This is a genomic window from Glaciibacter superstes DSM 21135 (genome assembly GCF_000421145.1).
GTDB classification, from domain to species: domain Bacteria; phylum Actinomycetota; class Actinomycetes; order Actinomycetales; family Microbacteriaceae; genus Cryobacterium; species Cryobacterium superstes.
This window is the reverse complement of the sequence record NZ_ATWH01000001.1, coordinates 115,067-230,409: the sequence shown is the minus strand read 5'-3', so window position 1 is coordinate 230,409 and position 115,343 is coordinate 115,067. Positions and strand designations below refer to the sequence as shown.

Below are 115,343 nucleotides of genomic sequence, written 5' to 3'. Positions count from 1 at the left end.
AACGATCAATACCAGGAAAGTTCTATGCCTTTGACTTCATCATCTCGCCGGCGCAGGTCGGTTTTCGCAACAATTACCGCAGCACTCATGCTCACGGGCGTTCTCGGCCTCGCCGGGCAGAGCGCGCAGGCCGCCACATCGACCCGGGTCTCTTCGGTCGTTGTCAAACCCAACGCTTCCGGCGTACTGCCTGTCACAGGAGTCACGCCGGGATCCGAGTCCGCACGGGTGCGCATCACCGCCTCCGGCGCGTGGCGCCAGACGGTCGTGACGGGGTCCATCGCGGGCGCCGAAGCCGTGAAATGGACCGTTCCCGCCCAGAAGACCGTCTCAAAGACGGTAACCCTCCCCGTGACGGAGTCCGCTCCGTCGATCACGATCTTCAATAGCCGAGCCAGCGTGAAGCTGCGTGCTGAGGTTGTGGGACAGGCGAGCACACCTGCTCCCGCACCTGCACCCGCACCTGCACCCGCACCCGCACCCGCACCCGCACCTGCACCTGCACCTGCACCTGCACCTGCACCCGCACCCGCCCCGGAGCAGGCACCTGCTCCTGCTCCTGCTCCTGCTCCTGCTCCCGCGCCTGCCCCTGCCGGTGGCAAGCCCGGCCCTGACAACACCGGTGTACCGGCTGGTACCGCCCTGACGGTGCACGAGGGCAACATCACGGTCACAGAGGCCGGCACCACCATCGACTCGCTCGACGTTCACGGCAGCATCATCGTCAAGGCCGCCGACGTCACGATCAAGAACTCGATCGTCCGCGGCCGGGCAGGCGCTGGGGGCGCACTGGTCAACAACCTCTCCCACTCGCCGAACCTCGTGATCAACGACTCGGAGATTCTTGCCGGCTGGGACAACCGGGTGAGCGGGATCATGGGCTCAGACTTCACCGCGACACGGGTGAACATCCACGACGTCACCGACCAGATTCACCTCACAGCCGGCAACGTCGCGGTCAGCGAATCCTGGCTCCACGGCAACCTGCACCTCGAGCAGGACCCGCTCCGAGACGGCACGCCGACGCACGACGACTCGATCCAGATCCAGGCGGGAACGAACATCTCGTTCACGGGGAACACCATCACTGATGCGCACAACGCCGTGATGATGATCACCCAGGACACCGGCAAGGTCGGCAACGTGTCGTTCTCCGGCAACACCGCGGATGGCGGTGCCTGCAGCATCAACGTCGCAGAGAAGGGCCGGGGCCCGATCGTCGGCCTCACGGTCACGGACAACGTCTTCGGACGCAACACCGGGATCGCGAACTGCGCCATCATCGCGCCGACCACCACACAGATCACCACGGATGCGAACACCTACACCGACGGCGCTGCCGTCGCGGTGCGGAAGGGCTGAGTCCCGACTTCCCCACAGAAGGAGCCGCGTCCATCCGAGAAGGATGGCGCGGCTTCTTCGTGTCTGCGGCCCGAGAATTCCATGCCAACATGCGCTACGCGGGGGTATGATCCGCTCGTGTAGTGTGATCGACTATCTCGCAGAGAGGAATGCCATGTCCTCCCCAGTTGAAACGCCAACCGGCCACGGCCCGCGGCGGATGGCTCTCGTCTGGATCACGATCGGCGCCGTCGCTGTGATCATCGCGGTCATCGTGGTGACGATCGGGGTGGCCATGGCCAATAACGGGTTGTCTCCTGCGTCTGTGTCCACCACGACGCCCGGAGCGGGCGAACCTGGCGGAGGCGCTACCGCGAGCCCCGGTTCCACCCCAGCGCCGCCGCAGGACTCGCCCGCCCCCGGAGATGAACCGTTCGTCACGGCAAGTCCGCTCCCGTTCGCGGAGGCCGCCGAACCCGCTCCAGGGGTGACCGTCTCCGTTGGCACATTCGAAGCGGTGCAGGGTGAAGCGCAGCTGGCCGGAGACGTGGCAGGCCCAGCCATCCGTTTCACTGTCTCAATCGTCAATGGCACCGGGAAAGCGATCTCGCTGGCCACTGCCCTGGTCAACGTGTACTACGGCGCGGACCAGTCGCCGGCATCTGAGCTGCAGAAGCCAGGTGGTAGCCCATTGCCCGCCGAGGTCGCGGCCGGAGCGACGGTGACCGGCACCATGGTCTTCACCGTTCCAGAAGAGGAGCGGGATCACGTGCTGATCACGATGGACTACCAGGTCGGTGACCCGGTCCTCGCGTTCGAAGGTGCCATCCCCAACTGAACTGCCTTGTTCGAGGAAACAGTTAACTGGGGAAGTAGCGGGGAAGCGCTTAAAGTGAGACTTACTCACTAAACTGGGAGCGAGCCGCACTGTGACTCACCACCCGAACCGAGGCCCACCGATGCCTTCTCCTGCTCGTTCACGCGTCGTCTCCATCGCCACCGTCGTGGCCATCACGGTCGGCTTGGTGCTCATTGCCCAGCCGGTGGCCGCGGATACCGTTCCACCGTCGCCCGCCACTCCGGCCACGGTCTCCACCGATGTTCTGCCGACGGTGCAGATCGACGGAGTGGTCTGGGACCAGGAGATTGCCGGCAACACCGTCTACGCCGGCGGCGACTTCCAGAACGCCAGGCCCGCCGGTGCCGCACCGGGCGTGAACTCAGTCGCCCGTCGCCACCTGCTCTCGTACAACCTTCAAACGGGAGCCATGAACGGCACCTGGAACCCGAACCCGAACGCCCGCATCCGGAATATGGCGATGTCGCCAGACGGCACCCGTTTGTACGTGGCGGGAAGCTTCACCTCGATCGGCGGGGCCGCTCGCTACCGCATTGCCTCGTTCAATACCGCAACGGGCGCGTTGACGTCGTTCGCCCCCGTGCTGAACGGCAAGGTGAACGCGGTCGCGGCGACCAACAGCACCGTGTACCTCGTCGGGCAATTCACCGTCGCAAATGGCTCGCCTGTGTCGGGCGCCGCCGCCTACGACGCCGTGACCGGTGCCCGCAAGACCGGTTGGGCTCCGAAGATCGCCAGCGGGCAGGCCATCGCCGTCACGGTGAAGTCCGACGGCAGCAAGGTGGTGATCGGCGGCTACTTCCAGACCGTGAACGGATCGTCCAACCCGGGATATGGACTCGCTTCGCTGAACGGAGCGACCGGGGCGATGCTGCCGTTCAACGTGAACAGCAAAGTGCGCAATGCCGGCAACAACGCGGCGATCTCCAGCCTGGCCTCTGATGCGAATGGCGTATACGGCACCGGCCAGCACTATGGCACCGGCACGCTGGAGGGAGCTTTCTATGCGTCGTGGGACAACGGCACCATCATCTGGGTCGAGGACTGCCACGGCGACACCTATTCCGTGTTCCCGACGGCGGATGTCGTCTATACGACGAGTCATGCCCACTACTGCGGCAACATTGCGGGCTTCCCGCAAACTGATCCCTGGGGTTTTCATCGTGGACTGGCATTTACCAAGACCGTCCAGGGCGCCATCACGAAGGACACCAAGGGATACACCAACTGGGCAGGTACACCGCGTCCTGCGCTGCTGGACTGGTATCCAGATATCAACACCGGAACATTCACCGGTGTCAGCCAGGGTGGCTGGTCGGTCGCCGGCAACAGCCAGTACATCCTCTACGGCGGTGAATTCACCCGCGTCAACAACGTGCCGCAACAGGGCATCGTGCGGTTCGCGGCCAAAGGGATTGCACCCAACAAGGATGGGCCGCGGCAGAGTGGCGCGAGCTATGTTCCAACGGTCACGTCGCCGGCGGACCGAACCGCCAGAGTGAGTTGGAAGGCCAACTGGGACCGCGACAATGCGAAGCTGACCTACGACGTCATCCGCAACGGCAACACGGCGTCTCCCGTCTATTCGACAACGGCCACGTCGAACTTCTGGACCCTGCCATCGATGACCTTTACCGACACGACCGTGACGGGCGGAGCGAGCTATACCTACCGGATCAGGGTGACCGACCCGCTGGGGAACGTCGTCAACGGCAACAATGTGAGCGTGGTCGTCAAGGGGACGGGTTCGAATCAGCCTGCGCCTCCTGCGCCCGCCCCTCCCGCCCCTCCGGTTCCCGCAGGCGACTATGCCGAGGCGATTGCCAGTGATGAGCCGGTGAGCTACTGGCGACTTGGTGAATCCGGCGGTCCGATCGTGGCCGACAGTGCTGGGACAGCGACCGCTGAAGCCGGCGCTGGAGTCACGTTCGGCGCGGCTGGAGCCATCGGATCCGATTCGAATACGGCCGCCACCTTCGACGGCAGCAGCGGCCTGGTGTCGACGCAGGCGCCGGTGCAGGGACCGAACGCGTTCGCCCTCGAGGCCTGGTTCAGGACCACCAGCACAATGGGTGGGAAGGTCGTCGGGTTCGGCAACTCTCGCACGGGGGAGTCCACCATGGCGGACAGGCACCTGTACCTCGACGCATCCGGACGGGTATTTTTCGGTGTGTATCCCGGGTCCAGGCGCACGGTGCAGAGTGCGGCGGGGCTGAACGACGGACAATGGCACCACATCGTCGGCACTCTCGGTCCGACCGGCATGGAGCTGTATGTCGACGGCGCATTGGTCGGGCAGCGCGCGGATACGACCTCGGCTCAGAACTATGCGGGCTACTGGCGGATCGGGGGTGACAGAACCTGGACGGGTCAGCCATACCTCAACGGCTCAATCGATGAAGTGGCCGTCTATGGTGCCCCGCTGACCGCCGAGCGCGTCGCCGCGCACTACGTCGCATCCGGTCATTGAGAACACCCTCGTTTGGGGGGAATGAATGTTGAGCAATTGTCACTAAACTCTGCATCAGGCTGACGATCACCCGAAAATCGTTCCATACCCGAATGAGGCCTGCTCATGCACGTTCATGCCCGGACGCGTGTTCTTTCCCTAGCCACCACGGTCGCCGTTGTGGCGGCCGGACTCCTGTTCTTCGCCCAGCCCGCGGTCGCCGATACCGCGCCACCGTTGCCGAACACGCCCGAGACAGTGTCGTCTGACGGCCTCCCCACGGTGCAGATCGACGGAGTGGTCTGGGATCAGGAGGTTGTGGGCAACACCGCATACGCCGGTGGCGAGTTCCAGACGGCACGGCCGGCCGGTGCCGCCCCAGGGGTAAACACCGTCACCCGCAAGGGTCTCCTGTCTTATAATCTGCAAACCGGTGTGCTGAACAATTCCTGGGCGCCGAACCCCAACGCCCGGATCCGGAACATGACGCTCTCTCCCGACGGTTCACGGCTCTACGTCGCGGGGAGTTTCACCTCCATCGCGGGCTCGACCCGCTATCGCATTGCCGCATTCGACACGGCGACCGGTGCGCTCACCTCGTTCCGCCCGGTCCTCAACGGCAAGGTCAACGCGGTCGCGGCAACCAATGACACGGTGTATCTCGTCGGTCAGTTCACCACCGCAAACGGCGCAGCCGTCTCCGGTGCTGCGGCCTATGACGCCGTGACCGGTGTGCGAAAGGCCGGCTGGGCCCCGACGGTCAGCAACGGGCAGGCAACATCCGCTGTCGTCAAGACCGACGGTACCAAGGTCGTGATCGGCGGCTACTTCCAGTCTGTCAACGGCTCATCAAACCCCGGCTACGGTCTGGCGATGCTCGACGGAACAACCGGCGCGAACCTGCCGTTCAACGTCAATGCGACGGTTCGAAACGCCGACGCCAACGCTGCCATCGCCAGCCTCTCCTCCGATGAGGGAGGCGTGTACGGCACCGGACAACACTACGGTTCCGGCACACTGGAGGGCACGTTCTACGCATCCTGGGACGACGGCAACATCACCTGGGTCGAGGACTGCCACGGTGACACCTACTCCGTGTTCCCGACCGAGGATGTCATCTACACCACCGGCCATGCCCACTACTGCGGCAATATCGGGGCATTCCCCCAGCCAGACCCGTGGGTCTTCCACCGCGCGCTCGCCTTCACCAAGTCGGTGGAGGGCACCATCACGAATGACCCGTACGGGTACACCAACTGGGCCGGCACGCCGCGCCCTGCGCTGCTGGACTGGTACCCGGACATCAACATCGGAAGCTTCACCGGGGTCAGCCAGGGCGGCTGGTCGGTCGCCGGCAACAGCCAGTACATCCTCTACGGCGGCGAGTTCACCCGCGTCAACAACGTGCCGCAACAGGGCATCGTGCGGTTCGCGTCCAAGGCCATCGCACCCAATAAGGACGCGCCGCGCCTCAGCGGAACGAACTATGTTCCGAGCGTCGTGTCGCTCGCGGCCGGCACTGCCAGGATCGCGTGGCCGGCCAACTGGGATCGCGACAACGCCAACCTGAAGTACGACGTCATCCGCAACGGCGTCACCGGGTCCCCGGTCTTCACCACAACGGCGAACTCCAACTTCTGGCAGCGGCCAACCATGCATTTCCTCGACAGCGGGTTGACGCCGGGGGCAACCTATACCTACCGCATCCGGGTCTCCGATCCGTTCGGCAACGTGATCAACGGCAACAACGTCAGTGTGGTCGTCTCCAGCACCGGCACCATCAGTTCCTATGCAGAGGATGTGCTGGACGATTCACCCGTCGACTACTGGCGCCTCGGCGAACCGAGTGGGCCATCCGTGTATGACTGGTCAGGGTTCCAGGACGGCGTGGCCAACGCCGGCGTCGGGTTCGGCGCGGCCGGTGCGATCGGTGCAGACTCCAACACGGCAGCCACCTTCAACGGCAGCAACGGCCTCGTCGCGACCCAGTCGCCGATCCAGGGCCCTGACGTCTTCGCCCTTGAGGCCTGGATCAAGACGACGAGCACATCCGGCGGCAAGATCATCGGGTTCGGCAACGCGAACACGGGCAACTCCACCAACTACGACCGTCACCTGTATATGGACGGTTCCGGTCGTGTGCTCTTCGGCGTCTACCCAGGGTCCATGCGCACGGTGCAGAGTGCGCCAGGGCTCAACAACGGGCAGTGGCACCACGTCGTGGGCAACCTCGGTCCTTCTGGCATGCAGCTCTACGTCGATGGGGTGAGGGTCGCGCAGCGCTCAGACACGACGTTCGGGCAGTCATACAGCGGATACTGGCGCATCGGCGGTGACTCGACCTGGGCAGGCAACAACTACTTCAACGGCGCGATCGACGACGTGGCGGTCTACGGCGCTCCGCTGTCGATCCAACAGGTCAATTCTCACTACGCGTCGTCGGGGCGGACTGCACCGCTCCCCCCTGTTCCCACTGACAGCTATGGGGCGCGGGTCTACAACGACTCACCAGACCTCTACTGGCGGCTGGGCGAGAGTGGCGGTTCAGTGGCCGCAGACTCCGGAGTCTCTGGGAACACCGGGAACTACAGCGGTGGTGTGACCAAGGGCGTTGCAGGCGCACTCGCGGGCGTGACCAACACGGCAGCGGCGTTCAACGGGTCGAACGGGCTGGTCGCCAGCAGCGCCCAGTTCTCCAATCCCACCGTCTACTCGCTCGAGCTGTGGTTCAACTCCACCACCGGTTCCGGCGGCAAATTGATCGGGTTCGGCAGCTCTGCGACCGGAACCTCCGGCAGTTACGACAGGCACGTGTACCTGCAGGACGACGGGAAGCTCGTCTTCGGGGTCTGGACCGGCCAGACGAACACCATCACAACGCCCGGCAGCTACACAGATGGACTCTGGCACCAGGTGGTTGCCACCCAGTCGGGTGATGGCATGAAGCTGTTCGTCGACGGCCAGCTCGCCGGCACAAATCCGCAGACGCAGTCCCAGGCCTACGACGGATACTGGCGGGTCGGCGGAGACACCACGTGGGGTTCGTCCAGTGCCTACGTCAACGCCCGCATCGATGAGGCGGCCGTGTACAGCACGGCGCTCTCCGCTGACACGGTCGCCGCCCACTACTCGCTCGGTTCCGGTGTGACCCCGAACGTCGCCCCGACAGCCTCATTCGAAGCCACCCCTGGGCTTCTGACGGTCGACGTCGATGGCGGCGGCTCCGCAGACTCTGATGGCACCATCGCCTCGTATGAGTGGAACTTCGGTGACAGCACAACCGGTTCCGGCGTGACCGCCACGCACACGTATGCGACAGCCGGCACCTACACGGTTTCGCTGACCGTCACAGACGACGGCGGCGCCACCGCCGTCACGTCGAAGGCGGTGACGATTCAAGCGCCCCCGCCCAACGTTCCTCCGACGGCCGCCTTCACGACAGCAATCACGAATCTTGACATCGAGACGGATGCCGCGACCTCAACTGATTCGGACGGCACGATCGCGTCCTACGCCTGGGACTTCGGTGACGACACCACCGCGACCGGAGTGAGTGCAACCCACTCATACGCTGCAGAGGGAACGTATACGGTGACGCTGACCGTGACCGACGACGACGGAGGCATAGGGATCAGCACCCAATCGGTCACCGTCTCAGCTGAGCCGCCGCCCAATCTGCCGCCCACGGCGGCGTTCACCGCCACAACAGACTTCCTTTCTGCCGACTTCGACGCGACCGGAACGACGGATCCAGACGGCACAATCGTCGGCTACGAATGGGACTTCGGCGACACCCAGACGTCGACAACCGGACCGACGGTGAACCATGGATACAGCAGTGCCGGTACATACACGGTGTCGCTGACGGTCACCGACGACGACGGCGCCGAGAACACGACGACCCAGACTGTGGTGGTGACGGCCCCGCCGGCGAACACCCCGCCGACGGCATCGTTCACGTCGACCGTGGCAGCTGCCCATGTTGACGTTGACGGCACCGGCTCCAGCGACCCAGACGGCACGCTCGCGTCCTACGCCTGGGACTTCGGCGACGGTGGCACCGCAAGTGAGTCAACCGCTGCCCATGACTACGCGGCTGCCGGCACGTATACGATCACCCTGACCGTGACCGACAATGTCGGAGCGACGGGCACCTCGTCATCCACCGTCACGATCGAAGCGCCGCCAGGGCCAACCGTCTACGCGACGGATGCTTTCGGACGCTCGGTCAGCAACGGATTCGGCACAGCCGATGTCGGCGGTGCGTGGACCGTCACCGGAGGTGCGTCGAACTTCTCGGTCGGCTCAGGCACGGCAACCATGAATGCCGGCGCAGGGGGCACAGCGACGGCCTACCTGACGGGGTTCGAGTCCACCAGCACGGATGTGCAGGTGCAGCTCGCATTGACCAAGACGCCGACCGCCACCGGAACCTACGTCACCGTCTCCGGCCGTGCTGTCGGTTCCAAGACCCTCGGTGGGAAGCTGCGCTTCTACCCGTCGGGTGCGGTAACGCTGCAGGCCAGCAATGGCACGGCGATCGTGCTCCCCGGCCTCAGTTACACGCTGGGTGAGCAGCTTCAGGTGCGCGTTCAGGTGACGGGAACCTCACCCACCACGATTCGCGCCAAGGCGTGGCGCGTCGGTGAGCAGGAGCCGGTTGCCTGGCAGGTCACCGGCACGGACTCCGCGGCGGTCACGCAGGCGGCAGGCGGCACGGCGCTGCAGTTCTATCTGCCGGGCAGTGTGACGAACGCGCCAGCAGGGGTCACGTTCGACAACTATTGGGCGGTTGCTCCCGAGTAGCCGAGGCCCACGTGAGAGGGAACGGGACTCGACTCGCGCAATCAGGAAATGGTTCGTCATGGTCACCACGGGTTCCGAGCGACTGCTGGTCACGGTCGGCGTGCTCAGTTTCCGGAGGCCGGACGACCTCCAGGAACTGCTGCCGCTGTTGGTCGGCCAGGCAGCACACTCGGAAGAACTGGTCGAGATCCTGGTCGTCGACAATGATCCTGATGGGGGAGCCGCCGGCATCGTGGGGGAATACTCCCCTGAATACGTGCGATATGTGCATGAGGCGACGCCGGGCATTGCGGCGGCGCGCAATCGGGCGCTGGACGAGGCGGCCGGATCTGACGTGTTGATCTTCATCGACGATGACGAGCGTCCCGTTGCCGAGTGGCTGAGGGCCATGCTCGGGGTGTTCCGTGCGGAACGGCCGGCGGGAGTGGTGGGTCCGGTGATCTCGCAGTTCGTCGAAGAGCCGGACCCGTGGATCATCGGTGGCGGGTTCTTTCGGCGCCGCCGTTTCCCCACTGGCACCACCGTCGACGTGGCGGCGACCAACAACCTTCTGCTCGACCTCGATTCAGTATGCCGACTCGGCATCCGTTTTGACGTCGATCTCGGATTGAGTGGCGGCTCTGACACCTTCTTCACCCGAGAGCTGACCACGCAGGGGGGTCAGCTCATCTGGTGCGATGAGGCTGCCGTGTACGACATCGTGCCCGCGTCACGGGCGACGAGGGACTGGGTGCTGCAGAGATACTTCCGCAGCGGAAATTCATGGAGTCGCACCTCGGTGCGACTGGTGCGCTCACGCCCGGCTCGCCTGCTGGAACGGATGAAGCTGACCGTCGTCGGCGCCGGTCGCGTCGTCGTCGGTGCGCTCGGGTGGGCGGGCGGCGGTATCACAGGGTCGATTCCCCGTCATGCCGGTGGCCTCCGAACGCTCAACCGGGGACTGGGCATGGTGACCGGGGCGTGGGAACACGTCTACTCCGAGTATGAACGTGCCCCGTCATGATGGCGCCGATATCGTCGATCCAGCCGCGCGGCGCGTTCATACGCGTCGGCGTGCTGCGCGCCGACCACGCTCCATTCGCGCCCGCTGAGGTCAGGGTCGCCGCTGGCCACCACGCGTGCTGCCGCGAGGGCGTCGACCACGGTATCCGCAGAGAGCGATCCGGGGAAGCGGCGCACCCAATCCGGGCCCACTTCGTTGGCAAGGTCGCGATTGGTGTCGGTGTTCGGAACCAGGATCGGGCGACCGAGCGAGAGCGCAAGAATCGCGGCGCCCGAATTGTGCATGTCGCGATAGGGAAGCACAACCAGTTCCGCGGCCCCGACCTCGGCGGCCAGCTGCTCGTCGTCGACGTAGTGAAGCACGCAGCTCACGCGTTCGTCTGCACTCGCCACAGCCTCGATGGCGCTGCGTACGGTGGTGGAGCTCGGCCTGCCGACAATGCGGAGTTCAAGCGAATCATCGGTGATATCGCTGAAGGCGGCAATGAGTTCTTCGACACCCTTGTATCGGCGGATCAGACCGAAGAAAAGCACTCGCCCGACCACGGGCGCCGGCTGGTCGAAGCGCGCGAACCAGCTGCGATAGTCGCCGTGCAGGATCGTCTCGACCGGGGCATCCGTCGGCGGCACCGTTCGCTCATTGAGCCTGATCCAGAGAGTCGTCCACCGCGCGCTCAGGCCCTCGATCCAGGTCGTGACCGCTCCGTGCGCCTCGTGTGGGGTGATGTTGTGAATAGTGCGCACCAGGGCAATACGACCGAAACGGATGCGCAGCAGCACAGCGAGGAAAAGTACCGCGCCGAGCGCCGAGCGCAGCCTGCCAGCGCGGAGGTAGAGAACATCGGCCAGGTGCAGGTGCAGAACGTCGTAACGACCGAACAGCGCCGTCTTCCACGAAAAGGGGCGCTGGACGACATGCGGAACCGAGACGAACAACTGCGACAGGTAGGGGTTCGTTTGCGGGCCAGGTGTGAAGAACGACTGCAGCACCCGCAGCGGTGCTGCGTCCCGGGTTGCATCCAGAGGGTGCCTGGCGCTCATCTGGCCTCCCTCGCATCAACGGTGTGCACCATCAAGGCTACGCGCGGGCCGCAGCAGGCGCGCGGGACAGGACCGATCGGGCGGACTGCGCTTCAGAAGGCGGGTGGCACATGGCGCTCCCGTTCCTGACACCGACCCTCATCGCGTACAACGGTTACGATTCCGGACTCGGAAACCGGATTCGTGTTGTGCTCGGCTGCCGGAGCCTGGCCGAGCTCGAGGGCCGCGATTTTCGGTATGTCTGGCCGACCGGCAAGCTCTTCGGGCCGACGTTGCCAGAACTCTGGCACGTCACGGGCCCGACGGTGTCGCGCGCCACCTCCCGGCTGCTGGCCCGCTTCTACCCGTATGTGGACGAAACGCTCGACTGGTTGGATGCCCACAAGCGCGAAGAGTTGGTCTGGCAGATCCGTACGGGAAGCCCGATCCAGCTTCCGCCAGAGGCAGGGCCCTGGCAGGAGGAGTTCTGCTCGATGCAACCGGTCGACGAGATCGCCCGGCCGATCCGGGCAGTCTTCGACAGCGAGCTCCGTGGTCGGCCATACGTCGGGGTGAACGTGCGGGCGCACGCCGTTTCGCATCAGGCGACGAGGGACACCTCCCCGGTCGACTGGTTCATCCGCAGGATGTCTGAGCTTCGAAGTGAAGACGCCGATGTGCGATTTTTCGTCTCCTGTGATGTGCCTGAGGCGCAGGATCGGATCCTGGCCGCGGTGCCCGGCTGCGTTGCGCAGACCGGCAAAGGGGAATACAACTCCACTGCCGCGGTGCGCGCCGCGATCGTGGATCTCTACCTGCTGGCGGCATCCGGATATCTCCTTGGCCCCCACTTCTCGAGTTTTGTGCATCTCGCGGAGCATCTTGCAGGCGACCGGCTCACCCTCGAGACTCCGGTGACCGGCGCGCCCGCACAGCCGGAATACGCGGCGCATGGCGTGGTTGATGACCCCGTGCGCCCGTCCCTTCGCATCGGCGGGCGGCAGGAGCGCCCATGACGCAGAGTCTCATCATCACCAGAACATCGCTCGCAGAAGCGTTCCAGCCGAAGGCGAACGCCCTGAACGCGATCCGCCTGATGCTGGCAACCGGAGTCATCCTCTGGCACTCCTTTCCCCTGACCGGCGGCGACATCGCGGACGGTCCGCTGCGGCAATTGCTCGCCAATGTCTGGGTGGACGGGTTCTTCGCCATTTCGGGCTACCTCATCGTGTCGAGTTGGATTCGCCACCCGAAATGGTGGGAGTTCCTGCGAGCCCGTTTCCTGCGGATACTTCCCGGCTTCTACGCCTGCCTGATCGTGACTGCCGCGGTTATCGCTCCCGCAGCGATTCTGCTCTCCGGTGGATTCCTCCCCGCCGATTTCTGGACGGATGGCGTTGGCTACGTCGTTCGGAACGCGGCACTGCGGATCACCCAGTACGGCATCGCAGGCACCCCTCTCGACGTGCCGTACCCCGGGGTGTGGAATGGCTCCCTGTGGACTCTGTGGTGGGAGTTCCTCTGCTACCTCGGCGTACTGGTCCTGGGGGTGTCCAGCCTCATCAGACGGGCATGGGTTTTGCCCTGTGCGTTCCTGGTGTGCCTGGTCGCCGTTATCGCGACCGGGTATGGGCCCGTTGACAACTTCTACCTCGCAGGCGGCGCCCGGTTTGGCGTCATGTTCGTCTCCGGTGCACTCATCTACCGGTTCCAGGATCGGATTCCGGCGTCCTGGCCGCTCGTCGGTGTCGCCTTCGCGGTCACGATCGCGTCCGCCTGGCTGCCCGACTACCGACTACTTGCGGCCCTCCCCCTGGGATATGCGCTTATCGTCACCGGGACGTTGCTTCGGCACCGGGTGTTCTGGTTCCGCAATGACATCTCGTACGGCATCTACATCTACGCGTTCCCGGTGCAGCAGTGCATCGCCATTTTCGGAGGTGCTGCGCTTGGCGCGCCACTCTTCGCACTGCTGTCTATTGCATTGACGGTGCCCTGCGCCATCGCGAGCTGGTTCTGGATTGAGCGGCCGTCACTGCAGTTTCGTAAACGGAGACATGCTGCCCGAGCGTGAACCCCGAGGCAGCGACGCGACGGTGGTGGGCCCGCCCCACGCGTCTTCGTGCCTGCCCATGTCCTTGGCCAAGGCCCCGAGCCCGATCGTGAGCACGAGCGTCGAGAGTGAGCCGTAGATCGGGCTGAACAGGGCGTTCCAGAGTGTTGAGATTCCGAGCACGAGCACCAGCCCGGTTGCTGCGCGCTCGCCGAGTTGACGACCGATCGAGTGCAGGGTCAGAACGACGCAGACAATCACGAACGCCAATCCTGGGAGGCCGAACGAAGCCCACAAGTCGCCCGCGACCGAGTGAAGCTCGAAGCCGCGGCCGAACAGGTAGTTCTCCACATAACCGTTGTTCGGCTGGTAGCCGATGCCCGCCATTCCGGTCTTGGCGACCAGGACATCGTGAAGGTTGGGAGATACCCCCACCCCGAAGCCCCATGGGTGGTCCTGGAAAAGGGCGACGGATGCTGCCAGTTCCGGTCTCCCGCCTGCGATCAGCGAGCCAGACAATTCGATCTGCGAAATCGTGCGAGTCTGCGCCTGCTCACCCAGATAGCCGTCGATGAGCAGCGTCGTGGCAAGGTTATAGGTCAGCACGACGATGATCGAAACCGCTCCCAGCATGGTCAGCGTCGAGACGCGACGGCTCCGGCTGCTCGGCACCAACTCCCAGATGATCAAGACGGCGGCGATCATCAGCGTTGCAAAGCGATAGCGGGAGTCCGTTGCCACGGCGGCGGCGGCGAAGGCCAGCAGGGCAACGGCTTCGAACCGGCGGAGCCCAGGCCGGCTGAGCAGGGAGAGCACGATCACCGTCAGCGGGAAGCCCAGGCCGAACTTCCACGCGTTCGCCTGGGTGAGTTCGCCAGCCAACACCGAGGTGGTCAGCATCCCACCGCCGTAGAGAGTACCGATGAGCCAAACGGGCAGCAGGTCCCGCGACCAGAGCAGCACCCCGACGGCGGCAATGGCGCCGAGGAGCATGACGATGTCGCTCAGTGCCCCGGCCGGACTGACGGAATGGTCGGCGGAGGAGAAATCGCTCAGCCAGAGTCCGGCCGCTGCAGCGACCAGGCCGGTGATGGCAAAGACGCGGCCCCCCCGATACCGTGACCAGACGGGGAGCCAGAGGGGGAGAAGGAGCAGGGCAACGGCGTTGCCGATCGTCGCCCCACCGCCAACGAAGATCCGCGACCCGACGAGCGCAACAGCGACCGCCGCGACGAGGCGAATGACCGTGCCGCCGCTAGTCGGCGCTGTGGGAAGCGCTGCTGCCCTCATCAGCATCCGTCATACCTGCCAATTCTGGCTGTGCCTTCGGTGTCGCGCGGTCTCCACGGGCCGATCCGGGTTGAGCTTTGACATTCGCTGCCGGCTCTCCAGGGTGTGGTCGATACGAGACCCGGTCGTCGCTGGTTTCGGGCTTGATTCCGTTGAACACGGTTCCCAGGATGTCCGCGTTCACCGCTCGCAGTGCCTCGATCGCATTGAGGAGCTGCGGGCGCCTGGTCGCTCGATAGCGCACCACAACAACGACGCCGTCCACGGCGTGAACAAGACCGAGCGCATCCGTTGCCCCCAGAAGCGGTGGAGTGTCGATCACAATGAAGTCGTACTGGTGCGCAAGCTCGCCCAGGAGCTCCGCCATGGCCTGGGAACCGAGGAGCTGGCCGGGATTGTGAGGGGGAACGCCAGACGTGAGCACGTCAAGGGACTCCCCGTAACGCTGTACGGCTTCGTCGGCCCTGATCTTGCCGACCAGGACAGTGGTCAGCCCGACCGAACGTTCAAGGGAGCATCGGTCTGCAATTTGTGGATTGCGAAGGTCTGCGTCGATGAGCAACACCCGGTCGGATCGTTCTGCGAGGGCGAGCGCGAGGTTGATCGTCGTGGTCGTCTTCCCTTCGCCGATGGTCGCGGAGGTCAGCAGGATATGTCGCACCTTGTGCTCGACGTTGGCGAATTCCAGGTTGGTTCTGATGCGCCGATACGATTCTGCCTGCTGGCTGTGCGCATCCTGCAGCATGGCAATGCCGGTATCGCCCCGGCGAAGGCGCGCCACTGCGCCGAGTAAGGGGGCGTTGCTCGTCTGGAGGACTTCGCTGACTGTTCGAAGACGGGGGTCGAGAAGCTCCCAGAGCAGGGTCAGGAGGAGACCGACGGCGAGGCCGGCCATGATTCCGCTGACGACGATGAGGCGGGTGTTCGGAGCGTATGGTGCGGAGGGGGTGACGGCCGGTGCGACAGGGGTCATCGTGACCGCCGACTTGCCGGCCTGGTCTTTGGGGGAGAGGTCTTCGACGACGGAGCTGAGTGATTTGCTGACGGCGTTGGCGATTTCGGCAGCACGCCCGGCGTCGCCATTCTCTGCGGTGATGTCGATGATCACGGTGTTGAGGGGCACATCGACCGAGATCGCCTTCGCGAGGCTGTATGCACTGCCCGCCAGATCGAGCTCGTCGACCACCGGCTGGAGAACGACGGGTGTGCGGGCCAGTTGGGCGTACGACAGGACGTTCGCCTGGGTGAACGTCGAACCCTGCACGAGTTCACTGGTCGTGTCGCCGCGCTGCGTTGAGACGAAGACGCTCGCAGTGGACTTGTAGAGGGTCGGCTGCGTCGAGTCGTACACCATGGCTGCTGCCGCGCCGACCAGGCCCAGGAGAAGGATGAGCACCCATCTCCGGCGTAATGCGGTGAGGTACATGCGTGGCTCCACGAGTCATCACCTCCTGCACGATCGGTGCGATAACCCTACTCGTATCAGCGAAGAAAACTCAGATTCGCACCGGTTCTCCCCTCCGGGTGCGTGCCGATGAGCTGAGGCCGACGATCGCTGCCACCAGGGCCTGGTAGCGGGCGGGAGAATGACGGATACGCGCGAGCTCACAGTCTCCCTGCGCGGCACGGCGGAGCCCTGGCCACTCGGCAATGGCGCGCTCGAGCGCTCGTGCCAGGTCGATCGGATCGCCTGGAGCGGAGCGTTGTGCGGACTCATAACCGTCGGCTGCCTCGCGAAGGCCTGATGTGTCGCTGACGATCACGGGCCGCGCGGCCAGCAGTGCTTCGACGGCGGTATTGCCGAATGGCTCATCGAACCGCGAGGGAACAACGGCGACGTCGCAGCCGGCGTAGGCATCCCAGACATCGGGGATGAAGCCGACGAATTGCACGACGTCCGCGATGCCCTCCGCTTCGGCCAGGGTATGGAGCGACACCTCGTATGCTTCGTTGCCCTCGAAGACGCTGCCGATGATATCGAGCTGTGCCGGGCTGCCATGAGCCCGAACGAGCGCAACAGCAGCGATGGCCACGTCGACTCCTTTGCGTGCCGACAACCGGCCGACGTATGCCACCCTGAGACCTCCGGTCAGCCCTGTTCGGGCGGTGCCGGGATGGTCAGGGCCGTCGATCCCGTTGTAGACGACCCTGATGCGCCGGGTGAGGCGCGGGAATGTGGTCCTCAGCACGTCAGCGCTGAACTCGCTGTTGGCGATCACCGTTTCGGCGAGCAGGGCGCCGGCTGCGAGCGCCCGCCGCATCCAGCGCGGGGCGGTGCTCTCTGCCTCGTGGACATGACATACCACCGGCGTTCGGGTGACCTTGCCGATCACCGCCCAGAGCGGGATGGTCAGCGTGCTGACGTAGAGGACGTCCGGCCGGAACCTGGAGACCAGTCTCGTCCCGGCGATCAGCCCCGACAAGGATTGTCCCGCCAGCCGCAGCAGCCCGACAGGGTGCAGCAGGCTCTTGCGCAGAACCGGGGTCTGGCACCGTTCGAATGTGGCGCCGAGCCGACGCACCAGGCCCGGGAGCGGCCCGTCCTGCGGGGTGGTGACGACAACATCGTTGCCGGCCTCGAGGAAACCGGCAATGCTTGCCAGTGCCATGCGATCGGAACCGAACAGCTCGGCGCCAGGGTGCGCGACGAGAATACGGATGGGCGTGTCATCGGCCGAACGGGGCCGGCGAGAGTGAACGGTCATCACGTGCACTCACGCGGGTCGTGCGCGAAGGGCCGCGATTGATCCGGTGACGGTTCCGCGAACAGCGGCGCCAATCAACTCAGGCTTCCTCAGCAGCGTTCGGCGGCCCGCACCGCGGGTGCATACCTGGACGGCATACCGCGGACTGTTCAAAATCCAGCGAAGGACAAATCGACGATTCAGGTGTTTTGACGCGAACAACATCCGATTGCGGCAGTTGTAATAGACGTACAATGGCGACTTTCCTGAACTGGACTGGGTGCCTCCGACGCTGTGAACGGCAATGAGGTCGTCGCGCACCAGGAGGCGTCCGCCGGCTTCTGTCAGTCGCCACGACAGATCGATGTCTTCCCAATAGAGGAAATAGTCGTTGTCAAAACCGCCGATTCGCTCCCAGAGCCGCTCGTGAATGGTTACGCAGGCACCGGTGATCCACCCATTGGCGGCCGAGCTGTCAGCGCCGCTTTCGGTACTCGTACTGCCGCGGTCGACCAGGACCGTCGCACCGGAGAACCAGAGGCGACCGTCTTCGCGCACGATGCGGGGAGCAACGGCGCAGAGCGGGTTCTCGCGGCATTCGGAGAAGAGCGCCTCGACAACGTCTGGTTCGACTCGTGCGTCCGGGTTCAGGAGCAGAAATGTCGTGCAGCCGAGTTTGCGCGCGCGCTCCACTCCCGCATTCATGCCGGCACCGAAGCCGAGATTGCGCCGGGATGCGACGAGTTCCCATCCCATCCAGTCGGCCAGTTCGCGGGTGTCTTCTGCGTCGGCATCCGTTGTGAAATTGTCGACGATCACGACGGCGGTAGCCAGCGGACGCGGATCGTAGAGGGCGAGGTTTGCGCGAAGGAGATCGGCGGACCCGTAGTTCACGACGATCACGGCGAGCCTGTCGCCTGGGGGTTGAGTGGTCATGACGCCTTCCTTTTCTGACTGTTGAGGTTACGGTCGTCGAGCACGCGCATATCGGTGAACCATTTGGCGAGCGCGAGAGTGAGGTGCCCGGTGTTGGCGACGGCCATCAGGGTGTAAATGACGAAGAACACCGGCGGAAAGCCAAGCAGCAGGAACACCGCGCAGAGGATGCCGTAGTCGGTTGGCAGGAGCAGCACCGATTTCAGTGCGCCGCGGTGTGCGCGGGTTGGCACAGGGCTATGGGCAGCGGATGCCGCCTGGCGCCGGTTCGCTTTCAACTGGTCGTTCAGGATCATCGCGAAGAACGACACGCTCGCGACCACGCCGTAGGCGATCGGCACCAGCAGCCACGCGGCGTTCGGGAGATCGAAGAACCGATAGGCGGCGACCAGGACCACACCATGGAGCGTCGCGATCTTGATGCAGTCCACGATGTGGTCGAGCCACTCGCCCGCTGCGGATCCGCCACCGCGCAGCCTGGCGACCTGGCCGTCTGCTGAGTCGAAGGCGTAACCGATGGCGAGTGCCAGCCAGACCACGACTCCGAGCCACCACTGGGGAGGCACGAGCGCAATGAGGGCGACGCCGATGAATGTAAATGCGGCGCTGATCGCCGTCACGCCGTTCGGGGAGAAGCCGCGCCGGTACGCCCAGGCGGCGAGGTAGCGTCCGACGCGTCGGTTGACGTAGATGGAGTACGGTGGGGCTCCCGGCGCGGCACTCTTCTGCGCACTCGCGAGGCGGCGCACCGTCAGGGCGTAGCCGTCGGCCGAACGGGTGCGCGGCCGGCGCAGCCGGGTCGATTCGGCGCGGCTCATGAGAGCCGTCCGATGACTGCTGTGCTCGCGGGAGAGTACAATTCGTCGGTTTCTGCCCAGGCCGATTCGCGACGGCGCCCACTGCTGAGACCGTGCGTGCTGTACCCCGCGGCCAGGCGGCGCGCGAGGCCTTCGTAGCCGTCGGTGACAGCGTCCCAGTTGTAGAGGGAGCGTGCTCGTCCTTGCAGGGCCACCGCCACCTCCGCCGTGCGGTGTGGGCTCAGCTCTGCGTCGTCGATCAGGGTCGCAACTCCCTGAGCGTCGGCGAAGAACGCGCCGCTTGCGCCGAGGACGTCGCGATTGAAGACGACGTCCCAGGCGATGACGGCGGTGCCCGCACCCATCGCGCGAAGCAGGGACGGATTGGTCCCACCCACGGAATGGCCGTGCAGGTAGGTGGCGGCGTGCGCGTAGAGCTGATCGAGCTGGTCCTGGTCCCAGATCCCGCCGAGCATATGGATGCGGTCGTCCGGCGCGGCCAGTCGCATGATGCGGTTGGTGTGGTTCTCCGCATACGGCGCGGACCCGACCACCACCAATGGGAGTCGGGCGCCGCTTCGCCGGTAGCCCTCGAGGATGACGTCCACGTGGTTCTCCGGTTCGAACCTGGCGACGACCAGATGATACGCGCCGGCGCCGAGCCCCAGTTCGACCAGACGATCGGTGGGTGTGTTGGTGAGGATCTTGGTGCCGTAGGTGAGCAGTTCGGTGGGGACCCTGAACTCGTGGCTGTAGTAGTCGACGATTCCCTGCGCGTCGGAGATCAGCGCATCCGCTTGCCTCACGGACACCTGTTCTGCCCATCGATAATAATGCCGTCCGCCGGCTCCCCATTTGCCTCGCATCCACTCAAGACCGTCGACGTGCACCGTCGTTGGGATGTGTCGCATCCGGAGCATGGCGACGAACGGGGCGTTCGCCGCGTTGAAGACGAACGCGGCGTCCGGCCTCCGATGCATGGCGGCGTGGGCGACCGAGAGCGCTGTGTGGCTCAGTGTCTCCACGGCCTTGAGGTGAAGGGCGGGGAGCTGCACCAGAGTCATTCCCAGGTAGTCCCGGCGGGTTGCCGCGTGATGTTGTGACCGGCAGTACACAGTGACACCGTGACCGCGAGAGGCGAGCCGGCGGCCGATCTCCTCGACCGCCGTCTCGAACCCGCCATAGGCGGCCGGCACGCCCCTGGTGCCGATCATGGCGATCCGCAGCCGGTCGCCCGTTCGAGCCGCCTGCGGATCTGTGTAGGGTCTTTTGGTCATGGCTAGTACGCCCCTGCCGGCTTGATCACGGTCTTGAAGGTTCGCCAGATGATCATCAGGTCTCCGGTCAGCGACCAGTTCTCCACGTAGTAGAGGTCGAGTCGCACGCTGTCTTCCCAGCTGAGGTTGGAACGTCCGTTGATCTGCCACATGCCGGTGAGCCCCGGCTTGATGTACAGGCGACGGCGCACGTGGCTCTCGTAGCGCTCGACTTCCTGGGGCAAAGGGGGACGCGGCCCGACCAGGCTCATTTCGCCGACCAGCACATTCCACAGCTGGGGCAGTTCGTCGAGGGAGTACTTACGGATGAATCGCCCCACGCGGGTGACTCGGGGATCATTGCGGATCTTGAACAGCAGGCCGGAGGCCTGGTTCTGGCCCTGGAGACCGGCCAGGTCGTCTTCTGCCGTCTGCACCATCGAGCGGAACTTCAGCATGCGGAACGAGTCACCGTTTCGTCCGCACCGTTGCTGGCTGAAGAGCATAGGCCCGGGGCTGTCGAGCTTGATGAAAAGACCGATGGCGATCAAAACCGGGGCGAGTACAACAAGCGAAAGAGCGGATGCGCCAACGTCCAGTGTGCGCTTCAGCACGTGCTTGGCCCCGTCGAAGTGGGGGATCTCAACGTGGATCAAAGGAAGGCCTTCGACCGGGCGGAAATGAATCCGGGGCCCCGCGACATCCGTCAGCCGGCTGGAGAGCACCAACTCGGCGGACGTCGACTCCAGGTTCCAGCCGAGATTGCGGATGAACTGGCTGCCGCCCGTGGGCTGACCGGCCACGATGACGGTGTCGACCGAGAGTGAGGTCGCTGCCTGTGCGACGTGGTCAAGGTCTGAGACGACCGGGACAACGTGCCCGGATGCGGCAACTGCGGCGGCGTCGCCGGGCTCAAGGGCCGCCCCGACCACGTCATATGCAGCCCCGGACTTCAGGTCGATCTGCCGCACCACGTATGCGACGTCGTCGCGGTCGCCGACGACGATCACTCTGGCCAGGTAGTGGCCGAACACACGCTGGTGGAGGAGCCATTTGCGCCACAACCAGCGCGAGAGAACGAGGCCGGCGATGCCGAGCGGAAGCGCGAGGACGAAGTGACCGCGAATGATGTCGACCTGGAGTGCGAGAAAGGTGATCGCCAGCAGCCCGAAGGCCACCATGCTGGCAGTGACAACCTGTTTGTACTCGGTTGCACCGACGCCGACCACGCGGGAGTCCCGGGTGTGGAACGCTGCGAGCGCGAGGACCCAGGTGATCACGATCAGAGCCGAGACCGCCCAGTACCTGGGTTGGAGTGCTCCGACGGATGCCGGGATATGCAGGGCGCCGAAGCGCACGAAGAGAGCCAAAAGCACGGCAGCGATGACGATGCAGATATCGGTCACTCGCAGCCTGGTGCGATACCGCCTCGCCCATCGCAGCCCTGAAGGATGGGTGTCGATGGGCAGGGGGGCAGAGGCATCGATCGGGCGGGAGTCCGGCTGGAGACCGAGCGGAACCCCGCCGATGAGGGGGAGCCGGGGCTTCGGATCGGTCATGGTGCGATCACGTCCGGCGCGGAGGAAGGACCCAGCGGCGGTTGGGGCGTCATCTGTGCGGCCTGGGTGGGGCCGGATATGAAGGGTCGACAATTAAGTCGACGCGGGGGTGTCGGGTACACGGGTCTTTCCCTGTGTTTCGGGTATACAGGTTCAGCGGTCGGCTTTGAATTCAGGAGCCTAGGGAGGAACGCAAAGGCAAAGCCGGTGTGGATTGTCTGACTAATGCTCAACTATCCACGTGCTGACGATACGCCCGATGCAGACGTTTCGCTGTCACCTATATAGGGGGCATTTTAGGCTGACCTTGAATCACAAAGCGGCCCCGCAGTCGGTGACTGCGGGGCCGCTTCCTGCTGAGCAAATCGTGCGTTACTGGTGACGCAGTCTGCGCAGGGCGGGCAGGGCTACTCCGGCGACCAGAAGCAGCGCCGCGAGTGGCAGCAGCCAGCCGGAGTCGAACCCGGTGGAGGCGAGCTTCTCCGAGGCGGCGGCCGGGGTCACCGGGGTGACCGGTGGAACGACGATCGGGCATTCGGTAGCCGTGGCATCACGGGTGACGGATGCCGTGGTGATGACCGGTTCGGCCTTGACCCAGGTGTTGGTCTCCTCGTCATAGACCCAATCGGTGGTGGTGGTCGTGGTGACGGTGGTCACCGTCTTGCTCGTGCAGTCGACGGTCTCCTTGTCGACCGACGTGACGATCGGATCCGGTTCGTTCGGGATGACGGGCGGAACGTAGCAGGGCGCTTCGTTCGGGTCCAGGACGCCGGCGAGATCACCCGTGAAGACCTGAGTGGCGTCGCCGGAGGCAAAGAGGTGACCCTTCTTCGCGGTGGCGGTCACCGCGTAAGCGGCCGGGCCGTCCGTTGCCGACGGGGTACCCCAGGTGGCGTGCTTCGTCGTGCCCAGCACGAGCTTCGCCGGGACCTCACACGTCGGGGGCGTGACCGTCAGTTCGGCGGTGGCATCCTTCGTGAGTGGGGGCGCTTCGCAGGGGACGCTGCTGTTCTCAAAGGTCCTGTCGTACCCCTTGGCGTCGATCTTCACGATGTAACTGTGCGCTTCATACTTGTCGTCGAAGTCGTAGGTTTTCTGGAACGACTGACCGAAATCGACGTTATCCACTTCCTCCCCGTCGATGGTGACAGTCACGTTGTTCGGCGTCGAGTTACCGGAGCCTTCGTAGGCGGTGAGCTTGACGCTCAGGGTCTCGCACGTGGAGCTGACCTCCGGCGTGTGGGCGCTCGCCGGTGCGGCGGCGGCCAGGGCAAGGCCCCCCGCCATCAAAATGGCCGCGGTGAAGCCGGCCGCCAATCTCGTTCGGGTATTCACTAATTTCTCCTCGGGTGCTCTGCCGGAACTTCCGGCATGAGCGTTCTCGACGCTGCGCTAGGTCGCGGCACCGAAAAATCAGCCAGGTGGGCTGAGCGAGGGGTCTCCAGGGCGGGCCGAGCGGCCGGCGGAGTCAGGAAAGACCCGTCGCTCGGTTGCCTACGCTGTAGGTGTGAGTCGGCGCGCTGCGCCACGTGGTGGCCGGAGGGGCCAGTAGAACGAGCCGGCGTTGGACGGGCCGGGTCGGGATGATCGGCAGATGCGCCGTCGGTTCTGTGACGTTTTCACGTGATGTTCCTGCATTTCGGGTTACAGGGCGGGTATTCGGTCTCCGCGAGGGCGACAGGGTAATCGCAGGTTTCGCGGGTAATCAGGGCGCGGGGTAAGCGCGCCAAATTTGACTCTAGCGAACTTCGTCCGTTCGTCGCCACAACCTTGCGACCCGTCCTCCTATCTGGCGCTCGCACTGGGGCCGACCAGGCGAATGGAAGCGTTGTCATGAAAATCGGTCACAGCTTTCATTTGCGCGCCTTCAGATGCATCCGATTCCCCGAAAATACAGGTGTCTGACCGCCGCATCCAAAAGACAACGTTGACATTTCTGTTCCACTCGGACAGGATTCACAAGAGCGAAGCGACCGAGCACTTGTGTGTTTCCGTTCGCACTCATTTCCCTGCCGTTTCACCGTCGAAAGGCTCGCATGTCGGCCCCTCACCTTCCTCGCCGTTCTGCATTCGTCTCCACCGCCACCTTCCGACGACCCGGCTCCTTGGTGCTGGCTGCCGCACTGGTTCTCGGATTCCTCACCCCGCTCGCAGGTGCGACCGCGGCGCACGCAGCGGAACCGACAGACTTCACCACCTCTTTCGAACCCACGGATGCGGCCAAACCGTACTCGAGCCGCGTCGAACTGATCGACGGCGTCCCGGTGCAGCAGAATGTGCGGGGAGAGGTGTCCGGCAGCGTTCTTCCGAACGTCGCCAATGTCACGGCAAGCGGCGAGAACGCCCCTGGGGAGGCCGCCATCTACGCGGCTGACGGCAACGCGCGCTCCAAATGGCTCGTCTTCACGTCGAAGGCCTGGTTGCAGTACCAACTCTCACAGAGCCAGACGGTGGTCAGCTACACCCTGACGTCCGGCGGCGATGCCCCAGAACGCGATCCGAAGAACTGGACGGTGCTCGGTTCGAACGACGGCAGCACCTGGACTCCCCTCGACTCCCAGACCGACCAGACCTGGGCTGACGCCGACCGTGGCGTGCAGAAGTCCTTCTCGATCACAACGCCGGGAACCTACTCGTACTACCGGCTCGACATCACAGCGAACCACTCGAAGAACATCATCCAGCTCGCCGATTGGGACATGCTCTGGAACGAAGGCGGTGGCGACAGCCAGCCACCGATCACCACCTCGATCGGTTCAGGACCGACATCCGGCTACAACATGAAGGCCAGAGTCGGTTTCACCGGCACCCACGCACTCCGCTACACCGGGGAACACACCGCAGATGGAGAAGGACTCGGCACCAATCGCCTGTTCGACGTGAACATTCCGGTCATCGATTCGACCTGGCTCTCGTACAACGTGTTCCCCGAGCTCACCGCAGACGACCTTCAGTACCCGTCGACATATTCGGCAGTGGACCTGCACTTCACCGACGGCACGATCCTCTCGGACCTCGAGCCCCTCGACTCCTACGGCATCTCCGCCACCGCGCGTGGCCAGGGCGCCGGCAAGATCCTCTACCCGAACCAGTGGAACAACGTGCAGGTCGACGTCGGCGCGGCCGCCACGGGTAAGACGATCGACGGCATCCTGTTCTCCTACGACAACGCCGAAGGGAGCGAAGCAACCGCCTTCCAGGGCTGGGTCGACGACGTGTCGATTGAAGCGCACCCCGCCATGATCGACGGGTCGAGTCTCACGAACTACGTCGACACGCGCCGCGGAACGAACTCCTCCTCTGCCTTCTCCCGAGGCTCGAACGAGCCGATCACGGCCATCCCGAACGCCTTCAACTTTCTGGTTCCGGTAACGAATGCAACCGCCAGGTCACGCGAATACTCCTACCAACAAGACAACAACGACCAGAACCAGACCCGATTCGAGGGGTTGGGCATCTCTCACGAACCGAGCCCGTGGATGGGTGACCGCAACCAGTTCTCTGTCATGCCAGTGGCCGGCGACGACGCGCCAAGCGGCAATTCCCACACGAGGGCGGCCACCTTCAGCCACGACAACGAGACAGCCCAGCCTGACTACTACGGCGTGACGCTCGACAACGGCGCCATGGCGGAGATGACACCGACCAACCGCGGCTTCATCATGCAGTTCACCTTTACGGGAGAGGCCGGAAGCGTGGTTCTCGACGCCCCGACCGGCGACGGCGACTTCACGATCGACCAGGAATCGGGAGCAGTCTCCGGCTGGATCGACAAGGGGAACGGATCTGGCCACAGCCGCATGTTCGTCTCCGGCACCTTCGACTCTTCGCCCACCGCTACTGGGCTGGCCGCCGGAGGGCGCGCCCTGACGAAGTTCGCCACGTTTGATACGACAACGAATGACGTGGTCACGCTGCGGATGGCGACCTCGCTGATCAGCCTCGACCAGGCAGCGAAGAACCTCGCCCTCGAGGTGGGCTCGAAGTCGTTCCAGCACGTTCGGGACCTCGCGAAGGCCGAGTGGAACGACCGGCTCAGTGTCATCGAGGTCGAGGGGGCATCCGAGACCGAGATGAAGACGCTCTACGGCAACCTCTACCGCCTGAACGTCTACCCGAACGCACAATTCGAGAACACCGGCACCGCCGCGGCTCCCGACTACAAGTACGCCAGCCCGGTGGCGACTCCCGTCGGCTCCAGCACAGCAACCGAAACAGGTGCGAAGGTCACGACCGGAAAGATGTACGTGAACAACGGCTTCTGGGACACGTACCGCACGGTCTGGCCGGCCTACGCGATGCTCTATCCCGAGGTTGCGGCCGAGCTCGTTGACGGCTTCACCGATCAGTATCGTGACGGTGGCTGGATCGCGCGCTGGTCGTCACCCGGGTACGCGAACATCATGACCGGCACGAGTTCAGACGTCTCATTCGCCGATACCTATTTGCGTGGTGTCGACCTTCCTGATCCGCTCACCACCTACGACGCGGCGATCAAGAACGCCACAACGCCGTCGGCGAACGACAGCGTCGGTCGTAAGAGCCTGGGCACCGCCAGTTACCTCGGCTATACCCCGGCGTCGCAGGGCGAGAGTGTCTCCTGGGCGGTCGAGGGTTACATCAACGACTTCGGAATCGGAAACATGGCAGCTGAGCTCGCCGTCGATCCGACCGTCCCTGAGGAACGCCGCGCTGAACTCCTCGAGGAGTCGGAGTACTACCTCGACCGGTCGAAAAACTATGTCAACATGTTCGACCCCGAGATCGGATTCCTTCAGGCGCGAAACGCCGATGGAACCTTTGCGGTCCCTGCCGACCAGTACAACCCACTCAACTGGTGGGGTCCGTACACCGAGACCAACGGCTGGAACTTCGCATTCAGCGCCCCGCAAGACCCGAACGGCCTCGCCAACCTCTATGGCGGCCAGCAGGGGCTGGAAGACAAGCTCGACACCTTCTTCGCCACCCCGGAGACCACACTCGGAACGATCCACGAAATGGTCGAGGCCCGAGACGGCCGCTATGGCCAGTGGGGCGTCAGCAACCAGGTCAGCCACCACATCCCGTTCATGTACAACGCGGCCGGGGCGCCGTCAAAAGCACAGGCGATCACACGCGAAGTGCTCCAGCGCTCCTACGGCGGGTCGGATATCGGCCAGGGCTACGCCGGTGACGAAGACAACGGAGAGATGTCGGCGTGGTACATCTTCAACGCACTCGGCTTCTACCCGATGCAGGCGGGCTCCACACAGCTCGTCCTGGGTTCGCCACTTTTCACCAAGGCGACCGTGAAGCTCGAAGGCGGCAAGTCGCTTGTCATCAACGCGCCCGAGAACAGCTCTGACAACGTCTACGTGCAGTCACTCGCGGTGAACGGGGAAGATCACGCGAGTGCATCCATCGACGCGAACATTCTGCTCGCCGGTGCGACGCTCGACTTCACGATGGGAGCTGAGCCCTCCGACTGGGGCACGGGGAGCGAGAGCGGCCTGCCGTCGCTGACCGACGGTGATGCACTTGCCAACCCGCGTGTCGACACGACAGATGCGTCCATCTCCTCTGTGACAAGTGCGGGGGGCGAGAACGTCAGCGCCATTGTGGACAACACCGTCGCCACCCAGGTGACGTTTGCGAACGCGACACCCTCTGTCACCTTCCTCTACACGGGAGCGAAGCAGAGGCCCACGTACTACACGCTCACGGCAAGCGCATCCCAGGCCGACCCGTCGGCATGGATCCTCGAGGGAAGCAATGACGGCACAACCTGGTCGACGGTGGATGAACGAACCGACCAGAGTTTTGCGAATCGAAACCAGCTCAAACCGTTCCAAATCCAAAACCCAACTGCCTTCCAGCAATTCCGACTTTCGGTGACGGCTGGTGACGCTTCTGTGGCACTCTCCGAGGTGGAGCTGCTGACGAACGGAGAAGGCTCCGAAGCCAATGAACTCGCCTTCGGCCCGGCATCCGGGCTCACGGCGACCGCCGGCGTCGAATCATCGTTCGCGCTCGGCATCCTCTCCGGAGGGCTGGCAGAAGACGAGACCGGCTACACGGCTTCGATCGACTGGGGTGACGGAAGCGCCGCAACGGATGCTGTCGTCAGCGCGCCAAAAGTCGGCAACTTCGCTGTCTCGGCCACTCACACCTTCGAGAAGACCGGTGTGTATCGCGCGACCGTCACCGTCACCGTCGGCGACGGCACGTCGATCGCTGCCGCTCCTGTGATCTTCACGGTCGACTATGTCGATCCGACTGGCATCCGTGCCGCGTACGACAGCGTCTGCATCGGTGACGACGGCGTCGGCGCGAACTGTGACGCGAAGGGCTACTCGTTCCCGCGCGCAGGTCTGGCGGCCGGCGGCCTCGAAGCAGGGGTAGAACACGACGTCCCAGGCACCGACCTGACGTTCACGCTTCCGGTGATTCCCGCAGGCGAACCCGACAATGCCACCGGCAACGGTCAGACCATCTCGGTCGGCTTCGGTGACACTGCGACGCAGCTCTCGTTCATCGGTGCAGCGACAGAACGGGGTCAGGACGAGGCGGCCACTGTGAACTTCACAGACGGCACCTCAGCGGTCACTCCGCTCCAGTTCTCCGACTGGACCAAGGGCGGCAACTCCGGTGCGACCGCTCCGTACGGGAACATCGAGGTTGTGCAGTCGAGTTATCGGCTGAGCGGTGGGGCCGCACAGAACACAGCGTCATACTTCTTCTCCACGGTCCCCTACCTGATCCCTGAGGGTCTGGAAGTCGAGAGCATCACCCTCCCCGTGCAGGAAGGCGACCCTGGCGCCACCGGGCGGGTTCACGTCTTTGCCATCGCGAGTGACGGCGTGAACCCCGACCTCACGTTCGAGGCGGCCGTGGGCGACGACATCGAGTCGATCGCGGGCGAATCCGTGTCGGCAACGCTTGCGAGTGTCGCGAGAACGGATGCCGCGGGTGCGGCCCCACAGGCCCGCGTGCAGTGGGGTGACGCGACTGTGACCGAAGATGCGGTTGTCGCCGAAGGGGAAACGGGGGAGCTTCTGATCAACGGCACCCACGTCTATTCAGAGGCGGGGACCTATCCGGTGTCCGTGACCATCGCGAACGCATCCGCGACGGTGCAGCTCGCGCTCACGGCAACCGTCTCGCCTGCACCGGTCTACACGACGACCCTCACGGTGTCGCCAGACGACGGGATTCTCGCGGGCGACGAGTTCGGTGTCGCCGGTTCCGGTTTCGCCGCGGGAGAAGAGGTCGTGGTCGACCTGCATACTCCGATTCTGGTGACCACTACCGTGACCGCCAACGACTCCGGTGAGATCGAGACCAACCTCATCATGCCGCCAGACGTCGATCCGGCTCTGTATTCCGTCGTAGCCACAGGGGCCAAATCGAAGATGCCGGCCACCGCGACAGTACTCGTCGTTCCTCCTGTTGTCGATCCCGTCTACGATCCAGAGGTCAGGGCGAACGCACAGTCCGGCCGCCCAGGCGATCTGGTGACGGTCACCGGCCATGGCCTGGCTCCTGGCGAGTCAGTTGAGGTCGTATTCCACTCGGATCCGGTGACTGTCGGAACCCTCGAGGCCGACCTACACGGCGCAGTCGAGTTCACCTTCGCCGTGCCGGCGGATGCCTCGGTCGGAGAGCATTCCATCATCGTCACCGGCGATGTGTCAGCCCAGCCGGTCGAACTTCCATTCGATGTTCTGCCTCCGGTCACACCGGGCGACGGAAGCGGCGGGACAACAGGCCCCACCGACCCGTCTGCGATCGCCAACCTGTCACACACCGGGGTCGATGGCCCAGTGCTCTGGCTCGTCGGCGGCCTCGCGGCAGTCATGGTGCTCGCCGGTTTGATGGTGATCGGTCGCCGGCGCCGCCGGGCCTGACAAGGGAGGGAAACGCCCCGGGATCCGATGGAATGGATCCCGGGGCGAGTGGCAATACGAGGCGATACTAAGTGGCCGGTGGCACTTCCCCTGAGCCCCGAACGATGAGCCGGGTTCTCAGCGAGGTCAGGTGAGAGGGACCTCGCGCACCGTCGATTCGACGGAACAACTGCTCTGCGGCGATGCGGCCGATCTCGCCAGGAAATTGTGCCACCACTGTGACCCCCGGTGACATCGCATCCGCTAATTCGAAGTCGTCGAAGCCGACCAGCGCCGGGCGCATCTCGTGCCTGACGAGCTCCCTGAGCAGAACGATCGTCGAACGGTTGTTTGCCGCGAAGACCGCGGTCGGCGGCTCGGCACCCGCCAACATTCGTGCGAGTGCGCGCGCGAAACCCTCGGACTCTGGAGTGGCCGAATGAATCAGCGTCGGATCGACGGTGATGCCGGCTACTTCGAGGGCATGTCGGTAGCCGCGCACGCGTTCGGAAGCCGAGTAGAGGGAATCACGGTCAGAAAAACAGGCGATTCGACGGTGCCCGTGCGCGATGAGGTGCTCAACGCCGGAACGCGCTCCGCCGAAATCGTCGGTGAGCACAGAATCGGCATCGATCCCGCCGGGCGGTGGTCGGTCAACGAACACCATGGGAACGCCGGCATCAAGCTCCTCGCGCAAATACTCGGCCTCGTCCGACTCAGACGGTGTGATGATCAACCCGTCGACGCGGCGCGCACAAAACTCCAGAACGATCCGCCTGGTTCGTTGGGCGTCACGCGTGGACGATGAGGTCAGGAGTAGCGAGTTCCGTGCGAAAGCGACTTCCTCGACGGCCTGGGCGAGGTGGGAGAAAAATGGGTCAACCACGTCTTCGATCACCAGTCCGATGCTCTCCGTGGCGCCCCTGCGCAATTGCCGGGCGGAGTCGTTGCGGCGGAATCCGAGTTCTCGGATGGCCTGTCTCACCAACGCAGACCTGGCTTCGCTGACGCGGGTGTCTCCGCTGACAACACGTGACACCGTTGAGAGGCCCACGCCGGCGCGCGCCGCGACATCGTTCATGGTCGGCCGTGACGGTGGTCGCCCAGCGTTCACGGGCGACGAGCGGTCCGCAGGCTCAGCTTTGTCGTGGCCCATTCGACCCTCCGATGCGTTGGTATGAAACGAGTCGTGAATACGTTACCAAATCGTTGCGCCCAAACTCGCGCAGCGACCCGTTGAAGTTCCGCGGAAAGGCAGGTGTTCCAGGGCGCAGAATCCGCTCGATGACCACTGAAGTATGAAAAATCTAGCGTGTGGGCTTGCGTTTGGCAACGTTTTCAGAGTTGAATGTTCTGAGACCGGTAATCGTCCGGCCACGCAGCAGAGTTCTAATGGAGGAATACTTATGCGCAAGAGAATGTCACTGCTGGTCGGCGCTGTCGCCGTCAGCGTCGCCCTCGCCGGTTGCGCGGGCGGAAACGCGGGTTCCGAATCGACGTCCGACTCTGGAGACGAGAATCAGGTCGAAGTATTCACCTGGTGGGCGTCGGGTTCTGAGAAGGTCGGTCTGGACGCTCTCGTCGAAGTCTTCGCCGAGCAGTACCCAGACATCGAGTTCGTCAACGCGGCCGTGGCCGGTGGCGCCGGCTCCAACGCAAAGGCCGCGCTCGCATCCCGCCTCGAGGCGGACAACCCGCCTGATACCTTCCAGGCGCACGCGGGTGCAGAGCTTTCGGACTACATCGCAGCCGACCAGCTGCAGGACCTGAGCGCCTTCTACGACGAGAACGGGTTGACGGATGTCTTCCCCGAGAGCTTGATCGAGCGCCTCACTGTTGACGGCAAGATCTACTCGGTGCCAAGCAACATCCACCGTGCCAACGTCACCTGGGTGAACAGCTCGGTGCTCGACAAAGCCGGCATCGACCCAACGAAGGCACCCGCCGACATGGATGCGTGGATCGCCGACCTGCAGAAGCTGAAGGACTCCGGGGTGGAGTCGCCACTGGCACTCGGCACGGAGTGGACCCAGATGCAACTGTTGGAGACGGTTCTCCTGTCCGACCTCGGTGCTGAGGGATATTCCGGACTCTGGGACGGAACCACCAAGTGGGACAGCGACGGCGTGAAGACCGCGGTCGACCACTACTCGCAGTTGCTGGGCTTTGTGAACAGTGACTACACCGGTCTGGACTGGGATGCGGCAACGCAGATCCTGATTGACGGCAATGCCGGCTACAACGTGATGGGTGACTGGGCAGAGGCTGCATTCGTGCAGGCCGGCCTGACCTATGACACCGATTACACCACCTGGCCGGTGCCGGGCACTGAGGGCGTCTTCGACTTCCTCGCCGACTCGTTCACCCTCCCCGTCGGGGCTCCGCACGAGGCTGCGGCCAAGGACTGGCTGACCACCATCAGCTCGGCCGAAGGCCAGAAGGCATTCAACCTGGCGAAAGGCTCGATCCCGGCGCGCACGGACACGGACGCAAGCGAGTACCCCGCGTACCAGCAGACCGCCATCTCATCGTTCGCCAACGACACCGTGGTGAGCTCGCTCGCACACGGCGCCGCTGCCCCGATCGCGTGGTCGGCAGACATCTCCTCTGCCGTCGGCAAGTTCGGCTCTGACAAGGATTCTGATTCGCTGATCAAGGCACTCGTCGCGGCGTCCGACAAGGCGCAGGGCTAACAGTCGGCTCATTTCACGTCCGCATATCACTCGTGGTGGGTGGAGCACACGCTTCGCCCACCACGGCTGACCGGCCACACACCCGAGTGAGAAGGTAGTGCAGTGCGCAAGGGAGTAAGGAACTGGGGCCCGCCGCTCCTTCTGATTTCTCCGACGATCATCATCCTGGGCATCTTCGTCTATGGGCTGATCGCGGTGAACATTCAGGTGTCGATGACGAACCGGCATTCTCTGGTCCCCGCGACGGAGTTCGTCGGGATTGACAACTACATCCAGCTGCTCACCGAGGACCGGTTCCTGCACTCGCTGATGAACCTGGCTGTCTTCACGGTCGTGTTCATCGCCGGAACGATGGTGTTCGGATTCATCTGGGCCTGGATGCTCGACAAGGGAGTCGGCGCAGAAGGCATCTTCCGGTCGGTGTACCTGTTCCCGATGGCGATCTCGTTCGTGGCATCCGGTGTCGTGTGGCGCTGGTTGCTGAACAGCGCAGAGGGCGACCGCGCGTCTGGACTGAACCGCATCTTCGAGTCGCTCGGCCTCGGTTTCCTGCAGAACTCCTGGTGGAACGAGCCGATCTGGGGCATGGCAGCGATCGCGATGCCGGCGATCTGGCAGCTCTCCGGTTACATCATGGCGTTGTTTCTGGCCGGGTTCCGCGGCATCCCGGAGGAACTCCGCGAAGCGGCCCGCATGGACGGCGCCAGTGAGTGGAAGCTCTACCGGCACGTGATCTTCCCGCAGCTGAGCCCGGTCGCCCTGTCGGCGCTGATCATCGTCAGCCACATGTCGCTGAAGGTCTTCGACCTGATCATGGCCATCACCAAATCGATCTACCAGACGGAGGTCCCTGCGACGTACATGTGGGTCACGCTCACGTCGAACGACTACGCGAAGTCCGCCGCGATCGCCACGGTGCTGTTGATCCTCGCGTCGGTGTTGATCGTCCCCTATCTCATCCACACGGCCAGGGCAGAGAAGAGCAACCGATGACCACCACCATCGAACCCGGCCTCGAACCCCGCCAGAATGCGGGACTGGACGGCGGCCTGTCGAAGCGTCCGAGCAGGCAGCCCAGGGTCGGCCAGACCCGCAGGGGGCGCATCGGTCGCACCGGGAAGTACGCGCTGCTGATCCTGTTCGTCATCGTCGTGATGATGCCGGTCTACGTGCTCTTCGTCACCAGTCTGAAGCCGCCGGCCGACGTCAACCCAGCGACATCCTGGGGCTGGCCCACTCGCTGGCCGTGGGAACCGGTGGCCGAAGGAGGTCCGACCGGATTCGACAACTGGACCACGGCCTGGACCGCTCTGTCACCTGCGCTGGGGCGTACGTTCCTCCTCGCGATCCCCGCGGCGCTGATCTCCAGCTTCCTCGGTTCGATGAACGGATTTGTGCTCTCCAGGTGGCGCTTCCCGCACGCGGACCTGGTGTTCACCTTCATCCTGTTCGGAATGTTCATTCCCTACCAGGCGATCATGACCCCCCTGGTGCAGATGAAGACCTCGTTCGGCCTGCCGAGCGACATCTCGACGCTGCTGATCGTGCACATCATCTACGGGCTTCCGATCTGTACCCTCATTTTCCGCAACTACTACGTGAGCATCCCGGCAGAGCTGATGGAGGCATCCCGCGTCGACGGCGCAGGCATGCTGCGCACTTTCGCCTCGATCGTGCTTCCGCTGTCGTTGCCCGGCTTCGTGGTGACGATCATCTGGCAGTTCACCTCGGCCTGGAACGACTACCTCTTCGCGCTGTTCCTCTCCGACACTGCGGGTGGGCCGGTTTCGCTGGCGCTGAACAACCTCGCGCAGGGCGCGCAACTGGCCAACTACGGCGCGGCCATGGCCGGCGCTCTCATCGCGTCGCTGCCGACGCTGCTCGTCTACATCATCCTGGGCAAGTACTTCATCGGCGGGCTCATGAGCGGTTCGGTCAAAAGCTGAGCGAGCCAGTGAAAGCCCGCGCGCGAACCACTGAGGTGCCAACAAAGGCTAGTGCGGCGAGCTCTGCACCCGCACTTGTTGGCACCTCACAGACGCGATCGGATGGGTTGGTGCCCGTTCTCGAGATCGGTGGCACACATGTGACCGCCGCGCTCGTCGACGGATCTGGACCGCGCATCCGCGAGGGCACCGTTTACCGTACGACGATCCGTTCCCATGGGTCGGCCGAGGAGATCCTCGACGACGTCGGCCGCGCCATCCGTTCTCTCCCGTCGCTTTCACCGTCGGAATGGGTGGTGGCGATTCCCAGCCCATTCGACTACGAGGCGGGAGTCGGGCAGTTCGAGAACGTCGGCAAGTTCGATGGCTTGCGAGGCGTCGATCTGCGGGCGGCGCTGACAAAACTCATCGAGCCTGCGCCGATATATGTGCATTTCGTCAACGACGGGGATGCGTACGGTATCGGCGAGTACGCGGTCGGTGCGGGTCGGGGCTTCGAGCGGCTCGTGTGCATCACGCTCGGCACGGGAGTCGGGTCTGCGTTCCTGATCGATGGTGAGGCCGTGACCGAGGGTGCGAGGATTCCGAAGGACGGCATGGTGCACGTGATCGAGTACGACGGCGCTCCACTGGAAGAGACCGTGTCGAGGCGGGCGATCAGGTCGGCTTATGCGGTGAGAGCGGGTGTGACGGATGCCGAGATTCCGGATGTCCGGGAGATCGCCTCCTTTGCTCGCAGCGGTGACCTGGTCGCAGGAGAGGTGCTCGCCGAGACTTTTCGACGGCTGGGAGATGCGCTCGCGGGCGTGGTACTCCGTTTTGAAGCCGACGCGCTGGTGATCGGCGGGTCGATGTCCCGGTCGTGGGATCTCATCGAACCTGCCCTGCGCCGGGGTCTGGTCATGCACGACGGTCGGCTCGCACAGTTGCCGGTGCTGCAGGCGAAGCTGATCGATGACGCACCCATCGTCGGCGCGGCCTATTGGGCAACGCGCCACCACGTAAACCGCTAGCGAGTGATGGGAAACGGTTCTTCGCTGGTCGAGCGTGTCGAGACCCGTTCCTCAACCGACGGCATTCTCCTCTTCACTGACCCAGGAGCGAGCGCCGGCTCTGTCTCGAAATCGCGCACTTCAGCTGAACCGCTGTTGCAGATGCACAGTCACTTCAGCACCGGCCTCCTTGCCGATCAGCTTTCGTACGGCGGCCTTGATGGGAAGCATGTGGGTGCCGTCGCCTGACGGAAGGAACGTGGCGCTGAACGGATGTGCGTCGATCGTTCCAGCCACCTTCACCGGCCGCCTCGTTCCGAAGTATTCACCAGAGCCCGGCATCACCACGACTGTCCACCCGCTTACCTCCGAATCCGTCGTCATCGTTGCAGTAAACGTGGCATCGATATCCTGTGCGATCTTCGCTTCCACAGCCATTGTCCAGTTCTCCCGTCGGTAGCTCACTGAAGTATGGCACAAATGTGTACGCCGTCAACAAGTAAGCCTTCGGACTTTCGGCCGATTGCGCCCAGAGCCTCGAAACCCTGTGAGCCGACCCACTAGCATTCCGAGCCATTTCGATGATGGAGATGGACAAGAATCGGATGGTCTGGGAGGCTGGTTGGCTGCCTCGCGTTCGTCGGTCAGCATTGAGGACTGGACAATGTCAGGTGACGATTTCACGGAGGCCAACCGCGCCAACTGGGATGAGCGGGTCGCCCCGCACCTGATCGCGTACGGCACCGACAACTTCACGGCCGATCCAGCAGCACTGTCGGATGTCGTCCGAACCGATTATGAGCTCATGGCCCCTTATTTGCCGCACGAATCAGTTGAAGGGCTGCGCCTTGTCCATCTCCAATGCCACATCGGTACCGACACCCTCAGTTGGGCGCGACTGGGAGCAGATGTCACCGGAATCGATTTCTCGAGCAAGGCGATCTCTGCCGCACGAAAGCTCGCCGACAATGCGGGACTCGATGCGACGTTCATCGAGGCCACAGTCGACGACGCCGCCGACTACGCGAACAGTCGCTTTGACGTGGTCTACACGGGAATCGGCGCCATCACCTGGTTGGCAGATCTCGAAAAATGGGCGACAACCGTGTTCCGACTGTTGAAACCAGGCGGCCTGTTCTTCATTCGCGACGGGCATCCGATGCTCTATTCCGTCGACGACGAACGAACCGATGGTCAGCTCGTCCTGACTTCGCCGTATTTCAGTGGGCATGGTCCGCTGCGCTTCGATGAGGGAACGACGTATGCGGACGACGCCGTGCAGCTGAACAATGTCACCACCTACGAGTGGCCGCACTCGCTCTCGGAGATCATCCAGCCGCTCCTTTCGGTTGGCCTCGAGCTGCTGTCATTTCAGGAGCACGCGGTGATCCCCTGGAAGGCGCTCCCTTCGATGGTTCCAACACATCACGGCTTCGAATTGCCCGGGGGCGCGGAGCGCTTGCCGCTCACGTTCTCACTTGCGGCTCGTCGCCCCTTGTGAACGTGACTGCGACAATCCATGGGGCGTGGCTTCGCTAGCGCCCGCGTCAGCGCTCTCACGCGGTAGCCTCGAGGAACAATCTCACTGAGGAGCGCGCCATGACCAACAAGACGCCCGAAGAAGAAGCTATTCAGAAGGAGCAGGAGCGGCGCGACCGAGAGAAGGAGCGCGAAGAGGCGCAAGAAGAGCGTCGACTCGAATAGCGCCACCCTGTCGCGCAGGGTTCGCGGCCTAGTCTCCGCTCAATAGCTCAGAAAGATATCGGCGTGGATTGCGGGACGTGAGAAACTCGGCGAATACCTCGCGCAGCGCAGCGCCCTCGGGGCTGATGGCGTTCAGCGCAGCTTGAGCACTGGTCTGTATGAGGGCACGATGGCCGGCGGGATGGCGAGTCGTTTCGTACCCGTCGAGCACTGAGGTGGCGGCCGATTTGCGGATCATAGCGATGAGGCGGTCCGCGAGATCGAGAGCGTCCAGCATGCCGGTATTCAGCGCGGCCCCGCCGGCGCTGAATATATGTGCGGCATCCCCGGCGAGGAACGCGCGTCCAACGCTGTAGCGCGCAGCCTGCCTGCTATTTGCGATCGTCTGCGCGCGCCAGCGGAGAGTGAGGATCGCGACCGGCCCTCCGGTCCTCGTCCCGTCCTACTATGAGGTCATGATCACCTGTGTTGTGGAATACACGATCGACCCTACAAAGGTCGCGGAATTTGAACAATTTGCCCACGCGTGGATCGCCCTCGTCGACCGACACGGCGGCACCCACCACGGCTACTTCCTTCCAGGCGAAGGCGCCAGTGACCGCGCACTCGCCCTGTTCTCGTTCGCATCGCTCGCCGAGTACGAGTCCTACCGTCAGCTATTTGGCGTCGACCCGGACTTCATCGCGGCAGACAAGATCCGCGACGACAGCGGCTGCGTCCTCCGCTACGACCGCAACTTTATGCGCCCGATGCTCGCCACTCAAGACTCGGAATGACGCGCTCTCGCGAGCGGCCGGTAAAGGGTCGTCCTTAGGACGCTGCTTCTCTAGTCGGGCTCCCGGCCATGTCGCCAGTGAGGTGCCCGTTTGGCGGGCCCGATAAATCCGTCACCAAGGGTGCTTCAACCGCAAGCCGGTCGCGTCTCGGACGCACGCTTCCACGGCGGCGCGAAGACGGTCTTCATTGTCCGGCTGCACCGGCAGAGTGGCAACGTCCTCGGCGAAGGCGTCGAGGCCGCCGGCACTCGGGGGAGTCGGCACCAGAGCGGACGACCCCGATCTGATAATCTAAGCGTCTGCCTGGCTCCTCAGCCAGGGCGGTCGACCGGCGCATGTGCTCCGCGGTCCGAGGCTCGAAACCTCCGGCAATCCCTAAAAAGACCTCCGGAGGTTTTTACTGTGTCTACTGACACTATTTCTACTGACGCCATGTCCACTGGCGCGCGCGTGCCCAACCGATGGATGGCACTTGTCGTCCTGTCGCTGACCCAACTCGTTGTCGTGCTCGACGGCACGATCGTCAACATTGCGTTGCCACAGGCGCAACTGGAGCTCGGTCTCTCTGACAGCCAACGGCAGTGGGTGGTCACGGCATACGCGCTGGCGTTCGGTGCCCTTCTCCTGCTTGGTGGCAGAGTCGCCGATTACTGGGGCCGCAAGCGCACCTACCTGTGGGGCATGGTCGGCTTTGGCGCAGCATCCGTGTTTGGAGGTCTGGCCCACAGCGGAACAGAGCTGATCGTTGCGCGTGGGCTGCAGGGTCTTTTTGCCGCACTCCTCGCTCCGGCCGCACTGGCTCTTCTCACCGTGACCTTCCCCAGCGGCAAAGATCGCAACACTGCGTTCGCGGTGTTCGGCGCCATTGCGGGTGCAGGCGCCGCAGTAAGACTCGTTCTCGGCGGTGTACTCACGGAGTTCGCCGACTGGCGCTGGTGCTTGCTGGTGAACGTCTTCTTCGTGATTGTCGGTTTCATCGGCGGTCTGCTCTTCCTGACGGAGAGCAAAGCAGACGGCGAGAACCGATATGACGTGGTCGGTGCAATCACCGTCACCCTCGGTCTCGGCTCGCTGGTCTACGGATTTAGCCTCGCGGAAGGCGGATGGGGCACTGTCGAAACGATCGGCTTCCTCGCACTCGGCGTTGTGTTGCTGGCGGTGTTTGTCTGGATCGAGACGAAAGTGGTGCAACCGCTGCTTCCGATGCGCATCATTCTGAACCGGGTGCGCGGTGGTGCGTTCCTCATCCAGATCGTCGGTGGAAGCGTCATGATTGGCTCGACCCTGTACCTGACGTTCTACCTTCAGATCGTTGTGGGCATGCCGCCCCTTGACGCCGGGCTCGCGAGTCTGCCGCTCCCACTCGCGATCATGCTGGTTGCTCCCGTTGCGACAAGGCTACTTTCCTCGATCGGCCCGCGGCCGCTCATGATCGGTGGCCCGCTGATCGTTGCCGTTGGACTGGTCTCCCTCAGCTTCATCACGGTCGATGGCAACTACGTCATCCAGGTGCTCATCCCGCTGGTGATCATGGGGATCGGCATGGCGTTCGTGTTCGTACCCTTGCAAAACCTCGCCCTCTCGGGTGTGGCCCCGCATGATGCCGGCGCGGCGTCCGCTGCGGCGAACTCCGCGATGCAGATCGGCGGATCGATCGGGCTTTCGGTGTTCACGGCCATCTACGCTGCGGCCATCGCCGGCCGAACTGTCACCGACGAGGCTTCGCAGCTCGAAGCATTCACGGCCGGTTATTCAGCGACGTTCGTCGCCGCATCCGTGGGTATGGTCATCGCGTCGGTGGTGGCGGCGTTCCTCATCCGAGCACCGAAGTCTGCCCTTCTGCCACAGGGGGATGCTCCCGTGATGGCGCACATGGGGTAAGGGGTCGCCCACGTCGGCCGTTCGATGCCGGCGTGGCCGGGTGCATTCGATCATTCAATTAGGTCGACCCTGTCTGTCGCGCGCTCAGGAGCGCTGGGCGACCCACGCCGTTCTGCCGGCTCGGAGCTGCAGATCGTCACGGTGGCGGAGACTCGATGCTCCGGTGTCCGCAACCAATGCGTCGAAGAGGGCCCGGTCGTCGGCTGACAGGTGCGGAGCCACGACCGGGTGGATTCTCCGGAGATATATCTGCGCATAGTCACTTCCGCGACTGCCGCCCTCGATCTTCATGTCGATCGAGAACGACCGTCTCTCGATCAGCGTGAATCCTGCCCGTTCGAGGTAGTGCGTCCAGTCGGGGTGATCATCGCTACCGGTGCGCGCCGTTCGCAGAGCGTCGTGGATGCGGGATTCGAGGCCGTCGCCGACGTCGTTCCCGAGAAAACGCGGCGGACCATCCATCTCGACGACGGCAAATAATGCGCCAGGGCTCATGACATCGAACACCCTCCCGAACGCGGCATCGGGGTCGGTGAGCTCGTGAAGCGAAGCCGACGCCCAGGCGATCTCGAATGACCCCAGCTCCGGCCACGGCTCCTCGAGGTCCAGCTGCACGGTCGTCACTCGATCCGAGTGCCCGTCGACCAGGGCTCGGGCCCGCACCCGCCCGAGCATCTCCTCCGACGCATCCACTGCGACGATCTCAGAGCTCGGAAAGCGTTTGGCAAGCGCCGCCGTGCCGGTGCCTGCCCCCAGGTCGATGACCCTCTGCACGGGCAGAGCGGAGGCGAGGTCCTGAAGCCACCCGGTGATCTCGGACAGATACTCATGCAAAACCGCGGCATCGAGGTCGAGGAGGTCGGCGATGGAACCGTCGTGGTGATGGGATGCGTGTGGGACGGCCGTGTGGTGAGCGGACGAGGAGTGTGGTGAAGACATATCCCAGATCGTAGGTATCGGCCGAGCCAGACGCGCACTTTTGTGCCGAAACAGCAAAGGCCAGCATGTGAGAGCGGATGCCGCCGGCAGCGATGGTGACAGCCTGCGATTGTGACTCCCTGTGACCGCATGATTCGGCAGTGACGGTCTCGAGTTGAAAACTGAGATCACGCCGTTTTCATCTGGAGGTTCATCATCGTGTTTGCGAAGGCATCCGTTTTTCGTGCACGACGGGCAACCGTGGCCGGTGTCACTCTGGCCGGGATCACGGTGCTGCTTCTTTCCGGTTGCGGCGCGCAGGTGGACGAGTCCGTCGCGGAATCGACCGCGTCGGACGGAGGAGCGAATCCCATCGAGGGCGGTGACCGCGACCTGACGCTGAAGATCGGCACGATCCTTCCCCAGAGCGGAGCCCTGGCCTTCCTCGGTCCGCCAGACGAAGCGGGCGTGAAACTGGCCGTCGACGACGTCAACGCGGCGGACCTCGGGATCACGATCGATGCCCACTATCGTGACTCCGGCGACACGACCACAGACATCGCGACGGTATCCGTGACCGACCTGCTCTCCCTCGATGTCTCGGCAATCGTCGGTGCCGCGTCATCCGGTGTGTCGTTGACCGTGATAGACCAGATCACCGACGCTGGCGTTGTGCATTTCTCGCCGGCGAACACGTCGCCCGCCTTCACCGATTACCCCGACGACGGCCTTTTCTGGCGCACGAACCCGTCTGATCTCCTCCAGGGCGAGGTTCTGGGAAACCAGATCGCCGACGACGGCAACGGCACGCTCGGGTTGATCGTTCTCAATGACGCTTACGGAACGGGCCTCGCCGAAGCCACAGCCGCGGCCTATGAAGCTGCCGGCGGTGACGTTGTGGCGCAGGCTCTGTTCAACGAGGGCGATTCGAACTTCGCCACCCAGATCGCCGATGTGACCGCTGCCGACCCCGACGCCATCGCATTGATCACTTTTGACCAGGCGCAGGTGATTGCCCCCGCCCTCGTCGGATCCGGCTACCCGGGCGACCAGCTCTACTTCGTCGGCAGCAATCTCGCGGACTACAGCCAGAACTTCGCCCCTGGGCTGATAGACGGGTCGAAAGGCACTCGCCCCGGCGCAAAGCAGGTGCAAGAGTTCACTGACCGGATGCTCGAGCTCGATCCCACCCTGGTTGATTTCAGTTACTCTGCCGAGTCATATGACGCGGTCATTCTGCTGGCACTGGCTGCATTCGCCGGCAATGATGTTGATGGTCGGTCGATCGCAGACCATCTCCGTCAGGTATCGGGTGGCACGGGGGACGGCGCCAAGGCCACTGATTTTGCGAACGCAGCTGCGGCATTGGCGAAGGGGGAGCAGGTCGACTACGACGGGCTGTCGGGCCTCATCACATTCGATGAGAATGGCGACCCGACTGAGGCGACGATCGGCGTGTATCAATATGGGCCAGACAATACCTACAGTCGGATCAAATAGTGGGAGCCGCCGCAGTCTGCGGCCAGCTGGGTTGAACGCACGATGAAGGAGAGCGGATGTCGGACCACGAGGAAACGCGGCTGAAGATCGCGGAGGCCGCGGCCACCAACGGCCGGTCGTTTCGTCTATATCGGCGGTTCGCAGACCAGGTCTGGGCAGCTGACGACATCGATGCGCGAACGACCGAGATCATCGCGGTGGCGGTGACCCACGTCACCCGATGCTCGACCTGCGTGGATTTTCATTCGACTAAGGCACTGGCATTGGGGGTCGAGGCGCACGAACTCGTCGAGGCCGGGGTGCTGGCTGCGGCGGTGCAGACGCTGGCTGTCGTGGAGGCCGGAACCGAGTCCACACCGGTGGATCCGTTCCTTGAGCTGCCATTCGACGACGTGGTGACTCACTTGGACGTGAAGACGAAGGCGTTGGTGGTATCGGCTGCGGCCTTCAGCCTGAAGGATTCCTCGCTCATCGCCCGGGCGCGTGCTGTGGCCGAGGAACGCGGCGCGAGTGTGGTGGAACTGAACTATGCCGTTCGAATTGCCGCCGCACTCACCGCGGGTGCTGCGATCCATTTCCTGAGCGACATCGCCCACGTCTATCGGGAGCAGACGGCGACGTGATGGGTGCTGGACAACTCCGGCGCGACGTGGCAGTATCGCGCAGGTGACCAGCAGCCCCACCGAAAAGCAGCGACTGGGGGATCTTGCCTTGTTGCGGCGTGTGCGTGACCGGATCGATCGGGAGTATGCGCAGCCGTTGGATGTTGAGGCGCTCGCGCGTGGTGTGAACGTGTCGGCCGGGCACCTGAGTCGCCAGTTTCGGCTCGCGTACGGCGAATCGCCCTATAGCTTCCTGATGACGCGCCGTATCGAGCGTGCGATGGCGCTGCTGCGGCGTGGTGACCTCAGCGTTACCGAGGTGTGCTTCGCGGTTGGCTGTTCGTCGCTTGGCACGTTCAGTACACGCTTCACGGAACTCGTCGGGATGCCGCCGAGCGTCTACCGAAACGGTGTCGCACACGGGGACGTCGGCATGCCGCCGTGCGTTGCGAAACAGGTGTCAAGACCGATCAGGAATCGAGAAGCGCCCGCTGTCGCACCACAAATAGTGTGACTGACATGACTACTACAACTTCCGAATCCGTCACCATCGCATCCGTCACCATCGAAGTGGCCGATCCTTCCGCCGCCCGCCGTTTTTACACCACTGCGTTCGGTTTGGACGACCTAGTGCACCTGTATGCTTCTGATGCGCCGACCACCGGCTTCCGCGGGTTCACGATGTCTCTCATCGTTGGGCAGCCATCCACCGTCAACAACCTGATCGACTCCGCCATCAATGCCGGCGCCACGATCCTGAAACCGGTCGAGAAGTCGATGTGGGGCGTCGGCGGCGTCGTCCAGGCACCGGACGGAACGATCTGGAAGGTCGCGACGTCGGCGAAGAAAGACACCGGCGCGGCCACCCGTCGTTTCGATCAGATCGTGCTCCTACTCGGAGCCGAAAACGTGAGCACGAGCAAGCGGTTCTATGTCGATCGCGGTCTCGCCGTCGGCAAGAGCTTCGGCAGTTACGTCGACTTTGCCATGCCGTCGAGCCCCGTCAAACTAGGGCTATACAAGCGCCGGGCGCTCGCCAAAGACGCAGGTGTCGCGCCAGAAGGCACCGGATCGAGCCGGCTCATCATTGGCAGCGACGCCGGACCCTTCACCGACCCGGACGGCTTTACCTGGGGGACCGCGAACTGACGCGGTGCCCACATGGATGAGGGGGTTCTCTCGTGTGCCATCCGTCTTGGACGCGCGCCTTGATTGAGCAGCAGCGACTGAACGATTGTGGAGGGAATCATGGTGACCAGGCCGATCAGGAATCAAGAAGCGCCTGCCTCGAAGCTGCAGATAGTGTGACTGCCATGGACATCACCATTCACACGACCGCTCTCCCCCACGACGACCCCGACGCATCCGTCGCCTTCTTTCGCGACGCGCTCGGCTTCGAGGTTCGTAGCGACGTCGGGAGCGGCACGATGCGCTGGATCACTGTGGGGCCGGTGGGCCAGCCAGGGGTGTCCATTCTTCTTGCGCCACCCGCCGCCGACCCAGGGATCACCGACGACGAACGCCGTACCATCGTCGAGATGATGGCCAAGGGCACGTACGGCTGGATCCTGCTGTCGACGGATGATCTCGACACTGCTTTCGCGAATGTGGAGGCCAGCGGAGCCGAAGTCGTGCAGGAACCGACCGACCAACCGTACGGGTCCCGCGACTGCGCCTTCCGCGACCCTGCCGGCAACCTGATCCGCATCCAACAAGCGAAGTGAGCAACGTGACCGCTGAGACCGAATCGCAGGCACCGGCGAAACACGTTGCAGACATCCACGATCTGATTCGTGTGCAGGGCGCGCGAGAGAACAATCTGAAGGACGTCTCTGTCGAGATCCCAAAGCGCAGGCTCACGGTGTTCACCGGAGTCTCGGGCTCTGGCAAGAGCTCACTGGTGTTCGCCACGATCGCCGCTGAGTCTCAGCGGATGATCAACGAGACCTACAGCGCCTTCGTGCAGGGCTTCATGCCGAACCTGGCGCGGCCAGACGTCGACTACCTCGAGGGTCTGACGACGGCGATCATCGTCGACCAGGAACGGATGGGCGCCAATCCCCGCTCGACCGTCGGCACCGCCACCGATGCCTACGCGATGCTGCGCATCCTGTTCAGCCGGATCGGTGACCCGCAGATCGGGCCGCCGACCGCGTTCTCGTTCAACGTTCCGACGCGCAAGGCAAGCGGGGTGATGAGCACTGAGAAGGCCGGCGGCAGGGTCGAGAAGGACGTCGTGCAGAACCAGGTTTACCTGGGGGGCATGTGCGCGCTGTGCGAGGGCATGGGCTCTGTCTCCGACTTCGACCTGACCGCGCTGTACGACGACACCAAGTCGCTCGGCGATGGCGCGCTCACGATCCCGGGTTACAGCATGGACGGCTGGTACGGCCGCATCTTCAGCGGCGCCGGCTTCGACATGGACAAGCCGATCAACACGTTCACCAAAAAGGAGATCAACGACCTCCTCTATAAGGAACCGACCAAGATCAAGGTGGAGGGCATCAATCTCACCTACGAGGGTCTCATTCCGAAGATCCAGAAGTCGATACTCTCCAAGGACGTCGACGCGATGCAGCCCCACATCCGCACCTTTGTGGAGCGCGCGATCACGTTCCAGACCTGCCCGGAGTGTGAAGGCACCCGACTGAGCGCCCAGGCCCGGTCGTCGAAGATCAACGGCAGGAACATCGCCGATCTGTGCACGATGCAGATCAGCGACCTGGCCGACTGGGTCAGGGATCTCACGGTGCCGTCGGTAGCGCCGCTGCTCATGGGCCTGCAACATGTTCTCGACTCGTTCACCGAGATCGGTCTCGGCTATCTCTCTCTCGACCGGCCGGCCGGAACCCTTTCCGGCGGTGAGGCGCAGCGCACCAAGATGATCCGCCACCTCGGGTCGTCGCTCACCGACGTCACCTATGTCTTCGACGAGCCGACGATCGGCCTGCACCCCCATGACATCGAACGGATGAATCGGTTGCTGCTGCAGCTGAGGGATAAGGGCAATACGGTGCTCGTCGTGGAGCACAAGCCGGAGACCATAACGATCGCCGACCATGTGATTGATCTCGGCCCCGGCGCTGGCTCATTGGGCGGCACCGTCTGCTTCGAGGGCTCCGTCGAGGAGTTGCGTGGAAGCGACACAACGACCGGTCGGCATTTCGGCTATCGGGCGACCCTGAAGGAATCTGTGCGGTCGTCTTCCGCCGCGTTGGAAATCCGCGGCGCGTCGACGCACAACCTCCTGAACGTGGACGTAGACGTCCCGCTTGGGGTGCTCTGCGTGGTGACGGGAGTCGCCGGTTCTGGCAAGAGCTCGCTCATTCACGGCACCATTTCCGACCGCGATGGTGTTGTTGTGATCGACCAAGGCGCGATTCGAGGTTCCAGACGAAGCAATCCGGCCACGTATACGGGACTCCTCGACCCGATTCGCAAGGCATTCGCGAAGGTCAACGGCGTGAAGCCGGCCCTGTTCAGCTCCAACTCAGAGGGAGCGTGCCCGAGCTGTAACGGCAACGGAGTCATCTACACCGAGTTGGGCGTCATGGCCACTGTCGAGTCCATCTGCGAGGAGTGTGGGGGCAAGCGGTTCCAGGCATCCGTTTTGGAGTACACGCTGGGCGGCCGGAACATCGCAGAAGTGTTGGCGATGTCGGTGGACGAAACAGAGGAGTTCTTCTCCGATGGTGAGGCGAAAACGCCTGCGGCCCACAAGATCCTCGACCGGCTTGCCGACGTCGGGCTCGGCTACCTGAGTCTCGGTCAGCCCCTCACGACGCTGTCGGGCGGTGAGCGGCAGCGCATCAAGCTGGCGACTCAGATGGCGGGCAAGGGCGACGTTTACGTGCTCGACGAGCCGACCACCGGTCTCCACCTTGCCGATGTGGAGAATCTGCTTGGTCTGCTCGATCGCCTCGTCGAATCCGGGAAGTCCGTGATCGTCATCGAGCATCACCAGGCAGTGATGGCGCACGCGGACTGGATCATCGATCTCGGCCCCGGTGCCGGCCACGACGGTGGCAGGGTCGTGTTCGAGGGCACACCGGCCGACCTCGTAGCCGATCGCTCGACGCTCACCGGCCAGCACCTCGCCGCCTACGTGAGCGCCTAGTTGAGGATGCCGCACGATCCGTGACGGGGCTGGGACATTGCATATGAGAATGCCGGTGCAAATTACCTGAGCTGGAAGGATCGAACCCCTCTGCTCCATGCCTGGGTAGCGATTTGCACTGCGTCCCATGGGGAGCCAAGCGGTGGCGTGTAAGAGAGGTCGAGGTCGCTCATCGCATCGACGGTCATGCTGTGGTGCAGTGCAGCGGCGTAGGTGTCGACGCGTTTGGCGATTTCTGCGCCGCGGGCGCCGACGAGCTGCGCGCCGAGGAGGACTCCGCTGTCGGTGTCGCCGGTGATGCGGATGCTCAGCGGCTTGGCTCCCGGGTAGTAGGCCTTGTGGTCGTCGGCGATCACCGTTCCGCTGTGCGGGGTGTAGCCGGCGGCGGTGGCTTCGTGGTCGCGGAGGCCGGTGCGGGCGGCGACTAGATCGAAGACCTTTACGACTTGGGTGCCGAGGCTCCCGGCGAATCGGGCGTTGCCGCCGACAGCGTTTTCGCCCGCGACTCGGCCTTGCTTGTGTGCGGTGGTGCCGAGTGGCAGGTAGGTGACGCCGAGCAGGCGGTGGTGGGTGACTACGCCGTCGCCTGCTGCCCAGACGTGCGGCAGTCCGGTGTGCATGTGTTCGTCAACGGCGACTGCACCGCCTGCGCCCGTGCTGGCACCGGCTTCGGTGAGCAGGCTGGTGTTCGGACGGACGCCGATGACGACGAGCACGACGTCCGCGGTCTGGGCGAATGGTTGGCCGTCGTGCATGCCTGCGACGGTGAGCTGTCCGTTCTCGCGGGAGACGCGTTCGACGCGGGTGCCGGTGATGACGTCGACGCCGTTGCGGGTGAGTTCGTCGTGGACGAGAGAGCCGAGTTCGGGGTCGAGGGTGGAGAGCACTTCGGCGCCGCGCTGCAGCTGCGTGACGTGAAGGCCACGGACGGTGAGGGCTTCGGCCATTTCGAGGCCGACATAGCCGGCGCCGACGATGATCGCAGTTTCGGCATGCTGTTCGTCGAGGTAGCGCTCGAGAGCGAACGTGTCGCCCATCGAGTGCAGCAGGTGCACCCCGTCGGCTGGGCCGAGCTGATCGAGTCCGGCGATCCCAGCGGTGGAGGGCAAGGCTCCGGTGCCGACCATGAGTTCGTCGTAGGCGATGGTTGACGCTGCACCGTATTGGTCGCGGACAGTGAGCTGCCGTGCCACGACGTCGATGCCGGTGGCGAGGGTGTCGAGACGCAGTTGCATGCCGGTGGCTTCGAGGTCCGCGTGCGTTCGGTGTGCGAGGGATTGCCACGGGTTCACCTCGCGGGAGAAGTAGTAGGGGATGCCGCAGATGGAGAAGTTCGGGAAGGAGTCCGCGACGACAACGGTCACGTCGACGGAGGGGTCGAGTTCGCGCGCGCGGAGGGCGGCGGAGATGCCGGCGTCGCTGCCGCCGATGGCTACAAGATGCATGGAGTGCCTTTCAGAGTTTGGCTTCGATTGACTGGGGAACCACGACGTCGCCCGCGCTGCGCGCAACGGTCGGGTAGAACACGAGCACCAGGCCGAGCCCCAGTGCTCCGCCGATGAGTTGCATGATCACGAACGGGGCGACGGAACCGGGGGCGATCCCGGCGAACGTGTCTGTGAAGGTACGGGCGATGGTCACGGCGGGGTTCGCGAAGGATGTCGAGCTGGTGAACCAGTACGCGGCACCGATATATGCGCCGACCGCGGCCGCGGTCACTGCCTCGCTGCTGGTCCGCGCGAGCGCAAAGATCAGGAGCACCAGGCCGGCCGTTGCAACGACCTCGCCCAGCAGATGCCCGCCTGTGGTTCGGTCCGTTTTCGAGAGTGCGGGTGCGACGTCGAACATGAGTCCAGCGACCAGCGTGCCACCGATCCCGCCCGTGATCTGTGCGAGCACGTATGGTCCGAGGTCGCCTAGCGGCAGGCCGGTGTGTTGGCGACGACCGATGATCCAGTCTGCGAGGGACACGACCGGGTTGAAATGGGCGCCGGAAACCGGACCGAGCATCAGGATCAGCACGGCAAGGCCGAGCATGGTTGTGAGGCTGTTCTGCAACAGCTGCAGGCCGACATCATCCGGTGAGAGCCGCTGCGCGGCGATCCCAGACCCGACGACAACGGTCACCAGCAGGCCAGTGCCGACGAATTCGGCGAGGGTGCGGCGCACTAAATGCGCCCGAGCGGGCCGGTAGGGGGGCGCAGGAGTATTCATATCGGTTTTATCTTGACTCACGAAACTATTACAGTCAAGATTGAACCAATGAACGTCGAGCGAAATGATGAGATGGCGGCGCGGGCGGCGAGGCACGCTGCGCTGGGTGAGCCGGCACGCCTGCAGATCATCGATCTGCTGACGCTGGGGGATCTGTCCCCGACGGAAATTCGGTTGGCGGTCGGGAGCCCGTCGAATCTGGTGACGCACCATCTGAACGTGCTGGAATCGGTGGGCATGGTCACCCGATCGCAATCCGAGGGTGACAAGCGCCGCAGTTACGTGCGCTTGGCCGACCACGCCCTCGACGGGCTCGTGCCAGGCGCCGTAGGGAATGCCAGCCGGGTCGTGTTCGTCTGCTCGGCGAACTCCGCCCGTTCTCAGCTCGCAGCGGCGCTCTGGCAGGAACACAGCAGCATTCCCGTCGCTTCCGGTGGAACTCATCCGACCGAGCAGATCGCGCCCGGCGCGATCGCCGCTGCCGCCCGCCACGACCTCGCGCTGCCTTCGGCTGCTCCGCATGCTCTCGCGGACGTCCTGACCGGAAACGATTTCGTGGTGACTGTCTGTGACAATGCCCACGAAGAGCTGGGCGCCACCGGGGACCTGCACTGGTCAATCTCCGACCCAGTGCGCATTGGCACCGATGCCGCGTTTGATAACGCCTTCGCCGAGCTGGAGCACCGCATCGCAGACCTCGCCCCGCGGCTCGCCGCATCCTGACCACGCCGCCGCGACGTCCGCCGTCTCATCCAGAAAGAGCTGATCGACACCATGACCGATAAATCCACCGTCCTATTCATCTGCCAGCACAATGCCGGTCGCTCGCAGCTCGGCGCTGCCCTGTTGGAACACCTCGCCGCTGACCGCTTCACCGCCACCTCAGCGGGTCTGGCACCGTCGGAGTCCGTGAACCCAGCCATTGCGGCCACGGTCGCGGAACTCGGGCTGGATATCTCTGATCGGGTGCCGCGTGCCGTCACTGAGACTGATCTGGAGCAGGCGGATGTCGTGGTGCTGATGAAGCCCGGCCTTCAACTGCCCGCCGTGCCGCGTGGTGAAGTGCTCGAGTGGTCATTCCCGAACCCCGAAGCGTGGGACGTTGAAGCGGTGCGCCCGCTGCGCACGGCCGTTTCCGACAAAATCGAATTGACCCTCCTGGCGCAGTGACCAGCAACTCGGCTTAGTTCGCCGTGGGCTGCGTGCCACCCCGACCGCACGCTGGGCGGGCAGGGAAATAAAAAGACCCCGCAATGTAGAAGCTATGCGCCACGGGACGTGACCGCCAGAGGCTTAGACAGCGGGGTCGTTCTCTCTTTCGGCTCGAATGGCTGTTTCGCCTAAATTGGTCCGAACCCAAGCGGTCGCGACGCGGACCACGCGTGGATCTCACCATTCGCTGAACCCTGAAACCAGGCCTGATCGGCTCGTTCGGCGGCACGCGTCTTGCGTTGTTTGCCTGGCGGCTTCGTCTCGTTCATCCGACTCGGACAGCATCTGCGTTGCCCCGAAGGAGTCAGATGTCCACACGTTCCGGTGCGCGCGGTCTGATCGCCGCCGCCGTTCTCGCTCTCGCTGCGGCCGCTTCGGCATTCTTCGCCCTGCCTGCTGCCGCGCACGGATTCTCGACGGTCGTCTACGTCGAGGCCAGCGCCGAGTCGGAGGCCGTTCGCACGGAGCTCGCCCTCGAGTACGACCTGCTCGTCGTCTCCGTGGCCGACTTCGCGAACGCCCCGCTGTTCTTCGAAGAGGGCATGGAGGTCTTCCAGACTGGCGACGAGGCAACTGCCCTCAACGACCATGCTGACGCGATCGTGAAGTACGTCACGGAACGATTTGTGGTGAGCGCGGGAGGGCACTTGTGCGAGCCGACCCGGGCCGGCGCAATGGGCATGACGGAGCGAGAGGGCGTCCCCTACGCAGTGCTCACGCTCGACCACACCTGTGAGCCGAGCTCGGTGCACGAGATCCGGAGCGAGTTGTTCTCCGATGCCGAGGAGTACGTGACGGGAACGGTCACGGTCGTTGAATACGATCTCGATGGGCAGAGCGGTAGCGCGGCACTCGACAGCGAGGCGCCGGAATTCTCCACCGATCAGCCGCTGCTCGAACGGTTCGGGCATTTCTTCCTGCTCGGCGCCGAGCACCTGCTGTTCGGCATCGATCATGTGCTTTTCCTGCTCGCGCTGATCGTCGGCTCTCGTCGACTTCGCGATGTCGTTCTCGCTGCTACCTCGTTCACTGTCGCGCACTCCGTGACATTTGTTCTGGCCGCATTGGGCGTGGTGTCGGCCCCGGCGCTGATCGTCGAGCCGATCATCGCGCTGTCGATCGCCGTTGTCGCCGGGTGGTACCTGTGGCGCCTGTGGTACGACCGAGGCGCGCTCGCACTGGATCATGCTTACAGGCGAGGTCTTGACCGGTCCGGTTGGCGAAGTCTTGACCGGGCCGATTGGACGCGGCTCGCTGTCGTCTTCGGGTTCGGACTTGTGCACGGTCTCGGGTTCGCCGGGGCGCTCGGGATCGACGAGCCGTTCTCCTGGCCGCTCTTGTGGTCGCTGCTCGTCTTCAACGTCGGCATCGAGGTGGTGCAAATCGCCGTCATCGCCGTTGTCTTTCCACTGCTCGTGATCCTCTGGCGGCGCACGCCAAAAGTCGGGCTCGCCGTTGGCGCCGTCGTCGCCGGAGGCGTGGCTATCACGGGCCTCGTCTGGTTCGTGCAGCGCCTGCTCGGCGTGGGGTGAGGGCTGGGAACCCGCTCAGCCGATCGAGATAACGATGCCGGTGAGGTCGTTCAGCACGCTCGCGACACCGGCTCGCACCGCGGCATCCGCCCGCTCTGGTGTGACGGCATCCGAATCGCTCGTCGCCGGTGAGTTGGCGACCTCGCTTCCCCGTGAGGAGGCACCGCGCCAGATCGAGGCCGTCACATTCGCGGTGGGCTCTGGCAGCTGCGCGCCGATGATGAGGAACTCATGGTCGAGGTGGCTGGCGGTGACCACCGCTAAAGGGTCCACGAGGTCGGCGCCTGCACTGACGATGAGGTCGGGCCCGAGCTCCATGGCCTCCACGATCCCGTCGATAGCGCCGTCGGGCTTCGTGACGGCGATCGTTCTGAGGCTGACTTCTTCGGCCGCGGCCCATTCCGTCACTGCAGTTGTGAGGGTCGTCGTCGCCGGATCATCACCCTGGGTGAGGAGCACGACGCGGTAACCGCGTGGCGGATTCACCGCGTCCCAGCTGCCTGCACGCGGCGCGATCGTCGCCCCTGGTGCAGGGATGGCAGCTGCATCCGTGAACCCCGGCGCCAATGTGCCGATCGGGCTCGGCTGGGTGCGGGGAGTCGACCAGTCGTCCGCGGGTACGCATCCGCTGAGCAGGAATACGACAGCGGATGCCGCCGACAGGGCGGCAATACGGCGGGTTCGAACGCGCAAGGATGGTCCTCCTGGGGCAGCAAAGCATCCTCTTTCTATCGCATCGACGAGTCGGCGAGGACAGGTCTGGCGTGCCATGCGCCGAGTGTTCAGTGGGGGACGGCGCATCGTTCCGCAGATGTTCATCTTCCAGTCACGAGTGACCGTCAACGTGGCCTCGGGCCAATAGAGGCCCTCATCCAATTCGAGAAGGAGTTCTCCGAGATGAAAACCAACCTACGTCTGCCGAGTGCGTCGTTCGGTCCGCTCCGGCGCCGCGCAGCCATCGGGGTCGCGGCAGCGGCTGTGTGCACGGCAATGGCACTCGGTGGCCTAGTTTCTGCCGCCCACGCCGAAGAACCGGCCGCGATCGATGACATCATTCTGCTCGTCGGGGCCGACGAATCCCAGCGGGTTGTGAGCTGGTACGCCTCCGCCGCCACGGAGCAGGTCGTTCAGATCGCCCCAACGGCCGGAGTCGTCGGCGATGAATTCCCGGCCGACGCGATCATCGTCCCGGCAGTGGTGAGCGCCAACACCGTCAACGGCGGATACAACGGTCGTGCGGTCATCGCAGACCTCGACGAAAACGTCGAGTACTCCTATCGCGTCGGAGGCGACGGCGGCTGGTCGGATGCGTCCGCGTTCAAGACGCGGAAATTCGACGGCAATTTCGATTTCCTGTTCTTCGGCGACCCACAGATCGGCTCCTCCGGCAATATTCCTCTAGACCAGGCTGGATGGGAGGACACCCTTGAGGTCTCTCTCGCGGCGAACCCAGAAGCCGAACTACTTGTCTCGGGCGGCGACCAGGTCAACAACGCGAACGTCGAGGCGGAGTGGAAGGCCTTCCTCGCACCCGAGGGACTGCGCGCAGTGCCTTGGGTCGCGACGATCGGAAACCACGACGTCGGCGGCAAGGCATATGAGCAGCACCTCTGGACGCCGAACACCGACCGGTCACCGCAGTACTACCGGTCGTCCAACCTCACCACCCAGTCCGGCGGCAACTACTGGTTCGAGTACAAGGACACCCTGTTCATCGACCTCAACAGCAACGCTTACTCCACGAGCGGTGTGGCCGGCGTTGATGCAGACGAGGCGCACGTCGGGTACGTCACCGACGTCATCGAAGAACACGGCGCCGAGGCGAAGCACGTTGTGCTCGTCTATCACCACGCGATCTACTCGCCCGCTGCCCACGCGAACGACGGTGACAACCAGAAGCGTCGTGTTGACTTCCCGACGGCATTCTCCGAGCTTGGCGTCGACCTCGTACTGCAGGGCCACGATCACTCGTACTCGCGCAGCTACCAGATCAAGAACGGTGAGAAGGCAAACCCAGATGAGCAGCCCGGCGCCACGAGCGTGTTCCAGGGCCCGGGCGGCGTAACCTACGTCACCTCGAACTCCGCATCCGGATCGAAGTACTACGACCTCACCGACCCGCGAGTCGGTTCGGACTTCGGCCCAGACCCGCTGAATCCCGACAACCACTGGGCGAACTCCGTTGAGAACCAGGAGCACGTACGCACATACATCAAGGTCTCAGTGCGCGACGAGCACCTCACGGTTGAGAACATCCGCAGCGGTACTTGTGAAGCACCCAACGCTGCGGTCGAGGTTGGCCGCGTCAGCTGGTGCGGGCCCGACAGTGGTGCAAGCGAGGCACTGCCGGTCGGCTCGGTTCAAGACCAGGTCGTGATCCACAAGTCCAAGGACAAGGACCGCGGGCCTCGAAAGAACCACGGCGCGCCCGTCACCACTCAGCAGGAGACCCCGACGGTCACGACGATCAACTGATCGTTTTGCACCAACGGATGGGTGGGCGCAGTGTGCGTCCACCCATCCGCGTAGCACCCATCCTTCACCGACACGCGAGATGACCACGATGCAGACCTTCACACCCCGCCCGGCGTCTCCGTGGGGTCTCCATGCGCGAGTTTCCGCCGTCGTGATCGCCGTGTTCCTGTCCGTGTTGGGAGGATCGTTCGTCGGTGGGCCATCGATGGCTGCTGAGGTCGAGGCTGCCTGGGATGTCGCCACTGTAGATGGCGCATTCGGCTCGGAACGGCCGAATTTCGATTACGCGGTCGAACCTGGCGATGAGCTCGAAGACCGCGTCACGGTTGTCAACAACGGCGTGACCCCGATCAAGCTCGTCCTCTACGCTGCGGATGCTTTCACCACCGATAGTGGACAGCTCGACCTCCGCACGCGAGACCGCCAGCCGACCAGCGTCGGGGCCTGGCTTCGTGTGGAACAGGACCAGATCAGCCTGCAGCCCGGCGAGTCCGCAGAGGTTCCGTTCACCGTATCGGTGCCGAGTGATGCCACGCAGGGAGACCACCTGGGCGGCATCGTTACCGCACCGGCATCGGCATCGGCATCGGTATCCAGCAGCACGGTTCCCGAAGTTCGGGTGGCCATCCGGGTCAACCTTCGGGTGGGGGAGAGCTTCCAGCCGAGCCTTGCGGTTGACGATCTGAAGGTGGACTTCACGGGCGACCCGCTTGGAGCGGGACGCGCCATCGTGACGTACACGATCCGAAACACGGGGGACACCATGCTCGCGGCAGAGCAATCGGTCGTTGTTGCAGGGCCGTTTGATTCGTTCCGCGTCTCGGCCGATCCCGTTGAGCAATCGCCCCGTCTGCTTCCGAACGAAACGTGGCGAGTCTCTGTGCCGGTCGACGGCGTGGCTTCGAGCGGACTGCTCACCGCGACGGTCACGATTGTGCCGCTCTATACCGATCCGGCCGGTTCAACAGGGCCGCTCGCCGCTTCTGATCATGCGGGGCAAGGCTGGGCGGTGCCGTGGCTTCCCTTGCTCGTCGTGCTCGTACTCGTCGCCCTTGTCGCCGTGGTGATCCTGAGGTACCGCAGAACAGCCAGTAAGGCAACACCTTGGCCGCGGGTCGGTCTCGCTGCCCGATGACGCAGTCTTTGACGAGGTCGTAGCGATCCACCACCCGAGCACCCGAGCACCCGAGCACCCGAGCCGTCATCACTGTAGACGTGACCCGGATCAGCGACTCATGCGGCTGGGGCGTGCCCATCATGGAGATGATCGGTGAGCGCGATCTGTTGCGTCTGCAAGCTGAGAAGAAGGGTGTTGAGGGCATGTCGGAGTACCGCACCGAGAAGAACGCGCGAAGCATCGACAATCTCTCCGGGCTCACCAGTGAACGGTTGCGAGGCGCGGGTCAGAAACAGGCCTCTGACCTGGCAAATAAAAAACCCCCGCAATGTAGAAGCTATGCGGGGGTTTCGTGGCTCCGACGGGCGTCGATCCCGTGACCTCTCGATTTTCAGTCGAACGTGGCGGTCACGGCAAGAGGGGCAGACAGAATCTGACCGCGATTTGACGCTCATGTGGGGCATCGGATGATCACCTCGCGCCGTTCGAATGCGCCGTGGTTGTGGTCAAAATGTGGTCAAAGCCGGTCCTCGCATGCGGCCGGCTACTCGCCTGTTCCTTTGCTCCCCACTCACGATGGTTGTCGGTGGCGCTGACGTAAAATCAACGATGCGCGGGCCGGCGTGCTCCAGACCCGAGGAGCTCTAGTGACTATTCCCAAACCAATCCGCTACGACGTCGATACTTGGCTTTGTATGCGCACCGATCCGGTACTGCCAAAGGCAGCCATTCAGCGTTTGCGTGACCGTTCAGGAGCCGAAAAGTACCTGCTCATCAAGTGGGACCTCGACCCTGCGAAGCGCGCGCTAATGGGTGTGCACGACTCACTGGAGCGTGCCAATGAGCTTGTGGTCTACGACAACCCAAAGGGCGGACCGGATGGCCCTCCTATTGGGAGGCGTGCATAAGCAAACGCGTGGACCGCGGTGGCATCGGCAACGTCCAAGGTTGTGTCGGTCCGGGAGCAACTCGCAGGGGGCGCCGACACGTTGTCCTTCGTTCCGCGCGTTCTCGGCTTCATCTCAGCAGTAGTGCGGAGCCCAGGTCTCTGTCGGACCTGCGGGCCACCCCTATCTGGACAGCTGGTCCGCTAAGGGCGTCTTCAGTGGCTGGGAACAAACTTGAGTGTCACTGCAGTCATTGTCCGTGACATCACCCGGTGCGTCGGCCAGTAGGTCAAGTAGACAGACTTCAGCATGCTTCTGGAGATACCGAAAACTCTGAGCTGGCTCGACTTGCATCTCACGCCGCATGACATCCAAAGAAACTGACTTGGAATAACGAGTCACATTAGTGGCTTGAATGGCGACTCCATGAGTGATGCCCTGGAAATAGGTTGTGTACTCGTTCGCTTCGATCCCTAGCTGGGGCCGAAGGTTGAGCCAGAGTTCGATGACACTTGCGTACAGAACATCTGCTGAGACGAAGGAACCCACGATGGCCTTTGTTGGTGAGCTCGCGTAGAGGTAGACCGTCGTCCCAGGTTGAATATTGGGGAAGCGGCGACGAAGCTCGTATGTCTTCGAACCATTGAGAATTGATTCCACAAAGCGAGGCCGAATGGACAGCAGGACGGACTGTTTCATGGAGTTCCGTTCGAAGTCTCGTATATTCTTCGGAGCAAAGTTGGCGGGATGAGGCTTGGTGATGGAGAGATATTGGTACTGAGTCCATTGGCCACTGCAATAACTCTAAAGTCTGCAAGTGACAGCGGTTGCCGAAGGAGCTCAGTATCTTCGAACTCGACCACGTGAACGAGATCCTTCGAAGCCGTTGCGGCTATGTCTGCGACCTTATAAACACCCATATGGCTGTATCTAGCGTGAGCGTCCTCTGGGGTCAGCATGTGTGAGCCCACAATCCTCGAGTAAGCAAACACTGAGTGCACTCCGAGCCGCTTATCGGCCGAGCAGTACCATACGACCCTTGCAGGCACCGTCTTGATCGGATTGTTACGGGGAGAGCGGAAGTAGACGTGCGAGCGTGCGAGTCCGAGCGACTGTCGTTGAGTAATAAGGTTCGACGGGTACCCGAATAGATTCATGGCGTTCTCGGGACGGATGGATATGAAGAAGCTTGCCGTTGCGTCCCACAATTTCAGGGGCCAGTATCTGCGCTCAAGCTCAGCAACGAGGCTCGGTGTCAGCTGCGATGCGAATCCCTCGGGGTCGACGCGCATGACCTGGGCGAGTTGAGTCACTTGATCAGGCTCTGAGACGTCAACCCATAGACCTAGAACGTCGGCAAGCAAAGTGCCATCGTCCGCATTCAGGCGGAATCCGTCCTCAAGAAGCGCGTCTGACACAACAGGGTGGAGGTGGTCGTCAATCACGTGAACCTGTTTCAACCCGAGATCGTGCGCGATTTCTCGGAGCTGCCTCGCGAGCTGTAACGCCAGCGTTTGGGCTCTAACCCCGCGCCGTACCCTAATTAGCGGGACCGAGAGCCGGCCGGCTTCTACACAAGTCGCAATGAGCCCCAAAGGGTGACCATCCTCGTCCTTCAGGATAAGAACACTGGTGTCTCTTTGCGCTAGCGCGTTTCTGAGGCGGGCGATGAAGGTATGCTTTCGCTCCTGTACGGGATAGTTCAAGAAGGCTGTTAGGAGGTCGGTCTCTGGCGTTGTGGATGCTCCAGCCAGAGTGAGGATTCCGGCCAGGTGGCGAGGCTGATAAACAGGCTGGGGATCAGCGCTCTCAATGTCAGCAATGAGTTCGAATGGCATGAGAACTCGCAAGTTGAATTCGTCCGTAACCCAACCATGGGTCACTCGAATCAAGTTCTCATCGTGAGTGACAAAGTATTGCGCTCCGGCGTTAATCGCGTCCGCCAGGTGGTAAACATCGCGAACCAAGCTGTCGTCTGATGCCCACTCGGCCTCTCCGATGTGGGTTCGGAGCTGTCTCTCGAGCGAATCATCCTTGGGACGGCTAGTGGCAAGGACAGTGATGTTCTGGGCGCCAGCGCGCTGATGGTTCCGTTCGGCGGCATTTGGCAGGTCGTTTAGCTCGTGGTCAACTTCGGGCGAGACGGAGATATTGACGCGGGAATCGAACCAGTCACCTGTCAAGCTTCGCGACGACTCTCGGTGCGGCCTAGGAGGTAGAGCACTTGCGACGAGGTCGATAACAATATTGGAATCAAGCACCGCAAGTGGCAAGGAGGTCTCGAAGATTAAATGATCGAAGAGGTCTGGGCCACCGAGCGGGCGCCACCAGATAGTAAGCGGCTCTCGAGTTAGACCACGACCAGGTCGTTCACCCTTGGGGCTCATTCCGAGTGAGCGCCAAAAATCATTCAAGTTGTAGCTACGTCTGCAGTGAGCTTCGAAGCCAATGCTGTTCGGATTTGTCTCCACCATTTTGTCCACCATGAGCGAAGCCACTCTGGACATGCGCGTGGATGTATCGACGCACACATGAACGAGTTTGAGATGCGACCGGGGCCTGTCATAGATGGTGTAGCCAACCACGCCTCCGTTCTCCATCGCTACGATCAGCGCTCCGGCATTAGCCCTGTCGTGGAAAGCGGCGTCAGGGAGGAAACCGAGGGATCTCTTGTTCGACTTGTAGAGAGAGAAGACACCTTCGAGAAGCGACGCGCTATCGGCAACCGATGGAGACCACACAGCAACAGTTACAGGCACAGGTTCCTCCGGGGTGTCATCGACATTGAAGCATGGACCGGTATTTGCATTCGGGCGACGCGCTCGGCGGACGGACGAGGAAGTGCTTGACGGCCTCCGCGGGATGTCACGGCGCAGGGGGATGAAGTCGATGGCGCACCGACTTGAGGCTAATAAGGAGTCGATCGGGGCGAGGCCAACCATGCACGCAAGGCCGCTGCCTTCGTCGATGATGCGGTAGCCCAGGGTCAGGAAGTTGGATCCTCGCTGTCGCTGTCGCTGTCGCTGTCCGCGGTCTCAAAATTGACGCCGCCTTCCTTCAGCAGCCACCTTAGATGCTCCGCCTCGCTCTCCAACATTTCCAGTCGCTCCCTGATGCCAGTTTCAAGCGTCAGGTCCTTCGCAGTCCGTGCTGTTTCGAGATCGCGCGGCAGTCTGCGCAAGTAGGCGTCGAGGCGACGCTGAATTTCCGCAAGGTACGGAATGAAACGCACGACAGTGCGAAATGGTGACCGGGTACCTGCCGGCCCCAGGCCATTTTCCGCATCCGTGCTTGAAGACGCGTCGAAAGCAGCCCTGATTCCAGGATCGCCCTGGAACCAAAGAATGAACTCTTCGTTGGTTAGGGCAGCGACGTCGCTTCCAACGCCCTCAGTGTCAACCAATCTATTCGGATGAAAGACGTCCGTCATCAGGGTGATAGGCGGGACTCCGAGCGCCATCGCAATATCAAGCACCTGCGGTAGGGATATTTCTGACTTACGACCACCCTCGATGTTCTGGATGACTGATTCGGTAATGGTCGGGTTCGGAATGCTGTCTGCCAGAGCTGCAGCCGTAGTTATGCCGAGGTTCTTCCGGAGTTTTAGGATTCGGCGGCCGATTACGGCGGTTCGAGTGCTCGTGCTCATAGATGTCAGAGTAGCGACGGATTCTCACAATGTCGCCCAAACAGCGCAATCGTTGACATTTCGATCACTGATTCCTATCGTTACTTGGAAGACGAAAAGCTATTTCGTCGTAAATCGGGAGACGAAAACTATGGAAAAACTATTGCTCACCCCAGAGGAAGTCAGCGACTGGACGGGCCTGAGCCGAGGCCAGTTGGCCCAACTCCGATACAAGGGCACGGGGCCGAAATTCACCAAGCTGGGCGCCAAGACGGTCCGGTACTTCCGAAGCCACGTGCAGGAGTGGCTTGAAGAGAACGTGCACGTGCAGACCACGGGACGGTACTGATTGTGAAGAGAACGCGAGAAGCCCCCGGCCCGTTGGAGCGGGTCGGGGGCAGAGAAGACGAATTTCAGAACTATGCGGCTCTGTCAGCTTCCATGGACAACGATACCGAGGAACGCTACTTCGGTCACGGGAGATTTACCCTTGACGGCGAAGGCTTGTGGCAGTTTCTCGTTCACAGCGACCACGGCTGGGACGCTTGGCTCGACGGTTACGGGGCCGGGTTCGCGCAGGGCCAGGCGGAGCTCATCGACCGCGTGTTTCGTGCGGAGGCCGACGCTGATCGGTACTACCGGCTTGTTTTCGATCCGCCGACATCCGCGAAATTGTGCTTGAGCTACGCGGAGCGATGCCGCATTCGGGGTGACGAGCGCGGCGCCAGGGCTGCAGAGGAGCGATTACGACGGATGTTCGTTCGTCATCCGTTTCCGGACGTTGGAGCTCAGGCATGAACGGCGCCGAGGTATTGGACGACATTCGCAAAGCCATCGCCGACTACTGCGTATTGCCGAAGTCCGAGGATGCAGACGCAATTGCGTTGTGGACCGCGGTTACCCACGCATCGGGCGCCTTCGATTTCGCGCCTCGCCTCGTCATTAAATCCGTCGAGAAGCGAAGTGGAAAAACTCGGGTGTTGGAGGTCGTCGACGGGATGAGCCACGAGCCGATTCGGCTCGTGAATGGATCCGTGTCGTACTTGTTCCGTCGAGTCGAGTTGGCGGGAGATGCGCCGCCGACGATCTTCCTCGACGAGGCAGACACCCTCTTCGGTTCGCCCCGACAAGCGGAGAAGAACGAAGACCTACGAGGCCTTTTGAATTCTGGCTTCCAGCGTGGTTCTTCATATGGTCGGGTGCAGGGGCCCACGCTTCAGCCGAAGGAGTTCCGCACGTTCGCCATGGTCGCTATCGCGGGCATTGGCGATATGCCGGACACGATCGAAGACCGTGCAATCGTCATCCGCGTGAAGCGTCGACGCCACGACGAATCCGTCAAACCATTCCGGAGTCGTGATGGTCAAGCCCGACTCGGCGCGCTCCGGGTTCGACTGGCAGAGTGGCTTGCGCCCGAACTCGAAGGCCTGGCCGAGGCACGGCCCGAACTGCCGGTCATCGATCGAGCCGCTGACGTCTGGGAGCCGCTCGCTGCTGTGGCCAACCTCGCTGGCGGCGAGTGGCCGAACCGAGCATGGGATGCCGCCTTAAAGCTCACCGAGTCCCAGCACGGAGCCGAGGCAGAGTCGTCCTTCGGCGGGCAACTGCTTGCCGATATTCGCGGGGTCTACACGGCACTGAACGAGTTGCGTGCACTCCCTACGGCGGTTCTCCTTCATCATTTGAACGCGCTGGAGGAATCACCTTGGGGAGGGCTCAATGGCGTCGGTCTCGACGCCCGGTCACTCTCTCGCAGGCTCCGGCCATATGGGGTCAGGCCCGGGAGCATCCGAGTTGAGACAGAGGTAGTTCGCGGCTACAAATTCGGGGACTTGCAGGATGCCTGGGGCCGCTATCTCGATTCACCCACCACAACCGCTACATCCACGACATCGCCGAAGTTCTGCGTTGCGGATCAGCTCGCGTAGCGGATCCAAACGCTACTCCCGCAGTACCAAGCAATAGATCGTTGAAGGAGAAAATGATGTACGAGAAAAGACTCAAAGCAGCCGCAGCATGCGGAGCAAGCTATAGCGTTAGGTGCCCTAACGCCGCTCGCAGCTGGCCCTTCGGGCCACTGGAGCAGTCGGAGACTGCTCGGGGTCCCCGCCAAGGCGGGTTCGCTGCGCTGGGCATTCGTGCGAAGCGAGATGCACGATGAGCGCGCTCACCGATGGGAAAGACGTCGGGCGCCGGCAAACAAACGTCGAGGGCGGTCGAACCAAGCGCTACGTGGTGAAGGTGTCGTCAGGCGAGAGTGATGCCCTTGAGATACTTGCCCGCGAGCAGCGGGTCACGGTGTCTCGGCTGCTCGTAGAAACCGCGCTTAAAGGCAACGACAAGAGCTCCGAGCATGCAGTCGGCATGACCAAGACTGAGAAGCACAATCTCATGACGGAACTCTTTGCCCTGAACCGATACGCGGCATCGTGCTCGCTGAATATCAACCAAATCGCCAAGCACTCCAATCAGCGAAGCACATTTCCTAGAGACGCTCAGGAGCTCTTGCTCGTAGCTCGGGAAGTTATGGTGCGGATCGAGGAGTTCCTCGTTGAGTTCGCACCCCACTCGAGGCTGGCGCAATCCCGCCGCGAGGTTGCCGCGAAGACAGTCTTTCTCGACAAGGGTTGGGCCGAGTTCCATTCCGGACAATCACGAGATGGAGAAGCCTGATGGGAATGTTCAGCAGCAAGCAGGACAACACGAGATCTGGGTTCCGGAGTCCGACTTTCATCCTTGCCGCCGTCTTCGTCGGGATGCTTGTCGTACTCGGAGCAGTCATGACAATATCCAGGCTGACGGTCGACTCCGAGTCGGGGCCTGCAAAGCAAACGACGGACTCACCTACAGCCCTCGATGGAGGTTGCACCGGCTCCGCGCTGCCGTCCAACTTTTCTGCAGCGATGGTCACCATGGCCACGTGGGAATTAGTTGGAACGGTCGCTGCGCCCTCCGTTGTCAATGCGGGGCCGGACCAGATCGACCAGGATGGATTCCGCTCGTGCTTCGGCAATAGCGAGGCCGGCGCAATCATTGCGGCCGCGAACATTGTGGCTATGGGATCGGGCCGACCGGATCTCGGTGCCCGGCTCGCAGCCGAGGCTGTTGCCCCAGGGCTGGGCCGAGATGCTGCACTCCGTGCACAAGAAGCGGCGACAGGAGATGGTGATGGCACGAGCATTCAGGTCGCCGGGTATCGCATGGCGAGCTATGACCCCGCGCTGGCGACCGTCGAGATTGCAATTCGCGTCGGCAACGGATCATATGCCGCGGGCGCGATAACCCTCCGTTGGGTTGACGACGACTGGTTGCTTGTCGTCGATCCATCGACAGGCCGTATGGGGAACCCCAACGCGCTCTCCAACCTTGGTGGGTACACCCTTTGGGGTGAGGGCGAATGAGTAGTTGCGGCCCTCTCGACTGGGGCTGTGATGCTGGCGGCTGGATCAGCGACTGGATCACAAGCGCCGTCGGTCAGAGCATCACCGCCCTTGCGGAGGCCATCACTGACGGCGTCTCGGAGGCCCTCGCATCCCTCGGTACATTCTGGGTGAACATTCCCACGCCGAACTTAGCGACTTCGGATAACGCGCCTGATCCCACCAATTTGGCCGTAGACGAATCCTTCGAGACCATTCTTGGCTGGGTGTTCTGGTTCGGCCTGACGATGTGTGTGCTGTCCTTGGTGGCTCTCGGTGCGTCGCTGGCCTGGGCCAACCGGACCGGCGACGGGCGCCGCCACTTGGGAAAGTTGTCTATCGTCCTTGGGGCCACCATTCTCATCAGCGCCAGCGCATCGATTGTGACGGCGTTGCTTCAATCCCAGGGCGGGCAAGGCTCCGCGCCTGTCGCATTCATCCAGTCATCGTTATCGGGGTACGCCGGCGGGCTGGCCATGCTCAGCGTGGTCGTCGGAGCGACCGCGATGGTCTGGCAGCAGCGCGCAGAGCCGGGCCGCGAAATACTACGGAGCCTCATCACCTTGGTAGTGGTCTCTGGTGCGGGCCTTGCGGGCGTGCAGCTTGCCGTAGTAGCTGCAGACGCTCTCGCCGCCTCCATCCTGGACACCGCTACGGACGGGACAGACTTCGGGAGCAATCTGCTCGGACTGATCGTTCTAACGAATGGGGTCACCGGTGGACTCGGGCAGATAATCGTCATCATCGTTGGGGGAGCGGCCCTCATAGCTTCGCTGGCTCAGATCGGGCTCATGGTCGTGCGCGGAGGGATGCTGGTGCTGCTCGCGGGCGTGCTCCCACTCTCCGCAAGTTTCACCAACACCGACATCGGCAGGAACTGGTTCAGGAAATGCATCACTTGGACGATCGCGTTCATTCTCTACAAACCAGCGGCAGCCATCATCTACGCCACAGCATTTCAACTTGTCGGAGCTGACGTCTTCCAGGATGACGCTAACGGGCTTGTACAAGTCCTTGCGGGTGTGGCCATGATGTCCATGGCGCTTTTCGCGCTGCCGGCGCTCATGCGGTTCCTCACTCCGATGGTCTCCGGCGTAGCGAGCGGCGCCGGAATGGCGGCGACCATGCAGCAAGCGGCATCCGCAGTCCCAACAGGCGCGCGGAACTCGGGGAATGGCAGCCCTCGGCCCACGCCGCAAAGGACAGGTTCGACTTCCGATGACCCGAATGGAGCAACGAGTACAGGTGGACCCGCGCCCACGACCGCTTCACCACCAGTCGCAGATTCAGCCGCAGCGGCATCTGAATCTGGTGCAGCAACAAGCGCAACTGCTGCAGGCTCGTCGGGTGCGGCGGCGGCAGGCCCGGTCGGAATCGCTATCGCCGGGGCAGCAATCCTTGCTGAAGGCGCAAAGTCTGTCGGTGACGCGATTAAGCAAGCCGGCGAGGAGGCGGCCGAGTCACCATCTGGATCTGAGTAAACATCGGATAGGGGAGGTCACGCTGCGGGACGTTTCTTCACTCATTTCCCTGCTTTTGAGAGTGACCCACGAAGCAGGCGCGCACCCTCGTACACCTCATCCGCAATGAGATCATCGTCCCACGCCTGCTCGACGTCGGCCCAAGTGCCCTCACCCGGCTCCCACAGATCATCGAACGGAGCGACCGCTGGCTTCGGCGAATAGTCCCACCGACCCAGCTCGTCAATAGCCTGGTCCTCGGTCAGCTCACCCGCTGCGAACCGCTGCGCAATCTCACGCGGCGTCGCGCCACTAAATCCCGATACGGGCAGCGGAGTGCCAGCCACGATCTGGCTCACTCGCGCCTGCGTCAGCTTCACGATCGACGCGACCCTCGTCTGTGTCAGCTCGACGGTGGCCGTCTTCACTTCCCGGTTGAAATCGATTGACGCGAGTTCCATGCGCGCTCGCGCGCGAACGAGCCTTCTCGCCTTCGGGGATTCAGCAATTGTCATCGAAACCACCTCCTATAAATCAGTTTATAATCTTCGCGGCGGCAGAACATAGGAACCAGTTCCTCCCGGCTGTGACTTTTGGCGCTATGTGGCGCCGTTCGTTGATCGCTATTTGGTGCATCAGGCTGTTTCCCTCGCTGCTCCGGAGTAGGTGTCAGCGTCTTGAATCCCATGGGTTAGAGGCAACTGGGTTACGAGACAAGAGATGGATGAATTCGAGGCAAGCGGAGGCACTCCCGCCCGCAGAACGAGCGGCCGACGGGCGAACCGCTCGCTCGCGCTGTCCCTCGGGAACCGTCGGAACATGCTCACAGGCTATGCGGATGCGTTCTTCGCCCCATCCGCCGCAACCGTGCGGTTGCTATCGCCAACCCTCAAGCGGCCGCTTGTACATTTCGGAATCTGTCTCAGCATGTGAGACGTCACGGTATATGCCAACTCAACGCATGATTACAATCCTCGAAGGGCTACGCGAAGGGGCGGAATGTACAAGAGCATCAATGAACCTGGTCGGCGACTATCAGACGAGCTGATCGCACGGTTGGGCCGCATCGACACCGCGACGCTGTCTGACGCAATGGGTCGTCACGGGGCGATGTCGCACCGGATGCGCCCCCTCGACGTCACCGTCAAGCTCGCAGGGTCCGCACTCACTGTCAAGGCGCCGACCGGTGACAACCTCATGGTGCACAAGGCTCTGCAGTTCGGAAAGCCGGGCGACGTCCTCGTGGTCGACACCGGTGGCACGTACGACGCGACCGTCATCGGCAGGAACATGGCGCTGTTCGCCCACCGGATAGGATTCGTCGGCGCGGTCATCGACGGCAGCATCCGCGACCGCTCCGGCATCCTCGCGATCCCATTCCCGGTGTTCTGTATCGGGATCGTGCCGCGGTCCGCCGTCAAGCACTCGGTCGGCTCCGTCAACGTCCCCATCGTGTGCGCTGGCGTCACGGTGAGTCCCGGTGACGCGATCATCGGCGACGAGGACGGCGTGGTCGTGGTGCCGTTCGAGATCGCGGAGCAGGTAGCCGACGCTGCCGAGCGGCGGCTCGAGATGGAGGCGCAGCAGGCCATCGACGTTACCGAGGACGACTTGCCGCTGGAGATCCTGTACGGCTCGACGTGGGTGGACGAGCGGATGAACCCAGGGTTCGAAGAGCCGTTCCAGATTTCAGGGAATCGACCCGAATGAGCGGGGCGACTGCTTTGCCGAAAATGCCGGTCGCGATCGTGGGCTCTGGCAACATCGGGACGGACCTGATGATCAAGATCCAGCGCTCCGAACTGCTCGACCTCGTTGGCATGGTCGGCATCGACCCCGACTCGGACGGCCTCGCTCGCGCACGTCGCCTCGGCGTCGAGACCTCGTCTTATGGTGTCGAGGGTCTACTCGCGTTCGAACGACGCCCGGAGATCGTGTTCGAAGCGACGTCGGCGGGGGCGCACATCGCCAACGCGAGCCGCTACCGCGACGCCGGCATCCAAGCCATCGATCTAACGCCGGCTGCGATCGGCCCCTTCGTGGTGCCACCAGTGAACCTCGACGAGCACCTCAACGCTCCAAACCTCAACATGGTGACCTGCGGCGGCCAGGCAACGGTACCAATCGTCGCCGCGATATCAGCGGTGACGCCGGTTCACTACGCGGAGATCGTCGCGACGATAGCATCGCGGTCCGCGGGTCCCGGCACTCGCGCAAACATCGATGAGTTCACCGAGACGACCTCTCGGGCCCTCGAGATGGTCGGCGGCGCAGGCCGGAGTAAGGCGATAATCGTGCTAAATCCGGTCTCACCGCCAATGATCATGCGCGACACCGTGTTCTGCTCGATCGATCCGGATGCCGACCGCTCCTTGATCGTCGACTCGATCAAGCAGATGGTAAACGCTGTCGCACAGTATGTGCCCGGATACCGCATGGCCGAGGACCCGCAGTTCGACGAGCCACAGGCAGGCTGGGGTGGGCGCGCGCGCGTAACCACGCTCCTGGAAGTGGAGGGCAATGGTGACTACCTTCCGCCCTACGCGGGAAACCTCGACATCATGACGGCCGCGGCGACCCGCGTGGGCGAGCGAATCTCGCTCGCACGATTGGAGGTGCGCGCGTGAGTGAGAGAGAAGTCCGGGCCAGGATCACGGACACGACTCTGAGGGACGGCAGCCACGCCATGCGCCACCAGTTCCTCCCCGAGCAGGTCCGGGGCACGGTCCGCGGACTGGTTGCCGCCGGCGTCCCGGTCATCGAGGTCGCGCACGGTGACGGGCTCGCGGGCTCGTCGTTCACCTACGGCTTCTCTGCGACCGACGAGTTCGAGCTGATCCAGATCGCCGTGGCCGAGGCCAAGGGCGACGCCAAGATCGCGGCGCTCCTGCTCCCCGGGGTCGGCACGATTCAGGAGCTCCGTACGGCCATCGACCTCGGTGTCGGACTGATCAGGGTCGCGACCCACTGCAGCGAGGCCGACATCGCGAATCAGCACTTGACAGCTGCCCGGGAGCTTGGGGCCGAGACCGTCGGGTTCTTGATGATGTCGCACATGTTGCAGCCCGCTGAGCTCGCGCAGCAGGCCGGCATCATGGCGGCTTCCGGCGCGCAGTGTGTCTACATCGTCGACTCGGCTGGCGCACTCACCCCGGATGACACGACCGAACGCGTCACCGCGCTGCTGGACGTGGTCGGGGCCGATGTTCAGGTGGGCTTCCACGGGCACAACAACCTCGCATTGGGCGTCGCGAACTCGATCGCCGCAGTGCGCGCGGGTGCCCGCCAGATCGACGGCGCGACTCGCGCCCTCGGCGCAGGCGCCGGCAACTCGCCGACAGAGGTGCTGACCGCGGTCTTCGACCGTCTCGGCATCCACACCGGCATCGACCTCGAGCAGATTCTGGATGTCGCGGAGACAGTGGTGCGGCCGTACATGCTCAAGGAGCCGGTAATGGACCGCAACTCCGTGATCCTCGGTTACACCGGGGTGTACTCCAGCTTCCTCGTGCACGCCGAGAACGCTGCCGCCCGATACGGGGTCCCCGCGTATCGGATTCTTCAGGAGGCCGGCCGTCGCCGGTTCGTCGGCGGTCAGGAGGACCTCCTCATAGACGTGGCCGTGGGACTCGCCAAATCTGGCACTGAAGACGGCCCGAGATAGTACCAAAGCGATAAGCACGTCCGAGATAAGGCAGGGAACAATGAAGTTAAATGCGCACAAAACTCTGATCAGTATCGCCGCTATTGCGATGCTTGGGCTCGCTGGCTGCGCCAGCAGCGGCGTCAGCCAACCCACTCCAACGGCGGACGCTGATCCGCTCGTCGCCGAGGCGAAGGCCGAGGGATCGGTCACGCTCTACAGCTCGGTCGAGGAGGCGGCCACCATGGCGTTCACCGAGTCGTTCACCGAGAAGTACGGCATCCAGGTCGACGTTGTGCGTCTCACGAGCGCGCAGTTGGCGCAGCGGTTCTCGGCCGAGTCCGCGGCCGGGGCATCGGCGGCCGATGCCATCCTCGTGTCCCGCACCGGCTTCACCGCTTCGGCCATCGAGGAGGGTTGGTTGGTGCCGCTCGACGAAGCCGACCTGCCGGACTACCCCGGTGACCTCGATAGCCAGTTCGTGCTGCCCGACGAGGGTACGGCGGTCACGATCATCCAACCTGCAGGCATTGCCTACAACACGGACCTGGTGGATGCCGCGGACGTGCCGAAGACCTGGAGCGATCTGTTCGACTCCTGGGACGGCAAGATCGCGATTCCCGACCCCGCGTCCTCGGCTTCCTACATCGCGGAGTGGCTCGCGGTCGCAAAGGCGAGCGGCGATGACAAATTCCTCGAGAGCTTCGGCGATCAGGACCTCAAGATGTATGCGAGCGGTGTTCCTGCCGCGCAGGCGGTCGCCGCCGGCGAAGTGGTATTCAACGTGATGGGCCTGCCGTCGCACATCGTCGAGCTGAAGGAGGCCGGTGCGCCGATCGACTTCGTCATCCCGGACCTCACCAGTGGCGCAGAAGTCGTCGTCGGTATCTCGGAGCAGGCAAAGAGCCCTTACGCGGCGAGACTGCTCGTCCAGTACGCTCTGACGGCGGAGGGCAGCGGCGTCCTCGCCGACGCGGCCGGTGCAGTTTCGCCGTTCGACGCGGGCAACCTGCCGTTGGAATACGTGTCGCCCGACCTCGCGTCGGTCACGAGCCAGCAGGACTCGGTGCTGACCAAGTTGGGACTCAAGTGATCACCCTGCGCGCACGAAGGGTGCACTAAATGGTCACGATCGCACCCCAACGGAGCGACCGTCGCCCGGGGGTGGGGCGTGCTCCCCGCCCCCGGCTGACGCCCTTCAAGATCGTGGCTTTCACGGCCGCGCTCCTGCTCGCGCTGCTCGCGACTTATCCGATCCTGCGCGTCGTCATCGCGATGGTGTTCGTGGACGGCCGGTTCACGCTCGAGCCGCTGTTGGCGGTGTTCTCGGTGCCGGACCTCTGGGAGCTCGTAGCCAACACGGTTATCGTCGTGGTAGCCAGCGGAGCACTCGCCCTGGTGATCGGCACCGTGCTCGCCTGGCTCAACGCCAGAACCGACGCGCGCATCGCCGGACTCACGGATGCCCTGCCGATGATCCCCTTCCTGCTACAGCCGATCGCCGGCGCCATCGGCTGGGTTCTGCTCATCTCTCCGACCGCCGGGCTGCTCAATGCGGCCATCCGCGATGGCCTGGGATTTCTCGGCATTCATCTCGAGTCGGGGCCGTTCGACATCTTCAGCTGGGGCGGCTTGATCTTCGTCTATACCCTCTACCAGGTGCCCTACGTGTTTATGCTGGTCAACACCGGCCTGAGCAACAGCGACTCCAGCCTCGACGAGCAGTCCTGGATCAGCGGAGCGACCAAGTGGCAGACAATTCGCCGGGTCACGCTTCCGGCGATCAAGCCGAGCATCGGCGGGGCCGTCCTGTTGATGGCTTGGCAGGGGTTCTCGCTGTACTCGGTGCCCGTCATCATCGGCTCAGGTGCCGGCATCGACGTGCTCTCGGTGCGCATCGTCAAGCTGTTGTCGTTCACCTACCCGGCGCAGACGTCGACCGCGGTCGGGCTCAGCTTCATAGTCCTCCTGTTCGTCGGCACGCTGTGGTACCTGCAATCGCGCCTGCTGCGCGGCGGGCGCAACGCGACGCTCGGCAGCAAGGGCCAGCGGTTCGTGCGGCTGCGCCTCGGCAAATGGAAGTGGCCGGCCCGTGCGCTTATGTTCGCCTACGGCCTGCTCGCCATCGTGATGCCCGTCGGCGGGCTGCTGCTGGTGTCGCTAAACGGGTACTGGACCCCCAAGATCGACTGGGCGGGTATGAGTCTCGACTCAATAGTCAAGTCGGTCTTCCAGGATGGGCAGACCCTGATTGCGGTTCAGAACAGCGTGTGGATCGCGACCGTCGGAGCGACGGTCGGCATGGTGCTGGCGGCCCTTGTGGCACTGCTCGTGCTCCGGTCGCGGAGTCGCGTCGTCCGCGTGCTGGACGGGGCGATCAAGCTGCCGTCGGTCTTCTCCCACCTCGTGATCGCGGTAGGGTTTATCCTTGCGTTCGCCGGACCGCCCTTCAACCTGGGCGGGACCACGCTCATCCTGCTGATGGTTTACATCAGCATCTACCTTCCACAAGCATCGGTCTCGGCCGATTCCGCGGCGAACCAGATAGGCCACGACCTCTCCGAGGCTTCGCAGATCAGTGGTGCGGGCGGCACCCGCACATTCATGCGGATCTACTTCCCCCTGATGCTCTCTGGGCTGGTGGCAGGCTGGGCGTTCCTGTTCGCCCGGATGGTCGGCGACCTCACGGCGACTGCCGTACTGGCGGGCACCACGAACATGGTGGTCGGTTTCCGCATCCTGCAGATCTTCGAGAACGGATCGTACGCGGCACTCGCGTCGCTCGCTGTGGTTCTCACCGTGATCACGACGGTAATGGTCGGACTCTCTCTGATGCTCGGCATGTGGCAAAGCCGCTGGCAACGCAGGAAAGTGCGCCCCCAAAAACGAGCAGTACGAGCAGCACGAAAGGAGGCGTCATGAAGTCGATGACGATGGAGAAGAGTGTGGCGAAGCAGCAGAAGGACGGATCCGGGGCCCCAGGGCCGGTGGTCCGCGCCAGTGGCCTGAAGAAATACTTCCGTCGCGTCGACGGCACCGAGGCAGCCGCAGTCAACGACGTGTCGTTCGAGCTGCAGCAGGGCGAGTTCATGGTGCTGCTCGGCCCGAGCGGCTGCGGAAAGACGACACTGCTGCGGATGGTCGCCGGCCTCGAGGTGCCCGATGAAGGCACCGTCGAGATCGACGGCCGCACGGTGTTCTCGCGCGAGGAGGGGATCTCGGTGCCGCCGGAACGGCGACAGATCAACATGATCTTCCAGTCCTACGCCCTCTGGCCGCACATGACGGTGGCGCAGAACGTCGGGTACCCGCTGCGCAGCCGCTCGGAGAAGCTGTCGCAGTCCGAGATCGCCGAGCGCGTGGCGAACGCGCTCGATCTCGTGCATATCCGGGAGTTGTCAGGACAGTATCCGGACCAGATGAGCGGCGGTCAGCAGCAGCGCGTTGCGTTGGCCCGGGCGCTCGTCTCCGGCACCAATCTGGTGCTGTTCGACGAGCCGCTCTCCAATGTGGATGCGCATGTGCGCGAGCAACTGCGCTCCGAGCTCGTGCACATGCAGCGCGACCTGGGATTCTCGGCCATCTACGTGACTCACGACCAGCAGGAGGCGATGGGCCTTGCCCACCGCATCGCAGTCATGCGCACCGGTGAGTTCGCGCAGGTGGGAAGCCCGCGCGAGGTATACCACGAGGCGACGTCACGGTACGTCGCGAACTTCGTCGGCGTCTCCAACGAGCTGCCCGGCCGGATCACCTCGGTCAACGCCGACGACGGCGTGCTCGACACGGCGGTCGGCAGCGTGGCCGGGAGAGTAGGCTCCGACCTGCTCGCGGCGGGAGACGCGGTGACCGCGCTGTTCCGTCCGGAGCGCGCATCCGTCTCGATGCTGCAAGGAAAGCAGAACTCGCTTCCCGGGGTCATCGAGGCCGCCCTGTTCCTCGGGCCGCACACCGAGTACGAGGTGCAGTGCGGCGACCATCGTTTCCGCATCTGGGAGAACGACATCGCGCAGCTCGAAGTCGGCGCGCAGGTCTTCGTCAACATCTCGCCGGACGACGTGCGACTGCTCGCATCATGACCACCACATTCAAGCCACAACAGAGGAGATTCATGTTCGACGACGAATTCGATGTCGTGATCATCGGCGCCGGGAACGCTGCGTTCTCGGCCGCCCACGCTGCGCGAGAGGAGGGTGTCAGTGTCTGCATGCTCGAAAAGACCGGTCCGGATGAACTGGGCGGCAACTCCTATTTCACTCTGGGGTCGTTTCGCACCACTTACAACAACCTCGACGACCTCGTGCCGCTGCTGCACGACTTCGATGAAACTACGACCGCCCAATACGACCTCGACCCATACACCGTCGAGCACTTCTCGGCTGACATGGAGCGCCTAACGAAGGGCCGCACCGATCGCACGCTGATGCGGATCCTCGTCGAGAACTCCTTCACGACGTTGCGCTGGCTGGCCGGCCACGGCATCAAGTTCATCCTGCAGTCCGACAACCAGGTGTTCGAGGTGAACGGGCGCAAGAAGTTCTGGGGCGGCGGCACCATCGCGGTCGAGGGCGGCGGGATCGGCTTGATCGAGCAGCATCGCCAGAACGCGGAGGGCGCCGGCATCATGATCCGTACCGAGCACCAGATGGTCGACTACGTGCGAGACGATGACGGCTCCGTCATCGGCGTGACCTGCCGCACGCCGGAGGGCGTCCGCCGGATCGGCGCCCGGAGCGTCGTCCTCGCGGCCGGCGGTTTTGAGGCTGACACCAGGCTGCGCGCCGTGCACCTGGGCCCCGGATGGGACACCGCTAAGGTGCGGGGCAGCCGGTACAACACCGGGGAGGCGCTCATGAAGACGCTCGAGATCGGGGCGCAGCCATACGGGAACTGGTCGGGCGCGCACGCGGTCGCCTGGGACATCAATGCGGGACCGTTCGGCAATCGGGTGCTCACCAACAAGCTCCAGCGACACTCCTACCCGTTCGGCATCACGGTCGACTCCCAGGGTCGGCGGTTCTTCGACGAGGGCTCCGACTTCCGCAACTACACGTACGCGCAGATGGGGGCCGCGATCCTCAACAAGGCGGGTGGCCTGGCCTACCAGATCTTCGACCAGGGCGGTTCCGACTTCCTCCGCACCGACTACGGGCACGACGGTGCCATCCGCATCGAAGCGGACACGATTGCTGGTCTGGGAGCCGAACTCGGCCTGCCCGCCGGGTCGCTCGAGGAGACTGTCGAAGAGTTCAATGCGGCGGTCGGCGACGGAACCTTCGACCCGACCGTGCTCGACGGACTTTCGACGTCGGGGATCGTGCCGCCGAAGAGCAACTGGGCTCGCCGCATCGAGACCGGGCCGTTCATCGCCTATCCGGTCGGCTGCGCGATCACCTTCACGTACGGCGGCGTTCGCATCGACGAGGACACCCGTGTGCTCGACCAAGGCGACCGCGTTATCCCTGGCCTGCACGCTGCCGGTGAGGTAGTCGGTGGCTTGTTCTACGACAACTATCCCGGTGGCGCCGGCCTGATGTCGGGTGCCGTGTTCGGCTTCCGCGCGGGGAAGGCGGCGGCGGCGGACGCAGGCTCGCGGGGATGAGCGCGAGCACCGACACCGTACTCCTTGGCCGTACCGGTGTCCGCCTGCCGCGCTTGGCGATCGGTACCGCGACATTCGGTCTCCAGACCGATGAGGGTGCAGCGCGCCAGATCCTCGACTTCGCGCTCGATCGGGGGCTGGGATGGCTCGACACCTCCACCAGCTACCCGTTGGGGTCCGGCGCGGACACCGTCGGGGTCACGGAGTCCCTAATCGGTCGATGGATGGTCGGACGGCGGGAGCGCATATTCCTGGCCACCAAGGTCTACAACCGGACCGGACCAAATCCGTGGGAGATCGGGCTTTCGCGCAAGCACGTGCTGTCGGCGGTCGAGGGGTCGCTGGAGCGGCTCGGGACCGACCACATTGATCTGCTGCAGTTGCACAGGTTCGACACCAGCACGCCGCTCGATGAGACGCTCGCGGCCATAGACACGCTCATCCAGCAGGGCAAGGTGCGCTACATCGGGTGCTGCAACTTCATGGCGCACCAGATCGCGCAGACGCTTGGATGCAGCGACGCCGATCGACTGCCGCGCGTACAGACTGCACAAGTACGCTATAACGCCCTGATGCGCGGGGCTGAGATGGAGACTCTTCCGCTGTGCGCGCAGCAGGGAGTATCGGTCCTGGCCTTCAACCTGCTCGCGGGCGGCGTTCTCACCGGCAAGTACAAGCGCGACCAGACGCCCGACGCTGGCCGCTTCGACGATAGTGCCGCGGGGCAGCGGTACAAGCAGCGGTACTGGAGCGATTCGAATTTCGACACCGTCGATCAGCTGCAGGCGATCGCCGATCGGGCCGGCACGTCCCTGGGCGCGCTCGCATCAGCCTGGGCGATGCGCCAGCCGGGCGTCACCGCCCCGATTGTCGGGGTGAGCCGGCTCGACCAGTTCACCCTCGTCACGGACTCGCTCGACCTGGAGCTGCCGGACGAGGTCTGGAGGGAGGTTGACGAAGCGACCCTTAAACACCGGCATTTCACCCCGGATCTCGAGTTCGAGTCCAGCTGAATCACCATCTCGACACAAAAATAAGGAGCATCATGACCACCGACGCACCACAGCGGGCCTTCCCGTTCCTCCGGCTCAACGAGCGTCCGGGCAAGCCCCGCACGGTCGGCCTGACCGAGATCCGCGGCCCTTACTACACCTCATTCGGCCCCGATCACCTGCTCGACCTGCTCGACTCGGTCGGGCCTCACGTCGACATCTTCAAATTCCCTGGCGCCTCCATGCCGCTCATGTCGGAGACCACCCTCCGGAAGTTTATCGACGGATGCCACGAACGCCAGGTCGAAGTATCCACCGGCGGTCTCATTGAGTTCGTGCTCACGCGCGGCCCTGAAGCGGTGGACAAGTACTTCGAGGCGATCAAGAACTACGAGTTCGACATCGTCGAGATCTCCGTCGGAATGCTGGCCATCACATCCGACGACTATCTGCGCCTCATCGAGCGCGGAGCGAAAGCTGGGCTCAAGGTGAAGGCGGAGATCGGCATCCAGTTCGGCGCCGGCGGGACCACGTCGATCGAAGAGCTCGCATCGGAGGGCCAGGGCGACCCCGGCTGGGCAATCGCGCGCGCACGTCGGGCACTGGACGCCGGAGCCGACCTAATCATGATGGAGTCGGAGGGAGTAACGGAGCAGGTCAATACCTGGCGAACCGACGTGCCTGCCGCCTTCATCAACGAGTTCGGGCTCGAGAAGGTCATGTTCGAGGGAGCGGACCCCGCCGTCTTCGAGTGGTACGTGAAGAACTACGGCCCGGAGGTGAACCTCTTCATCGACCACAGCCAGATCTATCAGCTCGAGTGCCTGCGAGCGGGGATCTGGGGGACCAAGTCCACGTGGGGAAGGGTCGTCAGCTACAAGGGCTGATGAGAACTCCGCCTGAGGGCACGACGGCCGGCTGGCTCTGGCCGCTCGTCGTGTCCGCGGCGCTGAGCCAGACGGCCATCAACCTGGCTCGGCCGGTCATCACCTACGAAGCGCTCGCCCAGGACGCGGACGCGTTCGTGGTCGGCGTGATCTCTGCGGCGTTCGCGGTGACACCGGTCATCCTGACCCTGACGATAGGACGGATCGCGGCGCGGGCCAAGTTCCTCAGCCCGTTGCTCCTTGTCGGGGTCGTGGCAATCGCCGTGGGATGCGCGGTCCTACCGCTCGCCAACACTCTCGTGCTCATCGGGCTCGGCAGCGCGGTGCTCGGCATCGGCCAGATGGCCTTCACGATCGCCGGGCAGTCCTCGGTTGCCCGCTACGCGCGAGGCAGAGATATCGACAAGGGCTTCGGGTGGTTCACCGCCGCATTCTCGGTGGGCCAGTTAATCGGGCCGGTCCTCGCGGGCCTGGTGCTTGGCCATGATGTCGTGATCAACTCGGCGGGCATCCTCCAAGCGTTCCAGATCGCAGGCGTAGTCGCCCTGCTCGCAGTGGTGCCTCTGCTCTTGGTACGGAGGGGATTCTCCCGCGCGCTCCGAGCGGCACCGGTCCCCGCAGAGTCCAAGACGGCGACCGTGGACGAGTCGGCGTGGGCGATCCTCCGCCGACCGGGTATTGGCGTGAACATGCTCGCCAGCATCGCCCTGCTCGCCACGACCGAAGTACTCATAGCTTTTCTACCCCTGCTAGGTGCCGAGCACCGAATCGCACCTTCGATGATCGGGTTGATGCTCGGCGTTCGGGCGATGGCGTCGATTCTCTCGCGCGCATTCACCGGCACGTTGGTGGACCGGCTTGGCAGGGGCGTCCTCGTGGGGTCGAGCCTGGTCGTCGCGGCTGCCAGCTTCATCGTGCTCCCCTTTGTCGTGGACTGGATCTGGATAGCGCTCGTGGTCCTCACCATCGGCGGGTTCTTCCTCGGGCTCGGGCAGCCGATCACGATGACGCTCATCTCGCAGTCGGTTTCGGCAGGCGCGCGCTCATCGGCGCTCGCCCTCCGGCAGCTCGGGAATCGCTTTGGCCAGCTTCTCATTCCCCTCGGCGCCGGACTAGTCGTCGCGCCGCTGGGTGCGGGCGGCGCGCTTTGGTTGAGCGGGGGCCTGCTCGCCGCCGCGGCCGTTGCACGACTGCGGCGTACCCGCGGGCGCTGACCCGGGTCAGCGGACCCGCGCCTCGATCGCCTGCGCGGTCTCGCGCAACGACTGCCGCGCCCTCTCCGGATGCTGAGCGGCGTAGTCCTCGGAGTTGAAGGGGATCGAGATCGAGGCGATCACCCTGCCCGAGCTGTCGCGGATGCTCGTCGCCACGCAGGACACGCCGACCTGCCGCTCCTCGCGGTCGTAGGAGAATCCCGTCGCCCTAACCTCCGCGAGCTCGGCGAGCAGTCTGGCGGGGGACGTGATGGTGTACTTGGTGTACGTGCGCAGCCCGTGGCCGATGAGATCGTCGACGAACGGTTCCGGCGCCCAGGCGAGCAGGATCTTGCCCAGGCCGGTAGCGTGCAGCGGGTTCCTCGTGCCTGGGCGCGTGCGGGCACGGCCCGTGGCCTGGCCGACCTTAAGCAGGTAGATCAGCTCGAAACCCTCGCGCACCGCGAGATGGACGTTCCGCTTGGTCAGGATGTTTAGGCGCTCCATGGGGAGTTGGGCGAGATCGGTCAACCCGCGCAGCAACGGCACCTGGGATCCGACCTCGAACATCCAGATCGAAAGACGGTACCGGCCACTGTCGATCCGCTCGATCGCGCCGGCCTCAGTGAGGCTCACGAGCATGCGATGCGCGCTCGCGCGGGTCATCCCGAGCAGCGATGCGCACTGGCTCGCACCGAGGTGACGGTGCGAGCGGAAGAGGTCGAGCACCTGAAACGCTCGGATCACCGTCGAGGAGGCGTCTGTTGCCACACTCGATTCTCCCTTATCGACGCGGGTCGAACCAAACGCCGACGAGACTCATCTAATGTGCTCGCGAAATGGGGTGCGTGCCTCATTTGTGTTTTGCTCGCGAAATTCCGGCCAGGCCGTTGGTTTCAGCGTAGTAGTTCTGTTCGTATTCGTCGGGGGGAATGTTCCCGAGGGTGCTGTGGAGGCGTCGATTGGTACAACAACCACCGCCGCCTGCACGGCAGCGGCTGCCGAGCTTGTGGGCTGGAGTCGTGCCACCCTCTACCGCCACCAAGCCGACGGCAATCCTCCCCGGGCGGCAGGGTCGTTGTAGCTATCAAGCCAAAACCGCCAATTCGCCGCGCTGCGCCGATCACGCCAACCCCTCTTACACAACATTTCCGACGGACACCGTGCCGGACGGTTCCTCGGGCGCAGCGGTCGAGGTCTATCTGTGCGTCCCCGTCGTTGGTTCTGATCTGGGTGAATGGTTGGTCGGCGCGTCGGGCTGGCACCCAGCAGCCGGATCTCAGGATAGGACGTTTGCGGAACGAGTTCGTTCGGTTTACGTTGGGACGACAATCGTGCTCTCGCGTTCGGTGATCGTCGGGACCTCGAGGTGAACCTGCCCATCCAGTTCACGTCGGCCGTCGAGCCCGGCGACCAGCAACTCGACCGCCCGAGCCGACACCACGTTCGGCACGAAGTCGATTGTGGTAAGCGGGACGATCTGTTGCGGCGCGTCCTCCCCTGATCCGATCAGCGACACGTCTAGGCCCGGCCTGCGGCCCTCAAGCATGAGCGACTCCTGCAGCATCGCCTGCACCCCCGAGTCGGGTACCAAGAACGCGGGGTAGTTTGAGGCCTCGAGGCCACTGCGCACCGCCCGGCCGATTGTCTCGCGATGTGCACCCCCTTCCACCTGCAGTACCTCGATGCCACTCCGTTGAGCGGCGGCGGCGACGCCGGCGTCGAAGCGTTCGATGAAGTTCACGTCGCGCTGCCGTAATCCGGAAGGCCAGTCGACGAATGTCACCTGCCGGTGCCCTCTGGCGGCCAGGAAGTCGACAGCGAGCTCCGCCGCGGAGCGGTAGTCCGCGTCGACGCAGGTGATTGACTCGGCATCTCCTGGCACACCGATAACGACGACCGGGACCTTCAGATCTCTGACGACGGGGATGCGCTCGTCGTCGGTCTCCACTTGCATGAGGATCAGCCCATCGCAGATCTGCTCGCCGATCACCCGCTGCATACCGCTCGCTCCTTCGTCTTCGGTGACGAGGAGGATGTCGTGCCCGTGCCCACGTGCCTCGGAGGCGATCACCTGAATGAAGCGCATCAGAGAGGCGGCCTCGATGCGCGGCGAGAGTGGGATCATCAGGCCCACCACGTGACTCCGTTTCGCTGCGAGTGCCCGCGCTCGCGAATTCGGTTGGTAGCCGAGGCGTGTCATCGCCTCATCGACCCGGCGCAGCGTGTCGTCTGATAAAGGCCGCTTGCCGCTCATCACATACGAGACGGTGCTCTGGGAGACTCCCGCTTCACGGGCAACATCTCGGCTGGTGACCATCGTTACTTTCTTGATTGGGACGGAACCGATGCTAGTGGGTTCTCCAGCGACCGCTCGGCAACGATTAGCATAGTCGATACGCATCGACAGCAGAAAGGCGCCATGTTCGAGAACCGCCATGACCCGCTCGTGTTCGCACTTGGAGTCGAAGACACTTTCATCACTCAGACGTCCCAGGGCGAACGACCACTCGATGAGTATGAGCTCACGCAGCACTACACGCAGTGGCCCTTTGACCTGGCGGCCGTCGCGTCGACAGGGGCCACCGCACTGCGCTGGGGTATCCCGTGGCATCGAGTGAACCCCGAGCCCGGACGCTGGGACTTCTCGTGGGTGGATCAGGTCGCCGACAAGCTGAGCGAGAGCGGCGTCGAGCCGATCTGGGATCTCGTGCACTACGGTACCCCCACGTGGTTGGTCGGAGAGTTCGCCCATCCCGACTATCCCGAGCGCGTGGCTGAATACGCCGGCCGGGTGGGCGAGCGCTTCGGCGACCGCTTCCCTTGGTTCACCCCCCTGAACGAGCCGCTGCTAAACATCCTGTATTGCGGCCGCTACGGATTCTGGCCCCCGTATCGCGAGGGCGACGAGGGTTTCGTCTCCATGCTGCGAGCCATCTCCCGAGGGATCGTGCTGAGCGAGGAGGCGTTCCGTTCCGCAGCAGGAACCGGTTCCCGATCGATGCACGTGGAGGCCGCGATCCGCTATGTCGCTGCGGACCCCTCTGCGGCAGACGATACGCGCTTCCTCGTTGGGCAGTCGTACCTTCCGCAAGACCTCGTCACCGGACGGGTCGACGGCGGCCACGAGCTCGCCACTTATCTGCAGCAGCATGGCATGTCGGACGAGGACCTCGACTGGTTCGTCCAGCATGCTACCGCTCCGGACGTGATCGGTGTGAACTACTATCCCCAGGTCTCCACCGATCTCGTGCGGCTCGGTGGCCCGGATGGCGGGCCGACGAACGCGCGTCCGCATCCGAATGACTGGACCGACGGCATGGTCGACGTGCTGACATCGTTCGCGGATCGCTACCGCACGCCGGTTGTGCTCTCGGAGACTTGCAACCCCGGCAGTCACGATGATCGTCTGCAATGGCTCGACTCGTCGATCGCGGCGGTGCGTGCTCTCCGCGAGAATGGCGTGGACGTTCGCGGATACACATGGTGGTCTGTGATCGACATGGTGGAGTGGGACTACCGCACCTCAGCGGCACCTGTCGATCAGCACCTGCTCCGAATGGGGCTCTGGGACCTCGTACCCCAGCCCGACGGCCGGCTCGAGCGGCAGCGGAACGTCGTGGCTGACCGCTTCAGCGAGTACGCGAAGCGTCGTCGCTGACGCCTCGACTTGTCCGCCGCGGCATCAGGGTGCATAATCGTCGATACGTATCGATAGCACCTCACCCGACAAATCACAGAAAAGGAAGTTCGAAGATGAACTCGACTCGACGCCGTGTGCGCCTCGGCAGCGGCATCATCGCAACGGCCGCAGCGGTTGCACTTCTCGCCGGATGCGCCGGTCCCGCCGGGGGCGATCGCCCTGAAGGCGAGATCCACATAGCCGTCTACGGATCGGGAGACGTCTCCATCGAGCAGGACACGGTGGACCGCTTTAACGAGACCTCCGACGTGAAGGTCATTCTCGACCCGCTACCGGGCGGCGACAACTATCAGCAGAAACTGCGGACGATCATGGGCACCAACAGCGCGCCCGACATCTTCTTCAACTTCGGCTCTGGCAGCATCGAGGAGTATGTCGATGCCGGACTACTCATGCCACTGACCGAGTTCATCGAAAAAGATCCGCAGCTCGAGTCTGCCTTCCTCCCGTCGGTCTTCGACGGCGCCCGCCTCGACGGAGTCCCGTACGGCATCCCCATGCGCCCGGTCCAACCAGTGTTCATGTTCTATAACAAAGACGTGCTCGCCGAAGCGGGCATGGAGCCCCCGCAGACCTGGGAGGAACTCCTCACCGATGTCGACATCCTCATAAACATGGGAATCACTCCGATCGCCCTCGGCGGTGCCGACAAGTGGCCGACACTCACGTGGTTCCAGTACATGTACGACCGCGTCGCCGGCCCCCAGCTCATCAAGGACGCGGTCGCAGGAGACACCTCTGTATGGGACTCCGACGAGAGCCATCAGGCGCTGAGCGAACTGCGTGACCTCATCGACCGCGGCGCATTCGGCGACTCCTTCGACTCTGTGAGCTTCGTGGGTGGAGGTTCTGGGCAGCTAATGCGCGAAGGCCGCGCCGCCTTCGAGTTGCAGGGATCGTGGAATTACGGCTCGCAGCTCACAGCCGACCCGGACTTCACCGCGAACTCGCTCGGGTTCATGCCCTTCCCCGCGTTCGACGGTGGCGAAGGCGACCCAGGCAACATCGTCGGGAACCCGTCGAACTACTACTCGGTTCTGCAGGCGACTCGCTACCCGGATACCGTCCGGGACTTCCTGAAGCTCATGTACTCGCCGGAGGTAGCGCAAGCGCAGCTGGCGACCGGTGGCCTGCCAGCGACCACCACGGCGGCGGAACTCATCCCCGAATCCGCTGCTCCCGAGTTCGTGCAATTCACTTACGACTTGGTGGCAGCGGCACCGAATTTCCAGCTTTCTTGGGATCAGGCGTACCCGACGGCGAAGGCAACCACAATCCACAACGCGGTCGAGGACTTCTTCACCGGTCGACTTGATGCCGATGGCTTCATCGCAGTGATGAAGAGTCTTTGACTGTGACGGAAGGGTAGCGGCCGATGACCCGCCTGTCATCGTCGCCAGCCACCCGGGGGGGCGCAATGCGCCCCCCCGGCCTCGGCTGGGCGGCGCCCGCAACACTCTTCTTTGCGGTCTTTGCGATAATACCGCTCATCGTCATGGCGTGGCTCTCTTTCACCACATGGTCGGGGATCGGTAGCCCTGCCTTCGTCGGATCGGAGAACTGGGAACGCCTTGTTGCTGACCCCGCGTTCCAGCAGATCTTGTGGATCACCGTTGTCATCACTCTCGCCGCGATTCTCGTCCAGACTCCGATCAGTCTGCTGCTCGGAGTCTGGGCCGCGGGTGGCGGCCGCACCCGTGCAATCGTCTCGGCGATCTGCTTCGTGCCGCTTCTGCTGTCGTCGGCCGCAATTGCCGTGCTCTGGCGGGGGCTTCTCGACCCGAACTTCGGCATTCCCGGGGAACTGTCGGACCTCTTCGGCGGCAGCGGCAACGTGTTCGCCTCGCAGTGGAGCGCGATCATCGTGCTGACTTTTGTATCGGCGTGGCAGTATGCGCCATTCCACACCCTCATTTTCCAGGGAGGCGCCCGAGCGATCCCGGCGGTGCTTTACCAGGCCGCTGAGATCGACGGCGCAGGCAAGGTGCGTCAGTTCTTCAGCATCACCCTGCCGCAGTTGCGCAACAGCCTCATCACCTCTCTCATACTCGGCGTCGTAGGAAGCCTCACCACCTTCGACACGATCCTGATCCTGACCCGAGGAGGGCCTGGTGGCGCAACCACCAACACGGCTTACTTCATGTACACCACTGGCTTCCTCTCGTTCGATTTTGGGATGGGCAGCGCTGCCGCCACAGTGCTGGTGATAGCGGCCAGTCTGATCTCGTTCTTCCTCGTGCGGAGCACCGGATACGACCGGATGACCAGCGAGAAGGAGGGCGTCTGATGCGCCGAGGACACAACTACCTTGCAGGGGCCGCTGCCGGTGTCTGGCTGCTCATCATTGCCATTCCGCTCTATGCGATGGTCAGTTCCTCGCTGAAGACACGCACGGACTTTTCCAACAGTGGACCACTGGCGCTGCCTACCGAGCCGACGCTGCAGAACATGCTCGAGGTGATCGCAAGCTCGTTCCCGCGGTACCTGCTCAACACCGCCATCGTGACCGTCGCGGTCGTCGCGCTCGTCGTCGCGCTCGTCGTGCCGCTCGCCTACGTCGTAGTGCGCAACCGCGGCCGGGCCGTCTCCACGATCTTCCGTGTGTTCCTCCTTGGCCTTGCGATCCCCGTGCAGGCGGTCGCGATCCCGGTTTTCTACCTCATCAGCATCGCGGGGCTCTACGACAATCTCATCGGCGTGATCCTACCAACCGCAGCGTTCTGCCTGCCGGTATGCACCCTTGTGTTGAGCGGAGCCATGCGCGATGTTTCCCCCGAAATGTATGAGGCCCTTGCACTCGACGGAGGAGGGAGCTTCCGTGCCTTCTGGACTCTCGCGGTGCCGCTGTCGCGTTCCGGTATCGCCACTATCGTCGTGTACTCGGCGCTCCAGGCCTGGAACGGTTTCCTCTTCCCGCTGGTGCTCACCCAGTCTGTCGACACGAAGACGATCCCGCTCGGGCTCTTCGATTTCCAGACACAGTTCTCGGTGAATATGCCCGCTCTCATGTCGGCGGTCCTGCTGTCGACGATCCCGGTGCTGATCGTTTACCTCATTGCTCGACGCTCGCTCGTCCAGGGCCTGATGGGGATCGGTGGCAAGTAATAAATGACCAACAATAGAAGGGTCCCCTAATGGTGAGCTTCCGAGACCTCGGCGACGCAATCGAGATTCGGCAAGGACACGAGATCGTGCGTGTGACAGCTTGGGGAATTGGTGGCGCCCGCATACAGGCCGCTCAGTTCCGCATCGCCGACGGGCTTCCAGGTGCCCTCGACGAGCGCCCCGCCCATGGCCACATCGAGATCCGCATCGGCGGGGGTGAGGGGTTGCTCGTAAACGGAGACCTCACCGTCATCGTCGACTCCGACACGACGTCCGACTTCCCTCAGCCCCGACTGACTTTCCGCAGCACGACGACAGGTGAGCTACTGCTCCAGGAGCAGCGCGTGCACTTCAGTATGCCCGGATGCCGCATCTATCAAGGCAACCGCGGAGGCGCATATGCGATCGACCAGGTGTTCGAGCCCGCCGACGAGCGCCTGTATGGCATGGGGCAGCGCACCCACGGCCGGCTCGACCTCAAAGGCCTTTCCCTCGATCTGGTGCACCGCAACGCCGAGGTCAGCATCCCCTTCGTGCTCTCGAGCCGGGGGTACGGGATGTTATGGAATCACCCCGGTACTGGACGAGTCGATTTCGCCTCGAACAGCACCCGCTGGCATGCGGATCAGGCACGTGGAATTGACTACTGGGTGGTCGCCGGCGGAACTCCCTCCGCGATTCTCGAGCGCTACGCCGATGCAACCGGGCACGCCCCCGAACTGCCCAGCTGGGCGTCGGGGTTCTGGCAGTCGAAGTTGCGCTATCGCACGCAAGACGAACTGCTCGCTGTCGCGCGGGAACACCGGCGACGAGGCCTCCCGCTCTCAGTGATCGTCGCCGACTTCTTCCACTGGACCGCGATGGGCGACTACCGATTCGATCCCGAGCAGTGGCCCGATGTGCCCGCCATGGTGCGCGAACTCGACGAGCTCGACGTGAAGCTGATGGTGTCCATCTGGCCTACAGTCTCCCCACTCTCGGAGCACATCGCCCGCTATCGCGACGACGGCCTCCTGCTCGGCGCCGACCGGGGCATGCCATACCAGCTCTCGATGCGTGACAAGGGAATGGCGACCCCGCTACCCGTGTCGTACTACGACCCGACCAACCCCGACACACGCGCGTTCGTGTGGGACCTCGTGCGACGCAACTACCTCGTGCATGGCATCGATGTCTTCTGGCTCGATGCATCCGAACCCGAGTTGAACCCTGCCGACCCCGACAACGTGATGCTCTTCGCCGGGCCGGGGTCGGAGGCCATCAACATCTACCCCCGCGACAACGCTCGACTCTTCGCCGAAGGCATGGCGGCAGCAGGCCGTGAGCCCACCGTGCTGCTCACCCGATCAGCGTGGGCGGGGTCTCAGCGCTACGGGGTCGCGGTGTGGTCCGGCGACGTCCCGGCTACCTGGGACTCTCTCAACACTCAGGTGAGGGCAGGCCTCAACATTGCCATCTCCGGAATCCCGTGGTGGACGACCGACATAGGCGGATTCCACGGCGGAGACTCCCGCGATGCCGACTACCGTGAACTGCTCGTGCGATGGTTCGAGTACGGCACTTTCTGCCCGCTCTTCCGATTGCACGGCGACCGTATGCCGCGCGTGCCGGTCGGTCACGACATGACCGGCGGGCCGAACGAGGTCTGGTCGTATGGCGATGAGGCGCTTCCGATACTCACCGCGCACCTCGAACTGCGCGAACGGCTGCGCCCCTACCTCCACGAGCAGATGCGCCACGCGGCATCCGCAGGCATCCCCCCGATGCGCCCACTGTTTGTCGACTTCCCGAGAGACCCGCAGGCTTGGGAGATCGACGATCAGTTCTTGCTCGGGCCCGACCTTCTGGTGGCGCCGATCTTGGCAGCCGGCAAGCGCGCGCGACGCGTCTACCTTCCGGCTGGAGTCGACTGGGTCGATACTGCGAGCGGCGAGCAGCACGACGGCGGTGGGTGGCGTGAGGTGGATGCACCGCTCGAGCGGATTCCCGTATTCGCTCGCAGCGGGTCGGCGGTGCAGCAGGCGTTCAATACGCGATGAACGCCGACCACACTCGTCCGAGGCGAGCCCTGGAAAGACACCGCACTTCCCGCTGAGGAAACTGTCTCGCAACCCTAGGGATAAGAGAAGTCTCACGGCGGTGATCTGCGCTTTCTCAAAATCGTCAGAATTTCGCGGTGCTGCGAGTCTTATAACTACGTCGCATAACCTCTAGGTTGAATTACGGTACTCACCGTTAGTTATGAGACATCCTAGGAGCAGAGTGACGAAGCTGATCGGCTACGCGCGCGTATCGACGCGCCAGCAATCCACGGACCGGCAACAGGTCGACATTCTGGCCGCGGGCGTCCGCCGTGACGACCTCTACGTCGACCGGGGCATCTCCGGCGCTCGGGCATCCCGGCCAAACTTCGATCGAGCGCTCGACGCCCTCGAGGCCGGCGACACTCTCGTCATCACGACTCTGGACCGGCTGGGCCGATCGACACAGAACATGCTCGCGTTTGCCGAAGAGCTCCGCAGTCGCGGCGCCGGCCTTCGTGTGTTGAACCTGGGCGGCGGCGACGTCGACACAGCGACTCCGATGGGGTCGATGCTGTTTACGATCATGGCGGCGCTCGGGCAGATGGAACACGAAATCAAGCGCGAGCGCGTAGTCGATTCGATCAGCAAGCGGCGCGACGCCGGCAAGGATCTCGGCGGTCGCCCGCGGATCATCACCGACAGTCAAATCCGCAACGCCCGCCGGCTCGTAGAAGGTGGAGAGACGGCGGCGCAGGTCGCGCTCGATCTCGGAATGTCCCGAGCTACCTTTTACCGCCGGTCGCGCGCGTTGGTACTACTCCCAGAGCCATCTGATGACGAGACCTTCCTGGTCGACGACGCCAAATAACGATCACAGAACGCAGCCAAAGAGCGCCAAGAGTCACATCCGTTGTTCCCCCCAAATTTTACCGACGCAACCGAAAACGGTGCAGCAGGCGTTTCAGTGCGTCTGGGTTTCGGTTGAGAGTTTCGATGCGCTCGAACTCGGCGTGTCGGAGTTCTCGGCATCGCCGCCAGCGGCCGCCTCAGAAACGGTCGATTTCGGGTGTCCGTTTGACGCACCTTCACCGGGCATTTTTGCGCGCGGGTCTTTCGGGAATCCGGCTCCCACGTAACCTCAACGGCCAACGTGTCTCGATTGAGTAGTTTCGAGTGTCCCGGTCGCCGTCCGGCTTGCGGACTATCCGGTGAGTTTCGACCGAGCTCGGTTGAATCCGTCGACAAACTCAGCCCGCGTGTTGCCGAGAGGGAACGCGATTGGCCCGTCCTGTAAGAGTGGGAGACCTGCAGCGCGGAGCGGATGGGCGAGCATCGGGTAGAGGTCTACTTTTACGACGACCACGCTTTCGGGCTCAAGCGCCGCCGCGCGTTCGACGCATCCGGGGACAGCTTGAAGTAGGGCGCGTTTGCGCGCTGCTCCGCTCAAGGCGTTGACAGGGTGAGGGGCCAGGTCAATCAAGAAGAAACCGTCATCGCGGAGGCGCTCCAGCAGTGGCTGTTTGCCCGTCCGCTTTAGATCATCCTTCGAGATGTCATACATGGCTGCGACTACGCCACGGAAGAGGTTGTCTGCACCAAGCCGGTCCGCGTAAAAGAATCTGCGCCGCGAAATCTTCCCGCCATCGTCCGGGGCACTCTCCGCGATCATCAGTAGCTTCACACGATTCGGCTTCCATCGGTCACGCAACTGGGCGTACCACTCCTCTTCGGCCACGGGTACACCGTATCGGTCTACCGGTGCGTAGATACAGCGCCCCGTCGGCGTGGTCGCTTGCGTCAACCCGATCAAGCGCAGTATGAGGACGGCCAGCACCAACTCGTGCGCTAGGGGCGGGCGTCATGAAAGCTGAACTCGACACAGCGGGACGTCACCCGACATTGCCGTGACCGCCAGGCGGAGGTCGAGTCCCGCATGCTGGCCGAACGCATAGCCGGCCCGAACCCTCGTGGCTATCGCAGCGTCCTTGAATGACGATCTGGTGCCGGTCAGGGCAACGGCAAGCGGTTCGCTCCGAGCCCGAACCGGGGTGTCCTGAAGAGGAACAACGACGCCGAGAAGCTCGTGACCCTCCACAACTCGCGGTTGTAGAGGTCCGGCGAACGGAACGCCATCCGCCACTCGCCCTCTTGTATATCCTCAACCCGCACGTCGTCATTCTCGGCAGTGAAGGGGCCATCACTCGGACGTCGAGCCATAGTCCGTTAGCCCCTTGTGGGGTCGCGGAAGCAAGCGGCCCCTCGGAGAGCAGCGATACTGTTGTGGTGTCAGATCCGCGAGGGCTGTCCACGTCGGCGAGTTGCGTAAAGGAGATCGATGTCGATGGCCATGAATAGGTCCGAAGAGCCGGCAATTGCTGTCGGCCAGCAGTTGACGGCGGAGCAGCCCATGCGCGCGCTAATTGATCCAGAATTTCACGAGAAGACGGTCTCGGCATGGTGGTGATGTGGGGCATACATAACGACACGCTTTCGACGGAGCTGGTCGAAGGCGGGTTCATCAGTATCGGCTGGGACGAGGTTGGCGACTTACGTACCATCCCTGGTGGTCGCGAGGGCTTGAAGGAAGAATTGACACGGTTCTACCCCGATGCGAAGCCTCGAGGGATCGCTGGGTGGGCGGGGATTCTAGCCCGAATGCGTGACGAGATGCAGCCGGGCGACATCGTCGTTGCCCCATACAAACCGAACAGCACCATCAACATCGGTGTAATTGCAGGCGGCTACGAATATGTCGCAGATTCCCCAACGCATCGGCATCGCCGGCCAGTCGACTGGCGCAAGACCGGTCTGTCCCGGACCATCTTCACTCAGCCCGCACTGTATGAGCTGGGTGCTTTCCTGACGATCTTCCGAATCCGCAAGCACACTGACGAGTTCCTCGCTGCGCTCACGACGACCGAGGATACGGTCGAGGCGGTCACTCGAATCGTCGAGGCGGCAGCACAGTTGGAGCCTGAGGAGGAGACAGCTGACGAGCCGCGGGCTTCGAGAATCGAGCGGCACACGCGGGACTTCGTGCTCGAGACACTCCACAAGTCGCTAACGCACGCGGAGTTCGAGGAGTTCACCGCGGATCTGCTGAGGGCGCTCGGGTACCAGGCACGAGTGACGCAATACTCACAGGATGGCGGCGTAGACGTCATCGCTCACCGCGACCCTCTGGGCGTCGAACCGCCGCAGATCAAGGTGCAGTGCAAGCACCTGACCGGAACGGTTGGTGCACCAGAGGTGCAGCAGCTCATCGGCACGCAGGGCCAAGGCGAGTACCTTCTGTTCGTGACGTTAGGGTCATACAGCAGGGACGCCGTTTCGATCGAACGCCAGCGGCCAGGACTGCGGCTGGTCTCAGGGGAGGACGTGGTGAGCCTGGTGCTTGATAACTACATCAAGCTGCCGGAACGCTGGCGGACCCGCATCCCGCTCACCTCCGTGCTCGTTGTCGCCGACGCTGCGGACGTCTGAAGTGCTAAGCCGGCCATACGCCAAGCGCCCCCAATACGAGAACGCCCCGGACGTAGGTTTCTTGCGGTCGTAACGTTCGTAAGCGCGGTATTGGTTCGCAGTTAGTTACCTCAGATCGGGACTGTACGTCACGCCTGAGTTGAGCCGGTGACCTTCTAAGCGCTTACCCTTTTCGCCGCGAGGATCGTCCATCTGCGGATCGACTAGCGGTACGGTGACTCGGGAAGAGCCTTCGACGTCGCTCCACGCGCCCTCGGTGTCGACGTCCCAGTCACCCACAATGACATTTCTCCCGCCCTTTAGAATCGCCATGAGACGTGTGATCCGTTGCCGCTTCGCTGCTGAGACGTTCCAATGTTTGCTCGCCCGGTCCGCGAAGAATGCACCCCCATGCCCGCCGAACGGAGCTGGGCGCCCTTCGAGTTCATCGGCTGAAATTGGAACGAACACAGTGCCCGACAGTGATTCCCACGAGACCATTCCGTCTCGTGTAACGATCGCGGGCCCGAGCTCCTGCGTTGAGTTGACTCCGGCGATGTTTGTGTTTGTTAGGAGCGGACGATCTTCATCTTCGACGCTAACCGAGACACCGGCCATGGACGCAACGTGAATTGCGATTGCCTCCGCCTTTCGGGCATCGGCACGGGAGCTGAAGGGTGTCATCGTCTGAAGGATGACGGAGCCAGGAGCGTCGCGGAGGTGCTCCGCTTTCTCGTTGTGCTTTTGGTACACCCGCCCCATGCTGTCTGCAATCCCGATGTAGATCGAGTTCATTGACTTGTTCTCGTATATGTACAGCCAACAATGAGCCATTGCTGAAATCCCGTCGATGAGTGCCCGTGCCCGGCAGCGAGAGCACCACTGTAGTCGAACAGTACCTTGCGCCCCAGGAGATCGTGGAAGCCGGGGCAAGTTCCGGACCACGGCTCCTCTTTCGCTCACGGCCACTATGGGCCGCGGGAGCACACCATGGTGCCGCCGCGCCATCGAGTAAGTCGGCCTTGGTAGCCCACGCCCATTTTTATTGCTGAGAGTCTCCAGGTGCGCAAGGGGTTCCCTTTCGGGGCAGTTATCAAGCGAAATTGAGACCACTCAAGGCACTGCGGATCTCGCTCCATCGGCTCATCATCCGAAACTCCGAACCGAAAGATCACCGGACTCAAGCCAGTTTCGAATCGGGGCGAGTTTATGGACCGCTTTTCGGCGCGGGCATCCAGACATGCCAAAAACGGTCGTTTACGGTCAGTACCCGCCATCGTGAGGCACTATGAGTGGATGGACATTGTGGAGTGGTGGCCTCGGCTCGACGCTGGCACCCGGGATTGGCTCGTGGAACACAACGGCGAGGCGCTATCGCCGTCTGCGCTGACGGCGATCACAGCTGCTGGGGGTGTCGCGGTGTCGGACGCTTGGTGGGTGGGCCAGAACGGTCCGACGGGCTACTTCCTCTCAGATGCCGCCGTTGACTGGATCGAGGAAAAGGCGAACAACGAGTAGCCCGAAAACGATGGCTCCAGCAGGCCCGACTCGACAGGTCCGTGTCCCCCTCACATCATCAGAACGAGGCGCCGCAAATCATCGTTTACGAATCGGCTGCGCGGCGCAGCAACTGGCGAATGTTGCGCACGTCAGGGTTCTCTAGGCCGCCATTCCGCTTGACCTCCAGGTCGAGGAACGCCTCGGGTGTGCGTAGCTCAACAATTTTGTGCGGCGAGGTGGCGAAATTATCATCAGTGGCGGCACACACGTAGACCTCCAGATTGGGGCGTTCGAGGTCTGGGTGCGCCGCAGTCAGGGTCGCGCGCGAAGCTAAACCAGGAGTCCTAGTGCTTCAGGCCGCGATCGAGAACCGTCTGGATCTGTTTTGCTCGGGCTGTAGCGCCGAAGGCCGCTAATAGCCCGAGCACTATCGGAACTGCGACGTCTGTAATCCACTGCACAGTGTCACGTTAGCGGGAATCGATTGCCGATTGCTCCGCGCACATCAAGCCGACCGATGGGGCAGCTCGTGTCTCGTATCCCTTCGGTTATGTGTCGTCGCGTCGCTGCCGCTTTCTTTCCACCTTGCGCGACTCTGCGCGGTGGACGCGGCCGAGAGCTTCCGCCCAGAAGATTGCCTTGATGTAGTCGCCGGCGTCTTCGGCAGCGTGCATGTTGTTGGTGGCGTACACAACCGCGCGAACGTATCCATTTTCCATTCGCTCACGGTATTCGTGACTCTGCCTAAGCGACAGGGCATACAACCGCAACGTTTCGTTCACCAACGTATGCCCAGCTTTAGAAGTGCCAATGGGTCAGATTCGATTCTGTCGCCCCAGCTGGCCGCCTAAACGGTACGGTCGGCGCCTCCAGAAAACGCATCAAGAAGAATCTGATCAAGGGGAGTAACCGCTATCGGCTCGGGCATGCTCAGAGGTCGCCCAGGCCTCGCCACGATCGCGCCGTGCGCCAGCGCCGCTCGGCCGCTCCTGAACCAGTCGGTCGCATTTCGCGTGATCTCCGCCGAAGTGGACACCCGGATCTCGACCATCTTGCCGTTCCGTATGGTCCGAATCGTAACCTCGCCCTGCGGCTCGCCTGGGACTTGACGGATTTGCACAATTTGACCGGAGATTGACTCGTCTGGACGAGGCTTGGCGACTTTAAGCTGCTTCTCCACGCGAGCCAGCAGCGAACTAGCTTCGTCAGGAATCAGCACGCGATCGGGAAGACCAGGCGGAGTGCCCACGCCCGGTGCCCATTCGAACCGCGTTTCGAATGCATGAACGCCTGCATTAGAGGCAATGGCTCTAACCGCTGTCACTAGTTCCTTGCTCACGCCGACTTCGACAAGGTAATTGAGCTCGACGCTGGAAGGCTCTTTATCGGGCCGTACTGCGATGGAATCGAGTGCCGCCAACGCCGTCGCGAGAGTTCTCGTCGTCCGACGCTCGGTGGACTCAAGCTTGATGTCCGTGTCCTCGTCAAGAATTTGATTCGCGAGATACTCCGGCGGCTCGATCGGCATCACGACCGGGAGCACGAACGATCCCCGACGAGTGTGCGAAAGACGGGCCTTCCTTGCGATCGCATCGGCAGGTCGGCTAAAGCCAGTTGCGATATAGGCGCGAGGCGCTCGAGCCGTGTTTGCGGCTGCTCGAATGAGCTTGCGAGCAGAGTCCAGGACGGTTGCGGCGCTGTCGAGGAGAGCGCGGTCCTCCAGTACGAATGAGTCGGCAATTCGATACGCCTGCACATCGAGGAATTCTTGCTCGATTTCTTGAGCGACGTCTCCTTCGGCTCGCTGCTGCTGGCGCGCGAGGCTGACCACTATCGCCGCAAGTTCTCGAGACTCCGGATGCACCGCGAATGGGACAGCGAGTCGACTTTCATCGTTTGCTCCTCGAGTCCACAGTTCACCGAACGTGCCAGGGTTTCCCCGTTTCCACCCCAGGCGACCGAGATAACTCGTCACCTCGTCGCGGAAATCGTCATCGTGCACGCTTTGTGCCGCTGATTCCGTCATCCGCCGTACCCCCCCAGCAGGTCTAGTTGCCACTGAAGAAGGGTTGTCGCGTCCATACGCTGGCTGCGCAGGGCCGCGACGGACATGTTTTTTGGGGCAAATATCGTCGGGTCGATTCTGCTCCAATAGGCAGCTGTGCCCAACAAGTCTGTTCCAGCTGTGTGGTGCTTCACCCAAGGGCCACCAGTAGCGGTGTGGGGTACTACGACCACGACGAAGTACAACGGGCGCTGCGCCTTCGCCCAAGTGTCGACCCAGTGTTGCTCTGCAGTCTGCGACAGTCGCAGATTCGTGCCGCTGATCGAGTGCTTGTGGGTTGTCTTGATTTGGACGCCAACTGGACCTTCGGGGAAAAAGATGTCGCCGTCAATGGCGAGTACATCCGCTCCTGAACCGGTTTCACGCCATTCGTATCCAGCCGCAGACACAATCGTGTCCACGTAGCGCACGCCATAGCGGCCCTTTAATGCCTTATCGTCCAACTGGGGCGGAGAGGGAGGCACCGGTGGCATGTCCCGACTATACAGTCGTTGATAGCTCGGACATGGCAGCTCGGCGTCGTGCAAAGTGTCCGAGGTTGCGAGACAGTGCCGGCCGAGGGCATCGCAAAGCATGGGATACGAGAACCTGTGGGGCGTACGTCTACGCGATTCCCCGTGACGTCACGCAAACGCGCTCTGAGTCCTTAGGCGGACCGACGGTTCTGGTAATCATCCATTTGGATCACCTCAGCGAGAGCTGTGTCCTCGCTGCGCTCCTGGACGGGCCGTATTTCGGCGTGGTCGGTGGTGCGCTGCGAGATTGTGAGAGGGTCGGCAATCTCGGCCGCAAGCCCCGTCGTATCGCTGCTCACCTGTTGGGCCTCGGGCTGGCTCATTTTTGGGTGGAGTAAGCGCTGCGCGAGCCGTTTGCCCTCGGGCTTCAACTTGGTGTCCCACAGCACCGTCGCCCACGGAACGATGACTTTCTGCGTGAACGGAACCAGCAACTTGTCAACGACAATCGTGAGGATTTCCCGGGCGAGGTCTTCGTTCTCCTTGCGGCGGCGCTCTTCGGCATCTACTTCGCGCCTTCGCAGCGCGTCGTTCGCGCGGTCGACCTCAGGCTCGTTGGCCGTCTCCGGAAGCCTCGGGTTGCGGTAATGAGCGATGAGTGAGCCGTCCGTGTTCCGGGCGCCGCCCGAGCTCAATGAGTCGAAGGGATATGGGGTTTCCGTCCTTGTCGTACTCCGGAACGTCGACCAGCACTTCCCGGACCTTCGCCTTGTCACTATTCATCACCCCTCCAATCGCTCACGACGAGCCTATAGCTTGCGTTGGCGGTGCTGGCTCACGGGTTCGTCGGTCTATCTCGGCTGTCGCGGCCACGTCTTGACTGCCAGGGAAGCCAGCCCGCGCTGTCGAGTATCGATTGACGACGCATTCCAGGTCGATTCGGTTGCGGCCTGTTTTGTAAGATTTAGCGCGGATGCTGCTAGGACGGTCCGCTTTAAGGCCCAACCTTTGTTGCCGATCCGATCGTTGACGCCTTTCTTCAACAAGACGTGATTTCCGATCCGATCAACGTAACTGCGACGGTCTTCTAGTGAAAAGGCCGGCCAATCCGCATCCTTGGCATTCTTCGGCAGTATGTGTTCGAGATTCACGAGATCTACGTCGTCATTGACTACCAATTCAGGTTCGGTTTCGCCGCGCTCAGTGAGTTCGAGTGAACGAAGCAGATAGCGCGAGAGTCGAGGCGTAGCGCGCCAATCTTCGAAGCCGGCCTGAAATACGGCATCCGACGGGACCAGCGACCCAACTTTGGTTTTGGTCAAGATCTCCTCCGTGGTTGTCACCGTCCCTTGTCGAATCTCGACTGCTGCGTCACAAAACGCTGCCTCAGCAACGCCGCCACTGAGATTTCCGGCGGATAGCATCCGCACTGACCAGGAAACGAGGGCTGGCACAAACCGCTCGATCTCCTTGTGACTGAAGGTTGCGAGCGCCGCTAAAACTAGGGGCCGGTAACGCTCGACTTTTAGATCCGCCACAACGTCAGCGGCGCTGCCCACTGATCCAGCGAACTCTGACCAATAGTCACTGTCCGATCGGATTATGGCGTAGTAAAGGCGGGACGCGTCCTTCAATTCCTGAGTGAACTTTACGGCTGAGTCTGGGTCCTTGACGACACCTTTCAGCTTTCCGTAAACCTCACGTTCGCGCACTAACCCGAATTTCGAGCTAAGTAGATGCCGGGCGAATGTGGTGAACAGTTGGTTGCCCACTTTATCGATTCCCAAATTGCTGAGGGTTGCGAGCCAACCGGCCTGTACTTCGTCTAACCTGGCTCCCGCTTGGCTGAATAGGAAATTCTTCAACAGATCCGCAATGGTGAGATCGGCACCTCGATCATTGAGTGTCTCGAAGATCATGAATGCATCGGCTTCAGTGGCAACCACAATCGCTACTACCTGAACGCTCTCGTCCAGCCACGTCTCTAGCTCACCCAGCTTTGCTGCCCAATTTGTCCCGTGACTTGCGGCGAAGTCATCTACTTTCCCCTGCAGGTGCTCGTATGCCTCACCGAGCAGGCGCTGGCTGAAGTTGATCGGTTGGAGAGCCTCGCCTTGAATCACGTGGCGCTGATAGTAGTCGCGGTCCTCTGAGTTGAGGATCAGCTTCGGAAGATCAGCCCGCGCTCGTTTGTCATACTTCCCGAGGAATTCTTGCTGCGTTGCGTTGGCATCATCAATCTCCCCGCCGACGCGGTAGCGATTTCGAATAGCTGCGAGGAGGAGGGATGCAGTGGCAAGGCGTTGCTGGCCATCGATGACGCTTTTACGGCCGAGTCCATCTTGATCGCTGCCAGCCAGCACGACTGTACCCAAAAAGTAGCTAATTTTGTTTGTGAAGCTGCTATGCAAGTCGTCCCAGAACTCGACGACTTGCTGCTTGTCGGGCCCCGCATCGCGGACCGCAGCGGACTTCGACTTCGTAGACCATGAGTATGACCGTTGGTATGCGGGAACAGTTAGCGTTCTCGTGCGCAATAGGGCAGCGATTCCTGAGGCTTCGTATTGAAGAAACTCATTTTGCGACAATCAGTCCTCAAATCCCATGCTTCCAGCGGCACAGCTGCGCCGTCCTGACTTCGACCCTAGCGCTGGCCCCGGATCTGCCTGTCCTTCCAGCGTGGATTGTCTCGCAGACCTTGAATCTCACTTCCTAGCAATTTGTCAGCGGATAGTTCGGAACGCCTTCGAGTACCTCTCGCAGAGCCCCATCTGGATAGCCATTATCAGCGCCATGCAAATCGAAAGCCCAGCACCCATTCGTCATATCGATGTCAAGGTATCCTGCATCAATGAGCGCTTTTCCAGCCGCCTGTGTGGAGGGGAAAGCACCGAAGTTCGCGTCCTGCACTAGTTCGTAGTGATCATTTATCCCCCGAACGTATTCTTCGCCGCAATTGACGTCGACGGCGACAATGCTCTGAGCGTTTCGACAAGCTCGACAGCTTCGAGGACTGGCAGTTCGAGCTCTTCGATCGTGAGCGCCGGGGCGACCTCGGAGAGCTCAAGGCGCCAGCATGGCTGGGGCGACACTGCCACCACGATCTTTGCGGGCCCAGCAACATATTCGAGGGGCTGACCAGCCTGCATGTGCAGGCTCGGGCAATGTGAATCCGGGAGATGCGATGACAGGACAGAGGTTATATCTTCACTCGTGTTTGAACCCGATAGTTCTGCAATGAGCTTCCCGGCGGTCTCTAGATCGATGCTGGACGGGTATCCGTACGCTATTTTTCCGCCGTAATGCTCAGTCACTTTATCCAGGGAATGATCTTCATTCAGACCCATTGAGGCCAAGAGTTCCCGCGCTGGAGTGGCCACAACTTCTGACTTGGGATCCAGTGGCCTCGCGATCTCTTCTGAAGCCGCGCCCGCTTGCTGAACCCCGGCTGTCGCTGCGCAACCGTTAAGAAGCGAGGTCCCCACCCTGACTGGGGGTAACACCATCGGGGCTTTGCGCGTCGGCCGAATTGGAGGGGCTCGAAGATGTCGCCCAGCCTCTCCCCGTCGTTGTCGAGCACTCTCGCTCGAGTCGATCTGCGCGTCTGTCAGACAGTGGCGCGCCACTCCGCAACTCTTCGGTCCGCACGCCACATCGTGATGCCACTCGCTCGAGGGGCGGCCTGCATTGGCTCCCAATCGAGGAATTTCCGGAGCAACAAACTATCGGGGACTTGAACAGTGAATTCGTCACCCACCTGCTCGCCTCGGACGGCCAAGGAATATCCGAGCCTGCATAGCAGGGGCGTGTAACGCGCTCCATAGTACGATCTGAGGTACCCGATCTGACGTCGACCGATGAACACAGCGACCGCATTCTCGTCGACCTCGTTCTCGGGTTCCGTACGGATCATGAATTGCCCCCGCAAAGACTTTCCACGGTCCTTCCGAGGAACAAACCACTCCACTCCGGTCACCCCAAGCCTCTGTGTGGGCAGATCGATGCAAGTCATTGCCACCGCGAAATCGTCTGGCAGCGGGTACTGATCTCGGAGCTTGACCATGAGCGCAGCCTAGCGGGGTCGGTGCGGCATGAAGTTCGATGTGCCGGCGACGAGCCCGCCCGTCTGGCCGGATGGAGCGAATGACCTGAGTAGCACGATGCGCTGCAATAGTCTGACGGGAGGCTTTGAGCGCATGTGATCTGGAGTGTTGATGACTACTATCCACGAGCTTCTCGATGAGTATGCCCGCATGGCGCGGGACACACGCGAGAAGGGGCTCCTCCTCGAACGGCTAGCGCGCGCCTACCTCACAACGGATCCCGTGTGGACGGCGCGATTCGAGGATGTCTGGCTCTGGCAGGACTGGCCAGGACGGAACGGAAAGGTCGACACCGGCATCGACCTGGTCGCGAAGGAACGCTACGGGGACGGCGTCTGCGCCATTCAATGCAAGTTCTATGCGTCATCTCATTCGATCGACAGGGGTGACATCGATTCGTTCTTCACCGCCTCGGGAAAGCACCCCTTCACGAGTCGCATGGTCATCTCCACAACAGACAAGTGGTCCAAACACGCAGTTGACGCTCTCGTCGATCAGCGAGTAAAGACCTGGCGCGTTGGGATCGACGAACTCGCTCAATCCGACATCGACTGGTCTCGCTACTCGCTCGCCAAGCCGGATGAGCTAGTGGCCCCGACGCTCAAACAGCTCCGTCCCCACCAAGAACAAGCCGTCGCGGACGTTGCCAAGGGATTCAAGGACTCACCGCGGGGCAAGCTCATCATGGCCTGCGGCACGGGCAAGACCTTCACAAGCCTGCGCGCCGCCGAGACGATTGTCGGCTCAGGCGGCTCCGTGCTCTTCCTCGTGCCCTCAATTGCGTTGCTCTCACAGACCCTCAAGGAATGGGCCGCAGAGCGGAACATGCCGCTGCGTGCGTTCGCGATCTGCTCCGACAGCAAGGTCGGAAAGTACTCCGAGGACTACTCCGTCTCCGATCTCGCCTACCCCGCTACGACCAGTACAGCGCAGCTTCTCAACGAAGTTGCCAAAGCGGAGACGCCCGACGGACTAACCGTCTACTTCTCTACGTATCAATCCATCGACGTCGTGGCCAAAGCGCAAGCCGCGGGACTGGCTGAGTTCGATCTCGTCATCTGTGACGAAGCTCACCGAACCGCGGGATTCACGCTGGCGAGCAGCGCCGAGTCTGCTTTCTTGCGCGTGCATGACGAGGGCGCGATCAAGGCGAAGAAGCGGCTGTACATGACCGCGACACCGAAGATCTATGGCGAAGCGGTCCGCACCAAAGCGTCAGAGAAGAATGCAGTTCTCGTGAGCATGGATGACGAGAGCACGTTCGGGCCAACCTTCCACCGCCTAGGCTTCGGTGAGGCTGTCGAGCGGGACCTTCTGACCGACTACCGAGTGCTGGTACTTGCAGTTGACGAGGAGACAATCGGCGCTGGCTTCCAGCAACAGTTCGCCAGCGACGGCGAGCTCAACATCCCAGATGCCGCCCGCATCGTAGGCATCTACAACGGGCTGGCCAAACGTGGTGTGCAAGGTCTCGGGAACCAGGCGGCGGATCGGACTCCCTTGCGTCGGGCTGTGGCCTTCTCGAGGTCGATCAAGGACAGTAAAAAGGTCCAGTCCATGCTCAATGGCTACGACGGGCAGTTCACCCAACCGCACGGAGTTTCATTCGCGAGCGAGGCGGAGCACGCGGCGACGCAGGTGACCGGCCAAGGTGCCTTGGGAGACCCGCGTCTCCGGTTAGAAGCCAAGCATGTCGACGGCACGATGAACGTGATGATCCGCAACGAAATGCTGGACTGGCTGAAGGCGGACACCGACCCCGAAGACAACCTCTGCCGCATACTCACGAACGCCCGCTGTCTGAGCGAAGGCGTTGATGTGCCGGCGCTCGACGCGGTGATTTTCCTCAATTCCCGTGACAGCCAGGTTGACGTTGTCCAGAGCGTGGGGCGCGTGATGCGCAAGGTGGAGGGCAAGGACTACGGCTATATCATCCTGCCGATCGCTGTTTCGGCCGATAAGACGCCAGAACAGGCTCTGAACGACAACACCAAATACAAGGTGGTGTGGGAAGTGTTGCGGGCGCTTCGTGCCCACGACGAGCGTTTCGAGGCAAAGATCGAGCAGCTCGATCTCAACGGCCGAAGCGATGACCAACTCCAGGTCATCGACGTGCGGGACCCCTGGGACGGGGAGAGTCAAGGCGGCGCTGACGGGCCGGACGCCGTCGCGGTGCCGATGGACTGGTCAACAATCGGTGCGGACTGGCGGGAGGCAATCTACGCGAAGATCGTCGACAAAGTGGGCGAACGCGATTACTGGGAGAACTGGGCGCGCGACGTCGCCGACATCGCCCGACGTCAACGGATTCGCATCGCAAGCTTGGTACAGGGATCCGACGAGCACATCCGCACCGAGTTCGAGTCGTTCGTGGGCGGTTTGCAGGACAACCTGAACCCGTCCATCAGCGAAGCAGATGCTATCGAGATGCTCTCTCAACACCTGATCACCGAACCGGTGTTCGAAGCACTGTTCAAGGATTACTCCTTCAGCGCCCATAACCCGGTATCCCAAGTGATGCAGCGCATGGTCGACGCACTCGAAGGCAGCAACCTGCAGACCGAAACGGACGAGCTCGAATCCTTCTATGCGAGCGTGCGTACCAGCGTGGAAGGTATCAAAGACGCCGCTGGTAAACAAACCACTATCAAGCGTCTCTATGAGAAGTTCTTTTCAGGTGCATTCAAGGACACCCATGAGCGACTCGGCATCGTCTACACCCCAAATGAGATCGTCGACTTCATCCTCAAAAGTGCCGACGATGTGCTGCGTTCAGAGTTCGGTGCCACGCTGTCCGACGAGGGCGTGCACGTGCTCGACCCGTTCACCGGCACGGGCACGTTCATCGTCAGGTTGCTGCAGTCCGGGCTGATCAAGCCCCGTGACCTGGTGCGGAAGTACCGGCACGAGTTGCACGCCAACGAGATCGTGTTGCTTGCGTACTATGTGGCCGCGGTGAACATCGAGGAGACCTTCCACGGACTGGTCAAAGAGACAGGGGGAGCACACGCAGAGAGTTATGGCGTCGAGGGATACGAGCCGTTCCCGGGTATCGTGCTCACCGACACTTTTCAAACTTCCGAAGACAACGACCGCTACGATGATCGCGGCATCTTCGGCGACAACAATGAACGCGTGAAAGCACAGAACGCTCTCGACATTCGCGTGATCGTCGGAAACCCTCCGTACTCGTCGGGTCAAGACAGCGCGAACGATAACAACCAGAATCTCAAGTACCCATTTCTCGATGCTCGGATCTCGGCCACCTACGCGGCGAAGTCGACGGCTCAGAATAAGAACAGCCTCTACGACTCGTACATCCGAGCAATTCGCTGGGCCAGCGACCGCATCAAGGATCGTGGCGTGGTCGCGTTTGTCTCCAACGGTGGCTTCCTCGACGGCAATACAGCGGACGGGCTTCGAAAGAGTCTCTCGGAGGAGTTCAGCTCGCTATTCGTCTTCAATCTGCGGGGTAACGCTCGCACATCGGGGGAGCAACGGCGTAAAGAAAAGGACGGCGTGTTCGGAGAAGGTAGCCGCGCTACTGTTGCCATCTCGGTTTTGGTGAAGAATCCTGATGCCGACGAATACGGATTGCTGCACTATCGCGACATCGGTGACTACCTTACCCGCGAACAAAAGCTAACGCTCGTCACTGAGTATGGAAGTATCGACGGCGTGCCGTGGGTGCCACTCACACCGAATGCAGCGGGTGACTGGCTCAATCAGCGAAATGACACGTTTGGAACATTCCCCTCGATTGGGGACAAGGCTGCGCCTCACCAAGCAATATTCACAACTCACTCGGCTGGACTCCAAACTAACCGTGACGCATGGGTATACAACTGCTCGCGCGAGGCAGCCGCTAGCAACGTCGAGCGCATGATCGCTGTTTACAATTCGGAGGTTGACCGCTGGACAGGTAGCGACAAGCGGGAATCGGTCGACGACTTTGTCGACAAGGATTCAACGCGTATTAGCTGGGCACGTAGTCTGCGCGCCGCATTGAATAAAGGCACGAAGCTCGACTTCGTTCCGAACAAGATGACATTGTCGGCGTATCGCCCGTTCAACAAGCAGAACGTCTACTTTGCTCCCCTTCTGAATCACGAACGTGCGCAGTTGCCTCGAATGTACCCGACGGCGACGCAAGAGAACCTCGGCTTCTACGTGACGGCAGCTGGTGCGGGTCACCATTTCTCATTGCTTATGGTTCACGACATTCCGGATTTGGCGCTATGGGGCTCAGGGAGCGGACAATTCTTCCCGCGCTACACCTACGAAGCTCGCGGCGGTGAAGCGGAGCTTGACCTCTTCGAGGTGTCGGAGCCCTACAAGCGCGTCGACAACGTAACCGACCAGATCCTTGACGAGTACCGCAATCTGTATGACGCCGAGGTTGAGAAAGACGACATCTACTTCTTCGTATACGGGCTGTTGCACTCGCCGGACTACCGCACGAGCTACGCGGCCGATTTAAAAAAGATGCTTCCGCGCATTCCGAAACTTGGCTCTGTCGTCGATTTTTGGGCATTCACGAAAGCTGGTAAGTCTCTCGCTGAGCTGCACCTGGAATACGAGGAGGTCGAGCCGTACCCGCTGCAGGAAGTGCGGCCGCCCGGGGCGAGTCTCCGCGTCGAGAAGATGCGGTTCGGCGGCAAGGCCGGCGCCTGGGATAAGTCGACGATTCGCTACAACGACGTGATCACGCTTTCTGGAATTCCGGAAAAGGCGCACGAGTACATGCTCGGTTCCCGGTCTGCGATCGAATGGATCATCGAGCGTTACCGCGTGAAGACGGACAAAGACAGTGGCATCGTCAATGACCCCAACGATTGGGCGACCGAGCACGACGACCCGGAGTACATCCTCAACCTGCTGAAGCGGATCGTCACAGTCAGCGTCAAGACAGTGGCCATCGTGGAAGACTTACCCCCGCTGAGAATCCGTGACGGTCAGGAACCGCCCGGAGCCTAGTAATCGGCCCGACTGAGATTCGTTGAGTTCCGGACGCTTTCAGCCGGAAGTGATCCGAGCGGTTATTCAGGCAGGTCCCATGTGTAGACGTTGGTCGGACAATATCCCTTGTGCTTGAAGAAGTCGATGACGAAACCGTGGCCGGATTCACATTGAAAGTAGACGAGGACTGTCGCCTCTCGATCTGCTGCTGCCCCCGCGTATTCACCGATTGGAGCGCTCCTGCGGATGGCCTTGCCTGTTTTGATGTCGACATCGACGTGAGAGTCGATGCGCGGCCCACCTGAAGTCGTTACCCGCACCGACACAGGGTTGACCAGGGTGGTCGCGCATCGGGCGCATTGCAGAAAGGCAATCTCGGGGCTGTCGTCGGACGCGGGAAAGGCGTAGAGCAAGGGCACCATCTGGCCGACGGCCATGCCTTGCTCTTTCGCATCAACGTCGATCGATATCTTCGGGAACGTCCCGCGCTTCTGGTTAGCTGGCATCTCTACTCCCAAGTTGGATTGTCGCGACTGCGGTAAGCATCTTGCCTCGACAACCGACGCACGGCAGGGATAGCGGGGGACTGTATTGGACGACTCCGCTACGTGTTGCATTCGCGATCCGCGGAACGACTCGGATGTCTCGGATGTAGCGGAAGTAGCGCCCAATGCACGTCTTGTAGTGACCACGCGAAAATCGAACGTTCGACGGCTAAAAGTGCTTCAGCTCAGGTCAGGATCGGAGGAAGGCCGGAGAGGGTCGGCCATTCGCTTGAAGGAGAACCCGTGGGAACTGTCGAACCATATGAGGCATCGAGTGGCCGGCGCTACCGGGTTCGATATCGCAAGCCGGACCGCTCGCAAACGACCAAGCGGGGATTCAAGACAAAGCGCGACGCCGACCAATTTCTCGCGACTGTTGAAGTTTCCAAACTCAGAGGTGACTGGCTCGATCCAACACGCTCAAGAGTCACCATTGGAGAGATGGCGAGAGAGTGGCTGGCCTCTCAACTGCAGCTCAAACAAACGACGCTGTCTGGCTACCGCCATTCACTCGAAAAGCATGTTCTGCCTCGATGGGGAAAGGTTCGACTTGCAGACGTCGCCCACGGAGACGTTCAGGCGTGGGTGAACGCACTCACCAAGACCCTGGCGCCGTCGACCGTCCGGCAGATCCTCCTGGCGCTCTCCGGCGTCCTGAAGTACTCGATTCGCGACGGGCGCCTGCTGTCCAACGCATCCGACGACATCCGACTCCCTCGTATCAAGCGAGAGCGGCGCGGTTACCTCGATCACGACCAAGCTTTCGAACTCGCCCGAGCTTGCGGCGGATACGAGGACGTCATCCTCTTTCTCGCCTACACCGGTCTTCGGTGGGGAGAGATGGCGGCACTCCGCGTGAACTGCATCGATCTGCCCCGCCGTCGAGTAGAAGTTCGCGAAGCTGTTGCCGAGACCCGCGGACAACTGGTCTGGGGAACGCCGAAGAGCCATGAACGGCGGTCCGTGCCGTTCCCCGACTTCCTCGTTAAGCCGTTGCAGGCGCGATCCGGTGGAAAGCAGGGGGAGGACCTGGTATTCACAACTCACGAGGGCGCAGTGCTGCGGGGCGGCAACTTCCGGAACCGAAAATTCGATCCGGCGTTGAAGGCGGTGCAGGCAATGGAACCCGACTTTCCGAAGATCACGCCGCACGACCTTCGCCACACTGCAGCATCGCTCGCGGTGTCGGCCGGTGCCAACGTCAAGGCGGTGCAACGCATGCTCGGGCACGCATCCGCAGCGATGACGCTCGACGTCTACGCTGACCTGTTCGACGACGACCTGGACGCCGTTGCTGCTGCACTTGACCTGGGCGCTGCAGCGAATGTGGTCAAAATGTGGTCAAACGACGCCGCTTGAGCACTTCTGAGTGTGGACCGGTCATCGCTCAACTGTGAACGGGTGCGGAACGCGCGTCCTAGAAACAGCCTCTGACCAGGGAAATAAAAAACCCCCGCAATGTAGAAGCTATGCGGGGGTTTCGTGGCTCCGACGGGCGTCGATCCCGTGACCTCTCGATTTTCAGTCGAACGCTCTACCAACTGAGCTACAGAGCCGAAAACGGGCTTCAAGAAAAGCCGCTTTCTAAGGCAAAAGCCCTTCCTCTCAGAAGGGCTCCAGCCTGGCGACCCTGACCGGACTTGAACCGGCGACCTCCGCCGTGACAGGGCGGCGCGCTAACCAACTGCGCTACAGGGCCTCGATGTAAAACTATTTCACATTGAGTGGTGCATATTCAATTATGTGTGACCCCAACGGGATTCGAACCCGTGTTAACGCCGTGAAAGGGCGCCGTCCTAGGCCGCTAAACGATGGGGCCGTGAGGTCACAAACCACATGACTTCCGACGCATAAGCATAAGGGCAGATCTTACGAATCCCAAATTCGCGCCGCAAACGGATGCCGCAGGCCTCGCGTAGCCGCCGACCGGCCCGAATCGGCGCTTCACCCGGCCAGTGAGGAGCCGAATCGGGCGGGTCGGGGACAGTGACAGGGACGGGGTGACAGCGGAAGAGGGGCGTGAGCGGCCGCGCCGCGTGCCACGACCGGGGGTGAATCTCGCGACCTACGGCGAATGGCCCGGTAACCGCACCCGTGTCGGGTTACATTCGGGAACGACACTGGCCAATTGGTGCGCCTGTTGTTACTGTGAACAGTGTTAACACTGTGACAGGTGTGTTTAACGAGTGTCCGATCGGGGAGTTATGAGTCGCACGGAAACCGCGATCGCACGCGGAGTACGCACGAGCCTCGCCAGAATGCGGGTGCCTCGCGCAACCGGCATCCGTCGTCGTCGCCTGTCCGGTGCGACCGCTTTTGTCGCCGCACTCGCCCTCGCCCTGACACTGGCGAGCCCGGTCAGCCCCGCGCAGGCAGCCGAATACCCGAGCTGGGGAGACGTTCAGGCCGCCAAGGCGAACTCCGCGGCGGCCACGGCCCAGGTCGACCAGATCCGGGCCCTGATCTCCAACCTCCAGATTCAGGTGCAGGAAACCGAGGCGGCAGCCGTGGCCCGCGGTCAGGAACTCGAGATCGCGCAGCAGAAGTTCGACGACGCGACCCGTCGCGCAAACGATCTGCAAACGCAGGCCGACGCCAGCAAGGCGACAGCGGATGCCGCAACCAAGCAGGCAGGCCAGCTCGCCGCTCAGCTCTACCGCACCGGCGGCACCGACTTGAGCGTCAATCTCTTCCTCGACGGCGAAGGAAGCGGCAAGGGAGCGGATGCACTCCTCTCCAAGCTCGGCAGCATGTCTAAACTCGTCGAACGCAGCAGCGACATCTACGTTCAGGCCAAGTCCGCCACCAACACGGCGCAGTCCCTCGGTGACCAGGCGAAGATTGCCCAGGCAGAGCGCGAGACCCTGCGCATCGCCGCTGAAGAGGCACTCGTCGCAGCCCAGGCGGCCGCTGATGCAGCGGCAGCAGCGCTCGCAGACTCCCAGGCCAAGAGCATCCTTCTCGAAGCACAGCTCGCCTTCATGCAAGACGCACTGGCCACGACCACCGCCGCCTACGAAGTCGGCGAAGCCGAACGTAAGAAGAAGGCTGCAGAAGAGGCGGCGCGTGCCGGCGGCGGGGGCGCAGGTCCGGGCCTCGGCGGCGGCTACATCAGCGACCAGGGCTGGGCGGTGCCTGCCAGCGGGCGCATCACGGATGGCTACGGCCCGCGCCAGGTCATCTGCAGCGGCAGCTGCAGTGGTGGCTTCCACTACGGAGCAGACATCGGCACCGGCTGTTCATCGCCGATCTACGCCGCACGAGCGGGCACCGTCGTCTACTCAGGGCGGAATGGCACCTACGGCAACTGGGTGCAGATCGACCACGGCGACGGTATCCGCACCGGCTACGCACACATCCGTGACGGCGGCATCTTCGTGGCCAATGGCCAGTGGGTCGACGTCGGACAGAACATCGCCAGCTCCGGGACCACGGGTGCGTCGACCGGTTGCCACTTGCACTTCGAGGTGTTCCAGGGCGGATCCCGGATCAACCCGTTCCCATTCATGGCCGATAGAGGAGCCCCACTTGGCTGAGAACAAGACCCGACCGCTTTCGAGGGTCAAACCCGCCACACTGTTCGCAGCGGTCGCCGTTGGAGCGATGACCGCAACCGTCGGCGTTGTCCCTGCCGCGTTCGCGGAGTCCGGCTACCCCAGCTGGGACGACGTGCAGAAGGCCAAGCAAAACGAGGCCACTAAGCAGGCGGAGATCGAAAAGATCACCCAGCTCCTGGCCGGTCTTCAGAGCGCCGCGGAAGAGGCCTCGAAAACTTCCAAGATCGCCGCAGAGGCCTACCGGGTCGCCCAGGACCAGTTCGACGCAGCTGCAGCACGCGAAGCCAGCCTGACCAAGCAGGCGGATGCCGCCAGGGTCAAAGCCGACACCTCGAAAATGCGGGCCGGCCTGATCGCAGCGCACCTCGCCAAGACTGGCTCACAGGACATCTCGCTCAACCTCTTCCTCAACGGCAACAGCGCTGAAGACCTGCTGCATCAGCTCGGAACAGCCAGCAAACTCAGCGAACAGTCCGAGACTATCTACCGCCAGGCGGTGCAGGACAAGAACACTGCGGAGTCGCTCGGCAAGCAGGCAGCGTCGGCGAAAGCTGAGCGCGAGCGCCTGAGCGTCGAATCGAAAGCGAAGTTCGAGGAGGCCAAGACGGCCGCCCAGGCTGCCCAGACGGCGGTCGAGACCCAGCAGAAGAAGTCGAATGAGCTCTATGGGCAGCTCGCCCTGCTCAAGGACACCACCGCAGAAGCCGAGCGCGGCTTCCAGGAGGGCGTTGACGCGGCCGAGGCCGCCAGGCGTCTTGCCGAAGCGCAGGCGAATCAGCCGGCACCTCCCCCGCCTCCGAGCGGTGGTGGCGGCGGTGGCGGCGGCGCAGCTCCGGCACCTGCTCCAGACCCCGGACCGGCGCCCGCGCCCAACGGCAACGCCGTCGACGTGGCCATCGGCTTCGCGCGGGCACAACTGGGCAAGCCGTACGACCTCGGCGGCATGGGACCCGATTACTGGGACTGCTCCGGCCTGACCAAGGCGTCATACGCTGCGGCCGGAATCTACATCGGTACCCACTCTGCGACCAACCAGTATTACACCATGGCCAACCAGGGCCGGCTGGTGCCGTTCTCGCAGGCTCAGGTCGGCGATCTGGTGTTCTGGTCGAGCGGCTACGACTACTACCACGTTGCGATCTATATGGGCGGCGGCCAGATTCTCGAGGCCCCCGACTACGGCAAGCCCGTACGCATCCACAGCATCTGGAGCTGGAGCGACGTGGCGCCATACGTCGGGCGCCCGTCGGGCTGATCCCAACCGCCGGTTGACACGCGAAAGGCCCCACGGAACGTGTCCATGGGGCCCTCGGTGAAGGGTCCTGACCTACTCGTGACCCTCTTCGGCCAGCTTCGCGATGCCGTCACGGATGATCTGGTCGGCTTCAGCGGCGTCGCCCCAGCCCTCGGTCTTGACCCACTTGTTCGGCTCGAGGTCCTTGTAATGCTCGAAGAAGTGCTCGATCTCCTTGCGGGTGAACTCAGGGATGTCGTTCACGTCCTGGATGTGATCCCAACGCGGGTCGCCGGCCGGCACGCCGATGACCTTCGCGTCTGAGCCGCCGTCATCCGTCATGTTGAACACACCGACGGGACGCACCGAGACGCCGACGCCAGGGAACAGCGGGTAGTCGAGCAGCACGAGCACGTCGACCGGGTCTCCGTCGAGCCCCAGCGTGTTCTCGAAGTAGCCGTAGTCGGTGGGGTAGACGAAGCTGGTGTAGAGCACCCGGTCCAGGTAGACCCGACCGGTCTCATGGTCGATCTCATACTTGTTGCGGCTGCCCCGCGGAATCTCGATGACGGCATCGTATTCGGCCATGGTCACACTCTCCTTGTTCACGTTCGGTTGCACGAAGTCTGCATTCGCAAGTCCGCATTCGAAGTCTGCGGATAACGTTACTGGATGGACTCTGAACGACGCCCGCGCCTGACGCCGGCCATCGCCGACGTGCGCCGCGCCGTGCGGGAACTGCTTGTGGGGCGAGGTGGGCTGGTGTTGGTCGCACTCAGCGATGGAGCAGATTCCCTCGCCCTCGCGGCCGCGACCGCGTTCGAGGCACCGCGGGCGGGCATCAGGGCCGGTGCGGTGATCGTCGACCACCGGCTGCAGACAGGGTCGACGGATGTCGCGGCAATGGCTGCGAGGCACGCCCGCGAACTCGGGCTCGATCCGGTGCTCGTCAGAACGGTCACCGTCAATGAGGCACCGGGAGCCGACGGGCCTGAGGCGGCCGCGCGCACAGCGCGCTACGCCGCGCTCGAAGCAGCTCGGGCCGAAACCGGGGCCGCCGCCGTGCTCCTGGGACACACGCTCGACGATCAGGCCGAGACGGTGCTGCTCGGCCTCGCACGAGGTTCTGGCGCTGCGAGCATGCAGGGCATGGCAGCGGTGAACGGAACGTACCTGCGGCCGATGCTCGGCATCCGTCGCGCCCAAACCCGGCAGTTCTGCGTCGATTCGGGCCTCGAACCGTGGAACGACCCGCAGAACGACGACCCTCGCTACACCAGGGTGCGCGTGCGCCAGAGCACGCTGCCGACACTCGAGCGCGACCTCGGACCGGGTGTGGCAGAGGCCCTCGCTCGCACGGCTGAGCAGCTGCGCGAAGACTCCCAGGCGCTCGATGAGCTCGTGCAGGAGTTCATCGAGGAGATCTGCGAACCCGCAGAGGCCGGCATCGCCGTGTCGGCCCTGGCGCTCGAAGCGAACCCGCCAGCGCTCCGGCAACGCGTCATCCGTTTTGTGGTCGAAAGCGAATTCGGCGTGTCGCTCGAACGCGTGCACACGCTCGCTGTCGCACGGCTGATCACCGACTGGCACGGCCAGAAGGCGCTCGACCTGCCAGGGGTTAGAGTTGAACGGCAGAACGGAAAGCTACTCTTCACTGCTGCTGAAACACCTGCGCCGAATTCACCTTGAGCAAAGGAACGCCCCGCTCCCATGGAACCTCGCGACATTGACGGCGACCTCACCGAGATCCTGATCGAAGAGGAGGCCATCCACGCGAAGCTCGCGGAGCTCTCCCGCCGAATCGAGGCCGATTACGCGGGTAAAGACCTGCTTCTGGTTGGGGTCCTGAAGGGCGCCGTGATGGTGATGGCCGACCTGGCACGCGAACTCACCCATCCGATCACGATGGACTGGATGGCGGTCAGCTCCTACGGCTCAGGCACGACCTCCAGCGGCGTCGTGCGCATCCTCAAAGACCTCGACACCGACCTCACCGGTCGCAACGTGCTCATCGTCGAGGACATCATCGACTCTGGCCTCACCCTGTCGTGGCTGCTGTCGAACCTGAACTCGCGCGGTCCGGCATCCGTTGAAATCTGTGCACTGCTGCGGAAGCCCGATGCCGCCAGGGTCGAGATCGACGTCAAGTACGTCGGATTCGACATCCCCAACCAGTTTGTCGTCGGATACGGCCTCGACTACGCGGAGAAGTACCGCAACCTGCGGTCGGTCGGGGTGCTGGCACCGCACGTTTACTCGTAGTTAGCTCCGTGCATACAGCCTGCAGCGAACACACGGCATTCCTCCAGTACGCGCGCGGTAGCCTGTGAGCACCATGAACGTCAAGAAGCTGCTGCGCGGACCCATCCTTTACATTGTGCTTGCCGTCATCGCCGTGTGGATCGGGTCGAGCCTGATCACCATGTCGGGATTCCGTGAGGTCTCCACCCAGGAAGGGCTCGGGTTCCTCAAAGACGGGAAGGTCGCCGAGGCCACCATCGTCGACGGCGAGCAACGCGTCGACCTGAAACTCGCCAAGGCCGACAAGGAATACGGCGAGCAGGTGCAGTTCTACTACGTCGCGCCGCGTGGCACCGAAGTCGTCGAAGCCGTGACGAATGCCTCGCCGAAAGACGGGTACACCGACGAGGTTCCCCAGGACAACTGGTTCCTCTCCATGCTCGGGTTCCTGCTTCCGCTGCTGCTGATCGGCGCGTTCTTCTGGTTTATGCTCTCCGGCATGCAGGGCGGCGGCAACAAGGTCATGCAGTTCGGCAAGTCCAAGGCGAAACTGGTCACCAAGGAAACTCCACAGGTGACGTTCGCGGATGTCGCCGGTGCAGACGAGGCGATCGAAGAACTTCACGAGATCAAGGACTTCCTTCAGGAGCCGGCCAGGTTCCAGGCGGTCGGAGCGCGCATTCCAAAGGGTGTGCTGCTGTACGGCCCTCCCGGAACCGGTAAGACCCTGCTCGCGCGCGCCGTCGCCGGTGAAGCCAACGTTCCGTTCTATTCCATTTCCGGTTCCGACTTCGTCGAGATGTTCGTTGGTGTCGGTGCCAGCCGTGTTCGCGACCTGTTCCAGCAGGCCAAGGAGAACTCGCCCGCCATCATCTTCGTCGACGAGATCGATGCCGTCGGCCGTCACCGCGGCGCCGGCATGGGCGGCGGACACGATGAGCGCGAACAGACGCTCAACCAGCTGTTGGTCGAAATGGACGGCTTCGACGTCAAGACGAACGTCATCCTGATCGCCGCCACCAACCGCCCTGACATCCTCGACCCCGCACTGCTGCGTCCCGGCCGCTTCGACCGCCAGATCGGCGTCGACGCCCCCGACATGCTCGGCCGCAAGAAGATCCTTGAGGTGCACTCGAAGGGCAAGCCGATGGCGCACGGCGTCGACCTCGAAGTGCTCGCCCGCAAGACCCCCGGGTTCACCGGAGCAGACCTGGCCAACGTGCTGAACGAGGCCGCGCTGCTGACCGCACGCTCGAACGCGCAGCTGATCGACAACCGCGCACTCGATGAGGCGGTCGACCGCGTCATGGCCGGTCCGCAGAAGCGCACCCGCGTCATGCGTGACAAGGAGAAGCTGATCACCGCCTACCACGAGGGTGGTCACGCGCTCGTGGCGTCGGCGATGAACAACACCGACCCGGTCACCAAGATCACAATCCTGCCTCGCGGCCGCGCCCTCGGGTACACGATGGTCATGCCGCTCGAAGACCGCTACTCGGTCTCGCGCAACGAGCTCCTCGATCAGCTTGCCTACGCCATGGGTGGGCGCGTCGCAGAAGAGATCATCTTCCACGACCCGACCACCGGCGCATCGAACGACATCGAGAAGGCCACCGGTACCGCCCGGAAGATGGTCACTGAGTTCGGCATGAGCGCAACCGTCGGCCCGCTGAAGCTGGGCCAGTCCTCCGGCGAGGTATTCCTCGGTCGCGACATGGGACACCAGCGCGACTACTCCGAAAGACTCGCAGAGCGCGTCGACACCGAGGTGCGCGAGCTCCTCGAGGCCGCTCACGATGAGGCCTACGAAGTTCTGAACAAGAACCGCGCGATGCTCGACCGACTGGCCGCCGAACTGCTCGAGCACGAGACTCTCGACCAGCACGCCCTGGCAGACCTCTTCAAGGACATCGAGAAGCTGCCGCCGCGTGCGCAGTGGCTCTCCAGCGAGAACCGCCCGGTTTCCGACCTGCCCCCGATCGAGATGCCGGCGCCGAAAGCGCCCATCGACGAGGGAGCGGTCGACGGCGGAATCTCCAGTGGAGGAGCGGAAGAGAAGCCGAAGCGCGCACCAGCCCGCAACCCGCGGCCGGCGACCGCTTAGGCGAGCGCGTGGCAGTCGACCAGGCGCGCATCGAAGCAGCCGTTGCCGAGCTACTCGCTGCGATCGGCGAAGACCCCGGTCGGCCAGGACTCGAGTCGACCCCGCGGCGCGTGGCCGAGGCGTATGCGGAGTTCTTCGGAGGGCTCGAGGCTGACCCGCTCGATGAGCTTCGGGGCACCGTTCCGGTCGGCGATCACACCGGCGAACTGGTGCTGCTGCGCGACATTGCCTTCCGGTCGATGTGCGAGCACCACCTGCTGCCGTTCCTCGGCACGGCACACGTCGCCTATCTCCCGAACGACCGAGTGGTCGGTCTCGGCCGACTGCCTGCCGTCATCGAGACCCTCGCCGCCCGACCGCAGATGCAGGAACGCCTCACCGAAGAGATCGCAGACGCACTCCAGACCGGTCTTGAGCCGCTGGGAGTACTCGTGGTACTCGACGCCGTGCACGGCTGCGTCGTGTCACGCGGGTCGCGACAGAGATCCAGTTCAACGGTCACGATGGCGACCCGCGGGGCATACACCGACCCGGTCGCCAGGGCAGAGGTGATGACGCTGATCGGTGCTGGACTGAGTGCCGACAACCGGAGCGCCGAAAGCGGGAGTGCCGACGCTCGCGGCGGCGGTGCGACCAGCTCGACTGGGTCCCCGTCATGACGCTGATCATGGGCGTGCTGAACGTCACCCCTGACTCTTTCAGCGACGGCGGCAGTTGGGCTTCGACGGATGCCGCGATCGAGCACGCGCTCGAATTGCACGAGCAGGGAGCAGACATCATCGACGTCGGCGGTGAGTCCACCAGGCCGGGTGCGACGCGGGTGTCGCCCGCCGACGAGCAAGCGCGCGTGCTGCCGGTCATCACGGAACTCGCCAGGCAGGGCATCGTCGTGAGTGTCGACACCCTCAACTCCGAAACGGCCCTCGCTGCGACGAAGGCAGGCGCGACCATCATCAACGACGTCTCTGGCGGCCTCGCCGACCCGGCCATGGCATCCGTCGTCGCCGCAACCGGGCTGACCTATATCGCCATGCACTGGCGGGGACACGCCCACGAGATGGACGCGCTTGCCGTCTACGACGATGTGGTCGCAGAGGTGCGGAACGAGCTGGCCGCCAGGGTCGACGCGCTCAGCGCTGCCGGAATCTCGCGCGAACAGCTCGTGCTCGACCCCGGGCTGGGGTTTGCCAAGAACGCCGGTCACAACTGGAGAGTGCTCGCCCATCTCGGCGCGTTCGACGAACTCGGCCTCCCGGTCATGGTCGGGGCGTCCCGAAAGCGATTCCTGGCCGACGTGCTTCCGGTGGGTGCGACGCTGGCTGATCGTGACCTGCCGACGGCGGTGGTCAGCGTGCTCGCAGCGCAGGCCGGTGCCTGGGCGGTTCGGGTGCATGACGTGGCGGCAACCCGAACCGCGCTCGCCGTGGTGAACGAAGTGGAATCGGCACGCGCCGCAGAGTCCGCAGAGTCCGCAGAGTCCGCGAGAATGGAACCATGACCAGCGACCTCGGCACGCAGCCGATCAGTACCGATGCCGTCAGCAACGACTCGATCAGTAACGACTCGATCACCCTCACCGGGCTGCGAGTCAACGCGCACCACGGTGTCTATGACTTCGAGCGTGAGAACGGCCAGGACTTCGTGATCGACGTCACCGTCTGGCTCGACCTCGCGGGGCCCGCCGGCAGTGACGACGTCGCAGAGACCATCCACTACGGTGAGCTCGCCATTGAGGTCGCCGACGCCGTGCGCCGTGACCCCGTCGACCTGATCGAAACGGTCGCTGAGCGCATCGCCGCGGTTGTACTCGCCCACGCTGCGGCCCAGCGGGTGCAAGTCACCGTGCACAAGCCGCAGGCGCCCATCGAGGTGCCGTTCACGGATGTCGCGGTGCAGATCGTACGCGATCGTGCCGTACAGGGTCGTGCCGTATGCGATCGTGCCGGTCAGGGTCGGGCATGAGTCCGATCCCTAAACCCAACGTGCGGATGGCACCAGCCTCGGCTCCTGCCCCGTCGCAGCCCGCCCGGCCGCTGCCCGCCCGGCCGCTGCCCGCCCGGCCGCTGCCGCAGCCGCCTGGGGGGTCACAAAGTGCTCGCCATGCGGCCGAAACGCAGCCGGCCGAAACGGCGCGTATTGCGTCCTTTCACGCCGACGATCAGGGCACGGATGCCGTGCTCGCGCTCGGCAGCAACCTCGGCGACCGCGAACGCACCCTTGCCGACGCTGTGCGGAACATCGCCGAGCTCGCCGGCCTCGAGCTCACCGGCGTCTCCGCGGTCTTCGAATCGGCTGCCGTGAAACTCACCGGCGTCGATCACGATGCCCCCGCCTACCTCAACATGGTGGTCACCGTGCGCTACCAGGGCGAACCCGACGCGCTACTCGACGCGGTCAATGGCATCGAGAACCAGCACGGCCGCGTTCGCACCGAACGCTGGGGCGACCGCACCCTTGACATCGACATCGTGAGCTTTGGCGATATCGTGCAGAATGACGACCGACTCACGCTCACGCTCCCGCACCCGCGGGCCGCCGAGCGCGACTTCGTTCTCGCGCCGTGGCTCCAGCTCGACCCAGACGCCGCGCTTACCGGCCGAGGCCCGGTCGCCGACCTGCTCGGCCAGATCGAGAACACCGTTACCCCGCACACGCCGGCAACCGTGCCGACAGCACCCGCGGCGTCAGCGCACCCTGCGTCGGCGCACCCGGCGTCAGCAAACCCGGAGTCGACCAGTGGCGGTGGCCGATGAAGCGCTCGCATCCGACACCACTCATCGCGATTGGGCTTCTGGGGCTCGTGGTCGGTTTCCTGCTCGAACTCGCGGCCGCAGCATCCGGTGCCCCTATTTTTGTGCCGCCAGTGACGTTGCCGGTCACGCTCCTGGCAATTGGCGTGATCGTTGTGCTTTTCGCGTGGCCGATCCGGCAGATGACCAAGAGCAGCGGCAAGAGGCGGATCGACCCGTTCGTTGCCAT

At 63.1% G+C, this 115,343-nt stretch carries 98 protein-coding genes and 3 tRNA genes (1 of these 101 cut by a window edge); 64 read left to right on the top strand and 37 right to left on the bottom strand.

Annotated elements, in window-relative coordinates; genetic code table 11:
- Nucleotides 1-87 precede the first annotated feature (87 nt).
- From K323_RS29695 to K323_RS0101110, 5 genes are all read left to right on the top strand, one after another.
- Entirely contained in the window at nucleotides 88-1,362 is a 1,275-nt protein-coding gene (locus K323_RS29695) for a hypothetical protein (RefSeq protein WP_022883454.1), read from the top strand.
- Nucleotides 1,363-1,516: 154 nt separating this feature from the next.
- Nucleotides 1,517-2,179, top strand: a complete 663-nt coding sequence (locus tag K323_RS0101125) for a hypothetical protein (protein WP_157509310.1) — start codon at nucleotides 1,517-1,519, stop codon at nucleotides 2,177-2,179.
- 121 nt (nucleotides 2,180-2,300) lie between these two features.
- The gene (locus K323_RS0101120; RefSeq protein ID WP_022883452.1) at nucleotides 2,301-4,670 is read left to right on the top strand and encodes a LamG domain-containing protein; all 2,370 of its coding nucleotides are present in this window, start codon (nucleotides 2,301-2,303) and stop codon (nucleotides 4,668-4,670) included.
- Between the two features lie 105 nt (nucleotides 4,671-4,775).
- A complete protein-coding gene (locus K323_RS0101115) occupies nucleotides 4,776-9,455 on the top strand; it encodes a PKD domain-containing protein (protein ID WP_022883451.1) in 4,680 nt (1,559 codons plus the stop codon).
- Nucleotides 9,456-9,513: 58 nt separating this feature from the next.
- The gene (locus tag K323_RS0101110; RefSeq protein WP_022883450.1) at nucleotides 9,514-10,458 is read left to right on the top strand and encodes a glycosyltransferase family 2 protein; all 945 of its coding nucleotides are present in this window, start codon (nucleotides 9,514-9,516) and stop codon (nucleotides 10,456-10,458) included.
- Here K323_RS0101110 and K323_RS23540 read toward each other — a convergent pair.
- The gene (locus K323_RS23540; protein WP_022883449.1) at nucleotides 10,428-11,498 is read right to left on the bottom strand and encodes a glycosyltransferase; all 1,071 of its coding nucleotides are present in this window, start codon (nucleotides 11,496-11,498) and stop codon (nucleotides 10,428-10,430) included. The two genes, K323_RS0101110 and K323_RS23540, sit on opposite strands and share 31 nt — an antisense overlap.
- Nucleotides 11,499-11,608: 110 nt before the next feature.
- On the opposite strand from K323_RS23540, the gene K323_RS0101100 reads away from it, so the two are divergent.
- Both K323_RS0101100 and K323_RS0101095 read left to right on the top strand, forming a co-directional pair.
- Nucleotides 11,609-12,493: an O-fucosyltransferase family protein gene (locus tag K323_RS0101100; protein ID WP_022883448.1), complete on the top strand. Its 885-nt coding sequence runs from the start codon at nucleotides 11,609-11,611 to the stop codon at nucleotides 12,491-12,493.
- The gene (locus K323_RS0101095) at nucleotides 12,490-13,551 is read left to right on the top strand and encodes an acyltransferase family protein (protein WP_022883447.1); all 1,062 of its coding nucleotides are present in this window, start codon (nucleotides 12,490-12,492) and stop codon (nucleotides 13,549-13,551) included. Before K323_RS0101100 ends, K323_RS0101095 begins: the two co-directional genes overlap by 4 nt.
- Here K323_RS0101095 and K323_RS0101090 read toward each other — a convergent pair.
- From K323_RS0101090 to K323_RS28640, 8 genes are all read right to left on the bottom strand, one after another.
- Complete coding sequence (locus K323_RS0101090; protein ID WP_022883446.1) at nucleotides 13,510-14,826, bottom strand: O-antigen ligase family protein; 1,317 nt, start codon at nucleotides 14,824-14,826, stop codon at nucleotides 13,510-13,512. The two genes, K323_RS0101095 and K323_RS0101090, sit on opposite strands and share 42 nt — an antisense overlap.
- Nucleotides 14,786-16,258 carry a tyrosine-protein kinase domain-containing protein gene (locus K323_RS23535; RefSeq protein ID WP_022883445.1) on the bottom strand — a complete coding sequence of 491 codons (1,473 nt, stop codon included), beginning with the start codon at nucleotides 16,256-16,258 and terminating at the stop codon, nucleotides 14,786-14,788. The genes K323_RS0101090 and K323_RS23535 overlap by 41 nt, the downstream gene beginning before the upstream one ends.
- A 58-nt stretch (nucleotides 16,259-16,316) precedes the next feature.
- Complete coding sequence (locus tag K323_RS0101080) at nucleotides 16,317-17,525, bottom strand: glycosyltransferase family 4 protein (RefSeq protein ID WP_026851075.1); 1,209 nt, start codon at nucleotides 17,523-17,525, stop codon at nucleotides 16,317-16,319.
- A 9-nt stretch (nucleotides 17,526-17,534) separates the two neighbouring features.
- On the bottom strand, nucleotides 17,535-18,440 hold the full coding sequence (locus K323_RS23530; RefSeq protein WP_022883443.1) for a glycosyltransferase family 2 protein: 906 nt from the start codon (nucleotides 18,438-18,440) through the stop codon (nucleotides 17,535-17,537).
- Nucleotides 18,437-19,258, bottom strand: coding sequence for a CDP-alcohol phosphatidyltransferase family protein (locus K323_RS0101070; protein ID WP_022883442.1), 822 nt, complete (start codon nucleotides 19,256-19,258; stop codon nucleotides 18,437-18,439). The genes K323_RS23530 and K323_RS0101070 overlap by 4 nt, the downstream gene beginning before the upstream one ends.
- Entirely contained in the window at nucleotides 19,255-20,514 is a 1,260-nt protein-coding gene (locus K323_RS23525) for a DUF1972 domain-containing protein (protein ID WP_022883441.1), read from the bottom strand. Before K323_RS23525 ends, K323_RS0101070 begins: the two co-directional genes overlap by 4 nt.
- Before the next feature lie 2 nt (nucleotides 20,515-20,516).
- Nucleotides 20,517-22,052, bottom strand: a complete 1,536-nt coding sequence (locus K323_RS0101060; protein WP_022883440.1) for a sugar transferase — start codon at nucleotides 22,050-22,052, stop codon at nucleotides 20,517-20,519.
- Between the two features lie 372 nt (nucleotides 22,053-22,424).
- Nucleotides 22,425-23,387 (bottom strand): hypothetical protein, encoded by a 963-nt coding sequence (locus tag K323_RS28640; RefSeq protein WP_157509308.1) that lies wholly within the window; start codon nucleotides 23,385-23,387, stop codon nucleotides 22,425-22,427.
- A gap of 701 nt (nucleotides 23,388-24,088) precedes the next feature.
- Between K323_RS28640 and K323_RS23515 the strand changes: the two genes are divergently transcribed.
- Nucleotides 24,089-29,938: a GH92 family glycosyl hydrolase gene (locus K323_RS23515; protein ID WP_022883438.1), complete on the top strand. Its 5,850-nt coding sequence runs from the start codon at nucleotides 24,089-24,091 to the stop codon at nucleotides 29,936-29,938.
- 67 nt (nucleotides 29,939-30,005) lie between these two features.
- Here the strand turns inward: K323_RS23515 and K323_RS0101045 are convergent, their stop codons facing one another.
- Nucleotides 30,006-30,998 (bottom strand): LacI family DNA-binding transcriptional regulator, encoded by a 993-nt coding sequence (locus K323_RS0101045; RefSeq protein ID WP_211219806.1) that lies wholly within the window; start codon nucleotides 30,996-30,998, stop codon nucleotides 30,006-30,008.
- A 325-nt stretch (nucleotides 30,999-31,323) separates the two neighbouring features.
- Here K323_RS0101045 and K323_RS0101040 point away from each other — a divergent pair, with 325 nt between their 5' ends.
- From K323_RS0101040 to K323_RS0101025, 4 genes are all read left to right on the top strand, one after another.
- On the top strand, nucleotides 31,324-32,610 hold the full coding sequence (locus K323_RS0101040) for an ABC transporter substrate-binding protein (RefSeq protein WP_022883436.1): 1,287 nt from the start codon (nucleotides 31,324-31,326) through the stop codon (nucleotides 32,608-32,610).
- Nucleotides 32,611-32,712: 102 nt separating this feature from the next.
- Nucleotides 32,713-33,603, top strand: coding sequence for a carbohydrate ABC transporter permease (locus tag K323_RS0101035; RefSeq protein ID WP_022883435.1), 891 nt, complete (start codon nucleotides 32,713-32,715; stop codon nucleotides 33,601-33,603).
- Nucleotides 33,600-34,556: a carbohydrate ABC transporter permease gene (locus K323_RS0101030; protein ID WP_022883434.1), complete on the top strand. Its 957-nt coding sequence runs from the start codon at nucleotides 33,600-33,602 to the stop codon at nucleotides 34,554-34,556. Before K323_RS0101035 ends, K323_RS0101030 begins: the two co-directional genes overlap by 4 nt.
- A gap of 110 nt (nucleotides 34,557-34,666) precedes the next feature.
- Nucleotides 34,667-35,569: an ROK family protein gene (locus K323_RS0101025; protein WP_022883433.1), complete on the top strand. Its 903-nt coding sequence runs from the start codon at nucleotides 34,667-34,669 to the stop codon at nucleotides 35,567-35,569.
- Nucleotides 35,570-35,689: 120 nt separating this feature from the next.
- On the opposite strand, the gene K323_RS0101020 is transcribed toward K323_RS0101025, so the two are convergent.
- On the bottom strand, nucleotides 35,690-35,986 hold the full coding sequence (locus K323_RS0101020; protein WP_022883432.1) for a DUF1905 domain-containing protein: 297 nt from the start codon (nucleotides 35,984-35,986) through the stop codon (nucleotides 35,690-35,692).
- A 226-nt stretch (nucleotides 35,987-36,212) separates the two neighbouring features.
- On the opposite strand from K323_RS0101020, the gene K323_RS0101015 reads away from it, so the two are divergent.
- Nucleotides 36,213-37,049, top strand: coding sequence for a class I SAM-dependent methyltransferase (locus K323_RS0101015; RefSeq protein WP_022883431.1), 837 nt, complete (start codon nucleotides 36,213-36,215; stop codon nucleotides 37,047-37,049).
- 231 nt (nucleotides 37,050-37,280) lie between these two features.
- On the opposite strand, the gene K323_RS29260 is transcribed toward K323_RS0101015, so the two are convergent.
- Nucleotides 37,281-37,664, bottom strand: a complete 384-nt coding sequence (locus K323_RS29260; RefSeq protein ID WP_084696959.1) for an FAD-dependent monooxygenase — start codon at nucleotides 37,662-37,664, stop codon at nucleotides 37,281-37,283.
- A gap of 58 nt (nucleotides 37,665-37,722) precedes the next feature.
- Between K323_RS29260 and K323_RS0101000 the strand changes: the two genes are divergently transcribed.
- Together K323_RS0101000 and K323_RS0100995 are read left to right on the top strand one after the other, a co-directional pair.
- Nucleotides 37,723-38,028 (top strand): NIPSNAP family protein, encoded by a 306-nt coding sequence (locus K323_RS0101000; RefSeq protein ID WP_245570885.1) that lies wholly within the window; start codon nucleotides 37,723-37,725, stop codon nucleotides 38,026-38,028.
- A gap of 432 nt (nucleotides 38,029-38,460) precedes the next feature.
- On the top strand, nucleotides 38,461-39,909 hold the full coding sequence (locus K323_RS0100995) for an MFS transporter (protein ID WP_022883426.1): 1,449 nt from the start codon (nucleotides 38,461-38,463) through the stop codon (nucleotides 39,907-39,909).
- An 84-nt stretch (nucleotides 39,910-39,993) separates the two neighbouring features.
- Here the strand turns inward: K323_RS0100995 and K323_RS0100990 are convergent, their stop codons facing one another.
- Nucleotides 39,994-40,848 (bottom strand): class I SAM-dependent methyltransferase, encoded by an 855-nt coding sequence (locus tag K323_RS0100990; protein ID WP_022883425.1) that lies wholly within the window; start codon nucleotides 40,846-40,848, stop codon nucleotides 39,994-39,996.
- Between the two features lie 198 nt (nucleotides 40,849-41,046).
- On the opposite strand from K323_RS0100990, the gene K323_RS0100985 reads away from it, so the two are divergent.
- From K323_RS0100985 to K323_RS0100960, 6 genes are all read left to right on the top strand, one after another.
- Nucleotides 41,047-42,327 carry an ABC transporter substrate-binding protein gene (locus K323_RS0100985; RefSeq protein ID WP_022883424.1) on the top strand — a complete coding sequence of 427 codons (1,281 nt, stop codon included), beginning with the start codon at nucleotides 41,047-41,049 and terminating at the stop codon, nucleotides 42,325-42,327.
- Between the two features lie 56 nt (nucleotides 42,328-42,383).
- A complete protein-coding gene (locus tag K323_RS0100980; RefSeq protein ID WP_022883423.1) occupies nucleotides 42,384-42,950 on the top strand; it encodes a carboxymuconolactone decarboxylase family protein in 567 nt (188 codons plus the stop codon).
- Between the two features lie 43 nt (nucleotides 42,951-42,993).
- On the top strand, nucleotides 42,994-43,443 hold the full coding sequence (locus K323_RS0100975; protein WP_022883422.1) for a helix-turn-helix transcriptional regulator: 450 nt from the start codon (nucleotides 42,994-42,996) through the stop codon (nucleotides 43,441-43,443).
- A 5-nt stretch (nucleotides 43,444-43,448) separates the two neighbouring features.
- Complete coding sequence (locus K323_RS0100970) at nucleotides 43,449-44,078, top strand: VOC family protein (protein ID WP_026851067.1); 630 nt, start codon at nucleotides 43,449-43,451, stop codon at nucleotides 44,076-44,078.
- A gap of 164 nt (nucleotides 44,079-44,242) precedes the next feature.
- A complete protein-coding gene (locus K323_RS0100965; RefSeq protein ID WP_022883420.1) occupies nucleotides 44,243-44,653 on the top strand; it encodes a VOC family protein in 411 nt (136 codons plus the stop codon).
- Nucleotides 44,654-44,658: 5 nt separating this feature from the next.
- On the top strand, nucleotides 44,659-47,046 hold the full coding sequence (locus tag K323_RS0100960) for an ATP-binding cassette domain-containing protein (RefSeq protein ID WP_211219805.1): 2,388 nt from the start codon (nucleotides 44,659-44,661) through the stop codon (nucleotides 47,044-47,046).
- 62 nt (nucleotides 47,047-47,108) lie between these two features.
- Here the strand turns inward: K323_RS0100960 and K323_RS0100955 are convergent, their stop codons facing one another.
- Together K323_RS0100955 and K323_RS0100950 are read right to left on the bottom strand one after the other, a co-directional pair.
- Nucleotides 47,109-48,491: an FAD-dependent oxidoreductase gene (locus tag K323_RS0100955; protein ID WP_022883418.1), complete on the bottom strand. Its 1,383-nt coding sequence runs from the start codon at nucleotides 48,489-48,491 to the stop codon at nucleotides 47,109-47,111.
- Between the two features lie 10 nt (nucleotides 48,492-48,501).
- Nucleotides 48,502-49,260 carry an aquaporin gene (locus K323_RS0100950; protein ID WP_022883417.1) on the bottom strand — a complete coding sequence of 253 codons (759 nt, stop codon included), beginning with the start codon at nucleotides 49,258-49,260 and terminating at the stop codon, nucleotides 48,502-48,504.
- A gap of 48 nt (nucleotides 49,261-49,308) precedes the next feature.
- Here K323_RS0100950 and K323_RS0100945 point away from each other — a divergent pair, with 48 nt between their 5' ends.
- The 3 genes from K323_RS0100945 to K323_RS0100935 all read left to right on the top strand — a co-directional run bounded on the left by K323_RS0100945 (nucleotide 49,309) and on the right by K323_RS0100935 (nucleotide 52,004).
- The gene (locus K323_RS0100945) at nucleotides 49,309-49,983 is read left to right on the top strand and encodes an arsenate reductase/protein-tyrosine-phosphatase family protein (RefSeq protein WP_022883416.1); all 675 of its coding nucleotides are present in this window, start codon (nucleotides 49,309-49,311) and stop codon (nucleotides 49,981-49,983) included.
- Nucleotides 49,984-50,034: 51 nt separating this feature from the next.
- Nucleotides 50,035-50,430, top strand: coding sequence for an arsenate-mycothiol transferase ArsC (locus tag K323_RS0100940; RefSeq protein WP_022883415.1), 396 nt, complete (start codon nucleotides 50,035-50,037; stop codon nucleotides 50,428-50,430).
- 350 nt (nucleotides 50,431-50,780) lie between these two features.
- Nucleotides 50,781-52,004, top strand: a complete 1,224-nt coding sequence (locus tag K323_RS0100935; RefSeq protein ID WP_022883414.1) for a HupE/UreJ family protein — start codon at nucleotides 50,781-50,783, stop codon at nucleotides 52,002-52,004.
- Between the two features lie 15 nt (nucleotides 52,005-52,019).
- On the opposite strand, the gene K323_RS0100930 is transcribed toward K323_RS0100935, so the two are convergent.
- On the bottom strand, nucleotides 52,020-52,697 hold the full coding sequence (locus tag K323_RS0100930; protein ID WP_022883413.1) for a type 1 periplasmic-binding domain-containing protein: 678 nt from the start codon (nucleotides 52,695-52,697) through the stop codon (nucleotides 52,020-52,022).
- Between the two features lie 204 nt (nucleotides 52,698-52,901).
- On the opposite strand from K323_RS0100930, the gene K323_RS23510 reads away from it, so the two are divergent.
- The 4 genes from K323_RS23510 to K323_RS23495 all read left to right on the top strand — a co-directional run bounded on the left by K323_RS23510 (nucleotide 52,902) and on the right by K323_RS23495 (nucleotide 56,504).
- Nucleotides 52,902-54,479, top strand: coding sequence for a purple acid phosphatase family protein (locus tag K323_RS23510; protein ID WP_022883412.1), 1,578 nt, complete (start codon nucleotides 52,902-52,904; stop codon nucleotides 54,477-54,479).
- A gap of 79 nt (nucleotides 54,480-54,558) precedes the next feature.
- The gene (locus K323_RS23505; protein ID WP_022883411.1) at nucleotides 54,559-55,614 is read left to right on the top strand and encodes a WxL protein peptidoglycan domain-containing protein; all 1,056 of its coding nucleotides are present in this window, start codon (nucleotides 54,559-54,561) and stop codon (nucleotides 55,612-55,614) included.
- An 80-nt stretch (nucleotides 55,615-55,694) separates the two neighbouring features.
- Nucleotides 55,695-55,976 carry a hypothetical protein gene (locus K323_RS30165; protein WP_211219804.1) on the top strand — a complete coding sequence of 94 codons (282 nt, stop codon included), beginning with the start codon at nucleotides 55,695-55,697 and terminating at the stop codon, nucleotides 55,974-55,976.
- A gap of 267 nt (nucleotides 55,977-56,243) precedes the next feature.
- Nucleotides 56,244-56,504 (top strand): hypothetical protein, encoded by a 261-nt coding sequence (locus K323_RS23495; RefSeq protein WP_157509307.1) that lies wholly within the window; start codon nucleotides 56,244-56,246, stop codon nucleotides 56,502-56,504.
- A 162-nt stretch (nucleotides 56,505-56,666) separates the two neighbouring features.
- Here K323_RS23495 and K323_RS28630 read toward each other — a convergent pair whose 3' ends face one another.
- The 3 genes from K323_RS28630 to K323_RS0100895 all read right to left on the bottom strand — a co-directional run bounded on the left by K323_RS28630 (nucleotide 56,667) and on the right by K323_RS0100895 (nucleotide 60,132).
- Nucleotides 56,667-57,182 (bottom strand): ASCH domain-containing protein, encoded by a 516-nt coding sequence (locus K323_RS28630; protein WP_022883408.1) that lies wholly within the window; start codon nucleotides 57,180-57,182, stop codon nucleotides 56,667-56,669.
- On the bottom strand, nucleotides 57,179-59,242 hold the full coding sequence (locus K323_RS0100900) for a PIN domain-containing protein (protein ID WP_157509306.1): 2,064 nt from the start codon (nucleotides 59,240-59,242) through the stop codon (nucleotides 57,179-57,181). Before K323_RS0100900 ends, K323_RS28630 begins: the two co-directional genes overlap by 4 nt.
- Nucleotides 59,243-59,469: 227 nt before the next feature.
- The gene (locus tag K323_RS0100895) at nucleotides 59,470-60,132 is read right to left on the bottom strand and encodes a helix-turn-helix domain-containing protein (RefSeq protein ID WP_026851065.1); all 663 of its coding nucleotides are present in this window, start codon (nucleotides 60,130-60,132) and stop codon (nucleotides 59,470-59,472) included.
- Between the two features lie 130 nt (nucleotides 60,133-60,262).
- Between K323_RS0100895 and K323_RS0100890 the strand changes: the two genes are divergently transcribed.
- The 6 genes from K323_RS0100890 to K323_RS0100865 all read left to right on the top strand — a co-directional run bounded on the left by K323_RS0100890 (nucleotide 60,263) and on the right by K323_RS0100865 (nucleotide 65,011).
- The gene (locus K323_RS0100890; RefSeq protein WP_026851064.1) at nucleotides 60,263-60,460 is read left to right on the top strand and encodes a helix-turn-helix transcriptional regulator; all 198 of its coding nucleotides are present in this window, start codon (nucleotides 60,263-60,265) and stop codon (nucleotides 60,458-60,460) included.
- A gap of 2 nt (nucleotides 60,461-60,462) precedes the next feature.
- Nucleotides 60,463-60,909 carry a YfbU family protein gene (locus K323_RS23485; protein WP_033372234.1) on the top strand — a complete coding sequence of 149 codons (447 nt, stop codon included), beginning with the start codon at nucleotides 60,463-60,465 and terminating at the stop codon, nucleotides 60,907-60,909.
- The gene (locus K323_RS23480) at nucleotides 60,906-62,039 is read left to right on the top strand and encodes a DUF3631 domain-containing protein (RefSeq protein WP_022883403.1); all 1,134 of its coding nucleotides are present in this window, start codon (nucleotides 60,906-60,908) and stop codon (nucleotides 62,037-62,039) included. Before K323_RS23485 ends, K323_RS23480 begins: the two co-directional genes overlap by 4 nt.
- A gap of 229 nt (nucleotides 62,040-62,268) precedes the next feature.
- The gene (locus K323_RS28625) at nucleotides 62,269-62,784 is read left to right on the top strand and encodes a hypothetical protein (protein ID WP_022883402.1); all 516 of its coding nucleotides are present in this window, start codon (nucleotides 62,269-62,271) and stop codon (nucleotides 62,782-62,784) included.
- A gap of 5 nt (nucleotides 62,785-62,789) precedes the next feature.
- The gene (locus K323_RS28620; protein WP_169515593.1) at nucleotides 62,790-63,512 is read left to right on the top strand and encodes a DUF8175 domain-containg protein; all 723 of its coding nucleotides are present in this window, start codon (nucleotides 62,790-62,792) and stop codon (nucleotides 63,510-63,512) included.
- The gene (locus K323_RS0100865; RefSeq protein ID WP_022883400.1) at nucleotides 63,509-65,011 is read left to right on the top strand and encodes a TrbL/VirB6 family protein; all 1,503 of its coding nucleotides are present in this window, start codon (nucleotides 63,509-63,511) and stop codon (nucleotides 65,009-65,011) included. The genes K323_RS28620 and K323_RS0100865 overlap by 4 nt, the downstream gene beginning before the upstream one ends.
- A gap of 41 nt (nucleotides 65,012-65,052) precedes the next feature.
- On the opposite strand, the gene K323_RS0100860 is transcribed toward K323_RS0100865, so the two are convergent.
- Entirely contained in the window at nucleotides 65,053-65,505 is a 453-nt protein-coding gene (locus K323_RS0100860) for a hypothetical protein (protein ID WP_157509305.1), read from the bottom strand.
- A gap of 484 nt (nucleotides 65,506-65,989) precedes the next feature.
- Here K323_RS0100860 and K323_RS23465 point away from each other — a divergent pair, with 484 nt between their 5' ends.
- The 10 genes from K323_RS23465 to K323_RS0100805 are packed head-to-tail and all read left to right on the top strand — an operon-like array spanning nucleotide 65,990 to nucleotide 77,328.
- The gene (locus tag K323_RS23465; protein WP_022883397.1) at nucleotides 65,990-66,700 is read left to right on the top strand and encodes an RraA family protein; all 711 of its coding nucleotides are present in this window, start codon (nucleotides 65,990-65,992) and stop codon (nucleotides 66,698-66,700) included.
- Entirely contained in the window at nucleotides 66,697-67,617 is a 921-nt protein-coding gene (locus K323_RS0100845; protein ID WP_084696958.1) for an acetaldehyde dehydrogenase (acetylating), read from the top strand. The genes K323_RS23465 and K323_RS0100845 overlap by 4 nt, the downstream gene beginning before the upstream one ends.
- A complete protein-coding gene (dmpG, locus tag K323_RS0100840) occupies nucleotides 67,614-68,654 on the top strand; it encodes a 4-hydroxy-2-oxovalerate aldolase (RefSeq protein ID WP_022883395.1) in 1,041 nt (346 codons plus the stop codon). The genes K323_RS0100845 and dmpG overlap by 4 nt, the downstream gene beginning before the upstream one ends.
- Before the next feature lie 40 nt (nucleotides 68,655-68,694).
- Nucleotides 68,695-69,726 (top strand): ABC transporter substrate-binding protein, encoded by a 1,032-nt coding sequence (locus K323_RS0100835; protein WP_022883394.1) that lies wholly within the window; start codon nucleotides 68,695-68,697, stop codon nucleotides 69,724-69,726.
- A gap of 29 nt (nucleotides 69,727-69,755) precedes the next feature.
- A complete protein-coding gene (locus tag K323_RS23460) occupies nucleotides 69,756-71,555 on the top strand; it encodes an ABC transporter permease (RefSeq protein ID WP_022883393.1) in 1,800 nt (599 codons plus the stop codon).
- Nucleotides 71,552-72,712: an ABC transporter ATP-binding protein gene (locus tag K323_RS0100825; protein WP_022883392.1), complete on the top strand. Its 1,161-nt coding sequence runs from the start codon at nucleotides 71,552-71,554 to the stop codon at nucleotides 72,710-72,712. Before K323_RS23460 ends, K323_RS0100825 begins: the two co-directional genes overlap by 4 nt.
- Nucleotides 72,713-72,744: 32 nt before the next feature.
- Nucleotides 72,745-74,235, top strand: coding sequence for an FAD-dependent tricarballylate dehydrogenase TcuA (gene tcuA, locus K323_RS0100820; RefSeq protein WP_026851060.1), 1,491 nt, complete (start codon nucleotides 72,745-72,747; stop codon nucleotides 74,233-74,235).
- Entirely contained in the window at nucleotides 74,232-75,248 is a 1,017-nt protein-coding gene (locus tag K323_RS0100815; protein WP_022883390.1) for an aldo/keto reductase, read from the top strand. The genes tcuA and K323_RS0100815 overlap by 4 nt, the downstream gene beginning before the upstream one ends.
- Before the next feature lie 32 nt (nucleotides 75,249-75,280).
- Nucleotides 75,281-76,114, top strand: coding sequence for a phosphosulfolactate synthase (locus K323_RS0100810; RefSeq protein ID WP_022883389.1), 834 nt, complete (start codon nucleotides 75,281-75,283; stop codon nucleotides 76,112-76,114).
- Nucleotides 76,114-77,328 carry an MFS transporter gene (locus K323_RS0100805; RefSeq protein ID WP_022883388.1) on the top strand — a complete coding sequence of 405 codons (1,215 nt, stop codon included), beginning with the start codon at nucleotides 76,114-76,116 and terminating at the stop codon, nucleotides 77,326-77,328. Before K323_RS0100810 ends, K323_RS0100805 begins: the two co-directional genes overlap by 1 nt.
- Nucleotides 77,329-77,334: 6 nt before the next feature.
- Here K323_RS0100805 and K323_RS23455 read toward each other — a convergent pair whose 3' ends face one another.
- A complete protein-coding gene (locus tag K323_RS23455; RefSeq protein ID WP_281170149.1) occupies nucleotides 77,335-78,054 on the bottom strand; it encodes an IclR family transcriptional regulator in 720 nt (239 codons plus the stop codon).
- Between the two features lie 568 nt (nucleotides 78,055-78,622).
- Nucleotides 78,623-79,627: a LacI family DNA-binding transcriptional regulator gene (locus K323_RS0100795; RefSeq protein WP_022883386.1), complete on the bottom strand. Its 1,005-nt coding sequence runs from the start codon at nucleotides 79,625-79,627 to the stop codon at nucleotides 78,623-78,625.
- 102 nt (nucleotides 79,628-79,729) lie between these two features.
- Here K323_RS0100795 and K323_RS0100790 point away from each other — a divergent pair, with 102 nt between their 5' ends.
- The 6 genes from K323_RS0100790 to K323_RS23450 all read left to right on the top strand — a co-directional run bounded on the left by K323_RS0100790 (nucleotide 79,730) and on the right by K323_RS23450 (nucleotide 87,007).
- The gene (locus K323_RS0100790; RefSeq protein WP_022883385.1) at nucleotides 79,730-80,968 is read left to right on the top strand and encodes a family 1 glycosylhydrolase; all 1,239 of its coding nucleotides are present in this window, start codon (nucleotides 79,730-79,732) and stop codon (nucleotides 80,966-80,968) included.
- Nucleotides 80,969-81,063: 95 nt separating this feature from the next.
- Nucleotides 81,064-82,362, top strand: coding sequence for an ABC transporter substrate-binding protein (locus K323_RS0100785; RefSeq protein ID WP_022883384.1), 1,299 nt, complete (start codon nucleotides 81,064-81,066; stop codon nucleotides 82,360-82,362).
- A gap of 65 nt (nucleotides 82,363-82,427) precedes the next feature.
- On the top strand, nucleotides 82,428-83,297 hold the full coding sequence (locus K323_RS0100780) for a carbohydrate ABC transporter permease (protein ID WP_211219803.1): 870 nt from the start codon (nucleotides 82,428-82,430) through the stop codon (nucleotides 83,295-83,297).
- The gene (locus K323_RS0100775; protein WP_022883382.1) at nucleotides 83,297-84,115 is read left to right on the top strand and encodes a carbohydrate ABC transporter permease; all 819 of its coding nucleotides are present in this window, start codon (nucleotides 83,297-83,299) and stop codon (nucleotides 84,113-84,115) included. The genes K323_RS0100780 and K323_RS0100775 overlap by 1 nt, the downstream gene beginning before the upstream one ends.
- A 29-nt stretch (nucleotides 84,116-84,144) precedes the next feature.
- Nucleotides 84,145-86,154, top strand: coding sequence for a glycoside hydrolase family 31 protein (locus K323_RS0100770; RefSeq protein ID WP_022883381.1), 2,010 nt, complete (start codon nucleotides 84,145-84,147; stop codon nucleotides 86,152-86,154).
- 223 nt (nucleotides 86,155-86,377) lie between these two features.
- Nucleotides 86,378-87,007 (top strand): recombinase family protein, encoded by a 630-nt coding sequence (locus K323_RS23450; RefSeq protein WP_022883380.1) that lies wholly within the window; start codon nucleotides 86,378-86,380, stop codon nucleotides 87,005-87,007.
- Nucleotides 87,008-87,340: 333 nt separating this feature from the next.
- On the opposite strand, the gene K323_RS23445 is transcribed toward K323_RS23450, so the two are convergent.
- Together K323_RS23445 and K323_RS30160 are read right to left on the bottom strand one after the other, a co-directional pair.
- Nucleotides 87,341-87,874: a hypothetical protein gene (locus K323_RS23445; RefSeq protein ID WP_157509302.1), complete on the bottom strand. Its 534-nt coding sequence runs from the start codon at nucleotides 87,872-87,874 to the stop codon at nucleotides 87,341-87,343.
- A 272-nt stretch (nucleotides 87,875-88,146) separates the two neighbouring features.
- Nucleotides 88,147-88,308, bottom strand: coding sequence for a hypothetical protein (locus tag K323_RS30160; protein ID WP_022883377.1), 162 nt, complete (start codon nucleotides 88,306-88,308; stop codon nucleotides 88,147-88,149).
- A gap of 285 nt (nucleotides 88,309-88,593) precedes the next feature.
- Here K323_RS30160 and K323_RS0100740 point away from each other — a divergent pair, with 285 nt between their 5' ends.
- Nucleotides 88,594-89,622: a restriction endonuclease gene (locus K323_RS0100740; RefSeq protein ID WP_022883375.1), complete on the top strand. Its 1,029-nt coding sequence runs from the start codon at nucleotides 88,594-88,596 to the stop codon at nucleotides 89,620-89,622.
- 105 nt (nucleotides 89,623-89,727) lie between these two features.
- Here the strand turns inward: K323_RS0100740 and K323_RS0100735 are convergent, their stop codons facing one another.
- Entirely contained in the window at nucleotides 89,728-90,396 is a 669-nt protein-coding gene (locus K323_RS0100735; RefSeq protein WP_022883374.1) for a hypothetical protein, read from the bottom strand.
- A gap of 501 nt (nucleotides 90,397-90,897) precedes the next feature.
- On the opposite strand from K323_RS0100735, the gene K323_RS0100730 reads away from it, so the two are divergent.
- Nucleotides 90,898-91,119 (top strand): hypothetical protein, encoded by a 222-nt coding sequence (locus tag K323_RS0100730; protein ID WP_022883373.1) that lies wholly within the window; start codon nucleotides 90,898-90,900, stop codon nucleotides 91,117-91,119.
- 85 nt (nucleotides 91,120-91,204) lie between these two features.
- On the opposite strand, the gene K323_RS30155 is transcribed toward K323_RS0100730, so the two are convergent.
- The 7 genes from K323_RS30155 to K323_RS29675 all read right to left on the bottom strand — a co-directional run bounded on the left by K323_RS30155 (nucleotide 91,205) and on the right by K323_RS29675 (nucleotide 97,001).
- Nucleotides 91,205-91,369, bottom strand: coding sequence for a hypothetical protein (locus K323_RS30155; protein ID WP_022883372.1), 165 nt, complete (start codon nucleotides 91,367-91,369; stop codon nucleotides 91,205-91,207).
- 280 nt (nucleotides 91,370-91,649) lie between these two features.
- A complete protein-coding gene (locus tag K323_RS29680) occupies nucleotides 91,650-91,820 on the bottom strand; it encodes a hypothetical protein (RefSeq protein ID WP_022883371.1) in 171 nt (56 codons plus the stop codon).
- 128 nt (nucleotides 91,821-91,948) lie between these two features.
- Nucleotides 91,949-93,127: a hypothetical protein gene (locus tag K323_RS0100715; protein ID WP_022883370.1), complete on the bottom strand. Its 1,179-nt coding sequence runs from the start codon at nucleotides 93,125-93,127 to the stop codon at nucleotides 91,949-91,951.
- Nucleotides 93,124-93,609: a DUF4365 domain-containing protein gene (locus K323_RS0100710; protein WP_169515591.1), complete on the bottom strand. Its 486-nt coding sequence runs from the start codon at nucleotides 93,607-93,609 to the stop codon at nucleotides 93,124-93,126. The genes K323_RS0100715 and K323_RS0100710 overlap by 4 nt, the downstream gene beginning before the upstream one ends.
- A gap of 203 nt (nucleotides 93,610-93,812) precedes the next feature.
- On the bottom strand, nucleotides 93,813-94,316 hold the full coding sequence (locus tag K323_RS0100705; protein ID WP_022883368.1) for a hypothetical protein: 504 nt from the start codon (nucleotides 94,314-94,316) through the stop codon (nucleotides 93,813-93,815).
- 156 nt (nucleotides 94,317-94,472) lie between these two features.
- Nucleotides 94,473-96,209 (bottom strand): DUF262 domain-containing protein, encoded by a 1,737-nt coding sequence (locus tag K323_RS0100700; protein WP_084696956.1) that lies wholly within the window; start codon nucleotides 96,207-96,209, stop codon nucleotides 94,473-94,475.
- A 339-nt stretch (nucleotides 96,210-96,548) separates the two neighbouring features.
- Nucleotides 96,549-97,001 carry a hypothetical protein gene (locus tag K323_RS29675; RefSeq protein WP_157509301.1) on the bottom strand — a complete coding sequence of 151 codons (453 nt, stop codon included), beginning with the start codon at nucleotides 96,999-97,001 and terminating at the stop codon, nucleotides 96,549-96,551.
- Nucleotides 97,002-97,946: 945 nt separating this feature from the next.
- On the opposite strand from K323_RS29675, the gene K323_RS0100680 reads away from it, so the two are divergent.
- Nucleotides 97,947-102,701, top strand: a complete 4,755-nt coding sequence (locus K323_RS0100680) for a DEAD/DEAH box helicase (protein ID WP_342662984.1) — start codon at nucleotides 97,947-97,949, stop codon at nucleotides 102,699-102,701.
- Nucleotides 102,702-102,763: 62 nt separating this feature from the next.
- On the opposite strand, the gene K323_RS0100675 is transcribed toward K323_RS0100680, so the two are convergent.
- Complete coding sequence (locus K323_RS0100675) at nucleotides 102,764-103,189, bottom strand: hypothetical protein (RefSeq protein WP_022883362.1); 426 nt, start codon at nucleotides 103,187-103,189, stop codon at nucleotides 102,764-102,766.
- A gap of 282 nt (nucleotides 103,190-103,471) precedes the next feature.
- Here K323_RS0100675 and K323_RS0100670 point away from each other — a divergent pair, with 282 nt between their 5' ends.
- Nucleotides 103,472-104,587: a tyrosine-type recombinase/integrase gene (locus tag K323_RS0100670; protein WP_022883361.1), complete on the top strand. Its 1,116-nt coding sequence runs from the start codon at nucleotides 103,472-103,474 to the stop codon at nucleotides 104,585-104,587.
- Between the two features lie 124 nt (nucleotides 104,588-104,711).
- Here K323_RS0100670 and K323_RS0100665 read toward each other — a convergent pair.
- The 3 genes from K323_RS0100665 to K323_RS0100655 all read right to left on the bottom strand — a co-directional run bounded on the left by K323_RS0100665 (nucleotide 104,712) and on the right by K323_RS0100655 (nucleotide 105,047).
- Nucleotides 104,712-104,784: transfer RNA gene (locus K323_RS0100665), tRNA-Phe, on the bottom strand.
- A 66-nt stretch (nucleotides 104,785-104,850) separates the two neighbouring features.
- Nucleotides 104,851-104,927 (bottom strand) — tRNA-Asp (locus K323_RS0100660).
- 47 nt (nucleotides 104,928-104,974) lie between these two features.
- A tRNA-Glu gene (locus K323_RS0100655) sits at nucleotides 104,975-105,047 on the bottom strand.
- Nucleotides 105,048-105,432: 385 nt separating this feature from the next.
- On the opposite strand from K323_RS0100655, the gene K323_RS0100650 reads away from it, so the two are divergent.
- On the top strand, nucleotides 105,433-106,764 hold the full coding sequence (locus K323_RS0100650; RefSeq protein ID WP_022883360.1) for a peptidoglycan DD-metalloendopeptidase family protein: 1,332 nt from the start codon (nucleotides 105,433-105,435) through the stop codon (nucleotides 106,762-106,764).
- A complete protein-coding gene (locus K323_RS0100645; RefSeq protein ID WP_022883359.1) occupies nucleotides 106,757-108,040 on the top strand; it encodes a C40 family peptidase in 1,284 nt (427 codons plus the stop codon). Before K323_RS0100650 ends, K323_RS0100645 begins: the two co-directional genes overlap by 8 nt.
- A gap of 72 nt (nucleotides 108,041-108,112) precedes the next feature.
- On the opposite strand, the gene ppa is transcribed toward K323_RS0100645, so the two are convergent.
- Nucleotides 108,113-108,607 (bottom strand): inorganic diphosphatase, encoded by a 495-nt coding sequence (gene ppa, locus K323_RS0100640; protein WP_026851056.1) that lies wholly within the window; start codon nucleotides 108,605-108,607, stop codon nucleotides 108,113-108,115.
- A gap of 84 nt (nucleotides 108,608-108,691) precedes the next feature.
- Between ppa and tilS the strand changes: the two genes are divergently transcribed.
- From tilS to K323_RS0100600, 8 genes are all read left to right on the top strand, one after another.
- Nucleotides 108,692-109,708, top strand: coding sequence for a tRNA lysidine(34) synthetase TilS (gene tilS / locus K323_RS0100635; RefSeq protein ID WP_022883357.1), 1,017 nt, complete (start codon nucleotides 108,692-108,694; stop codon nucleotides 109,706-109,708).
- A 21-nt stretch (nucleotides 109,709-109,729) separates the two neighbouring features.
- Entirely contained in the window at nucleotides 109,730-110,281 is a 552-nt protein-coding gene (gene hpt / locus K323_RS0100630; protein ID WP_022883356.1) for a hypoxanthine phosphoribosyltransferase, read from the top strand.
- 73 nt (nucleotides 110,282-110,354) lie between these two features.
- A complete protein-coding gene (gene ftsH, locus K323_RS0100625) occupies nucleotides 110,355-112,364 on the top strand; it encodes an ATP-dependent zinc metalloprotease FtsH (RefSeq protein WP_022883355.1) in 2,010 nt (669 codons plus the stop codon).
- 8 nt (nucleotides 112,365-112,372) lie between these two features.
- Nucleotides 112,373-113,023 (top strand): GTP cyclohydrolase I FolE, encoded by a 651-nt coding sequence (gene folE, locus K323_RS23440; protein WP_022883354.1) that lies wholly within the window; start codon nucleotides 112,373-112,375, stop codon nucleotides 113,021-113,023.
- Nucleotides 113,020-113,862, top strand: coding sequence for a dihydropteroate synthase (gene folP, locus K323_RS0100615; protein ID WP_022883353.1), 843 nt, complete (start codon nucleotides 113,020-113,022; stop codon nucleotides 113,860-113,862). The genes folE and folP overlap by 4 nt, the downstream gene beginning before the upstream one ends.
- Complete coding sequence (folB, locus tag K323_RS23435) at nucleotides 113,859-114,326, top strand: dihydroneopterin aldolase (protein ID WP_084696955.1); 468 nt, start codon at nucleotides 113,859-113,861, stop codon at nucleotides 114,324-114,326. The genes folP and folB overlap by 4 nt, the downstream gene beginning before the upstream one ends.
- Entirely contained in the window at nucleotides 114,323-115,117 is a 795-nt protein-coding gene (gene folK, locus K323_RS29250) for a 2-amino-4-hydroxy-6-hydroxymethyldihydropteridine diphosphokinase (RefSeq protein ID WP_245570883.1), read from the top strand. The genes folB and folK overlap by 4 nt, the downstream gene beginning before the upstream one ends.
- A protein-coding gene (locus tag K323_RS0100600) for a DUF3180 domain-containing protein (protein ID WP_022883352.1) crosses the window boundary here: on the top strand, nucleotides 115,114-115,343 show its beginning. 241 nt of this gene lie beyond the right edge of the window; 230 of the gene's 471 nt are visible here — the first part of the coding sequence; it begins with the start codon at nucleotides 115,114-115,116; its stop codon lies off the right edge, out of view. The genes folK and K323_RS0100600 overlap by 4 nt, the downstream gene beginning before the upstream one ends.

Bases quoted from the DNA above. Each gene is read 5' to 3' on its own strand.
- K323_RS29695 (WP_022883454.1), top strand. From the start codon at position 88: ATGCTCACGGGCGTTCTCGGCCTCGCCGGGCAGAGCGCGCAGGCCGCC.
- K323_RS0101125 (WP_157509310.1), top strand. From the start codon at position 1,517: ATGTCCTCCCCAGTTGAAACGCCAACCGGCCACGGCCCGCGGCGGATG.
- K323_RS0101120 (WP_022883452.1), top strand. From the start codon at position 2,301: ATGCCTTCTCCTGCTCGTTCACGCGTCGTCTCCATCGCCACCGTCGTG.
- K323_RS0101115 (WP_022883451.1), top strand. From the start codon at position 4,776: ATGCACGTTCATGCCCGGACGCGTGTTCTTTCCCTAGCCACCACGGTC.
- K323_RS0101110 (WP_022883450.1), top strand. From the start codon at position 9,514: ATGGTCACCACGGGTTCCGAGCGACTGCTGGTCACGGTCGGCGTGCTC.
- K323_RS23540 (WP_022883449.1), bottom strand. From the start codon at position 11,498: ATGAGCGCCAGGCACCCTCTGGATGCAACCCGGGACGCAGCACCGCTG.
- K323_RS0101100 (WP_022883448.1), top strand. From the start codon at position 11,609: ATGGCGCTCCCGTTCCTGACACCGACCCTCATCGCGTACAACGGTTAC.
- K323_RS0101095 (WP_022883447.1), top strand. From the start codon at position 12,490: ATGACGCAGAGTCTCATCATCACCAGAACATCGCTCGCAGAAGCGTTC.
- K323_RS0101090 (WP_022883446.1), bottom strand. From the start codon at position 14,826: ATGCTGATGAGGGCAGCAGCGCTTCCCACAGCGCCGACTAGCGGCGGC.
- K323_RS0101080 (WP_026851075.1), bottom strand. From the start codon at position 17,525: ATGACCGTTCACTCTCGCCGGCCCCGTTCGGCCGATGACACGCCCATC.
- K323_RS23530 (WP_022883443.1), bottom strand. From the start codon at position 18,440: ATGACCACTCAACCCCCAGGCGACAGGCTCGCCGTGATCGTCGTGAAC.
- K323_RS0101070 (WP_022883442.1), bottom strand. From the start codon at position 19,258: ATGAGCCGCGCCGAATCGACCCGGCTGCGCCGGCCGCGCACCCGTTCG.
- K323_RS23525 (WP_022883441.1), bottom strand. From the start codon at position 20,514: ATGACCAAAAGACCCTACACAGATCCGCAGGCGGCTCGAACGGGCGAC.
- K323_RS0101060 (WP_022883440.1), bottom strand. From the start codon at position 22,052: ATGACCGATCCGAAGCCCCGGCTCCCCCTCATCGGCGGGGTTCCGCTC.
- K323_RS23515 (WP_022883438.1), top strand. From the start codon at position 24,089: ATGTCGGCCCCTCACCTTCCTCGCCGTTCTGCATTCGTCTCCACCGCC.
- K323_RS0101045 (WP_211219806.1), bottom strand. From the start codon at position 30,998: ATGAACGATGTCGCGGCGCGCGCCGGCGTGGGCCTCTCAACGGTGTCA.
- K323_RS0101040 (WP_022883436.1), top strand. From the start codon at position 31,324: ATGCGCAAGAGAATGTCACTGCTGGTCGGCGCTGTCGCCGTCAGCGTC.
- K323_RS0101030 (WP_022883434.1), top strand. From the start codon at position 33,600: ATGACCACCACCATCGAACCCGGCCTCGAACCCCGCCAGAATGCGGGA.
- K323_RS0101020 (WP_022883432.1), bottom strand. From the start codon at position 35,986: ATGGCTGTGGAAGCGAAGATCGCACAGGATATCGATGCCACGTTTACT.
- K323_RS0101015 (WP_022883431.1), top strand. From the start codon at position 36,213: ATGTCAGGTGACGATTTCACGGAGGCCAACCGCGCCAACTGGGATGAG.
- K323_RS0100995 (WP_022883426.1), top strand. From the start codon at position 38,461: ATGTCCACTGGCGCGCGCGTGCCCAACCGATGGATGGCACTTGTCGTC.
- K323_RS0100990 (WP_022883425.1), bottom strand. From the start codon at position 40,848: ATGTCTTCACCACACTCCTCGTCCGCTCACCACACGGCCGTCCCACAC.
- K323_RS0100980 (WP_022883423.1), top strand. From the start codon at position 42,384: ATGTCGGACCACGAGGAAACGCGGCTGAAGATCGCGGAGGCCGCGGCC.
- K323_RS0100970 (WP_026851067.1), top strand. From the start codon at position 43,449: ATGACTACTACAACTTCCGAATCCGTCACCATCGCATCCGTCACCATC.
- K323_RS0100965 (WP_022883420.1), top strand. From the start codon at position 44,243: ATGGACATCACCATTCACACGACCGCTCTCCCCCACGACGACCCCGAC.
- K323_RS0100955 (WP_022883418.1), bottom strand. From the start codon at position 48,491: ATGCATCTTGTAGCCATCGGCGGCAGCGACGCCGGCATCTCCGCCGCC.
- K323_RS0100950 (WP_022883417.1), bottom strand. From the start codon at position 49,260: ATGAATACTCCTGCGCCCCCCTACCGGCCCGCTCGGGCGCATTTAGTG.
- K323_RS0100945 (WP_022883416.1), top strand. From the start codon at position 49,309: ATGAACGTCGAGCGAAATGATGAGATGGCGGCGCGGGCGGCGAGGCAC.
- K323_RS0100940 (WP_022883415.1), top strand. From the start codon at position 50,035: ATGACCGATAAATCCACCGTCCTATTCATCTGCCAGCACAATGCCGGT.
- K323_RS0100935 (WP_022883414.1), top strand. From the start codon at position 50,781: ATGTCCACACGTTCCGGTGCGCGCGGTCTGATCGCCGCCGCCGTTCTC.
- K323_RS23510 (WP_022883412.1), top strand. From the start codon at position 52,902: ATGAAAACCAACCTACGTCTGCCGAGTGCGTCGTTCGGTCCGCTCCGG.
- K323_RS23505 (WP_022883411.1), top strand. From the start codon at position 54,559: ATGACCACGATGCAGACCTTCACACCCCGCCCGGCGTCTCCGTGGGGT.
- K323_RS28630 (WP_022883408.1), bottom strand. From the start codon at position 57,182: ATGAAACAGTCCGTCCTGCTGTCCATTCGGCCTCGCTTTGTGGAATCA.
- K323_RS0100895 (WP_026851065.1), bottom strand. From the start codon at position 60,132: ATGAGCACGAGCACTCGAACCGCCGTAATCGGCCGCCGAATCCTAAAA.
- K323_RS0100890 (WP_026851064.1), top strand. From the start codon at position 60,263: ATGGAAAAACTATTGCTCACCCCAGAGGAAGTCAGCGACTGGACGGGC.
- K323_RS23480 (WP_022883403.1), top strand. From the start codon at position 60,906: ATGAACGGCGCCGAGGTATTGGACGACATTCGCAAAGCCATCGCCGAC.
- K323_RS28625 (WP_022883402.1), top strand. From the start codon at position 62,269: ATGAGCGCGCTCACCGATGGGAAAGACGTCGGGCGCCGGCAAACAAAC.
- K323_RS28620 (WP_169515593.1), top strand. From the start codon at position 62,790: ATGTTCAGCAGCAAGCAGGACAACACGAGATCTGGGTTCCGGAGTCCG.
- K323_RS0100865 (WP_022883400.1), top strand. From the start codon at position 63,509: ATGAGTAGTTGCGGCCCTCTCGACTGGGGCTGTGATGCTGGCGGCTGG.
- K323_RS0100860 (WP_157509305.1), bottom strand. From the start codon at position 65,505: ATGACAATTGCTGAATCCCCGAAGGCGAGAAGGCTCGTTCGCGCGCGA.
- K323_RS23465 (WP_022883397.1), top strand. From the start codon at position 65,990: ATGTACAAGAGCATCAATGAACCTGGTCGGCGACTATCAGACGAGCTG.
- K323_RS0100845 (WP_084696958.1), top strand. From the start codon at position 66,697: ATGAGCGGGGCGACTGCTTTGCCGAAAATGCCGGTCGCGATCGTGGGC.
- K323_RS0100835 (WP_022883394.1), top strand. From the start codon at position 68,695: ATGAAGTTAAATGCGCACAAAACTCTGATCAGTATCGCCGCTATTGCG.
- K323_RS23460 (WP_022883393.1), top strand. From the start codon at position 69,756: ATGGTCACGATCGCACCCCAACGGAGCGACCGTCGCCCGGGGGTGGGG.
- K323_RS0100825 (WP_022883392.1), top strand. From the start codon at position 71,552: ATGAAGTCGATGACGATGGAGAAGAGTGTGGCGAAGCAGCAGAAGGAC.
- tcuA (WP_026851060.1), top strand. From the start codon at position 72,745: ATGTTCGACGACGAATTCGATGTCGTGATCATCGGCGCCGGGAACGCT.
- K323_RS0100815 (WP_022883390.1), top strand. From the start codon at position 74,232: ATGAGCGCGAGCACCGACACCGTACTCCTTGGCCGTACCGGTGTCCGC.
- K323_RS0100810 (WP_022883389.1), top strand. From the start codon at position 75,281: ATGACCACCGACGCACCACAGCGGGCCTTCCCGTTCCTCCGGCTCAAC.
- K323_RS0100805 (WP_022883388.1), top strand. From the start codon at position 76,114: ATGAGAACTCCGCCTGAGGGCACGACGGCCGGCTGGCTCTGGCCGCTC.
- K323_RS0100795 (WP_022883386.1), bottom strand. From the start codon at position 79,627: ATGGTCACCAGCCGAGATGTTGCCCGTGAAGCGGGAGTCTCCCAGAGC.
- K323_RS0100790 (WP_022883385.1), top strand. From the start codon at position 79,730: ATGTTCGAGAACCGCCATGACCCGCTCGTGTTCGCACTTGGAGTCGAA.
- K323_RS0100785 (WP_022883384.1), top strand. From the start codon at position 81,064: ATGAACTCGACTCGACGCCGTGTGCGCCTCGGCAGCGGCATCATCGCA.
- K323_RS0100780 (WP_211219803.1), top strand. From the start codon at position 82,428: ATGCGCCCCCCCGGCCTCGGCTGGGCGGCGCCCGCAACACTCTTCTTT.
- K323_RS0100775 (WP_022883382.1), top strand. From the start codon at position 83,297: ATGCGCCGAGGACACAACTACCTTGCAGGGGCCGCTGCCGGTGTCTGG.
- K323_RS0100770 (WP_022883381.1), top strand. From the start codon at position 84,145: ATGGTGAGCTTCCGAGACCTCGGCGACGCAATCGAGATTCGGCAAGGA.
- K323_RS0100740 (WP_022883375.1), top strand. From the start codon at position 88,594: ATGGTGGTGATGTGGGGCATACATAACGACACGCTTTCGACGGAGCTG.
- K323_RS0100735 (WP_022883374.1), bottom strand. From the start codon at position 90,396: ATGAACTCGATCTACATCGGGATTGCAGACAGCATGGGGCGGGTGTAC.
- K323_RS0100730 (WP_022883373.1), top strand. From the start codon at position 90,898: ATGGACATTGTGGAGTGGTGGCCTCGGCTCGACGCTGGCACCCGGGAT.
- K323_RS29680 (WP_022883371.1), bottom strand. From the start codon at position 91,820: ATGGAAAATGGATACGTTCGCGCGGTTGTGTACGCCACCAACAACATG.
- K323_RS0100715 (WP_022883370.1), bottom strand. From the start codon at position 93,127: ATGACGGAATCAGCGGCACAAAGCGTGCACGATGACGATTTCCGCGAC.
- K323_RS0100675 (WP_022883362.1), bottom strand. From the start codon at position 103,189: ATGCCAGCTAACCAGAAGCGCGGGACGTTCCCGAAGATATCGATCGAC.
- K323_RS0100650 (WP_022883360.1), top strand. From the start codon at position 105,433: ATGAGTCGCACGGAAACCGCGATCGCACGCGGAGTACGCACGAGCCTC.
- ppa (WP_026851056.1), bottom strand. From the start codon at position 108,607: ATGGCCGAATACGATGCCGTCATCGAGATTCCGCGGGGCAGCCGCAAC.
- tilS (WP_022883357.1), top strand. From the start codon at position 108,692: ATGGACTCTGAACGACGCCCGCGCCTGACGCCGGCCATCGCCGACGTG.
- hpt (WP_022883356.1), top strand. From the start codon at position 109,730: ATGGAACCTCGCGACATTGACGGCGACCTCACCGAGATCCTGATCGAA.
- ftsH (WP_022883355.1), top strand. From the start codon at position 110,355: ATGAACGTCAAGAAGCTGCTGCGCGGACCCATCCTTTACATTGTGCTT.
- folP (WP_022883353.1), top strand. From the start codon at position 113,020: ATGACGCTGATCATGGGCGTGCTGAACGTCACCCCTGACTCTTTCAGC.
- folB (WP_084696955.1), top strand. From the start codon at position 113,859: ATGACCAGCGACCTCGGCACGCAGCCGATCAGTACCGATGCCGTCAGC.
- folK (WP_245570883.1), top strand. From the start codon at position 114,323: ATGAGTCCGATCCCTAAACCCAACGTGCGGATGGCACCAGCCTCGGCT.